Here is an 88,799-nt window from a genome sequence, read left to right as displayed (position 1 = left end):
CCCCCCCCCCCCCCCCCCCCCCCCCCCCCCCCCCCCCCCCCACCGGGTCGTTCGTTTACGCACCTCTTTGCGGGCCGGTGAGGGCCGGCCACGCAGTTCCCCGCGCCCCTTTCGGGGCTCACCTCAGCCGGTGCGGCGCAGTGCCTCGGGCTGGGGCATGGTCGGGGCCGGGGACTGGACGGGGTCGGGGGCCGTGGTGTCCGTGGGGGCGGTGGCGGCGGTGGCGGCGGCCGGGAGGGTGAGGCTGATGCGGTCCTGGAACGAGCCGGGGGCGACCCAGCCGGAGGTGGCGCCGGCGTAGGCGGTGCCGAAGGGCGCGGTGCCGATCAGCAGGTTCTGGCGGGTGCCGGTGGGCATCGTGGCGGTGGCGCGTACCCCTGCGGGGGCCTGGACGGTGACGGCGTTGCCGATGCGGTAGGCGCTCACCCGGCCGTTCTTGACCGCGGTGCTCCAGGCGGCGCGGTTGCGCAGTTCGACGCCGATGTCCTTCTGGCGCAGGTTGACCAGCGGGGTGTCGGCGGCGTGCAGCGCGTTGTAGGTGTCCAGGATCCGGTCCATCACGGGGTAGGCGATCCGGTCCTCGGCGAGGTTGGACTGGTGGATGTAGTGCGGCAGCGGGTCGTTGGCCAGGACGTGGCCAAGCGCTATCCGCGTCTCCAGCGGCACGATGTAGTCCGTGTAGCCGGTGGTGGTGTCCAGGGGCGCGTCCAGGCAGGTGGAGTTGCCCGCGGTCTCGCACAGCCCGCTGCCGCCGTCGGCCTTGCGGGTGTAGATCCAGTTGTACTCGTCGACCTCCTCGGCGGTCCGGCCCACGTTGTAGAAGATGTTCATCGGGTGCCGGGGCACGGTCAGCGCGGGGCCGACGGGGCGCTGGGCGCTCTCGCGGGAGCGGTCCGAGGCGAGCCATGAGACGCCGTTGTCGCGCAGGGCGGGCCCCAGGTTGGGGTTGTCGTCCGGCTGCTGCGGCAGCCTGCGCAGTCCGGAGTGCTCACCGGTGACCAACTCGCCGGTGTTCAGCGGCAGTCCGGCGCGCTGGGCCCAGGTGCGATTGTCGGCGATCTGCGCGGCGATCTCGGCCCGGGTGACGTAGCGGGTGCTGCCGTCGGCGTTCTTGGCGCACTGCCACGGGACCGTGCTCACGTCCTGCACGCAGCCCAGGAAGGGGTGGTTGTAGGTGTGGTTGACCCAGCGGTAGGTGCTCTTGTCGGCGGCCAGCCGGTCGGTGAGCGGGTCCTGGCCGCCGTGCTCCTGCTTGTAGAGCTCGCTGCCGCCGCCGTTGAAGACCATGTCCATGGTGAAGCCCTTGGACTTGGACCACTGGTCGGCGTACTGGGCGTCGGCGGCGGTCATCCGGATCGGGTCGCCCTCGCCCTGGCCGGGGCAGTCCACGTCGCCGGGGGTGCAGTTCAGCTCGCTGTTCCAGCGGTCGTCGGCCATGAAGACATCGTCGATGTGCACCGCGAAGTAGTTGTGGTCGGCGCCGAGCTGGACGCCCTGGGTCAGCCAGCTCACGATGCCGCGGGCCAGCAGCCGGAACTGCTGCTGGTGCTGGTTGTAGACGAAGGTGACGACCAGTTCGCGGCGCCCGTCGTGGCGGTACTCCCCCACCAGTGAGCCGCGGTTGGCGGTGCCGGGGACGGGCGCGTCCACGTAGCTGGTGAAGTCCGCACCGGCCACCGGTCTGGCCACATGGGCGTAACTCTCCGGTACGGAGGGCGAGTTGTCCTCGAAGGGCAGCTCGCCTTCGAGATAGCCGAAGGGTCCCGCCTTTCCTGCCGCGGTCACCGCGGCCTTGGTGCCGTCCAGCGATCCGCTGTACCCGCCGTTGGTGGTGGGCTCCAGGCCCACGTCGGGCCGGGCGTAGGTGTAGGCGTCCACCTGCGGGATGCCGTAGCTCTTCTCGTACGCCGCCAGCGCCGCCATCTCCGCCGAGCCCGCCCCGAAGGGGTTGTCGTTGGGCAGTACGACGGCCTGGTACTTGGCGCGCGGCCGTCCGCTGACGGTGTCGGCCAGGAACGCCGCGTTGATCACCGGTCGGTCGGTGCGCGTCAGATCGACGGTGGTGTACGGCGTTCCCGCGCCGGCCAGTTCGGCGGCGATCGCCGCGGTGGCGGGCCCGCCGTCGTTCACCACCAGCACTTTGAGATCGATGCGCGGGGCCGGTGCCTCGGCCGCTGTGGACACGGGCACGGCGAGCGACACCAGCAGGGCTGCTGCCGGAATCGCTCCCAGTCTTGCCGAGCGCCTCATCTGTTCTTCCCTCCCACGAGAGGGCGCGCCGGCCTCTCCTGGCGCACCTGTTCCCGACGCCGCTCGGCGCAGATGTTTCCTCCCCCGCACCCTGCACGTCGTAGTGACACATGGTGATGGGTGATTTGTGAACTACAGGGGAGCAGTGTGAAACCTGGCGGAAATCCATCGGTGGCGTGCCGGGGGCACCGCGCTCACCAGCGACGGATTCCGCACCGGGGTACCGAATCAGCCACCTGCCCGGACGGGCTCGAATGTCGACATTGCCGTGCACGGATACGCGGAGTTCATGCGGGTGTTCCCTTCCCGAGGGCTTCGCGGACGAGCTGGACGGGGTGCCAGGCGGTGCGCCGGGTGCCGTGCAGGATCTGCTGACGGCAGGAGACGCCGCCGGCCACCACCACGGTCGTATCGGGTTCGGCGCCGACGGCGGGGAAGAGCCGCTCGCCGCCGATGGCCATGGACAGGTCGTAGTGCTCGCTCTCGAAGCCGAAGGACCCGGCCATCCCGCAGCACCCGGCGTCCACCTCCTCGACCGTGGCGCCCGGTATGCGGCGCAGCAGCGCCAGGGTGGCCGCGGTGCCGACCTCCGCCTTCTGGTGGCAGTGGCCGTGGTAGAGCAGGCGGCGTCCGGCCGGCCAGGAGTCCTCGCGCAGCCGCAGCCGCCCCTCGTCGACGGCTTCGGTGAGCAGTTCTTCGATCTGGCGCACCCGGCCGGCGATGTCCCGTACGGCCGAGTCGTGCGGCAGCAGGGCGGGGTGCTCATCGCGCAGGGTCATCAGGCAGGAGGGTTCGCAGCCGACGACCGGGGAGCTGGGTTCGGTGGTCTCGCACAGGCGGTGGGCGAGCTTGAACGCCTTGTCCTGGGCGTCCTTGAGCAGCCCTTTGGAGATGTCGGCGCGGCCGCAGCAGCCGTCGTGGGCCAGCCGTACCCGCCATCCGGCGTGCTCCAGCAGTTCGATGGCGGCGCGGCCGACGGCCGGTTCGGTGTAGGTGGTGAAGGAGTCCGCGAGGAAGGTGACCTGGCCCTGGGAGCCGGTGGCGGGCGGTGGGGTGTGGCGCCGGAACCACCGGATGAGGTGGTCGCGTTCGAATTCCGGCAGCGGGCGGTGCTCGGTGATGCCCAGGTGCCGTTCCAGCAGGCGGCGCAGCGGGCGGCTGCGGGCCGCCAAATTGGACACGGGGGCGGTGGCGGCGCCGAGGCGGTTGAGCCGCCGGATCGCGCCGAAGGCCCTGGAGCGCCGCGGCACTCCGTCCGTCTCGTGCTGCTGGGCGAGGGTCTCGCTCTTGAGTGCGGCCATGTCCACGCCCAGCGGGCACTCGCTCTTGCAGGCCTTGCACATCAGGCACAGATCGAGGATCTCGCGCAGCCGGGCATCGCCGAGCGCCGCCCGCGGGTCGGGCTCCGAGAGTGCTTTGACCAGGGCACCGGCCCGGCCGCGGGTGGAGTGCTCCTCCTCGCGGGTGGCCATGTAGGAGGGGCACATCACGCCGCTGCCGGTCTTGCGGCACAGGCCGATGTTCATGCAGCGGTCGGCGGCGGCGCGCATCCCGCCGACGACCTCGAAGGAGAGGTGGGTGCGCGGCTCGGGGGCGGTGGCGGGCACGGCGTCCTTGAGGTGGTCGGTCATCGCCGGGCTGTCCACGATCTTCCCCGGGTTGAGCCGGTTGTCCGGGTCGAAGGTGTGCTTGACCTGGCGCATGGCCTCGTACAGCGCGTCGCCGAAGATCTGCCGGTTGAACTCGCTGCGGGCCAGGCCGTCGCCGTGCTCGCTGGAGTTGACGCCGCCGTACTCGGCGACCAGGTCCTTGATCTCTTCGGCGACCGCGCGCATGGCACGGACCTGGGCGGGGTCGGCGAGGTCCACGAAGGGGCGGATGTGCAGACAGCCCACCGAGCAGTGGCCGTAGAAGCCCGCCGTCATGCCGTACTTGTCCAGCACCTGCTGGAAGCGGCGGGTGTACGGGGCGAGTTGAGCCGGGTCGACGGCGGTGTCCTCGACGAAGGCGAGCGGGCGGCGGGTGCCGTGCCCGGATGCCATCAACAGGCCGAGGCCTGCTTTGCGTACGGCCAGCAGGGGGCCGATCCGCTCGGGGGTGTCCGCCCGCAGCGTGTGGTAGCCGTGCCCGTGGCGCTTCCACAGGGAGGTCAACTGCCAGAGTCTGGTGTCGAGTTCGTCCTCCTCCTCGCCGGTGAAGGAGACGAACAGGAGGGCCTCGGGGTCGCCGGTCAGCAGGCCGCCGAGCGAGGCGTAGGCGATCTTGCGGCGGGACAGGTCGAGGATCATCCGGTCCATCAGCTCGACGGCGGCCGGGTCGCAGGCCAGGGCGTCGGTGGTGGCCTCGATCGCGGCGGCCACCGAGGTGAAGTGGCCCACCGCGATGGCGGTGCGGCGCGGCCGGGGCACCAGGTCGACCAGGGCGCGGGTGGCCACCACGAGGGTGCCCTCGGAGCCGACCACGAACTTCGCCGGGTCGAAGGGGGTACCGGGGCGGGCGAGCCGGTCCAGGCGGTAGCCGCCGGAGCGGCGCCAGTGGAGCGGGAAGCCCTCCTGGATGGCGGTGGCGTTGTGCCGCACGATACGGGGCAGTTCGCGGTGGATGCGGCCTTCGAGGCCGGGCAGGGCGGCGCGGCGCAGGCGCTCGTCCTCCGTGACCTCCTCCAGGCGGGTGGCGCTGCCGTCGGCGAGGACCACGTCCAGGGCGCGGATGTGGTCGATGGTCATGCCGTAGCGGATCGATCCGCTGCCCGCGGAGTTGTTGCCGATCATTCCGCCGATGGTGGCGCGGTTGGCGGTGGAGGTGTCCGGGCCGAACATCAGGCCGTGCGGGGCGGCGGCCCGGTTGAGCTGTTCCTGTACGACGCCCGTCTCGACCAGGGCGGTCCGGCCCCCGGGGTGGAGTTCGAGGATGCGGTGCAGGTGGCGGGAGAGGTCCAGGACCAGGCCTGGGCCGACGGTCTGTCCGGCCAGGCTGGTGCCGGCGCCGCGCGGGAGGAGCGGGACGCCGTGCTCCGCGGCCACCGTGACCGCGGCCGCGACATCCCCGGCGTGCCGCGGGAAGGCGACGGCCAGCGGGGTGATCGCGTACATGCTCGCGTCGCGGGAGTAGAGGTGGCGGGTGTAGTCGTCGTCGCGGACCTCGCCGTCAAGTTCGCGTGCGAGGTGGCGGGCGAGGCCGCCACCCGCCTCGGTGGCGTTCGCGGTCATATCCGCTCTCCCGCGGGTGTGGTGGCGGGCTCGGGCCGCAGGACGTCCAGGGCGGCGCCCAGCCCGCCGGGGTCGATGGGGACGCCCGCGAGCTGGAGCCCCATCTGGACGCCCGCGAGGGTGCCGGCCAGCATGAGGTCGTTGAAGTGGCCCAGGTGGCCGATGCGGAAGACGCGCCCGGCGAGCCTGCCGAGCCCGGCGCCCAGCGACATGTCGAAGCGTTCCAGGACGGCGGCGCGCACCGCGTCGGCGTCCTGCCCGTCGGGCACGAGAACGGCGGTCAGCGAGCCGGAGTGCTCCCGCTCGTCGGCGCACAGCACTTCAAGTCCCCAGTGGCGTACGGCGGTTCGGGTGGCCTCGGCGTGCCGGGCGTGCCGGGCGAAGACGGCGGGCAGCCCCTCCTCGGCGAGCATCCGCAGCGCCTCCTGGAGCCCGTAGAGCAGGTGGGTGGCCGGGGTGGAGGGGAAGTGGCCGTCCTCGTTGGCGGCGATGACCGGCCCCCAGTCCCAGTACGCCTTGGGCAGTGTCGCGCAGTGGTAGGCGCCCAGGGCCTTGTCGCTGACCGCGTTGAAGCCCAGTCCCGGCGGCAGCATCAGGCCTTTCTGCGACCCGGCGACGGTGACGTCGACCTTCCACTGCTCGTGCCGGTAGTCGATCGAGCCGAGCGAGGAGACGGTGTCCACCAGCAGCAGCGCGGGGTGGCCCGCCGCGTCGATGGCGCGTCGGATCTCGGGCAGGCGGCTGGTAACGCCGGTGGAGGTCTCGTTGTGCACCACGCAGACGGCCTTGACGGCGTGTGTGGTGTCCGACTCCAGTTTGCGGAACAGGAGTTGGGGGTCCACGCCGTGCCGCCAGTCGCCGGGCACGAAGTCGACGTCCAGGCCGAGGCCGAGCGCCATGCGCTGCCACAGGGTGGCGAAGTGGCCGGTCTCGAAGCAGAGCACCCGGTCCGCGGGGCTCAGGGTGTTGACCAGCGCGGCCTCCCAGGCGCCGGTGCCGGAGGCCGGGAAGGTGACGACGGGGCCCCGGGTGCCGAACACCGGCTTGAGGCCGTCGAGCACCTGCCGTGTCAGGGCGGCGAATTCGGGCCCGCGGTGGTCGATGGTGGGTGCCGACATGGCGCGCAGCACCCGGTCGGGGACGTTGGTCGGGCCGGGGATCTGCAGGAAGTGGCGGCCGGATCGATGGGGCACCAGGGTTCAACTCCCTTGGCCTTGTGCCGTGTTACGGCACGCAGTACCGTCCTGTGGCACAGTGGAGCGTAGGCGCCCTCCAGGGAGGAGTCAACGGATGCAGAGCGTCCTGACGGCCTTGCGGGTCCTGGAGGAGGTCGCCACCCGGCAGCCCATCGGGGTCGCCGAACTGGCCCGTGCGATGGAGGCGCCCAAGAGCACCGTGCAGCGCGCGCTGCGCACCCTGCACACGGCGGGCTGGATCCTCCCGGCCGCCGGCGAGGGCACCCGCTGGATGATCAGCACCAAGGCGCTGTACGTCGGGCGGCACGCCACGGGCGAGCTGAGCCTGCGCGATGTGGCGGTGCCGGTCATGGAAGAGCTGCGGCGGCGTACGGACGAGACGGTGCACCTGGCCGTGCCCGAGGGCGACAAGGTGGTGCTCATCGAGCGCCTGGAGACCTCCCAGGCCGTACGGATCATCCTGCCGCTGGGCATCCAACTGCCCCTGCACGCCTCGGCGAACGGCAAGGCGGTACTGGCCGCGTGGCCCGAGGCGGACGTGCGGCGGCAGATCGCCGGACGGCTGCCCGGCTTCACCGGCACCACGATCACCGATCCCGGGCGCCTACTGGACGAGCTCGCCGCGATCCGCGAGCGCGGGTATGCCACCAACGACGGCGAGTGGCGCAGCGATGTCAGCGCGGTGGCCTGTGCCGTGCCCGGCGCCGCGGGGCGCGTCGTCGCCAGCATCAGCATCAATGTGCCCAGCAGCCGGATGACCGAACAGTCGCGCGCGGTGCTGGGCGCGCTGGTCGGCGAGGCGGCCAAGACGCTGGGCGCCGCGCTGGGGCACGCGCGGGGAGCGGGGCCGGGCGCGGGCGGCTGAGCGCGACGAGTGGGCCGGAGACTTCGGACCCGCTCACGCAGATGCGGGCACCAACGGACTGAGGCGGGGAAGACTCGTGTCGGATCACGTCATCGCCATCGGCGCGCTCGTCGCGGTCTTCGCCCTGGGCACGGCCTTTCCCGTACACCTGGGCGCGCTGGCCATCGTGGCGGCGTTCGCCGTGGGCACCACCGTCGCCGGGGAGTCGGCGGACGGTGTCTTCGGCGGCTTTCCCGGGGATCTGTTCGTGGTGCTGGTCGGGGTGACGCTGCTGTTCGCGATGGCCGAGAGGAACGGCACCGTGGACTGGCTGGTGCAGCAGGCCACCCGGGCCGCCCGGGGGCGGGTGGCCCCCGTCCCGTGGGTGATGTTCCTGATCACGGCCCTGCTCACGGCGATGGGCGCGGTGGTGCCCGCGGCCGTGGCCATCGTCGCCCCCATCGGCATGAGCCTGGCCCGGCGGTATGCGATCCACCCCACGCTCATGGGCCTGATGGTGGTCAACGGGGCCAGCGCGGGCGGCTTCTCACCGCTCGGCGTCTTCGGCACCATCACCAACGGTGTGCTGCGGCGCAATGAACTCCCCACGGATCCGGGCCTGTTGTTCGTGTGCTCGTTCCTCTTCAACGTGGCCTTGTGCCTGGTCGCCTTCTTCCTCTTCGGCGGCAGGCGGCTGAAGGGGCGGCGACTGCCGACGGCGTCCGCGGCGGGCGGCGAGGGGGAGCCGCTGGCGGTGCACCGGGCCGATGTGCGCGCCGGCGCGGTACGGGAGGCCACCGGCCCGGCCGCCGGCGGGGCCGGGAGTCCGGCCGCCGTGCACGATGCCGTACAGCCCGGGCACGCCGCTCCCCCGGTGGCCGTCCCGCTGGACACCGCCCGCGTCTGTACGCTCCTGGGCCTGCTGGCCCTGGTGGCCGGGGTGCTCTTCCTGCGCCTGGACGTCGGTGTGACGGCGCTGGGGGTGGCCACGGCGCTCTCGCTGGTCTCGCCGCGCTCGGCGAAGGGCGCGGTGGAGCGGTGTGCCTGGCCGACGGTGCTGCTGGTCTGCGGCATCGTCACCTACGTCGGGCTGCTGGAGCGGATGGGCACCATCGACGCTCTCGGCGAGGGGGTGGCCGCGATCCCGTCCGCGCTGCTGGGGGCGCTGCTGATCTGTCTGCTGGCGGCGGTGGTCTCCGCGTTCGCCTCGACCACGGGCATCCTCGGGGCGCTCATCCCGCTGGCCGTGCCCTTCCTGCTGGGCGGCGAGGTGGGTGCGGTGGCCCTGGTCATCGCGCTGGCGATCTGCGCTTCGGTCGCGGACGCCTCGCCGTTCTCCACGAGCGGGGCACTGGTGACGGCCAACGCGCCGGACACCGACCGGGAGCGGGTCTTCAGGCAGCTGGCGCTGTGGGGGCTGGTGATCGTGCCGGGCGCGCCCGTGGTGACGTGGGCGGTCTTCGTGCTGCCCGGCTGGTGACGGGGGCGGGCCGGATCATCTGCGGCCGATGGGCGGCCGTCTGTCCTGGGAGACGGGGGAACGGGGCCGCTGCGGGCGCAGCATACGGTCGGCCTCCACCAGGATCAGGGCGATGTCGTCGTTGAGGGCCCCTCCGGTGTGCCGGGTCAGGGTGGTCAGCACCGCGTCGGCAGCGGCGTCCAACCTGCCGCGGGCGCACAGCAGTTGGAGGAGGCCGAGGTCGAACATGCTGCCGCGGCGGTTGCGGGCCTCGGCCAGCCCGTCGGTGTAGAACACCAGCCGGTCGCCGGGGGCCAGGTCGCTCTCCTGGACGTCGGGGGCGGGGCGCAGGCCCAGCGGGGTGGTGGGCACGGGCGGCGCGAGCAGGCGCGGCGGGCCCGCGAGGGGCAGGTGGAGCGGCGGGTGGTGGCCGCAGTTGGCGAGGCGTACGCAGCCGGGGGCGAACTCGGCGAACAGCGCGGTGATGAAGTCCTCCTCCTCCAGCTCCGTGGCCAGCCGCTCGTCGGTGGCCCGCACCACCGAGGGCAGGTCGGGCTGGGTGTAGGCGCAGTCGCGGAACAGCCGGATGGCCTCCGCGGACAGCCGTACGGCGTCCAGCCCCTTGCCGCGCACATCGCCGATGAGCATGCGCAGCCCCGTCGGGGTGTTGGCGAAGGCGTACAGGTCACCGCCGATGAAGGCCTGCGGGGCGGCGGAGCGGTAGCGGGCGCACACCGAGACGCCCGCTATGCGGAAGGAGACGGGGTGCAGGATGGCGCGCTGGGCCGCCGTGGCCACCTCGGTCAACTGGTGGTCGCCCGTGGTGCGTTGGCGGGCCGTCCAGGTGGCGTACGCTCCGCCGAGGACGAGTACGGCAGGCCGCAGCAGCGCTTCGGGGTCGGCGTATCCCCGGTAGCCGTGGGTGTGCAGGCCCAAAAGGACCGCGAGCAGGACGGCGTAGCAGCACACCGCTGCGGTGCGCGCGCCGTCCAGGCGGGTGGCGGCCAGCAGCGGGCAGATGAGCAGCAGTCCGGCCACGGCGGTGCTCTCCTTCAGCGCCAGGCCGGTGACGGCGACGGCCGCTCCCGCGGCCAGCGCGAGCGCCAGCCACCCGGTGGTACGAGCCGGACGCATGGGCCCTCCTGTCGCTCTACGGTCATGACAGGTCCATCCACTCCTACCAGCCACGCAGCCCGCCTGCGCCGGCTGTCGGCAACGCATACGGAAATGACCGGCACAGATCACGGCGGCGACTGCTGCGGATCGTCAATGACACTCGCTGCACGCTGTCAGGGATATGCCCAGTGGCCTGGCACTCTGCACATGCCACCGCGCGTCTGTCGCTGCCGGTGCGACGGCGGATGCGCAGGCGGCGGGCGGTACGGCGGCGCGCCGCCGTTCGCCGGGCGGGAAATGGCGCGGAAACGCTCCTCAGCCGTGCAGGGTGGCGGTTAGGGTCCCTGGCATGGATGAGTGCAGGGGCACGCTGCCCTCCACTCCGGTCCTCATCTCCCGCATCGTCGCCTCCGCGCGCCGCGGGGACGACCGGGCCGTGGACGCGTTTTTACGGACCTTCGCCGCGCGGGCGAGCATGGCGGACGCCTACGCGCTGCGCCGGGCGCTGTGGGAGGACCGGGACGCCCACCCGAGCTGAGCGGGCGCGCGAGGGCGCCGGCCCTCGCTCCTCGGCGCGCCCCGGTGCGCCGACGCGCCGCTGCGCAGGGCCGGCAGGCGCTTGTCGTGGCCGGGCGCGGGTACCTGGTGCGGATGCCCCAGGTACCGCCCGCCCCGCGCCGCCACGACGCCCCGCCCGAGGGTGAGCGCCCGCCCGACAGCCGTCCCGCGGACCGCCGTACCCGCTCCACGGTGCTGGTGGCGCTCGCCGCCAACGCCGCGATCGCCCTGGCCAAGGCGGCGGGCGGGATCGTCACCGGCTCGCCCGCGCTGCTCTCCGAGGCCGCCCACTCCGTCGCCGACAGCCTCAACGAGGTCTTCCTGCTGGCCGCGCTCAAGCGCAGCAGGCGCGCGCCGGACGCCGCCCACCCCTTCGGCTACGGCAAGGAACGGTTCTTCTGGACGCTGCTGGCCGCCGTCGGCATCTTCGTGACCGGCGGCTGTTTCTCCTTCTACCAAGGCGTCCAGGCGCTGCGCGAGGGCGGGAGTTCGGCCCCGCAGGGGTATGTCGTCCCCCTGCTCGTGCTGGGCGCGGCGTTCGTGTTCGAGGGCGCCTCGCTCATCAAGGCCCTGGTGCAGGTACGCGGACAGGCCCGGGAGCGTGGCCTGGGCGCCGTGCGCTATCTGCGCCGGGAGGCCGACCCCTCGCTGCGTACTGTGGTGGCCGAGGACAGCACCGCCGTACTGGGTGTGCTGCTGGCGCTCGGCGGGGTCGGCCTGCACCACGCCACCGGCGCGCGCTCGTGGGAGGGCTGGGCGTCACTGGGCATCGCCGTCCTGCTGGTCTGTGTCGCCTACCGGCTGGCGGCCCGGTCCCGGGACCACCTCATCGGCGAGGCCGCCGACCCTCAACTGCGGCGCGAGGTACTGGACTTCCTGTCCGTGCAGCCGGAGATCGACGCGGTGACGGCGCTGTCCACGATGCGGCTGGGCACGGCCTCGACGCTGCTGGCCGCCCGTATCGACCTGGAGGCGGGCCTGGACAGCGCGCGGGTCGAGGAGGCGTCGGTACGCATCAAGCGGGCGGTGTCGGACACGTGGCCGGTGATCGACCAGATCTTTCTGGACATCACCCGCGCCTCGGCCGGCGACCGGCGCCGGGCCCGTGACCTGCGCAGGGATCTGGAGCAGGCGTGCCCGGGCAACGGGGAGGCCGCGGGCACGCACTGATGGACGGGCCACTCTACGGCGGGCGGCGATACGGTCAGCGCCGCGAGCGGGAGGCCCCGCCGAAGAGGCGGGCCAGGGCACGGAACGGCAGGGTGACGACGGCCGCGAGGGTGCTGCCTATGGTGCGCAGGACATCGGCCAGGGCACGGAACATGAAGGCTCCAGGGAACGGGGCGCGGGCCCGGGGCGGCCCGCCGGCGGTGGCCGCCGCGGTGTGCGGTGGCCGCTTACGGCGAGTAGCCCGGCGGCCCGCCGGAAAACCCCGGCCCGGCCTCGGGCGCCGCGCTCACACCGCCGCGGCGCCCAGCCCGATCGTCTCCTGGACCTCGGCGACCCGGGCGCTCAGCTCGCAGCGCTCGCGGTCCAGTTCGTCGGCCCGGCGCTCGTCGGCGGCCATCAGCTTGAGCAGATCGCCCTTGGCCATGTCCAGGACGCCCATGTCGTCGTAGGCCTGGCGCACGGCCGGGCTCCACAGCCCGATGTCCTTCACGCACGGCACGATGCGGGCGAACAGCAGCGAGCGGAAGGCCCGCATGCGCGGCCCGCGGTTCATGTACCGCATGCACTCGTCCATGTCGAAGCCCAGGCGCTCCCAGACCTCCTGCATACGGAAGCGGTCCCGCATCAGATGGCAGCCCTGGATGACGAACTCCTCGCGCTCGGCGATCTCGCGACTGGAGAGCTGGGCGTAGTAGTCGCGCAGCGCCATCCTGCCGAACGCCACATGACGGGCCTCGTCCTGCATGACGTAGGCGAGGATCTGCTGGGGCAGCGGCTTGTCGGTGCGGTCGCGCAGGATGCCGAACGCGGCCAGCGCCAGGCCCTCGATGAGCACCTGCATGCCCAGGTAGGGCAGATCCCAGCGGGAGTCGTTCAGGGCGTCCTCCAACAGGGACTTCAGGTGAGGGTTGATGGGGTAGTCCAGTCCGATCTTCTCGCCGACGAAGCGGGCGAAGACCTCGGCGTGCCGGGCCTCGTCCATGACCTGGGTGGCCGCGTAGAACTTGGCGTCGATGTCCGGTACGGACTGCACGATGCGCGCCGAGCAGATCATGGCGCCCTGCTCGCCGTGCAGGAACTGGCTGAACTCCCAGGCGGCCATGTGCCGGCGCATCTCCCGGCGTTCGGCCGTGCCGAGTTTGGCGTACTGCCGGGAGCCGTACAGGGCCAGGGTGTTCTCGGGCGTGCCCAGCACGTCGTACGGGTCGACCTCCAGGGACCAGTCGATGCGCTTGGTGCTGTCCCACTGCTTGTCCTTGCCCTTTTGGTACAGGCTCAGCAGCCGTTCGCGGCCCGTGTCGTACTCCCAGCTGAAGTGGGTGTCGCCGGCCGTGGGAAAGGTCCAGCTCGCGGTGGTCGAAGGGGTGTCGGGTACCGCGGCCCCGTTGGGGGCGCCGGCGTCGCTCATGTGCGGTCCTTTGCTCTCGGCGCCTGGCCCCGGGCCGCGGGTCACGTCCGTGGCGCGAGGACGGGCAGGAGGTCGGGCAGTACTTCCAGGGTGTAGCTCTCGGCCGGGCCGCCGGGCAGCTCACCGTCGTGCTCGAAGGTCAGCGGGCGGCCGTCGGTGCGTTCCAGGACGATGCGGCGGCCCCGTGCGTAGACGGTGCCGGGGAGATGGAGGTGGCGGCCCTCGGCGGTCAGGCCCGGCAGGGTGGCCAGGTCCGCCTCGCCGCCGACGACGCAGACGTCCAGCAGGCCGTCGTCGAGGACGGAGCGCGGCAGGACCTCGAACCCTCCGCCGCGGTAGCGCCCGCCGCCGACGTTGGCGAGGACGGCGGGGCCCTCGTGGACGCGTACGCCGTCCACGGTCACCCTGCCCGGGTAGGGCGCGAACGACCGGAGTGTGAGCGCCACCGCCCGCCGGTAGCGTTCCCTGCCCTCGACTCCGGTCAGCAGGGCTGCCGTTGCCAGGGCCTCGGCGACCAGTCCCGAGCAGGCGCCGAGCAGGACCAGGGTGTCCCTCTCCACGATCCGGGCCAGGTCGATCCCGCGCACCCGCGGGCGGGGCCCGGCCAGGGCCGCGGCCAGCGCGGACCGCCAGGGGCGGTCCGACCAGATCTCGCGGTAGAAGGAATTGCCGGTGCCCGCCGGGAGGCTGAGCACGGCGGTGGCCTCGGCCCCGGCGGCTCCCGGCTCGCGCAGCCGGGCGCGGGCGATGCCCTCGGCGGCCTCGCCGGTGGTGCCGTCGCCGCCGAGGACGACCACGACGTCCACGCCGTCGCCGTACGCCCTGGCCGCCGCCTCCCGCGCGTGCCCGGGGCACCGTGTGCGCACCACGTCCAGCTCCTCGACGCGGGCGCGGCAGGCGTCGGTCACCTCCCGCGCCAGCTCCGAACCGGCGCCTCCGGCAACGGGGTTGACGATGAGTACGCCGGTGCGGGCCCATCGGTGTCCGGGCATGTCGCATTCCCTCTTCCCTCGCCGAAGAGCGGGTCCCGCCCGACAGCGGTACACGCCCTCACCCTCGCAGCCGGTTCTGGGATGCCGCTGAGATCGCCGCTCAGTGCTCCGCCGGACGTGTCGTCGTACCCCCGCGGGCCGGTGGGGCTGGTCGCGCCCACGCGGCGGAGCCGCATATCCATACGGGCCCGCACCCCTCAGGCACGGCGGTGCACCGGCCGCGACGATTCCGCTCAGGGCCTGCAGGCGGCCGTGCGCAGCAGCAGGGCCTCTCCCCTGCCGCCCGCCGCGCACACTCCGGCGGCGCCCAGGCCGCCGCCCTTGCGGTGCAGGGTGTGCAGGAGGTGGAGCACGATGCGGGCCCCGGAGAGGCTGGTCATGGAGCGGGCCACCACGGCGGCCAGTGAGGCGTCGGCGGCGGGGCCGTTGAGGGTGGGCCCGCGCAGCCGGAAGGGGGCCAGGGCCCGGTGGATGGCCAGGGAGGGCAGCCAGTAGCGGGCGTCCTCCGGGCCGGTCACCACGCCATGGCCGATGATCTCGGCGAGCCACTCCAACTGCCGCTGCTGGGCCAGGGAGCGGCGCATCACCACCACGGCCGCGGCCCCGCCCACGGCGGGCGGCACGGCCTGCGAGAAGGCGGGCACCCAGGCGTGCGGGGAACCGGCCGCGGGGCGCGGGCGGGCCGGGCCCGGGCACTCCATGCCTCCCGCGACCACGATGTCGCAGCCGCCGCCCCGGATCAGCCGGTCCGCCGCGACGATGGCGTGCAGCCCGCCCGGCGGCACCCGCCGCACGGCGTGGGAGGGCACACCGGGCGGCAGGCCCGCGCGCACGGCGGCCAGGTGTACGGCTCCGTCGTCACCGCCCCTGGCCCCGGCGTGGCCCATCAGGACGCGGTCCACCTCGCCACCGCTCACCCGGGCGCGCTCCAGCGCCGCCCTGATGGCCACCGCGCCCAGCTCGGGCACCGGCGGCGGGCGCAGCGAGCCTCCCGGGCCGCCCAGGGGGGTACGGGCTCCCGCGACCACCACCGACCGCGCGCCGGGCCCCTCGGCGGTGTGCGGGCGCCACGCGGTGCCGGGCCCGCCCGGCGGGGCGCTCCCGCCCCGGCCGCCGTGGTCGAACATCACGCCTCGGCGGCCGACTTGAGCCGGCCGAGTGTGGTGCGCATACCGGCCCGGTTGACGCGGTGGCGGTCGGCCGGGCGGGTGCCGGTGAACAGGCGGCCCAGCAGTTCGGCGCGGCGCGCTCCGCGCCCGCGGCGCAGGTCCTCCCAGTACTCGGTGACGACCGTGCCGCTGCCATCGGCGGCGAAGCGGTAGCCCCACATCGCCACCGGGAGGCCGAAGGTGGTGACGCGGAAGGCGAATTCCCGGCCGGCGTCGGCGCGTACCACCCGGCACACCGTGAACCACACCCACGGCCCCTTGCGGTTGAGGCCCACGAACGTGTCGCCGACCGCCGACGGCCGCCGCCGCGCCCACACCGCGCGGCACTCGGGGCTCCACCGTCCCATCCGCCGCACATCGGCGATCTCGGCGTAGAGCCGCTCGGCGGGCGCGTCGATCACGATCCGCTCCTCGACCGCCCACCGCCGCCCGGCCGCCCGGCCACGCCCGCGCTTCATCGCCGCGCCCCGCTCTGGCGGGGCGTAGGGACCTCAGGGATCGGTGCCATCGCGACTCGGCCTCTCGGGGGTTCCGTACGGGGCGGTGCGTATACGTGCCGTACGGAAGGACAGCGTCGGGCAAGGATCGATCCTGTCACGCCCGGCGCCGTGACGCTGGCGGTTTACCGTCGTCACCGCGCTGCGCGCCGGGGGCCGTCCGCAGGGTCGCGGGCGCCGCCCAAGGAGCCGTGCGGGCGGGGAGGTTGGCGCCGGAAAGCCGCCAGACAGTGCTTCGGCGCCGCTGTCACGATGGCCGCCATCCTGCGATGCCGCACTCCCGGGACCGGGCCGGCCGTGGAGGCGCGCCGACCCGGTGCCGCACGAACGCGAGCCGGCCCACGACAGCGCGACCGGTGCCGCGACCGCGAAGCCGGGCCGGTCGTGCTTGTCCACCGAGCCTTTGAGGAGCTCTCGCGCCCCAGGCCCACGACCGACCGGCCAAGCAGCCGGGCTGTGCGGTGGTGGCGCTGCTGTCCTGCGGCGCCATGTTCCTCGCGATCCTGGACTCCACGATCGCCAACCTCGCGGTCGCCGACTTGCGCGGGACGTTCGCGTCCGCGTCGGTCGCCGACCTGTTTTGGGTGATCCCCCTGTACGCCGTGGTCTTCGCCGCTCCGCTGGCACCGGCGGGGCGCCTGGCGGACGTCATGGGGCGGCGTGCCCTGTACACCGGCGGCGTCGGCGTGTTCACCGCGGCGTCGCCACTGTGCGCGCTGGCGCCGAGTCCGCCGGTGCTGCTGGTGGCCCGCGCGGTGCAGGGCGCGGGCGCCGCGGCGATGATCCCGGCCTCACTGGTGGCGCTTGGGCAGCGGGAGTTGGGCGGCCGCCGCTTCGGGCGGGGCGACGGGATCGTGCTGATGCCCGGCGCGGCCAATCGCGACCCCGCGGCCTTCACCGGCCCCGGGCGCTTGGACCTGCGGCGCTACTGCGGGCGCGCGCCGGGCGCCCCGCGCCATCCGGTGTTCAGCAACGGCCCGCACCACTGTCCGGGCTCCCGTTTGGCCCGTATGGAGATGGATGTGGCGCTGCGGGCGCTGCTGCGGCGGGCTCCGGGGATGACACTGGTGCAAGAGGACCCGCCGCAGCGGGACCTGTTCCTCTTCCGGGGCCCGCTGAGCCTTCCGGCCCGGCTGCGTCCCCGACCTGGACGCGGCGCGCACTGACGAAGGGACGGACCCCGCGATGCACACCCCTGACGCCCGCAGGCCCCCGGACGGGCGGCGGGGCCCCGGCGGACCGATGCCGGACGAGGAACTCTGCTACCGGGCCGCACTGAGCGAGGACAGCCGATTCGACGGGCTGCTCTACATCGGTGTGGCCTCCACCGGCATCTACTGCCGCCCGACCTGCCCCGCCATGACTCCCAAGCGCGTGAACATGCGCTTCTTCCGGACCTCGGCGGCCGCGCAGGCCGCCGGGTTCCGGGCCTGCAAACGCTGCCGCCCGGACGCGACCCCGGGCTCGCCGGAGTGGAACAGCCGTGCCGACCTGGCCGGGCGCGCGATGCGGCTGATCGCGGACGGCCTGGTGGACCGGGAGGGGGTCAGCGGGCTGGCCGCCCGGCTCAACTACAGCGAGCGCCAGCTCCAGCGGCAGCTGGTGGCCGAGGTGGGCGCCGGTCCGCTCGCGCTGGCCCGCGCCCAGCGCGCCCGCACCGCCCAAATGCTGCTGGAGACCACGGACTTGCTCGTCAGCGAGGTGGCCTTCGCCGCGGGCTACTCCAGCATCCGGCAGTTCAACGAGAACATGCGGGCGGTGTTCGCGCTCACCCCGACCGAGCTGCGGACGCGCGCGGCGCCGCGCCGGCCGCGCACGGGTGCCGCCCCGCAGCCGTGGGGCAGCGGTGTGGTGCTGCGGCTGCCCTACCGTACGCCGCTGGATCTGCCGGCGCTGCTGGCCCACCTGGGCGCGCAGGCGGTGCCGGGCGTCGAGGAGTACGCCGACGGCGTCTACCGCAGGTCGCTGGTGCTCCCGCACGGCACCGCCGTCGTCGGCGTCTCACCCGACGCCGTCGACGGCCCCGCGGTCGACGCCGCCAAGGGGGCGGGGGGGGGGCGCCGGCCCCCCCGCTCCGGGGCCGATGACCAACGGGGTTTCGTACGCTGCGAGTTGCACCTGCGGGACCTGCGCGATCTCGCCGTCGCCGTGCAGCGCTGCCGGCGGCTGCTGGACCTGGACGCGGACCCGCGGGCGGTGGACGAGGTGCTGGCCCAGGACCCGCTGCTGGCGCCGCTGGTGGCGCGCGCGCCGGGCCGCCGGGTGCCGGGCTGCGCGGACCCGGCGGAGTACGCGGTACGGGCCGTGCTGGGGCAGGGCGTGCCCCGTGAGCGGGCCCGGCGGGACGCGGCGCGGCTGGTGGAGCGCTACGGCACGCCGCTGGCCCGGCAGACCGGGCGGATCACGCACACCTTCCCCACCGCAGCGTCCCTGGCCGAGCGGGCCCCGGCCGACCTGGCCGAACCGGTCGACCGGGCCGGGACCGACGCCCGCGGGCAGGTGCTGCGGGGGCTGGCCACCGCGCTGACCGCGGGCGATGTGTTCCTGGACCCGGGCGCCGACCGCGACGAGGCCACCCGTGAACTGCTCAAGGTCGAGGGCCTGTGGCCGCACACCGCGGCCCGCATCCGGATGCGGGCCCTGGGCGACCCGGACGTCTTCCTGCCCGTGGACTTGGGCAGCCGCGCCGCCCACCGCCGCCCGCCCCTGACCGAACACCGGGCGGAGGCCTGGCGCCCCTGGCGGTCCTACGCCCTGCAGTACCTGTGGGCCGGGCGGCAGGACGTATAGGCCTCTCCGGGAGATCTCAGCGACGTCTCACCGCCGGCTGCGACCGTAGCAGCGGCGCGGGGCCTCCGGGCCGGCACCGCGGAACCGCCGGCCCGGAGGACGCGCCGGATCGGGAGCACCTTCCCGCCAACTCACCTTCTGAGCGTGCCTGTCCGGTGCCCGGCGAAAGGCCTGCCGCACATGTCGTCCAAGCCATCCCGTCTGACCTATCCCGCGCCGCGGGCGACCGTCACCGACCCGCCGGCGCAGTACAGCGAGCTCCAGCGCACCGAACCGGTCTGTCCGGTCACCCTGGCCACGGGGTTTTCCGCGCTGCTGGTGACGGCGTACGAGGACGTGCGCACGGTGCTGTCGGACCCGCGGTTCAGCCGCGACGCCCTCTTCGAGCCCGGTGCGCCGCGCTCCCAGGTCGCCGAGCCCGACCAGGACAGCATCATCAGCATCGACCCGCCCCGGCACACCCGGCTGCGCGGCCTGGTCAACCGGGAGTTCAGCCGGCGCCGGGTGGAGCAGCTGCGCCCGGCGATCCAGGCGCAGGTCACGGCGCTGCTGGAGGAGATGGAGCGCGGCGGGCCGCCGGCCGACCTCAACGAGGTGCTGGGCCGCCCGCTGGCGCTGAAGGTGATCTGCGATCTGCTGGGGGTGCCGTACGCCGACCACCACAGGTTCGGCAGCTGGTGCGATCGCTTCGTGTCGTACGCGAAGTACCCGCCGGCGGAGGTGGCCGGGGCCAACAACGACATGCGGGCGTATCTGGCCGAGTTGATCCGGGCCAAGCAGCGCGAGCCGGGCGAGGACCTGCTCAGCGCCCTGGTGCAGGCCCGCGAGGCGGACGGCGCGCTCACCGAGAACGAGCTGGTCAGCCTCGGGGTGATCCTGCTGCTGGCGGGGCACGACACGACGGTGACCGCCCTGGGCGGCGCGGTGGTCACGCTGCTGCGCAACCCGGCGGCGCTCAAGGAGCTGCGCGAGGAGCCGGCGCTGCTCCCGCAGGCCGTGGAGGAGCTGGTGCGGCTCAACGAGCCGGGCGACGGCTCCTTCCTGCGGATCGCCACCGCCGATGTGGAGCTGGGCGGTGGCACCGTCGAGGCGGGCACCGCGGTCATCGCGTCCATCAGCACCGCCAACCGCGACCCCGCGGTGTTCCCCGACCCGGACCACCTGGATCTGCACCGCAGCGCCAACCCGCACATCGCCTTCGGTTTCGGCCCGCACTTCTGCGTCGGATCGGCGCTGGCCCGCGCCGAGTTGGAGATCGCGCTCGGCGGGCTGCTGGCGCGCTGTCCGGATCTGCGGCTGGCGGTGCCCTTCGAGGAGCTGCGCTGGCGTTCCCACGCGCACCTGGGCGGGATCGAGGAGCTGCCCGTGGCCTGGTAGCCGGCCGCCCCGCACCCACCCGTACCCCAGCCACAGCGAGGTCAGATGTTTCTGGATTGGCAGCCTGCCCAGCAGGAGGAGTACGACGACATGCTCGCGGCCGTACGCAAACAGTTCCCGCCGCGTGAACTCCCGCGCGGTCAGGCCGGGTTCCCCACCGGAGAGTCCGATCTGCGGGATGCCTGGCGGCGCTGCGGCGGGCTGGGGCTGCTGGGCGCCTGCGTCCCGGCGCGCTACGGCGGGGGCGGCAGGACGGCGCTGGACACCGCGCATCTGATCGAGGCGTTCGGGCGGGGCTGTACGGACACCGGGCTGGTGTTCGCGGCGAGCGCCCATCTCTTCGCGTGCGCCGTGCCGATCGCGGCCTTCGCGCGGGAGGAGGTCAGCGCGCGGCTGCTGCCGGGGATGTGCGCGGGCACGCTGGTCGCCGCCAACGCCATGACCGAGGAGCAGGCGGGTTCGGACAGCTCCGCGCTGTCGGCGCGCGCTGTGCGCGAGGGCGAGGAGTACGTGCTGAGCGGGGTCAAGTCCTGGGCGAGCAACGCGCCGGACGCCGATGTGTTCGTCACCTACGCGGTGACCGACCCGAGCGCCGGGTTCCTGGGCATCTCCGCCTTCGTCGTCGAGCGCGGCACACCGGGTCTCACCGTCGGCGAGCCGCTGGCGAAGATGGGGCTGGACACCTGCCGCGCCTCCGCCGTCCGCTTCGACCGCTGCCGCCTGCCGGCCTCGGCGCTGCTCGGCGAGGAGGGCCAGGGCGGTGCGGTCTTCCAGCACTCCATGGCCTGGGAGCGGGCCTGTCTGTTCGCGGGCTATGTGGGGCTGCTGGACCGGGTGCTGGAGCGCTGTGTGGCCCGGGCCCGCGAGCGCCGTCAGTTCGGCCACCGGATCGCGAACTTCCAGGCCGTCTCGCACCGCATCGTGGAGATGAAGCTCCAGCTGGAGGCGGCCAGGCTGCTGCTGTACCGGGCCTGTTTCCGGCTGGACACGGCGCAGCCGGACGCGGTGGACAGCGCGCTGTCCAAGCTCGCGGTGTCCCGCGCCGCGGTCCAGGCGGCGCTGGACGCCGTACAGATCTTCGGGGCGCGCGGCTATCTGGCCGACGAGGGCCTTGAGCAGGTGCTGCGCGATGTGCTGCCCACCCGGCTCTTCTCGGGCACCAACGAGATCCAGCACGAGATCGTCGCGAAGGGAATCGGGCTGTGAACCTGGCCTCACTGGTGTGCGACAGCGCCCGGCGTGCGGGCGGCGACCTGGCCGTGGCGGACGCCCGTACGGCGCTGACGTACGCGGAACTGGACCGGGCGGCAAACGTGCTGGCGCACGAGCTGCGCGGGCGCGGGGTGTGCCGCGGCGAGCGGGTGACGATCTGGATGGAGAAGTCGGCCGCCGCGGTGGCCGTGATGCAGGCGGTGCTGCGGCTGGGCGCGGTCTATGTGCCGGTGGACCCGGCGAGCCCGCCGCTGCGCACCGCCCTGATCGCCCGCGGCTGCTCCGCGGGCCTCCTGGTCACCGACTCCCGGCGCGCCGGTCAACTCCGTTCCTGCGGCGCCGACATGCCGCCGCTGCACCTGCTCGACGGGGTTCCCGCGGGCGCCCCGCCCGGCCCGCCGGAGGTGGCGCCCGCGGGCCCGGACGACCTGGCGTACATCCTCTACACCTCGGGGTCCACCGGCGAGCCCAAGGGCGTGTGCATCACCCACGGCAACGCCCTGGCGTTCATCCGGTGGGCGGCGGGCGAACTGGGGGCGCGGCGCCAGGACCGGTTCGCCAACCACGCCCCCTTCAGCTTCGACCTGTCGGTCCTGGATCTGTACGTGGCCTTCCTGGCGGGCGCCTCGGTCCATCTGATCCCCTCCGAAATGGCCTGTGCGCCACGGCAGTTGTGCGACTTCCTGGCCGGTGAGCGGATCACCGTGTGGTATTCGGTGCCCTCGGCACTGGTCCTGATGCTCCGCGACGGCGGCCTGTGCCAGGCGCCGCCTCCCGAGGATCTGCGCGCGCTGGTCTTCGCGGGCGAGCCGTTCGCCATGGAGCATCTGGCGCGGCTGTACGAGCACTTCAAGGGCGTCCGCTTCCTGAATCTGTACGGGCCCACCGAGACCAATGTGTGCACCTTCCACGAGGTCGGCGCGCGGGACATCCTGGCGGGGGCGCCGCTGCCCATCGGCCGGGCGTGCTCGGGCGACCGGGTGTGGGCGCTCACCGAGGACGAGCGGTGGGCCGGGCCCGGCGAGGAGGGCGAACTCCTGGTGTCGGGGCCGACGGTGATGGCCGGCTACTGGGGCCGGCCGGCGCAGCAGGGCCCGTACCGCACCGGTGACATCGTGCGGGTGCGGCCGGACGGCGGCTTCGACTTCGTGGGCCGGCGCGACCACCTGGTCAAGGTGCGGGGCCACCGGGTGGAGCTGGGCGAGATCGAGGCGGCGCTCTCCCGCCACCCGGGGGTGGGCGAGGTGGCCGTGCTGGTGGACGGCGCCGGCCCGGCCGCCCGGATCGTGGCGGTGGTGGTGCCCGCCGGAACCCCGCCGGGGCTGCTGTCCATCAAGCGGCACTGCGCCGAGCTCCTGCCCCGCTACATGATCCCCGACGCGCTGCGGACCGTACCCGAACTGCCGCGCACGCTCCACGGCAAGACCGACCGCAGGGTCCTGCTGCGGACCGCGGCCCGCCCGGCCGCCACCCGCCCGTCGTAAAGACCGCTTTGGACACGGGCCACCGCGTACCAGAGCCACCGCAACCGAAAGGCAGCCACCACCCGATGGATCTCACCTCGGTCATGGACGCACTCGAACGCCACATCCGCGAGGAGTTCCTGGACGGGGACGCCTCGGCCGAACTCACCTCCACCTCCCCGCTGTTGGAGTGGGGGATTCTCCACTCCATGAACACCACCCGGCTCGTCGGTTTCATCCGCGAGCGCTTCGGTGTGGCCGTGCCGCCGCAGCAGATGCGCTCGGAGAACTTCCGCACCATCCAGAACCTGGCGCACATGGTGCTCGGACTTCAGGAACGGCCGGTCGCCTGAGCGGGCTGCCCGGCAGGCCATCCATCGAGGGAGTGGAGAGCTGTGCGCTGGAACGACATCTTCATCGCCGGGCTGGGGACCCGGCTGCCGCCGCCGGAACCGGCCGAGCTGGCGGTCGCCGAAGGGCGGTACTCCCCGCAGGAGTTCACGGACAACGAGCTGATGTCCGCGCTGGCCTCCCAGGGGGAGAGCGCGGTGCAGATGGCGGTGTCGGCGGGGCGGCAGGCGCTGGCCCGCAGCGGCCGCGACGCCCGGCAGATCGCGCTGCTGCTGCACGCGCACACCTACCACCAGGGCGAGGACCTGTGGACGCCCGCCACCTATGTCCAGCAGCACGTCCTGGGCGGCCAGGCGCCGTCCATCGGCCTCAACCACGCCTGTGACGGCGGGATGGCCGCGCTGCACCTGTCGATCCCGTACCTGCTGGCCGGGCCCGCGGGCAGCGCCGCGCTGCTGACCACCGGCGACCGGTTCTGCCGGCCCGGCTTCGACCGGTGGAGCAGTGATCTGGGGCTGGCCTTCGGGGACGGCGCGACGGCGCTGGTGCTCGCGCGCGGCGGCGGCCCGGCCCGGGTGGTGGCCACGCACACCTCCTCCGACCCCACCTTCGAGTCGCTCTACCGTGATACGGAACGGGGGTTCACCGACGCCCCGCACCTGGACGGCGAGCCGCTGGACCTGCGCGGCCGCAAGATCCGCTTCGCGCAGAAGGAGGGCTTCCTGCAGGTGGTGGAGCGGCTGTCGGACGGGGTGGTGCACAACGTGGAGCAGGTCCTGGCCGACGCCGGGAGCGATCTGTCGAAGATGGCGCACATCGTGCTGCCCAACCTCGGCAAGCCGCTGCTGAGCTGGCAGCTGCTGGCGCCCTTGAAGATCGAGCTGGACCGGACGCTGTGGGACTGGGGGCGGCGGGCCGGGCACCTCGGCGCGGGCGACCAGTTCGCCGGGCTGACCCACCTCTTCGAGGCGGGCCGGCTGCGCCCCGGTGACCTGGTGCTGCTGCTCGGGGTGGGGATCGGCTACTGCTGGACGACGGCGGTGGTACGGATCGAGGACGTGCCCGACTGGTCGGGTCCCGACGCGCAGACGTTGGGCATATCCGGCACATGACGAACCGCAACCGCCCACCCAAGGACCTGCGGGCCGCGCCCGCGGCCACCGTGCCCGCGCCGTCCGCCGAGGTCACCGATCCGTACTGTCTGGACGAGGGCGAGGGCCGGCGGCTGCTGGCCCGCTCCCCCTGGCGCCGCTTCGTGGTGGTCGGGGACGGCGCGGCCGAGGGCTGCGGGGACCATGTCGCGGGCTTCGACCCCACGCCGTGGGCGGAGCGGGTCGCGGACGCGCTGCGCGGCGCCCAGCCGCAGCTGGCGTACATCAACCTGGGCCGGCGCGGCCAGTTGGCCACCGATGTGCGCTCCCGGCAGCTCGCCAAGGCCCTCTCCCTCAAGCCCGATCTGGCGGTGATCGCGTGCGGGGGCACGGACATGCGCGGCGAGTGCTTCGACGCGTACGTCGTGGAGACCGAGCTGAGCCGCATGATCGCCCCGCTGCGGGACACCGGCTGTGTGGTGGTGACCCTGGGCGCGCCGCAGACCACCGCTCCGGAGGCGGCCGCACCCGCCGCCACGGCCCGCTCCCGGGCCCGCTTCCTGGCCGAGCGCACCGAGGCGGTGTCCCTGCGGCACGGCGCGGTCTACGTGGATCTGCCGCGCTGCCGCACCGGCCACGCCCTGTGGAGCACGGCCACGCCGACCCTCAACAGCCGCGGCCACGCGCTCGCGACGGCCCTGATCCTGCGCCGGCTCGCGGCGCGCCTGGTGACGGGGGTCTGAACCGGCCCAGCGGCCTTGGCTGCTGGGGATAACCCCCGTACGGCCGCTGGGGCATTCCCCCACCGCAAGCTGCACCCAGCCGGATTCTGCGGCGCCGCCCGGCCCCGTAGCGTCCCCGGCATGACGATCTTTGCCCGGTCCCTTCCGCTCGCGCATCGGCGGCACAGCCTGTTGGTCTACCTGGGCGTGGCCTACGTCGGTATGTGGGTGGCGATGTCGCCACTCCTGTTCGACGGCTACCAGCGCGGTGACGCCCGGGAGGACGCCGCTTCGCTGGCGGAGACGTGTATCGCGGCGGCGATGTTCGCCCCGGCCCTCGCCGCGGTGCTCGCCGTCCGCTTCGTCGAGTACGGCAGCGGGATACGGGACGCGCTGGCCCTTCGGTGGCCGAAGCCCTGGGGCCGCGGGCTGCGGGCCTGCCTGCTGGCCCTGGCGGTCCCGGCCGGGCTCACCGCGGCCGCGCTGGCCCTCTCCGCCCTCGCGGGCCACTACCCCTTGGCGGGCGTGTGGTGGAGCGGGCTCGGCCCGTGGGCGGCCGCGGCCGTGCTGCAGATGCTCATCTCGCTGCCGCTGTTCTTCGGTGAGGAACTGGGCTGGCAGGGCTATCTCTTCCCGCGCCTGGTACGCGACGAGGGCCGCGCGAGCCTGCTGCGGGCGTACGTCCTCACCGGAACGGCCTTCGCGCTGTGGCATCTGCCCACGCTGCTGATGGGCGGGCAGTACCCGGGTCACCCCTGGTACGTGTCGGTGCCCGCGATGGTGGTGAGCTGCGTCCTGGCCATGCCGGTCTTCACCTGGCTGCGGCTGCGCTCGGGTTCGGTGCTGCCCGCGGTCCTCGGCCATGCGTTCACGAGCACGGTGAGCATGGCGATGGTCCGGCAGTTCGCCGACCCCCAGGCCGCGCTGGATCCCCTGCACATGGGCATCAACGGCTGGCCCGGCTGGATCGCCATGGGTGCCTTCGTCGCCTTCCTGGCGCTGACGGGGCGGCTGCGCCCCTCCCGCTACGCGGGGCGTATCAACTCGCCTGCCGGGCCCGGCACTTCATAAGGGGGCTGGCCGGAGAGTCACCGGGCGGCGGGCTGCCGGGCTGTCGTGGTGGCGCGGTGGCGGGTCAGGGCGAGGGCGGTGGCGGTATGCAGCAGGCGGGCCAGTTCGTCGCGCTGGACGGGGGTCAGCGCGGTGTAGGCGGGGGTGGTCAGCGTGTCCGTCAGGTCTTCCGCTGCGGCGCGGCGGGCGTAGGTGTGGGCGTTCAGGGGCGGGTGGGGCGGCCGCCAGCCCAGGAAGGCCGCGCGGGCCGGGCCGTTGTCGCGGGTCAGTACGGCTTCGACGGGGCTCAGGCCGGCCGCCAGGACCGCGGTCAGATGGCGGCCGCCGCGGTGTTCGCGCAGCACATGGGCGAGTTGGGCCACCCTGGCCGGGGCGTCGTCGGGCAGCGGGAGGGCGCGCCAGCCCGCGAACAGGGCGAGGCCGGGGGCTTCGGCGCGGTCCACGGCGTACTCCAGCAGCTCCGCCAGGCGCTCGGCGCCCTCGAAGCCCGCCAGGCAGCGGCGGCCCCAGCGGTGCGCGCAGCGGACGTATCCCAGCGCGGCCCCGCGCGCCGCTTCCGGAGTCGGCGCCGCCCGGTGGTGGCGGGCGACGAACTGCGCCGGGAAGAAGCCGAAGACGGCCGCCACCACCTCGGGGCCCGCCGGGCCCAGCACCCCGGAGCGGCCCCCGAAGTAGTGCGCGTACCCGTGCAGTTGGAGCTTCTGTGCCGCCTGCCGGGCCTCGGGGCTCTTCATGAACGAGCCGCCCAGGCGGCGGATGTCGTCCTTGGTGGCCCGCACCCACTCCCCTACGTCCTCCATCGCGCGCTCCCCTCAGCGCTCGCGCAGGTGCGCCGCGAGGGCACGCACGATCTCGGCGCTCAGGATCGCCTGGCCGCGCGCGTTGAGGTGCAGGCCGTCCGTGCTGAAGATCTCCTCGGTGCCCGCCGGGTGCCGCGGCAGGTCCAGGTGGACGGCGCCCAGCCGGGCGGCGAGCCGGCGGGTGCGCTCGGACCAGGCGGCGATCCGCTCACTCATGGGTGTGCGGTAGCGCTCGGCGACGTACGGGGAGACCGTGATGTCGAAGAGGCCGGAGGTCACCACCGTGCAGCCGGCATCGCGCAGTGCGCGCACGATGTGGGTCACCTCGGCCTCGGTGGCGTCGATGTCGAAGGTGCGCTGCAGCAGGTCGTTGCCGCCGCAGAAGACGACGGCGAGGTCCGGGCCGAATTCCAGCGCGGGCGCCAGCTGCGACGCGCGCACCTCGGCGGCGCACAGGTTGCGCCGACCCAGGTTGAGGGAGACCAGGCCCGGCACGACCTGCGCCAGTTCGGCGCCGAACCGCTCGCCCCAGGTCAGATGGCGGTAGCCGGAGACCTCTTCGGTGACGCCCTCCGCTCCGCTGTCGCCGATGACCACCAGGCGTTTCCAGGGCGCGCCGGACAGCAGCCGGGCGCCGTCGCCGGGCGCGAGCAGATGGGGGTCGCTCGCCTCGGCCGCGTACGGATGGGGCTCTGTCATGCCGACAGCTCCTTGCTGGGGATCGGACGGGAGGGTGTGGCGGGTACGGGGCAGCGGGAGGGGGCCTGCCGCGTCGTGGTCCGAAGCGGATCGATGATGGCAGGCGGCGGGGCGGCCGTCTGGCGGGTTTGCGTCGCCGTCCTCCACGCCGGGCAGGCGCGGCCAGCCGTGCGCCGCGGCGTGCTCGCTCAGGTGCGGGTCCCTCCCCACGACCACGGGGTGGCCGACGGCCCGCAGCAGCGGCAGGTCCGAGGCGTGGTCCCCGTAGGCGTAGCACCGGGACCACGGGATCCGGTGGTCGCGCATCACGCCGCGGGCGGCGGTGGCCTTGTCGTGGCCGATCATGGCGGTGGCCAGTTCCCCGGTGTAGTAGCCGTCCACGCTCTCGGGCCTGGCCCGCAACACCCGTGCGGCGCCCAGCCATTGGGCGATGGGGTCCAGGCAGGGCGCGAAGGAGCCGGAGACCAGTACGGTCAGGTCTCCGGCGCGGTGGTGGCCGCGGAAGGCCCGCAGGGGCGCGGGCAGGAAGAGCCGCCCGCCGCGCTGCTCGTGCCGGAACCACTCGCGGCCCTGGGCGGCCAGCTCCGCGACGGGCTGGCCCGCGTACAGCCGGTAGTAGACGCGGACCAGCTCGGCGCGGGAGGCCCCGGCCGCGGCCAGCGAGCGGAAGTGGTCGAGAAGTTCGGTGTACGCGGACGGCGGGCGGCCGGTCGCCGCCAGGTGGTGGCGCAGGAAGCGGAACATGCTCTTGACGGAGATCAGTGTCTCGTCGACGTCGAAGAAGGCCGCCCGTACGTGCTGCCGCGGCGCCATGGGGCCGATCCTTTCGCCGTGCGTTGCGCAGGTGCCGTGCGGGACAGAAGAGTTGATGGTGCGCAGGCGCGGGCGCGGTGCGTCGGCCGTCACGGCAGCAGCGCCGCGCTGATCGCGGCGTCCAGTTGGCGGGCGGACAGGTCGGGGGCGTGCTCCAGGGTGTCGATGACGTCGGGGGGCACGCCGGTGGCCACGAGCTTGCCCCGGGCGATGGCGCGGTGGCCGCGGCGGGTCTCGGGGCCCGCGGAACCGGCCGCGTGGCCGCGTGCGGCGCTCAGCCTGCGGCCGTCGCGCAGCACGACGGTGATGCCCGCGCCGATCGCCTTGGTGGCGTTCTCGAAGGAGGCGCTCGGGCCGCCCGGCGGGAACAGTCCGCCCACGGCCCGGCCGCCCGCGAAGTCGGTGAGCCACTCCTGGGCGCGCCCCTCGGCCTGGCGCAGCGCCTCGCCCAGCGGGGCGGTGGCGCCCAGCAGCCGGCGGCTCAGCTCGCGGTCGTACTCCAGCCTGACCTTCGCGGCCAGCGCCCAGCGCGCGGGGTCGGCGGTGGCCGGCTCGGCCAGGTCCTCGGCCGTGACCGAGCCGGTGACCAGGGCGGTGGCGACGTTGTAGGCGACGGACAGGTTCAGCGCGAGGATCGCCGAGCGCTCGCGGTCCAGGTAGGGCGCCGCCTCCTTGTCCATGGCCATGGTCAGCCGCGATGCGCTGACCACGACCTCCTCGATGTCCTCGGCCATCCGGGCCGCGGTGCCGTGCGAGTCGCCGGATGCGGCAGATACGGCGGATTCGGCGGCGAGCCGGTGGTGGAGTTCGCCGGCGCAGTCGATGGCCGCGTCGACGTAGGCGCCCGCCGGGTGGACCTTGAAGGACAGCGTCTCGGTGTGCCAGCGGGTGCCCAGCCCCGCCGTGACCACCTCGGGCGAGGCGACCTCGGCGACCTTGGCCAGCAGTCCGCCGGGGTGTTCCAGGATGTCCTCGGCGCCCTGGAGCCCGGCGGCCGCCCCGGCGCAGGCGTCCAGTGCGGTACGTACCGGTACGGCGGCCGAGAGCACCTTGGCGTCGCTGCCGAGGAAGGCCCGGCGCAGCGACCACGGCGGCGCGGCCAGCGCCAGGCCCCAGGCGTGGACCCACTGCCGGGCGGGCGCCCCCGCGCCGTGCAGCTTGGCGGCCACGGCGCCCACGAGCTGGGCGTGCGAGGCGGTCTGGCCGCGGAAGGGGCCCAGGGTGGCGGCGGCGGTGACCCTGGCGGCGCACTCGTTGGCGGCGACCATCGCGGCCAGCAGCCGCTGCCCGGTGAGGTGTTGGTCGCGCCGGTAGGCGAGCGGTACCCCGACCGTGGAGTGCGAGACATGGCCGACGTACATGCTGTCCTCGAGGTACAGGCACGCGGAGAGCGCGGACAGGACGTAGGCGGCCCGGTCGGGGTCGGCGGTGGCCGGTGACCCGTAGGCGCGGATCAGTGTGCGGCCCAGGGGGTGGGCCGCGCCGGCCCGGATCACGGCGAGGTGCGAGATGAGCTGGCTGGTGGCGTACGCGGATATCCGCTCGGGCAGATCCTGGTAGCGCAGCCTGGCGGCCCAGTGCGCCAGGGCGCCGGTGAGTGAGGTCCCCACGTCCGCCGGGGCGTTCGCATTCGCCATGGGTGACAACCTCGCACAGGATTATGGTCCGCCGCGGCCGACGGCGTTCTGGGCAATTGCGGGAATCCTTCACCGAATTCCATTGTCCCGGATCACCCTGAAATCCCGCTGAGATCAACCGCCTCGCCCCGGCCCCCTACCCAGCAGCGTCCCCTCGGAACGCTGGGTGTTCATAACGGAGGGTCACATACCAGTAAACGGCCGAGTATTGACCCTCTGCCATGGCCAGAACTAGAGTCCGGCGGTGCACGGACACGGCACATTCACAGCCGGTCGAGCAGCGCCCACCCGGCGGCCACACCTTTACATTCCAGCGCCCGCACCGCAAAAGCCCGTACGGCGTCCTTTGTGACGCGAGGGCACAACGGAGCGAAGGGACAGCTTCCTATGCAGGTGAAACTTCTGGGTCCGCTCGAACTGCTGGAAGAGGGCCGCCCCTTGAGAATACCCGGCGAAAAGCTGCGGGCGATCACGGCGGTACTCGCACTGCACGCGAACCGCACGGTGCCGCGCACGGAATTGATCGACGAGCTGTGGGCGGAGAAGCTCCCGCTGGACGCGGAGAACTCCCTGCACGGGCACATGGCCCGGCTGCGGCGCATCATCGCCACCGGCACCGGGGAAACCGGAGGAGAGGCCCGGCGGGCACTGATCGGCACCTCGCACTCCGGGTACAGCATGGCGCTGCCCGAATCGCAGGTGGATGCGATCAGCTTTTGCCAACTGGTGGTCAGCGCGGAGAAATTGCGTACGGAACGCCCCGAGGAAGCCGTCGCGCTGCTCACCCGGGCGCTGGATTGCTGGCACGGGCCCGCGCTGATGGACGCGGGCAGCGGCATGATCTGCGAGCTGGCCAGGACCCGGCTCACCGAGACCCGCCTCACCGCGCAGGAGTGGCTCTTCGACGCGCAGCTCGCCCTGGGGCTGCACCGCGGCATCGTGCCCCGGCTGGAACAGCTCACGGTCCGCTACCCGCTGCGCGAGCGGTTCGTGGAGCAGCTGATGACGGCGCTGTGCGAGTCCGGCAGGCAGGCGGAGGCCCTGGACGTCTACCGCCGTACCTGGCACCGCCTCTCCCACGAGCTGGGCCTGGAACCGGGCGACGCGCTGCGCGCCAAGCTCCAGCAGATCCTGCGGCCCCGCGGCGCGCCGTCCGTCAGGCACGGGTGAGGACGAGCACCGCGTTCTGCCCGCCGAAGCCGAAGGAGTTGCTGACCGCGACCTCGGGGCGGCAGGGGCGCCCGGCCTTGGCCACGACGTCGATCTCGATGCGGGGGTCCTGGCTGTCCAGGTTGGCCGTCGGCGGGATGACGCCGTCCTGGAGGGTCAGCGCCGTGACGGCCGCCTCGATCGCCCCGGCGGCGCCCAGCGCGTGCCCCAGCACACCCTTGACCGAGGTGACGGCGGGCCGCTCCCCCAGCACCCGGCGGATCAGGCGCGCCTCCGCGAGGTCGTTGAGCGGCGTCGCGGTGCCGTGCGCGTTGACGTGGTCCACGTCGGCGGGCCCGATCCCGGCGTCCGCCAGGGCGGCCCGCAGCGCCAGTTCGCCGCCGGCGCCCTCGGGGTCGGGAGCGGTGGCGTTGTACGCGTCGGCCGCGGCCCCGTAGCCGCTGACCAGGGCGCGGATGCGGGCGCCGCGGGCGCGGGCGGCACCGGCCCGTTCCAGTACGAGTACGGCGGCGCCCTCGGCGGGCACGAAGCCGTCGCGGTCGGTGTCGAACGGGCGGGAGGCGGCGGCCGGTTCGCCGCGCCGGGCGGAGAGCGCTCCCATCTGTCCGAAGCCGCAGATGATGGAGGGCACCAGGCACGCCTCGTGCCCTCCGGTGATCACCACGTCGCAGGCGCCGCTGCGCAGCAGTTCGCGGGCGGCGCCCACGGCCGTGGTTCCCGAGGCGCAGGCGGTGCAGGTGACGAAGTTGGGCCCGCGGGCGCCGCACTCCATGGCCACGTACCCGGCGGCCATGTTGATCGCCAGCATCGGGATGAGGAGCGAGGAGACGCGCCGCGGCCCGTCCGTGAGCAGGGTGCGGTGCTGTTTCTCCCAGGTGGCGGCGCCGCCGATGCCGCTGCCCAGGACGACGCCGACGCGGGCGCCGTCCCAGGTGGCGGGGTCCAGCCCGGAGTCGGCCAGCGCCTCCTCGGCGGCGGCGAGGGCGAACTGGCTGCTGCGGTCCAGCCGCCAGGCCTTGCGCCGCTCGATGGGGCTCGCCGCGGCGAAGTCGCGTACCGCGCAGCCGAAGTCGGCCGGGATTCCTGCCAGTTCGGGGACCGGACCGGCCGCCGTCGCCGCCCCCGCGCGGATTCCTTCCCAGGCCGCGCGCGTGCCGGTGCCGGCCGCGGTCACCATGCCGATGCCGGTGACCGCGGCGTCGAAGGGCCGGTGGTCCCGGTTCATGCCAGGCTCACCAGCTTGGCCTCGATGACCTTGGCGGCCTGGGCGATGCTGTCCGCGGGCCGGATGTCCTCCTCACCTATGGGCACGCCGAACTCCTGCTGGGCGGTGAGCCCCAGCTCGACCAGGGCCAGGGAGTCCATCTCCAGCTCACTGAAGGTCCGTTCGGGGGCCAGCTCGGCGGCCTCCAGGCCGAATCCGCTGACCAGCAGGCCCACCAGGCGCTCGTAGATCTCGTTCATCGGGTGTTCTCCTGTTCGTGTTGGCGAGGTGTGGGGCACGCGTCCGCGGGCGGCCGGTGCCGGATTCGGTGGGCGGCGCCGGTGCCGGCGGGCGGACCCTGGGCGGTGCCCGGGTGGCTCATACGGGCACCAGCTCGGGCCAGTCGACCGCGCACGAGCCCCAGGCCAGGCCGCCGCCGAAGGCCGTCATCAGCACGCGGTGGCCGCCGCGCAGCGAGCCGTCGGCCATCGCGTCGGCCAGGGCGAGCGGGATGGAGGCGGCGGCGGTGTTGCCGACCCGGTCGACGTTGACGGCGCAGCGCTCCCTGGGCAGGCGCATGCGGTCGGCGACGGCGTACAGGATGCGCAGGTTGGCCTGGTGCGCCACCAGCACGTCCACGCTCCGCGCGGGCCAGCCGGCCCGGTGGGCCACCTGCAGCGCGGAGTCGGCCATCCGCTCCACGGCGTGCCGGAAGACGGCCTTGCCCGCCATGCGGAAGTACGGGTCGGCCGCCGCGGCGGTGGCGGCGCGGAACGGGTCGCGGGAGCCGCCCGAGGGCACCGCGATCAGCTCGCTGCCGGTGCCGTCGCTGCCCAGGTCCCAGGGGCCCAGCGCGCCGGGTTCCTCGCTCTCCCCCGCGCTCAGGACGACCGCTCCCGCCCCGTCGCCGAAGATCGCCCGGGTGGAGCGGTCGAGCGGGTCCAGGATGCTGGAGAAGGTGTCCGCGCCCACCACCAGGACCCGTTCGGCCAGGCCTGCCGCGATCAGCCCGGCGCCGGTGGCCAGCGCGTACAGGAAGCCGGTGCACACGGCCGAGACGTCGAAGGCGGCCGGGGTGCCCAGGCCGAGGCGGGCGGCGACCAGCGGCGCGGTGGCCGGGCAGCTGCGGTCCGGCGTGGTGGTCGCCACGATCACGCAGTCCGCGCCGTCGGCCTGCGCGGATTTCAGGGCCCGCCGCCCGGCCTCGACCGCGAGGTCGGAGGTGGCCGTGCCCGCGTCGGCGACATGGCGGCTGCCGATGCCCGTACGGCTGCGGATCCAGGTGTCGGTGGTGTCCAGTTCGGCCGCCAGATCGTGGTTGGTGACCACCCGGGGCGGCAGCCAGGTGCCGAGCCCGCGCAGCACCGCCGCCCGGCTCATGGCCTCACCCCGGCGGTGTCCTGGCGCCCCGCCGTGTCCTGCCGCCCCTCTGCGTTCTGCCGCTGCGCGGCGTCCCGGCGCTGCAGGACGCGCACTTGGTGGCCGACCTCGCCCAGGTGGTCGGAGACATCGAGGTAGGAGCGCAGGACGGGGACCTCTGCGTAGGGCAGTCCGTGCCCCAGGCAGTACTCCTTGATCAGCGGCTGGGCGCGGTGCAGGTTGCGGCGCGGCATGGAGGGGAAGAGGTGGTGCTCTATCTGGTAGTTGAGCCCTCCGTAGAAGAAGTGGGTGACCAGGCCGGGCGGCAGGTTGCGGGAGGTGACCACCTGGCGGGTGATCCAGTCCAGCTCCTCCTTCTCGCCGTCGCGCACCGGCAGGCCCTTGTGGTTGGGCGCGAACAGCAGGCCCATGTAGAAGCCGAACAGGGCCTGGTGCACGGCGAGGAAGGCGACGGCCTTGCCCGGGGGCAGCACCAGGAAGACGGCGGCCAGATAGGCGGCCAGGTGCAGGGAGAGGAGGCCCAGATCCAGGGCCTGGTTGCGCTTGAGGGCGCCCTTGCGGGCGGCGACATAGCCGGACAGGTGCAGCCGCAGCCCCTCCATCATGATCAGTACGTAGAACATCCACGCCTGGTGGCGCACGATGAACCGGCCCGCGGCGCCGGTGCGCTTGCTGCGGTCCTCGGCGGTGAAGATCACCTGGCGGCGCAGGATGTCGGGGTCCAGGGAGAGGTGGTTGGGGTAGTTGTGGTGCCGGGTGTGGTGCCCCACCCACCAGCCGAAGCTGACGCCGGTGAGCACGTTGCCGTGCACATAGCCGACCACGTCGCCGGCCTTGCGGGTGCGGAAGATCTGCCGGTGTCCCGCGTCGTGGCCCACCAGGTCGGTCTGGGCGAAGCAGAAGGCGAGCAGCGCCGCGACGGCCAGCTGCCACCAGCTGTCGCCGAGCAGCACGAACGCGGTCCAGGCGGCGGCGAGCAGCACCAGGTTCGCGGCGATCTTGTAGAGGTAGTAGCCGGGCTGCCGGTCCATCAGCCCGGCGCCGCGCACCAGTCGGGTGATCTCTTCGTAGTCGGGCGGCGGGGTCTGCCGCGCCGGGGTGTCCGTGATGTCGCGGACCACCGCGCGCGGGGTGCCCGTACCGTCGTCGGGGTGGGTCATGCCGTCGCCTCCTCCAGGCCCATGTGGGCCAGGCGGGCGCGCATCATCCGCTGCGCCCAGTCGTGGCCGGTGGCGATGCGCTCCTCGGCGGTGGTGTCCGCCAGCCGGCGCCCCGGCCAGGCCTCGTAGTCGCCCAGTACGTCGCCGTGCCGCTCGATGCCCTGCTGGAACAGCTCCTCACGGCGTCGCTGCATGGCGAGTGCGGGCAGCCGGTCCCACAACTCCTGTCCCTCACGCATCAGTTCTTGGATGCGCCGGCGGTCCTCGGGGTGCTTGAGCAGGTGCTCGCGCACGATGGAGCTGCCCACGGTCAGATGCCGGATCTCGTCGATCCCGGCGCCCCGCTCGATGTCGGCGGCGGCCGGGTCGAAGACGCGCCACTTGCGCTCGCTGAGTTCGGCGGCCGGGGCGAGGACGCCCTCGACCAGGACGGTCAGCACCACCACGCCGCCGATGAAGTCGCGCTCCTCGCGCAGTACGCGCAGCCCGAACTCCTCCAGGGGCACCAGGATCGCGTCCCGGTCAGCGGCCGCCAGGCGGTCGACGGTCCGCCACAACTCGCCAGCGGGTACGCCCAGTTGGAGGAGGTGGCTGCGGAAGACCATGGCGTGCCGCGCCTCGTCCAGGAGCTGGGTGGCGTAGAACTCCAGGGTCTCGTTGTCGGGTGCGAGCGCGACCATGTGGCCGATGGCGCGGGTGGCCTTCTCCTCCGCGATCGAGCGGAAGGCCAGCTCCTGGGTGAGCGCCGTGTTCAGCGGTCCGGGCTCGGCGGTGACGCGGTGCGGGCGGACGCTGTCGGCGTGGCCCAGGACCTGGCCGCGCAGGGTGCCCTGGGGCACCGCGCCCAGCCAGTACCGCAGCGAGCAGGACTGCGCGGTCAGGTCCAGGCCGACCGCCCCGTCCACCAGCGACGGTGCGCGGGCCCAGTCGGCCTCGGCCGGGAAGTCGGTGGACGCCATGGTCACTGCCTTTCCAGAGGTGGGGTGGCGGGCAGCGGATGCAGACCGCCGGCGAAGGTGAGCAACGGGGTGCCGCTGCCGCGTACGGCCCGGTCCACCCGGGCCAGGACGAGTTCGTGGTCCCCGACGGGGACGGTGCGCTGGATGTGGCAGGCGAGCCAGGCGACGGCGCCGTCCAGGACGGGCACGCCCTCCTCGGTACGCCCCGACCACGCCTCGGGGGCGAGCTGGCCGAGCCCGGCGGGCCGCCGCCGGCTGGCGAAGTGGCGGGCCAGGGGCTCCTGGCGGGAGCCCAGGGCGTTGACGACGAAGGTGCCCGCGCCGAGCAGGGTGCGCAGTGCGCGGCTGTCGCGGCGCAGGGCGATGGAGACCACCGGCGGCTGGACCGAGGCGAGCGCCAGGGTGCTGACGGTGACGCCCTGCACATCCGCCTCGGCGCCGCAGGTGAGTACGGCCACGCCGGTGGCCAGGGCTTCGGTGGCGATGTCCGGTGCCCGTAGGGCGGGGGCGGGGGGCCAGGCCGGGCGCAGCCGCTGTGCGGTGGCCCCGGTCATGGCGTACCGGTCCGCAGCGGGCGCGGCGCGCTCGTCTTCGCCGCCGCTGTGGCGGGCCCTTCGAGCTCGCCGGTCAGGCACCGGTAGGCGGGGTGTGTCTCCGGCTCGAAGCTCAGCGCGAAGGGCTTGAGGAAGGTGCCGAACAGCGCCCGGTCGCCCAGCAGGTGGATGGGCAGCGCCAGCAGCGCCCACTCGAAGCCCCATACGGTGATCCACACCAGGGCGAGCAGGCCCTGGGTGACCATGCTGTGCATGACGTTGTAGAGGACGTAGTAGGCCTTGGGGATGCGGGTGGGACCAATACCGCCCGCCCTGCGGTCCCGGGCGCGGTCGCGGTGGTAGCGGTAGGTGCCGGGCAGGTAGCCGATGAGGTCGATGTAGACGAAGAGCGCCACGGCCGCCGGCCAGCGGACCTCGTCCAGGTGGGCGAAGAACAGCACGAGGCAGACCACCAGGCCCAGGCCGTACTCCGCGCGCACCAGGCGGGCGGTGGCGGGCGTCATGAACAGGTTCTTGGTGTCCATCAGGCGCTGCCCGCCAGTGCGGCGGCGACCGCCGCGTCGCCGAGGACGCTCGCGCCCGGGAAGAGCCCGCTGACGATGCGGGCGACGGTCTCCTTGAAGACGCGTACCGCGACCGGGTCGAGGATGCCGGCCAGGCTCGGGATGCCGAAGTCGAACTCGGCGCCGAAGTCGACCCGGCAGCCCGTCTCCAGCCGGGTCACCCGCCAGGTGCCGCTGAAGGACTCGAAGTCGCCGTCCAGCTGGGCGAAGTGGATGCGCAGCCCGTCCCGGTCGAAGTGGTCCTCCTCGCTCCAGCGCAGGATGCCGTTGCGGAAGTACACCTCCCAGTCGCTGGTCTCCGCGTCGGTGCCGCTCTCGTGCACGGTCACCGCCCGTACCACGGGGACCAGTTCGGGATAGCCGCCGAAGTTGCGTATCCGGTCGAAGACGCCTGCCGGATCGCCGTCCGGCACGGCCAGGGCCACGTGAACGCTACGCATGAGCCGAACCCCCCTTGTCAGTTGTGTCGGTCAGGACGTACCGGGCCGCCTGGGCCCGGCAGGCGCCGTCGAACGCCTCGTAGAGGAAGGCCACGTCCGCGCGGGTGAGGATCGCGGGCGGGGTGAGCCGCAGCACCAGGTGCGAGTTGAGCGAGTGGTTGGCGACCACGCCGCGCGAGACCAGTTCGATCAGCAGGTCCCCCGCGATGCCCGGCTCGGTGAACTCCACGCCCAGCAGCAGGCCGCGCCCGCGTACTTCGCGTACCAGGTCGCCGAAGTGGGCGCGCAGGATGCCGCGCAGGATGGGCAGGAGTTCCTCGCCCAGCGCGCGGGCGCGCTCCACCAGGCCCTCCTCCTTGATGGCCCGGAGCGCGCCGCGGGCCGCGGCCATGGCCAGCGGGACGCCGGAGAAGGTGGAGGTGTGCAGATAGGGGTCGCGGTCGAAGACGGCGAAGGCCCGGGGCGTGGCGAGCACCGCCGATACGGGCACCACTCCCCCGCTCAGTCCCTTGCCCACCAGCAGGGCGTCGGGGGTGAGGCCTTCGCGGTCGGCGCCGAACCAGGTGCCGAGGCGGCCGAGCCCGGTCTGTACCTCGTCCAGCACGAAGAACGCGTCGTAGATGCGGCAGGCCTCCTGTACGGAGCGCAGATAGCCCTTGGGCGGCAGCACCACCCCGGCCTCGCCCTGGACGGGTTCGACCACCACGCAGGCCCGGCCCGGCACCTTGGCCAGCGCCCGCTCCAGCGCCCCGGCGTCCCCGAAGGGCACATGGGTGACCTGGGGCAGCAGGGGGCGGAAGGGGGCCTGGAAGACGTCGGTGCCGGTGAGGCTGAGTGCTCCCATGGTCTTGCCGTGGTAGCCCGCCTCCATCGCCACGAGGTGGTCCTTGCCGTGGGTGCGCGCCATCTTGACGGCGGTCTCCACCGCTTCGGCGCCCGAGCAGGCGAAGTGCACCCGCTCCAGGCCCGGCGGGGCCACCTCCACCAGCGCGTCCGCCGCGAGCGCCACCTGGGGTTCGAGCAGTACCCGGGTGGCGACGGGGCTGCGGTGCAGTTGTTCCTCGACGTGGCGTACGACGGTGGGGTGGCGGGCGCCGACCAGCAGGACGCCGTAGCCGCCGCAGTTCAGCAGGCGCCTGCCGTCCGCCGTGGTCACCCAGGCGCCCTGGGAGGCGACTTCCACCAGCCCGCCGAACATCTCGCCGAGCACGGCGCGGCCCTTGTTCAGCCGGGTGCGGTACAGCCGGTTCAAGGTCGCCCTGTCGTACGCCCAGGTGTCGGGTCCGGTGGCCGGTGCGGTGCTCATCGCTGTGGTCCTCTCCTGTGGTCCTCTGGCTGTCGTCCGCCGTTGTCAGGTCAGTCGCAGCGGACGGCCCGCGACGTGGTCCAGGAAGGGGCCGGTGAAGCTCGCGCGGGAGGGCGGGTGGAAGCCCAGGCCGTGCGAGGCGGCGGCGAGGTAGGCGACGTCGGGGGAGCCGATGAACGCCATGCCGCCGAGGGCCTCCACGGCCCGCCGTACGGCGTCGCCCAGCGCGTCCTGGGCGCCGTAGCGCGCCAGCAGGGCCTTGCCCAGCGCGGTGTTGCCGCTCTCCCCGTCCATGATCATGCGGGCGGCGCCCTCCAGCAGCAGCATCGCCGACTCCAGCCCGGCGACCAGCTGGGCGCGGTCGGAGTCGCTGCCGCGCCCGCGTTCCACCACGCGTTCCACCAGGGCGCTGGCGATGCCGACGTACGAGGCGGAGATGAGCAGTTCGAACCAGATGAAGCCGACCGTCTGGAGCTCGTCCAGCTCGCCGTCCTCGCCGAGTTCGGTGCGCATGACCTGCCGTTCGTCGACGAAGACGTCGGTGAGCCGGATCTCGTCGCTCTCCGCGCCGGCCAGCGCCCAGCTGGACCAGAACGGGTGCACGGTGATGCCCTCGCTCTGGCGCGGGACCAGCAGCACCGCCATGTCGCTCGCGCCGTCGGCGCGCGGCAGCGCCACGCTGGCGGTGAGCAGGTCCATCGAACGGGACAGGCTGCAGGGCTTCTTGGCGCCGTCGACCGCGTAGCCGCCGTCCACGGCGCGGGCGCGCATGGTGGGGGTCAGGATGCCCTGGCCCGGGCGGCCTTCGGCGAACCCGGAGGCGACCAGGAGGTTCTGCTCGCTGATGCCCTCCAGCAGGGCCCATTCCATGCCGCTGCTCTTGAGGCTCTCGGCCAGGGAGAAGAGGGTGGCCACCGAGAAGTGGTGCATGGTGGTGCCGACCGCGAGGGAGGGCGCGGTGGCCGCCAGCGCGCGGGTGATCTCCAGGGCCTGGAGCGGGTCGGCGCCCGCTCCCGCGTAGGCCTTGGGGATGACCAGGCCGGGTCCGCCGTGGGAGCGGAAGAGGCCGATGGCAGGGCTGTCGGGGCTCTCCAGTTCGGGCAGCGGGACGGCGCGCAGCTCGTCCAGCAGGCCCGGCAGGAACGCCTCACAGGTGGCGCGTGCTGCATCCAGTGAACGCATGAGAGTTCGCGGCTCCTCGGGGTGGAAAGCGAGTGGGGTCGCGGGGGGGCGCGCTGTTTCACGGCCGGTGTCCGCGCAGCGCCCGCCAGGCGCCGAACACCGCGTCCCTGGGCCGCGATCCGGGGCTGACACAGACGCCCTGCAGGTGGGTGGTGCGCAGGATCGGGTAGTTGGCCTCGCCGAAGACCCCACCGGTCAGGCCGGTGCCGCCGTGCGTGGGCAGATAGGGCAGGAAGCCGATGTGAGAGTCGTTGATCTTCAGCAGTCCGCCGGTGTGGACCCGCTCCACGAAGGCGTCGCCCACCTGGGCGCAGCGGGACCACACGGAGTTGCGCAGGCCGTACTCGTTGCTGTTGACGTAGTCGATGAACCGCTCCAACTGGACGTCGTCCGGGGCGGGTTCGGCGATCACCAGGGGCAGCAGCGGGAAGAAGGTCTCGTGCCGTACGGCCTCGATCTCCCGGGCGCCCTCGATGCCGCGTACGGCCACGACGGTGGGCTCCAGGAAGATGCCCGCCGCGTCCCGGCTCTCGTCGGCCTGCATCGCGTGGCCGCCGCAGATGAGTTCGGCGCCCTTGTCCAGGGCGTCCTTCAGGCAGGCGAAGAACTGCTCGTTGCGCAGCACCGGGGTGAGCAGTACGTCCTCCTCCCTGGGGCTGCCGGGGCGGATATGGCCGATGTTACGGACCAGGCGGCTGATCAGGCCCTCGGCGGCGTCCGGGTGCACCAGCACCTGGTTGGGGATCATGCACAGCTGCCCGGAGCCGTAGAAGCTCTCGGTCAGGGCCTCGGCGGCCAGGTCCAGGTCGGCGTCCTTCCAGACCACGACCACGTCGTTGCCGGAGAGTTCGAGGACCGGCTTCTTGCCGGCGGCCACGCAGCGCTGCTGGAAGCGCATCCCGTGCTCGCTGTTGCCGAAGTACATGATGTCGTCGACCTGGGGGCTGTCCACCCACACCGAGAGCATCGGGCCGGGGTCGCCGCACACCATGTTCAGGGTGCCGGGCGGGGCGCCGATCTCCTCCAGTACGGGCACCACCACCTCGTGCAGGACGTACATCACGCCGAGCGGCGCGCTGCGCGGGGCCCGTACGACCAGGGTGTTGCCGCCCATGACGGCGGTGATGCCGAGCAGGGCGCTGGAGAGCGGGGCGTTGTGCGGCGGGGTCAGGCACACCACGCCGTCGGGGCGGCGGCGCACCTGGATGCGGCGCTCGCCGTGGCGGAATTCCTGGAGCAGCTGGGAGCGGTAGAAGCCGACCGACTCCGGGCCGAAGCACTCCAGCATGCCGGAGACCTGCCAGCGGGCCAGTGCGAGGGGGTGCCCCTCGGCGACCAGGATGCGGGTGATCTCCTCGGCGCGTTCGGCGAGCCGGCGGCAGAGCAGTTCGCCGAGTTTGTCCAGCCGGATCTGGAGCGGGACGGCGCCCCAGAGCGGCGCGGCGCACGCGGCGGCCGTCACCGCGCGCTGCACGGTGGCCCGGTCTGCCTTGGCGACCCGGCCCACGATGCCCGGCGGCGGGGAGTCGGGCGCGGGCGGCGGGATGCGCCCCTGCTCCAGCTTCCGCTTGAGCGTCAGGCTCGCGAAGGCGTCGTCCAACAGGGCCTGGGCGTCCACGACATAGATCCAGGCGTCGTGGTCCAGCGTCTCTCCGCCCACGTAGGAGCGGTAGGAGCGCCATGGTGCCGGCGGCCGGGTGCCCGGCGCCTGCCGTTTCGGCTCCGGGCGGGATTCCTGCGTACTCCCCACGCTCACGCCATGTCCTCGTTTCTCCGTCTGCTCCCGGTCTTTCCCCGAGGATTTCCGCGGAAAAAATCCGGAACGTCACGGTGAACACTGGCAGTTCGGCCTGAGAAGCCACTGAGAGGCCACTGAAACGGGGCTTTCAGCCGCCGCAGTGCGGGCCTTGCTAGTTTTGCCGCTACCTGCACAGGGCGAGACTAAGGACGGTTCCCGTATGAAGCGGACCGCGGTGCGTCCGGAGCTGGTCCACTCCTCCGGTGCCCCCATCGGCGAAACGTATGCACGGGCGCGGTCGGCCCTGGAGAAATACGCGGACCATTCCAGCGCCTTCCTGGCCCTCAACTCGGGTAATGAATTCTTCTCGGCGCGTGGTGAGGAAGGTTTCATCGCCTATCGCCGGGCCGGCCGGTATCTGCTGCAGTTCGGCGGCGTCTTCGCCCCCGAGGACCGCAGGCGGGCACTGCTGGCGGATTTCCGGCAGTTCGCCCGTGTGGCGCGGTGCCGTATCGTCGGCGTGCAGCTCCAGTCGGCGGATGCCCGGCTTTTCCACGCCGAGGGGTTCACGGTGAACCAGGTGGGCGCCTCCTACTCCCTGGACATCTCCGACTTCTCGTTGCGCGGCACGAAGTTCGTCAAGCTGCGCAACAAGATCTCCCGTGCCGAGCGCAGCGGACTGCGGGTGCGGGAAGCACCGTTGGCGACGTACGCGCGGCAGTTGGCGCAGATCGACCGGGCCTGGCTGCGGGCCAAGGGCCGGCACGTCAAGGAAATCGAATTCCTGGTGGGCCAGCTGGGCGGCAGCGGCCAGCGCCACCGGCGGCTCTTCGTCGGCCTGCTGGACGGCGCCCCCGTCGCGTACATCTCCTACTCCCCCGCCTACGGTTCGCGCCCCGGCTGGCTGCACGACCTCAGCCGGCGGCTGCCCGAGGTGCCGCCGGGGGTGATGGAGGCCCTCAACTCCACCGCCCTGCAGACCTTCCGCCAGGAGGGCGCGGGCTGGCTGCACTTCGGCTTCACCCCGTTCACGGGCCTGGACGCGCGTCATGAGCTGCCCGGTCACAGCCCGTGGACGGCGCGGTTCATGCGCCTGATGGCCGAGCGGGGCGGCGCGGTCTACCCCGCGCGCAGCCAGCTCGCCTACAAGCAGAAGTGGGGAGCACACGAGGTGCTCCCCGACTATCTGGCCTTCGAGGGCAAACCCAGCGCCGGTGCCGTCTGGAAGATCCTCCGGGTCACCAGGTCGTTATGAGGCCGACCGGCGGCCCGGCGGCGGTCGCCTCGAAAGCGCCCGGTTCAAGCGGTGCGGACTCAGCTCCGTACGGGCGTGCCGCGCAGCAACTCGTGGAACACGGCCCGCAGCCGCCGACTCGGTTCGAGCCCGAGTTCGTGTGCCAGCCGGTACCGCATGCGCTGGTACGCGTCCAGCGCCTCCGCCTGCCGCCCGGACCGGTACAGCGCCGTCATCAGCTGCTCGCAGAACCGCTCGCGCAGCGGGTACTGCATACACAGCCGCTCTATCTCGGGAGCGGCCATGCGGTGCAGCCCGAGGGAGAGTTTGGCGTCGATCAGCCGTTCCCTGGCGATCAGCCGGGTTTCCTCCAGCCCCGCGTAGGCGGTCCGGCAGATCATCCCGTGCCCGGCGTCCAGGAGTGCCGGGCCCCGCCACAGCGACAGCGCGTCGGTGAGCAGTTCCATCACCTGCTGCGCGGAGACGTTCTCCAGGCGTTCCACGGATACGACACAGCGGTCGAATCGCAGCGCGTCCACGTCCCCGGCGTTGATGCGCATCACGTAGCCGGAATTGGTGGTCGCTATCAGATCGCGCATATGCGGCTTGCCGGATTCCTCCGCGAGAATGCGGCGCAGCCGTGCGACATGCCCTTGCAGGGAATTTGCGGCATTTCGCGGAGGCCGCTCTCCCCACAATTCGTCGATGAGGTCGCTGGACGGTACGGAAACTCCGGGAGAAAGCGCCAAGGTGGCGACGATGGCCCGAAGTTTTTCGCCCGGCAGATCGACCGAAACCCCGTCTTCTATTAACTCCAGAGCACCCAGGAGATTGACATGCATGTACTTGCCCCCGTTTCAGACGTGTTCGGCGCTGGCGGCACCGCACACGTGCGACATGAACACTACATGTCCATGTCAGAACCCTCCACCCTACAGGAGAACTCCCCGCGAAGAGTAGCGCCCTGAAGAAACACGGTCAACGAAAATCCCGCAGGCCAAGATCTGCGGAGTGAGCCAGGAAGTCCGCCCTACGCGCGTCACAAAGTCCGTACCCGGAGGCCGCAATTGATCAATATCGAGCACGACACATCCGAGAATTTGTCAGAGCCGGTACCGGACCATGAATTCCGACCGTTGAATCAGAAAGAAGTTCGACACTCGGGAAACACCCGGCACGACGGCCCGAAAAGCCCCGGCACCTCGATGGCACCTGCACGCGCCGAGGAGCCCGCGGCGGATCTCACCGTGGGCTCCCTCGACACCCTCTCCAGCCTCGTCAACGGCATCTTCCGCACCGTGGCCCAGGGCCGGCACCCCTGACGGGGCCCGCCTCCGGGCCACTCCCCGCCCTCCCCGCACGCGCGTCACGAGCCACCACAAGATGCACGAATATGGAGTAATCGACATCCTTGGGTAAAGGTCCGGGCGGACGGCGAGGAGAGGCGGAGCGCCATGACATGGGCTTCATGGACGACCCCCGGTGTCATCAGCGGCCCCGGCGGGGTGATCACCGAGGAGGCCGGTGTCATCAGCGGCGATCTGACCGTGCACACGACATGGTCCGCCTCCGACGGCCTGGCACTGGTGACGGTGCAGTACACCGGGGCGCTGGACTGGTTCACCCTGTCCGGCAGCCCCGTCCCCGCGCGCTCCGAGGACCACAGCCGGGCCGTCCACCAGGCCACCGTCGACGCCGTCCGCGAGGGCGGGGGCGCCACCGTCCCCGTCCTCGCGTCCGACTGACCTCCTGCGCCCTCACCGCAGGTCCCCCTCGACGAGGCGGCCGGTGTTCTGGGCGGGGAGGGTGGGCCCGTCGTCCAGGTGGAACTGGCGGCGCTGGAGCTCGTACATGTGGCGGAAGCGGCCGGGGGCACCGGGGCGCGGGTGCATCAGTTCCTGGAAGGTGCCGTACTCGATGACGCGGCCGCCCTCCAGGTGGTAGATGAGGTCGGCGTGGCGTACGGAGTGCAGCCGGTGGGTGATCAGGACGGTGGTCTGGCCGGAAGCCGCCAGATTGCGGATCTTGGTGAAGACCTCCTGTTCGGCCTCCGCGTCCAGCGCGGCGGTGGGTTCGTCCACCACGAAGATCTCCCCGGCCCGGTAGCGGGCGCGGGCAATGGCCAGCTTCTGCCACTGCCCGCCGGAGAGACTGTGCCCGTCCTGGTAGCCGCGGGCCAGCAGGGTGTCCAGGCCGCGCGGCAGATCCTCGATCACGTCGTGTGCGTCGGCGTACGCCACGGCGGCGCGCAGCCGTTCGTCGGTGATGGGGGTGCCGGGGCGGCCGATGGCGATGTTGGCGCGGGCGGTGAACGGCCAGCGGTAGAAGTCCTGGCTGACGGAGGAGACGCGCGAGAACAGCTGCTGCCGGTCGGCCTCGTCGGTGGCGACCCCGCCCACCAGGACGCGCCCCTCGTCGGGGACGTAGAGCCCGGCCAGGAGTTTGACGGCGGTGGTCTTGCCCGAGCCGTTGCTGCCCACCAGCGCGACGATCTTCCCGGCCGGGATGACCAGGTCCACCTTGTCCAGCGCGGGTGAGGTGCTGCCGGAGTAGGCGAAGGAGACGCCCTCGAAACGGATCTCCTCGATGCGCTCCGGCAGTTCGCGCCCGCCCGCGGGAATCGCGCGCTGGTCGGCCTCCGTACGGATGTGGTCCAGATCGCCGACGAACAGGGCCTCCTCGTGCAGGTAGTTGATCTGCCGTACGAGGGAGTCGAGGGCCGCGCCGCCGGTCCGGATCGCGATGACCGCCGTCCCGCCCACCGACAGGGCCATGGCGCCGCTCCACAGGAACCAGCCCAGCGCCCCGAACGTCATCAGGTGGGCGACGCCGCCCCACGCGGCGGCGATCAGGCCGGTGCGCGCGGCGAGGCGGGCGAGGCGGGACTGCTCGTGCTCGGAGTCCTCGGCCATCAGGCGGAAGTGCCGCAGCAGGAAGTCCCCGATGCCGTGCACCCGGATCTCGGCGGCGGCCTGCGCCGAGGTCAGCAGATCACTGATCAGCCGTCCGGCGCGGGCGTGCTGCATCCACGCCAGATAGGACTGGTAGCGGCGCCGGGCGACGGTCAGCGCCGCCCATGCGCTGGGCAGCGTCATGGCCACGATCAGCGGCAGCAGGACGGGGTGCAGCACGGTCAGCACCCCGGCCGAGGCGATGAACGACAGCAGTGCGTTGATCACCGAAGTGCTGTAGCGGATCATCCGGCGGGCCGAGGCCGCACCGAACCGCGCGCTCTCCAGCCGCTTGTGGAACTCCGCGTCCTCGACCGCGGACATCTCCACCTTCTGCGCCGCCGCCAGGTACAGCTCGGTGGCGACCCGTTCGACCTTCGGCTCCAGCCGCCCGGTGCCCATCGTCGACATCGCCTTGAACAGCGCGCCCAGCACCCCGACCGCACCGACCACCAGCAGCCCGGGAAAGGCGCTCACCAGCCGCTCCGCGGTCGCGCCCGAGGCGAGCAGCGCGGCCAGTACGGCGTTGACCGCGACCATCCCCACCGCCTGCACCGCCCCCAGCCCCAACTCCGCTGCCACCACGGCCCGCAGCGCGCGGGCGTCGGCACGGTGGGCGAGCCGGGCGGTGAGCGCGAGCAGATGCGGCAGCCGCGCCACCATGGCCAGCAGCCCCAGTTCCAGGAAGGCGTTCTCGTGGCGCATCCAGGCGAAGTCGTGCCGCAACCGGCCGCCGAACAGCAGGTGTTCGGACTCCGAGGGCGGCGCGCAGTCGTCGGCACCGGGGGGCCGGCCGGTGCCGGGGGGCTGATCGTCGGCGCCATTAGCCTTCTTGCCACCGTCGGCCCTCTTGCCACCGTCGGCCCTCTTGCCACCGTCGGCCCTCTTGCCCGCACCCCCGGCCTTGTCGCCCCCGCCACTGGCCCTGTCGCTCACCGGTGTCCTCCGTTCATCAGCGCATCGATGGTGGCGCGGGCCCTGACCAGGCCCTGTGTGTCCGCGGTACGGCTCCCCCGCGCCAGAGCGCTCACCGCGTCCGCCGCCGCCAGCGCGGGCAGCGCGCGCCGCTCATCGGCGGTCAACTCCCGTCCGTAGCCGGACAGAAACGCGACCCTGAGCCGGGGCCGGGCCGCCCAGGGCCCACGGCTGAGCCGCACCAGATCGCCGACCGCACAGGCGACCCGCGCGCGCCCGTAGTCGACGATCGCCAGACGGCAACCCTCTTTGTCCCAGAGGAAGTTGCTCTCCCGTACGTCACCGTGGACGAACGCCACGGGCAGCGCGGGGCAGTGCGCCAGCAGCGCGGCCTGCCGCCCGGCCATCAGCCGCTCCTCGCCACTGAGAAGCCCACGGACCCGCACCAACTGCTCCTCCATGGCAAAGGCTCTTGCCCGCAGATCCGCCTCGGCCGCCGCCTCTTGCGCCGCACCAGCGGCCCCGAACGACCCTGCCGTGTCGTGCAGTTGCCGCAGCAGACGGCCTGCCTGCAGATGCATCCCCACCCGGTCCGCCGCACTCGGCGGCAGCGCGTCGGCACACCTGCCGGGCACAGCGGTCACCAACAGCGCCAGGTGCTCGGGGTTACTGGCCCTGAGCTGCGGCGCACGCGCGTACCCGAGCGCGGGCACGGCGTACCGGTAGGCATGCGTCTCACGGGTATAAAAGGCGGCCGTCGCCGCAACCTTGAGGAAGAAGCGAACCCGATCCCCACGCATCACCTCCCACAAACGGGAGCCCGCACTCTCCCGCGAGATCTCCCGCACCCTGCCGACCTCACCGATCTCCCGCCGCACCCACCCCCGCAGCCCGTCCGGCAACACGTCGGGCCCACGCTCTGCGACGCGTACGCTCACCACGCCCACCCCCCACCGGCGCACGTACGCCCGACGATGGCGCACACGCCACCGGGCGGGTGCTTCACGAGCAGCACCGAGTGATCCCTCTCGAACAAAAAGCGCGCACGGATGATCTTCAACATGGCTCGCACTGCCCCTCCTCGGTTGACGCCGGTTCGGACGGATGCTCGGAAAAACGACGCCCGCGGGTGACCGTCACGGCCCCGACGGGGCGCTTTCTCCGGCAAAAGTTCGACAACTTCGACAACAAGGCCAAGGGGCCTACCAGCTCTCGGCAGACCCCGTCCCGGACGGTGTGCGATTCACCCGAGCGTGGACGGCCACCCGATCCGGGGATTGCCGGGTACCCCCCGCCTGCTACTAAAGAGACATCCGAAGGTGTCGATCGGCCGACGCGGGCGAAACGGCGGGCCCGGCACGCTGTGGTCATGACGCAGAAACACACCCTCACCGATCGAACCGGGACGGCCACCGCATCCACCGCATCCCGTGACACCAGCTGGTTCCCGGGGCGGCTGATCGGCGGGATCGCGCTGCTGGCCGCCCCCCTCGCATGGTTCGCGGGACTGCTCCTGCGTCATCTCGTGCTCCACTCGGGCACCTTCTCCTCAGCACAGTTGGAGGAATTCGACACCCAACCCTTCGCCGCGATGGGACAGTTGGCGGCCTACCGAGAGAATCAGGCTCTGGTCACGGCCGGATACGCCGTCTTCGCCGCCGGGGCCATACTCCTGTGGCCCGCCGTGGCCTCCCTCGCGCGGATCGTCGCGGTCCGCTCGCCGCGCCTGGCCCGCTGCGGAGGCACGCTGTTGGTCATCGGGCTGATGGCGCGCCTCTACTACGCGGGGGTGGACCAGACGGCCTTCCAGCTCACCCGGGCCATGGGCCTGCAGGAGGCCACCAGCACCGTGCTGACCTCCTATACCGACATCGCGTACGGGCCATGGCGGATACCGGTGATCGCCGCCACGGTGCAGTACCTCGGAGCGCTGCTGCTGGCGGTCGGCGCCTTCCGGGCGGGGGTGTTCGGAGCCGGGCGCGGGCTGCTCTTCCTGTGGGCGGGCGTGATGTGGATGGGTGCCCTCAAGGAGAGCCTGCTCGTTGACGTCATCGCCGCAGGCGCCCTGTGCCTGGTGCTCGTCCCGCTCGGGGTCCGGGTGCTGCGCCACCGCGTACCGGAGCTCGGCGCACAGCCCGCTCCGCGCACTTCCCACCTCAGGACTCGCCTGATGAGTTGGTGAGCAGGTGCGCATGCGACGGGGGAGAACACGATGGGATCATGGCTCGGCGGTACGGTGAAGCGCAGGGGGGATACGTACATGGCCTGGTGGTGGCGGAGAGACAGACGGTTCGCGCGGTACGTACTGCCCGCCGTCGCCCTGTGCGCGGCTCTGCTCCCGCTCGCCGACGGGGCCGCGGCCCAGCTCCAGGAACCGCTGGGTCTGGCGTCGGTACCGCGTCCGGTGATCGCGTCGGTGATGGCCGTGGCGGCCCTGATCGCGGCCTGGGTGGCGCCCGTACGTCGGTGGCCGCTGTTCGTGGTCGCTGTCGTGGACGCCGCGCTGCGCGGATCGGGGCTGCTGGTCGCGGTGGCCTCCTACCTCGCGGCCACCGCCTTCCGCCGCCCGGCACACCTGGTGAGCTACGCCGTGGCAGCCAGTGTGCTGATGCTGCTGCCGCTGTCGGACGCCGAGTTGCTCTCCTCGCTGGCCGGGGCGCCGGTGTATGTGTGGCTCCCGCTGGCCCTCGGGCTGTGGGCCGATGCACGGCGGCAGATGATGGCGGCGCTGCGCGAGCGCGCCGAGCGGCTGGAGAGGGAGCAGACCGCCCGCGCCGAGCGGGCCCGTACGCAGGAACGCGCCCGCATCGCCCGCGATATGCACGATGTGGTCGCCCACCGGGTCTCCTTGATGGTGCTGCACGCCGGAGCGCTGGAGATCAACGCACCGGACGAGCGCACCGCCTCGCAGGCCGAGTTGATCCGCACCACGGGCAGGGAGGCACTGGGGCAGTTGCGCAGCGTCCTCGGCGTGCTGTCCGAGCCCGAGCGCGAGCGCATCCCGTCGCCGCACGGCGCGGACACCCCCGTCGAGCCGCAGCCGACGCTGACCGATCTGGAGTGGCTGCTGGAGCAGTCCAGATCCGCGGGTGTGCCGGTGGTACGCCGCGACGAGGGCGCCCCCTACCCCCTGCCGGTGATGGCGGAGCACACCGCCTACCGCGTCGTCCAGGAAGCCCTCACCAACATCCACAAGCACGCCGGAAAGGTCGCGACACAGGTGGTGGTGCACTACCTCCCCCGGTCCCTGCACATCACGGTCGAGAACGACGCCGCGCACGGCAACCGCCCGGCCCTGCCCGGCAGCGGGTCCGGCCTCATCGGCCTCAGGGAACGCGTGGAGCTGCAGGGCGGCGAGTTCGTCGCCCGGCCCGCGACCGATGGAGGCTTTCTGGTGTCGGCAAGGCTTCCGACATGATCCGGGTGCTCATCGCCGACGACGAGCCGCTGGTCCGGGCGGGTCTGCGGATGATCCTGGAGGCGGCGGAGGACATCGCGGTGGTCGCCGAGGCCGCCGACGGTGCCGAGGCGGTGGCGGCGGTGGCCCGGCACCGGCCCGACGTGGTGTTCATGGACGTACGGATGCCCGGCAAGGACGGGCTGGCCGCCCTGGCGACGATCACCACCTTCTCCGACCCGCCGAAGGTGGTGATGCTGACCACCTTCGACCTCGACGACTACGTCTACAGCGCGCTGCGAGGCAAAGCCGCGGGATTCCTGCTCAAGGACACCCCGCCGCGGGACCTGCTGACCGCGGTGCGTACGGTCGCCGGCGGCAGCGCCATGCTGGCGCCCACGGTCACCAAACGGCTCATGGACCAGTTCGCCGACCGCCGGTCCACCGACACCCTGCTGGCGCGCAAGCGGCTCGGTGTCCTCACCGGGCGGGAGACCGGCGTGGTGCGCGCCGTGGCCCGGGGGCTGACCAACGCCGAGATCGCCCGTGAGCTGGCCACCAGTGAGACCACCGTCAAGGCGCATGTGAGCCGGTCCCTGGCCAAGTTGGGGCTGAGCAACCGTGTTCAGGTGGCCCTGCTGGTGCGCGATGCGGAGCTCGGCTGACCGCGGGCCGGTTTCTTCCGTTTCGGGGTGGGGGTGGGGGGAACTCCGGCTGCTCGGGCGTCAGGGTGTGAGGGGGTCGGCATGTCCAGCGGTGCACCGCGGCTGCGGCCGGGGCGGTCCTTGGCCGGTGGGGTGCTGGCCGGGGTGGGGACCGCGGCGTTCGTCGACGAGACCGTGTTTCATCAGGTGCTGCACTGGCATCACTTCTACGACCGGTCGACCACGGACCTCGGATTGGTGTCCGACGGGATCTTCCATGCCGGCGGGTGGTTCGCGGTGGTGGCCGGGCTGTTCCTGTTCGCCGATCTGCGGAGGCGGGCGGGGCTGGTGATGCGGGTGTGGTGGGCCGGGGTGTGTCTGGGGGCGGGGGGATTTCAGCTCTATGACGGCACGTTCCAGCACAAGGTCCTGCGGATTCACCAGATCCGCTACGGGGTGGATCTGGCGCCGTACGACTGGACGTGGGACGTGATCGCCGTGGTGCTCCTGGCGGTCGGCGCGCTGCTGTTGGTCCGTACGCGGCCGTCCGCCGACCCGGCGGCCGCGCGCCGCAGCGACGGGCGGCGGAGCGGGGCGTGACGCCGGTGGGGGCCACTTCGGTGGCGGTGGGGGGGCGGTGGCGACCGCGGGCCCCCTCGCCGCCTGCTGTGGCTGTCTCGTCGCGGCCGCCCGGCTCGCGCGGCGCGGCGATCGCTGGCCGTGGTGGCGAACCGGGCTGTTCTGTGCGGGGGCGGTGACGGCGGCGCTCGCCATGGCCGCGCCCTGGCGCCAACTGCCTCCGTTCACCGGCCATATGGCCACTCACCTGGGGCTGGGCATGCTGGCGCCGCTGCTGATCGCTCTCGCCCGCCCCCTCACCCTGGCGCTGCGCGCCCTGCCCGTCGCGCCGCGCAGAGCACTGCTGGCCACGCTGCGTTCCCGGTGGGTGGCGGTGCTCGCGTTCCCGCCCGTGGCAGCCCTGCTGGACATCGGCGGCATGTGGCTGCTGTACCGCACGCCCCTGCTGGCCGCCGCGCACCATCACCCCTGGCTGTACGCCGCCGTCCACGTGCATGTCTTCGCCGCGGGCTGCCTGTTCACCTTCGCCGTGCTCGGCCTGGAACCGGTACGGCACCGCGCCGGAACCGGCCTGCGGGCAGCCACCCTGCTGGCCGCGGCCGGTGCGCACGCCGTACTGGCCAAGTCGCTGTACGCCGTAGGGCCGCCAGGCCTCCCGATCGCCCCCGATGATCTTCATCTGGCCTCTCAACTGACATACTACGGGGCCGATATCGTCGAGTTATCCCTGGTCACAGCCCTTTCCTACCGGTGGTACCAGTTCTCGGGCCGGGAAGAAGCTCGCCGTCTGAGGCAAAGTTCCTCTAAAGTTCGGACCAGCGGTGACCGGCGTCCGGGCAACAGCAGTCAGGCGCCGACTCATTGACACCGGATCGCTCCAACCGCACACTCATGCCACCCACCGGTGGATGGACGTTCACCAGACGAACGTGCCACTCGCGATTCCAGGGACTGACACATGATTTCCTCCGGTGCACCGCCCTACAAGCCCAGCCGTCCACCCACTGTCCGTACGGTGCTTCCCGTCCTCCTGCTGTGCTGGATGGCCGTCTTCTTCGACGGCATGGACGCCAACATCTACGGCGCGGTCATGCCGTACATGCTCGACGACACGGAATTCGGGCTGACCACCGAAAGCGCGGGGACGATCGGCAGCTGGACCACGTTCGGCATGCTGATCGGCGCGCTCATCACCGGCACCCTCACCGACCGGCTCGGCCGCCGCCCCATCCTCGTCGCGAGCGTGACGCTGTTCTCGCTGGGGTCGGCGGTGTGCGCGCTGGGCACCACCCCGGGGTTGTTCGGGGTCGGCCGGTTCGTCGCCGGTCTCGGCCTCGGCGGGCTGATGCCGGTCTGTCTGACGATGGTGATGGAGTTCGCCCCGCCCCGCAGGGCGGCGCTGGTCACCGGCATGCTGATGACCTCCTACCACGCGGGCGGCATGGTGGCCACGGCGCTCGGCCTGGGCCTGGCGCCGAGCGCGGGCTGGCGCATGGTGTTCTGGACCGGTGTGCTGCCCGCCGTGATCGCCGTACCCCTGCTGCTCAAACTGCTGCCGGAGTCCCCGCGCGTCCTGCTGGTGCGCGGCGACCGGGCGGCGGCACAAGCGGTGGCCGAGCGCTATGCCCTGTCCCTGCCGGGCGAGGAGGACGGGCAGCAGACCGCGCCCAAGAGCGTGGCGACCGCGCTGCGCGGACTGTTCCGGCCCCAACTGCGGTGGGCGACGCCGCTGCTGTGGCTGGCGTCCTTCTGCGGCCTGCTGCTGGTGTACGGCGTGAGCACCTGGCTCCCGCAGCTCATGCGGGCCTCCGGCTACGGCCTGACGTCCTCGGTGAGCTTCCTCCTGGTGGTCAACGCCGGTGCCATCGTGGGCATGTTCATCGCGGGCCGCACCGCCGACCGCTTCGGCGCGGTACGGGTCGCGGCGATCTGGTTCGTGCTGACCGCGGTGGGCGCGCTGCTGCTCAAGTCGCATCTGCCGCTGGGCGTCACCTACGTCGTGGTGTTCCTGACCGGTGTCGTCCTCTTCAGTGCCCAGGTGATGGTGTACGCCGCCACCAAGACCGTCTACCGTGACAACGAACGGGCCGTGGGCCTGGGCTGGGTGACGGGCCTGGGCCGTACGGGAGCGGTTGTCGGCCCCTGGCTGGCCGGCGTCCTGGCGGCGGGCGGCCACCAGGGCTGGGGGTTCACGGCGTTCGCCTTGGCAGGTCTTCTCGGAGCCACCGCCATCACCCTCGTCCCCCTGGCCGTACGCCTGTGCAGCCGCCGCCCGACCGCGTCCACCACCGTGACGGACCCGTCGACGCCCGCCCCCTCGGACGCGTGAGCACCCCCACAAGGGGCGCGGGGATCTGCGCGACCAGCCCTCACCGGGCTGCGGTTCCTTGACGACAACGCTCAGTACCAAGAAGAGAAGAGACCTTTGAGCCCCGCCGCCCGCAAGGACGACGGGGCTCAGTGGTCTGCGGCCGGAAAACTCAGATCGGCAGCCCCACGTAGTTCTCCGACAGCTCGGCCGCCGCGGGCCCCGACTCCGCGATCCGGTCCAGCTGGGCGAGTTGCAGCCGGGTGTGGAACGGCTGCTGCTGCGGCGCGGTGTGCAGGGTGGTCGTCATGAAGTGCGAGAAGTGCTCGGCCCGCCACACGCGCCGCAGACAGGTCTCCGAGTAGGAGTCCAGCAGTTCACTGGACCCGGTGTCGCGCAGGTGGGACAGCGCGCGGGCCAGGACCACCACGTCGGACGCCGCCAGGTTGAGCCCCTTGGCTCCGGTGGGCGGGACGATGTGCGCCGCGTCCCCGGCCAGGAACACCCGGCCGTGCCGCATCGGCTCGGTGACGTAACTGCGCATCGGCACCACCGACTTGGCGATGACCGGGCCGCGGTCCAGCCGCCAGCCGGGGTCCTTCTGGGTGGCGAAGCGGGCGTCCAGCTCGTCCCAGATCCGCTCGTCCGGCCAGTCGGCGATGTCGGTGCCGTTGGGCACCTGGAGGTAGAGGCGGCTGACCGACGGCGGGCGCATGCTGGCCAGGGCGAAGCCGCGCTCGGAGTGCGCGTAGATCAACTCGTCGTACACGGGCGGGACCTCGGCGAGGATGCCCAGCCAGGAGTAGGGATAGGTCCGCTCGTACGTCGTACGGACCCACTCGGGCACCGAGGCGCGGGTCACCCCGTGGAAGCCGTCGCAGCCGATCACGTAGTCGCAGGTCAGGGTCGCCTTGCGGCCCTCGTGGACGTAGTGGACGACGGGCGCTCCGGTGTCGGCGCCCTCGATCGCCAGGACGTCGGCGCCGAACAGCAGCGGTCCGCCCTCGGCGAGCTGGAGGGCGATGAGGTCCTTGACGACCTCGGTCTGGGCGTAGACCATCACCGACCTTCCGCCGGTGAGGGAGGGGAGGTCCACGCGGTGGGCGCGGCCGTCGAAGCGCAGCTCGATGCCGTGGTGGACCACACCCTCGCGGTCCATCCGGGCACCGGCGCCGGCCTCGCGCAGGGCGTCCACGGTGCTCTGTTCCAGGACCCCGGCGCGCTGGCGCCGCTCGACGTAGGTGCGGTCGTGGCGCTCCAGGACCACGCTGTCGATACCGGCGTTGTGCAGCAGCCGGGCCAGCAGCAGGCCCGCGGGGCCGCCGCCGATGATGCTGACGGTGGTATGCATCAGTTTTTCCCCTCGTTCGGGCTGTGCTGTGTGAAGCGGTGTGCGCATCGCGGTGTCATGCGGTGTTCCCTCCGCCCCGGTCCTCTTCGCTCAGTACCCGCTCTGCGACGGCGAAGGCCGCGTTGACGGCGGGCAGCCCGCAGTACAGGGCGCAGTGCAGCAGTACCGCGCCGATCTCCTCGGCGCTCAGTCCGTTGCGCAGGGCGGCGCGTACGTGCAGGGCGAGTTCGTCGTGGTGCTGTCCTGCCACGAGCGTGGCCAGGGTGACGCTGCTGCGGGTGCGCCGGTCCAGGGTGCCGTCGGCCCAGATCTCGCCCCAGGCGTAGCGGGTGATGAAGTCCTGGAAAGGGGCGGTGAATTCGGAGGTGCGCGCCGCCGCGCGGTCGACGTGTGCGTCGCCCAGTACGGCGCGGCGCACCGCCGTCCCCAGGGCGTGGCGCGCACCCGTCTGCCCCTCGTGCGGAAGCGGTTCGTCCGTCAGGTGGGTCCACAGGGCGGCGAGTACGGCCCGGGGCTGTTCGACGCTCGCCAGGTGGGCAGCGCGGGCGATCTCGGTCAGGCTCGCGCCCGGGATGCCGTCGGCGAGTTCGCGGGCGCGTTCGGGCGGAGTGGCCGGGTCCTCGCGGCCGCCGACGACGAGGGTGGGCGCGGTGATCGCGGGCAGGTCGGCGCGCAGGTCGCAGGAGGCGAGTACGGCGCAGCAGGCGGCGTACCCCTCGGGGTCGGCGGCCCGGTGGTCGGCGAGAAGGGCGGCCACGGCCGGTTCGCCTCCGGCGGCGAAGTCCGGGGTGAACCAGCGGGTGGGCGCGGTGCGGGCGACCGGTTCCGGGCCCTGTGCGCGGACGAGTTCGGCGCGCTCCCGCCAGGGCTCGGGCGGGCCGAAGCGGGCGGCGGAGCAGACAAGGGCCAGCGAGGTGACCCGCTGGGGGTGGTGGGCGGCGAGCCAGGTGCCGACCGCGCCGCCCAACGAGATGCCCGCGTACGCGAACCGGTCGATGCCGAGCGCGTCGGCGAGGTCGAGCACCAGGCGGCCGAGGTCGGCCACGGTGGCGTCCGCGGGCAGCAGTGCGGCGGGCGAGCCGCCGTGTCCCGGCAGGTCCCAGCGCACCACGCGGAACGTGCGGGCCAGTGCGGGCACCTGGGGATCCCATACGGACAGGGAGGTGCCGAGCGAGGGTCCGAGCAGCAGTGCCGGGGCCTTGGCAGCGGTGTCGCCGGGCGGGGCGGATGCGCCGGCGGGGCCGTCGACGCGGTGGTGCAGCAGGGTCTGGCGGGGGTTCATCGGGGTTCCTGGGGAGGGTGGGAGCGGCGGGCCAGTGCGCGGTCGGTCAGAGCGGGGGCGGAGCCGAGGTGGCCTGCCGGGTCGAGGAGTTCGCGCAGCCGTCCCGCCGGAAGCGCTCCGGCCAGTTCGGGGGCCTCGCCCAGCGCCTCGTCCAGCGCGATGCCCTCCGCGGTGGCCCGGTGGGAGGCCCTGGTCAGCAGGTCCTTGGCCGCGGCGCGGCCGAGCAGCCCGGTGAGCTCGGCGGCCAGCCGCTCGGAGGCGAGCAGGCCGCCGGTGAGAGTGAGCTGGGCGCGCATCCGCTGCGGCCGTACGAGTAGGCCCTCGGCGAGTTCGGCGGCGTCGCGGGCCGCTCCGCCCGTCAGACGCAGCGCCGCGCGCAGCGGCTGCCACTCCGCGTGCCAGGCGCCCGCGGGACGCTCGTCCTCGGCGGCCAGCGACCCGTACAGGACCGCGGCCAGCGCGGGGACCTGCCGCGCGGCGGACGCGATCAGGGTGGCGCGTACGGGGTTGCTCTTGTGCGGCATCGCGGAGGAGGAGCCGCCGCTTGCCTCGGCGACCTCGCCGATCTCGGTGCGCGACAGGACCAGGACGTCGGCGGCCAGCTTGCCCAGGGCTCCCGCGCAGGTCGCCAGCGCGCCGCCGAGGTCGGCGACGGGGGTGCGCAGCGTGTGCCAGGGCAGTTCCGGTTCGGTCAGGCCCAGTTGGGCGGCGTACGCGGCGAGCAGGCGCAGCCCGATGTCGCGTGTGCCGTCCGGTTCCGGGGCCGTGGCCCGGTCGGCTCCCACGTGGAAGGCCGCGAGGGTGCCCGCGGCGCCGCCGAGCTGGGCGGGCAGCGCGTCGCGGACGCGGGTGATGCGGTCCCGGGCGTCCAGGACCAGGGCGCGCCAGCCGGCCGCCTTGAGGCCGAAGGTGGTGGGCACCGCGTGCTGGGTGAGGGTGCGGCCCGCCATCGGGGTGTCGCGGTGTGCGGCGGCGAGCGAGCCGAGCGCGTCGGCGGTGCGCGCCAGGTCCGCGGCGAGCGGGCCCAGGGTGCGGGTGGCGAGGAGCATGAGCGCGGTGTCCAGGATGTCCTGGCTGGTGGCGCCCTGGTGCACGAACTCCGCTGCCCGGGCGTCGCGTTCGGCGACACACCGGGTCAGGTCGGCGACCAGCGGGATCACCGGGTTGCCGCCCGCCCGGGCCCGCAGCGCCAGGGCGCGCGGGTCGAAGTGCTCGGCGCGCGCGGCAGCGGTGATCGCCCGGGCGGCGGCGCCGGGGATCAGGCCCAGCTGCGCCTGGGCGCGGGCCAGCGCGGCCTCCGCGTCGAGCAGGGCCTGGAGGAACGCCCCCTCGCCGGTGGCGCTTTCGGCCGCACAGGCGACGCGTACGGGGGCGAACAGCCCGGCGTCGGATACGCCGTCGAGCGGAGCAAAACCGTCTGCGGGTTCCGTCCCGTGGCCGGGTCCGCGGGCTGGCTCAGCGGAAGTCAAGGAAGACCGTCTCTTTCTCCCCCTGGAGTCGAATGTCGAAGCGGAAGGTGCGGGCGGCCGGTTCGCGGCGGGCCATCAGGGTGCAGCGGCGCTCCGGCGGCACGGCCGAGAGCACCGGGTCGGCGGCCTCGTCGCCGAAGTAGGCGCGGGTGAACAGGTGGTGGGAGAGGCCGCGGGCGAAGAGGCAGACCGAGACGTACGGCGCCGCGGCGGGCGGCGGCAGCGTGCGCAGCGCGTAGTGCCCGTCGGGGTCGGTGGCGATCCGGGCGAACCCGGTGAAGTCGACGCCGTTGCGGCCCAGATGGCCGCCGGTGACCGGGTCCCGGCGCAGCGATCCGGGCCGTCCGGTGAGCGAGCCGTCGGGGGCCGCCTGCCAGAACTCCAGCAGCGCGTCGGGAACGGGCTCGCCCGCTCCGTCCAGCAGGTGTCCGTGCAGGGTGATGGTGTCCCGGTGGCCGGCCGGGGCCAGTTCGCCGCCGTCGGGGAAGGGCAGCGCGTATCCGTAGAAGGGGCCGACGGTCTGCGAGGGGGTGGGGTCGAGCATCAGCGGGCCTCCGCGCTCTCGGTCCAGGTGGCGCTCGCGCCGTCCAGGACGATGTCCCAGTGGTAGCCCAGCGACCACTCGGGGACGGAGAGTTCGTGGTCGTAGGCGCAGACCAGGCGGTCGCGGGCGGCCGCGTCGGTGACGGACTGCAGGATGGGGTCGTAGGGGAAGAGCGGGTCGCCGGGGAAGTACATCTGGGTGATGAGGCGCTGGGTGAAGGCGGTGCCGAAGAGCGAGAAGTGGATGTGCGCGGGGCGCCAGGCGTTGTCGTGGTTGCGCCATGGATAGGCGCCGGGCTTGACGGTGGTGAAGCGGTAGCGCCCCTGATCGTCCGTCAGACAGCGGCCGACACCGGTGAAGTTGGGGTCCAGGGGCGCCGGGTGCTGGTCGCGCTGGTGCGCGTACCGCCCCGAGGCGTTGGCCTGCCAGATCTCCACGAGCTGGCCGCGCACCGGCCGTCCCGCGCGGTCCAGCAGCCGTCCGCCGACGGTGATGCGCTCGCCCAGCGGCGCTGCGGTGTGCTGCCGGGTCAGGTCGGCGTCCAGTTCGGTGACGTCGGTGACGCCGAAGACGGGGCCGCGCAGTTCGGCGGCGTCCGGGTCGGCGACGGCGATCGGGCCCTGGCGCGGGTGGCGCAGGACGCTGCTGCGGTACGGGGCGAAGCCGCGGTCGGGGTGGTGGGCGGGCGGCGCGCCGTCGGCGACCGCTTTGGCGGCGGCCTCGTGCGCGGCGGCGATCTCCGCGTCGATCTGCCGCTGGGTGGGACGGGCGGCCCGCTGCCGCGGCACGGCGACGTCAGGGGTCGCGCCGGGCTGGGGTGAGGGCTGCGGGTTCGGCGGTTTCATGGGGATTTCACCTCTTTGGTACGAGCGGGTCAGCGGGCGGCGGCAGCGGCGTCGGCACCCCGTCCGGGCCCTTCCGCGGCACCCGCGGCCAGGTGCACCGGCGCGGCCGTCCTGTCCCGTACGTCCTGGGCGCTGACGCCGGGCGCGGTCTCCACGAGCACCAGCCCGTCCGCCGTCACGTCGAGCACGCCGAGGTCGGTGATCACCCGGTGGACGCAGGCCGCGCCCGTCAGCGGCAGGGTGCACTCCTGGACGAGCTTGGGTGTGCCGTCCTTGGCCACGTGCTCCATCAGCACGATGACCCGGCGGGCGCCGTGCACGAGGTCCATGGCTCCGCCCATGCCCTTGACCATCGTGCCGGGCACCGACCAGTTGGCGAGATCTCCTGCGGCGGAGACCTGGAGCGCGCCCAGGACGGCGGTGTCGATGTGGCCGCCGCGGATCATCCCGAAGGAGAGCGCGGAGTCGAAGAAGGAGGCGCCGGGCAGGACCGTGACGGTCTCCTTGCCCGCGTTGATCAGGTCGGGGTCCACCTGGTCGGCGGTGGGATAGGGGCCGACGCCGAGGATGCCGTTCTCCGACTGGAGGATGACGTCCACCCCGTCGGGGATGAAGTTGGGCACGAGCGTGGGCAGTCCGATGCCGAGGTTGACATAGCTGCCGTCGGGCAGTTCGGCGGCGGCCCTGGCCGCCATGTTCTCCCGCGTCCAGGCCATCAGGCTCCCGCCGCCTCTCGCATGGCGGGCGCGCGCAGCGTGCGCCGCTCGATGTCCTTGGCGGCGGCCTGCTCCGGGGTGAGCGCCACCACCCGCTGCACGAAGACGCCGGGTACGTGCACCGCGTCCGGGTCCAGTACGCCGGGCTCCACCAGTTCCTCCACCTCGGCGATCGTCACACGTCCGGCCATCGCGGCCAGGGGGTTGAAGTTGCGGGCGGCGCGGTGCAGTACGAGGTTGCCGTGCCGGTCGCCTCTGGCGGCCCGTACGAGCGCGAAGTCGGTGGTGATGGCGTGTTCGAGCACATAGCCGCGGCCGTCGAACTCGCGGACCTCCTTGGCGGGTGAGGCCAGCGCGACGCTGCCGTCGGGGGCGTAGCGCCGGGGGATGCCGCCCGCCGCGACCTGGGTGCCGACGCCCGCCGGGGTGAAGAAGGCGGGGATGCCGCAGCCGCCGGCCCGTAACCGCTCGGCGAGGGTGCCCTGCGGTACCAGCTCGACTTCCAGCTCGCCGTTGAGATACTGGCGGGCGAACTCCTTGTTCGCGCCGACGTAGGAGCCGGTGACGTGTGCGATCCGGCCCGCTGCCAGCAGTGTTCCCAAGCCCCCGCCGTCCACACCGCAGTTGTTGGAGACTATCCTCAAAGAACCCACGCCCCGCTCGTACAGCGCCTGGATGAGAGCGTTCGGCACTCCGCTGAGGCCGAAGCCCCCGACGGCGAGTGACGCTCCGTCACTTATGTCGCCGACCGCCTCGGCGGCCGTCCGCCTGACCTTGTCCATGGAGGAGTTCCTTGTCGCTGCGGGCGAGGAGGGCCGCGAACCCTTAACCCACCGTCCGTTCGCCTGATGAACTACAGTTCATAATCGACTCATCCCGAGTCTGCGCTGGCCCAACAGGCCTGTCAACGTGCCCGCCGCATCTCTGTCACCTCGCCAGAACGCCTCACCTCGCCAAGGCCTGGGCGCCGCCCGGTGCTCTTCACTACGGTGGCCCCCAAGATCCGCCACGGAGAGAACCGATGCCACCCATACCCCTCACCATCCCGCCCGCGCCGACCGAGGCCGTCGGCCCACTGCTGCGCGGCATCGCCGTACTGCGCGAACTGACCGACGCGGGCGGATACTTGAGCCTCGGCGAACTCGTCCGCGCCACCGGACTGGCCCGCTCCACCGTCGACCGGGTGACCGCGACCCTGGCGAGCATGGGATACCTGCGGCTGGACGGCCGCGCCGCGGCGCTGGCCCCCCGCCTGATGGAGCTGGGCAACGCCTACCTCGCCGCGGTACGCCTGCCCGGCCTGCTCGGCCCCCACGCCGACCGGCTCGCCGACGAGCTGGACGAGTCCGTCTCCCTGGCCGTCCCCGACAGCGACGGCATCCGCTTCGTCCACCAGGCCACCCGGCGCCGCGCGATGTCCCTCACCTTCCGCATCGGCGATCTACTACCCGCCGAACGCACCGCGCCGGGGCCGCTGTTCGCCGCGCAGTGGAGCCGGCAAGCGTGGGACCTGTGGCGCGAACGCCGCCCGCTGGACCCGGCCGGGCGCGGCTTTCCCGCCTTACCGCCCCCCGGCGAATCCGGCCGGAACACCCCGTTGGAGGCGTCCTTCAGGAGCCGCGCGCAGACGGCCCGCGAGCAAGGCTGGGCCCTGGACGACCAGTTGATCGAGCCGGGCCTGGTCGCGGTGGCCGTTCCCGTACGCGACGGGGCCGGGCGCACGGTCTGCGCGGCCAGCGTGGTCAGCCACACCAGCCGGCACAGCGCCGCTTCCCTGCGCGCGGCGATGCTGCCGCGGCTGAAGGAGACCGTCGCGGCCATGGAGCGGGATCTGCGGTGCGCACCGGTCAAGGAGGCGGCCGGGGCGTACGGGCTCGCCGACTGGACCACGGTCTCCAAGCAGGAACTGGGCGCGGAGTTCGTGGAGTCCCTGGCCCGCGGCCTGACCGTACTGACCGCGTTCGGCACCTGCCGGGCCGAACTGTCCCTGTCCGCCGTCTCCGAGGCCACCGGGCTGGCCAGGGCCACCGCCCGGCGCGCCCTGATCACTCTGGAACACCTCGGTTACGTCACCGCCAGCGGCAAGAACTTCCGCCTCACCCCCAAGGTCCTGGACCTCGGCTTCGCCCCGCTCTCGCGCACCACCCTCCCCCGCATCGCCGAGCCGCACCTGTCCGCCCTGGTGGCGCGGGTGCACGACTCCGCCTCGCTGGCGGTGCTGGCCGGGGACGAGATCCAGTACACCGCGCGGGTCAGCACCAGCCGCATCATGAGCGTCAACATCACCGTCGGCACCCGCTTCCCCGCCTACGCCACCTCCATGGGGCGGGTGCTGCTGGCGGGGCTGCCGCCCGCCGAGCGCGCCGCGCGGCTGGCCACCCTCGTACCGCGCACGCAGCCGCGCGCGCTCACCCCGCCCGCCGACCTCCCCGCGATCCTGGACCGGGTCCGGCACGAGGGCCACGCCCTGGTCGACGAGGAGCTGGAGGCGGGGCTGCGGTCGATCGGCGTACCGGTGCGCGACCGCGCGGGGCGGGTCGTGGCCGCCGTCAATGTCGCGATGCACAGCAGCCGCCGGAGCCTGGAGCAGTGCCTGACCGAGGTGCTGCCCGCGCTGCGCGGCGCGGCCACCCGCATCGAGGGCGATCTGCACATCGCCGGGCGCTACGCCCGCATTCCGGTGCTGTGATCCCGGGCCTCGCCCGGAGCCGAGCGGGCGTACTCCATCGGCCCGGCGGACTCCGCGCGCTGTGCCGACTCGGCTGTCCCTGCTGCCTCGGCTGCCTCGGCGAACTCCGTGAATTCGTCCACCAGCGCCTCGCAGAAGGCCTTCAGGTCGTCGGGCCGACGGCTGGTGATGACGGTGTTGGGACCGCCGTCGCAGACCATCACCTGGACGTCGGCCCACTCCCCGCCCGCGTTGCGGATGTCGGTGCGCAGGCTGGGCCAGGAGGTGACGGTCCGGCCGCGCAGCACATCGGCCTCCACCAGCGTCCAGGGCGCGTGGCAGATCGCCGCGACCGGGCGGCCGGTCGCGAAGAACTCCCGGACGAAGGCGACGGCCCGCTCGTTCAGGCGCAGTTGGTCCGGATTGGCCACCCCGCCCGGCAGCACCAGCCCGTCGTAGTCCTGGGCGGGCACCTCGTCGATCACCTTGTCCACGTCGAAGGTGTCCGCCTTGTCCAAGTGGTGGAAGGCCTGGATCCGGCCGTGCGCGGTGGAGACGAGATGCGGGGTGCCACCGGCGTCCAGGACCGCCTGCCACGGGTCGGTCAGCTCGATCTGCTCGACACCTTCGGGAGCCACGAGGAAAGCGATCTTCATGGGACGGCGCTCCTTTCCGAACTCAACTACGGCAGGGCTCCCCAGCGTGTAACCCGAGCCGTCGGCCCCAAACTCCACCGCCCGCTCTTGGGCCTCTTCGGTATCAGCTCCCGGCCCGCCGCTCCCCCACCTCGGCCACCAGCCTGGTGGCCAGCGGCGCCGGTACGCCGTGCCGCCCGGCGGCCCGCAGCAGGGCGCCGCCGATCGCGTCCAGTTCCAGCGCGCGCCCCGCCTCCGCGTCGCGCTGCATCGAGGACTTCGCGTCCGCGGGGAAGGCGTCGAGAAGGCCCAGCACCGCGGCGGTGTCGGCCGGCGCCCCGCAGGCCCGGCTCACCGCGGCGGTCTCCTCCACCAGCGCCAGCAGTTCCGCGCGGTGCCGGGTCCGTACGTCGCCGACGGCGAGCCCGTAGCGCGTGGTCAGCAGCGCGAAGGGCAGGAGGAAGGCCATCTTCGCCCACAGGGCCGCGCCCTCGCCCTCGCGCACCCGGGTACGCACACCGGCGGAGGTCAGCGACTGCGCCACCGCGTCGAGGTGTTCCGGCGGCACCGGGTCGCCGGCCAGATCGACCTCGGTGAACGGGTTGCCGTGCTCGATCGCTCCCGGGGCGGTGCGGGTCGACTCGACGCGGATGACGCCGGGGGCCACCCGCTCGGGGCAATAGCGCCCGCGCAGGACGGCCGGGTGCTCGATTCCGTTGAGGAACGGCACGACCAGTCCGTCGCCCAGCGCCGCGGGCGGCACCCGCTCCAGGGCCGCCTGGAGCGCGGTCGCTTTGACGGTGACCAGGCACAGGTCCACCGGTTCGCGCAGTGCGGTGTCCGCCTCCACGCGCACGGCGAACGCGCCGAACTGCCCGCTGCGCACCCGGATTCCGTCCCGGCGCAGTACGCCCGCCGTAGCGTCCCCGCAAAGACAGATCACCCGGTGCCCGGCCCGCGCCAGCAGACCGGCCAGCAGCCCCCCGACCCCGCCGGGGCCGAGCACTGCAATCGTGCGTACAGCTTCGCCACTCACAGAGATTCCTCTCGCCAGGACCGCGACCATCGCCTCGACCGCGGCGCGCGGCCCGGCAGTGCGAACGGCGCGCCCGGTACGCGCCGCCGATGATCACAAGCCGAGAAGACCCAAGTCAATCCTCGGGTCATGTTGCACACTTCAAAGCAATTGCTTGGGTACGGAACTTCTCATCGCCCGGCACCGCGATCAGTGGAACCGAATGGGCGGCTCCGGTGTATGGAAAACCGAAAAGGTTTTGCGGGCGAGTGGAGGGGGCCATTCAGATGCACGGGGGAAGCGAAGGGTGCGGACGCGCTATAGAGCGTGGTGGGGCAATAGCGCACGGTGGGGCAAAAGATGCCGCGGGGTGTATGGACTCCACGCGACCGCGGCGCTCGGGGAATCAAGCGGGAGCGCGCGGGATGAGATGACAGACCCAGTCGGCGATCGTGGAGAGGGCGGGTGGGGTGATGGGACGGTTTTACCGTGCTTTTACCGTGGCCGAATTCGTTTCGCCCGCCTCCCGATCTTCGCCAACTCCCCATCCACGGCGCCCGCGTACGGCGACTCGGCGGTCACGGTGAACAGCTGAGCACATTCCGACAGACAGACCCTTACCGAGCGCGAGGGAGCCCATCGTGATCAATGTGTTTCAGCCCAGTCTGGGGGAAGAGGAACTCAAGGCTCTGGGCGATGTGTTCGCGAGCAACTGGCTGGGCCACGGCCCTCGCACCCAGGCCTTCGAAGCGGAATTCGCCGAGCATCTGGGAGCCCGCCCCGAGCAGGTGCTGTTCATCAACTCCTGCACGGCAGGCCTCTTTCTGGCCACCGAACTGCTGGGCCTGGGCCAGGGCGACGAGGTGGTGCTGCCCTCGGTGAGCTTTGTCGCCGCCGCCAACGCCATCGCCGGCACGGGCGCCCGCCCGGTCTTCTGCGACGTGGATCCGCGCACCCTCAACCCGACGGCGGACCACATCGCCCAGGCCCTGACGCCTCGTACGAAAGCCGTCGTGGTGCTGCACTACGGCGGCTACCCGGGCGATATCGCCGCCATCGCCCAGCTGTGCCGGCAGCGCGGCATCCCGCTGATCGAGGATGCCGCCTGTGCGGTGGCCTCCCGCGCGCAGGACACCGCCTGCGGCACCTTCGGCGACATCGCCACCTGGAGCTTCGACTCGATGAAGGTCCTGGTCACCGGCGACGGCGGGGCCTTTTACGCGCGCGATCCGGAACTGGCCCGGCGGGCCAGGACGCTGGCCTACCACGGCCTCGCCCAGTCCAGCGGGTTCACCGCGGCCAAGGTCTCCCACCGCTGGTGGGAGCTGAACGTCGAGGGCTTCGGGCGGCGCATCATCGGCAATGACATCACCGCGGCACTGGGCAGCGTCCAACTGCGCCGGCTGCCCGACTTCGTGGCCCGGCGCGCCGAGGCGGCCCGCGCCTACGACCGGCTGCTGGCCGACACCGAGGGGATACGGCTGCCGCCGCCGCTGCCCGCCGGGCACACCAGCTCGTACTACTTCTACTGGGTGCAGCTGCCCGCCGACATCCGCGACCAGGTGGCCGCCGACCTGCTGGAGCAGGGCATCTACACCACTCTGCGCTATCCGCCGCTGCACAAGGTCCCGGCGTACGAGGCCGAGGGCCCCGACCTGCCCGGCACGGACGAGGCGGCGGCCACCACCCTGCTGCTGCCGCTGCACCAGGCGCTGACCGACGCCGAGGTGCGGACGGTGGCCGAGGCCCTGCGCACGGCCGTCGCCGACCGCACCAGGAGCCGGGAGAACGGCAGCCGGTGATGCGGATCGAGCAGACCGCCGTCCCCGGGGCGTATCTCGTCACCCCGCACCAGCTCCATGACGAGCGGGGCAATTTCTTCGAGGGCCTGCGCACCGACGAACTGGCGCGGGAGCTGGGCCACCCCTTCGTCCCGCGCCAGATCAACTACTCCACCTCCCGGCGCAACACGCTGCGCGGCCTGCACAGCGTGACCGTCCCGCCGGGCCAGGCCAAGTACGTCACCTGCGTCCGGGGAGCGCTGCGGGACATCGTCGTCGACCTGCGGCTGGGCTCCCCCGCCTTCGGGCGGTTCGCGAGCCAGGAGCTGGACGCGGCATCGGGCCGCGCGGTCTATGTCCCCGAGGGCGTGGCGCACGGCTTTCTGACGCTGACCGACGACACCTGCATCTGCTACGTGCTCAGCACCACCTACGTCCCGGGCACACAGATCGACATCGACCCGCTGGACCCGGACCTGGCGCTGCCCTGGGGCTTCACCGAGGCACCGCTGCTCTCCGAGAAGGACGCGCGGGCCCCCACGGTGGCGCAGGCCGCGGCGGCCGGGGTGCTGGCCCACTGGCAGGACGGCGACGCGGGCACAGCGGCGCCGTAGGGCACCACGCCGCAGGGCACCACCCGATGGGCCCCGCCTCGGCTTGCGAGGCGGGGCCCATCGGCTTTCGGTCGCCCCTGGGCGCCCGGGGTCAGCGCGCCCGCCGCGGCCCCCGGACTCCGGCCGGCCCCGTACGGCGGTGGCCGTTCAGGCCGCCGAGGCCCGCCGCGCGGCGTATCCCGTGCAGCAGTTCCGCCTGCTGCCGGGAGTCCTCCGTGGGCGCCCACCCGCTGCGTACGGCGCGGGCGAACGCGGCGACCGCCGCGGCCACCTGATCCTCGGCCGCCAGCCGGATCTCCTCGCCGCCCTCGCCGTGCTCCACCCGCACGACAGGCGGGCGGTCCGCGGGCGGGGTGAAGGCGTGCTCCAGGGTGATCCGGCCCTGGCTGCCGCACAGCTCATAGGCCGAGCGGTAGCCGTGGTCCAGGCCGAAGGCCAGCTGGGCGGTGACCCCGGCGGGGGTGCGCAGCAGCGCGCTGCCGCCGGTGTCGACGGAGAACCCGGGGCCGCGGGTGAGCGAGGCCCCCACGACGTCCAGGGCGTGCCCCAGGAAGTGCAGGGCGGCCCGCACGGGGTAGACGCCGGTGTCCCACAGGGCGCCGCCGCCCAGTTCGGGCCGGTAGCGGATGTCGGTCCCCGGGCGGCGCGGGACGGTGAACTCGGCGCGAAAGGCGCGCAGTTCGCCGATGGCCCCCTTGCCGACCAGCTCCCGTACGGCCTCGTGCTGGCCGTGGTGGACGAACATCACGTTCTCCACCAGCACCCGCCCGCGCTCTTGGGCGAGCGCGAACAGCCGCGCGGTCGCGTCCCGTTGGAGGGTGAGCGGCTTCTCCGCCAGCACGTGCCGCCCCGCTTCCAGGGCGGCGCGGGTCCAGCGCTCGTGCAGGGCGGCGGGCAGCGGCACATACACCGCGTCGAGCGTGTCGTCGGCCAGCAGCGCCTCGTACCCGTGGACGGCCCGGCACCCGTACTGCCGGGCCGTGCTCTCGGCCGTGTCCCGGCTGCGGCTGGCGACCGCGGCCACCTCCACGGCCGGGCAGGCCGCCATGGCGGGCAGCATCCGGCGGCGGGCGATGCCGGCGCATCCCAGGACGCCCAGGCGTACGGGCGGCCCGGGCACGGCGTCCGGCCCCGCGCCGTCGGCGCTCAGCACGGCGCCGCCCCGCTGTTGAGGACCGACAGCAGGGTACGGGCCTGCACATTGACGTAATGGCCGTGCTGGGCCAGGGCGTTGAGCTGCCCCGGTGTGACCCACTGGAAGCCGGGCGGGGGCGCGGTGACGTCCTCGGCGCCGGGGATGCCCGCGGCGTCGACGAGCAGATAGCGGCTGACGGCGTTCAGGAAGCGGCCGCCCTCCTCCGAGTGCACCGCTTCGTAGCGGATCCGCTGCGGGCCGGCGGTGAGCACGTCCTGGAGGAAGCGCGGCTGCTCCTCGGGCGGCAGGAAGTCCCAGTTGCCCGGCTGGCACTGTACGGTCGGCCCCAGTTCGACGGTGTCCAGGAAGCCGCCCTCCACGCGGGCGTGTGCCAGCAGGTGCACCGCCCCGCCGATGCGGCGGGTCAGGAACGCGGCCACGCCCGGCGCGACCGGTTCGAACAGCGGCTGGGTCCAGCCGGTGACCTCGCGGTTGCCGGCCGCCACCTGGACGGCCACCACCTTGAAGTGCCGCCCCTGGTCCTCCTCGATGAACTCCTCGCTTCGCCGCCAGCCCTTGACCTGCTCCAGCGGGATGCGCTCGATGTGCACCTCGTGCCGGGAGCGCTCGGAGGTGAACCAGGACCGCAGGTCCGCGTCGGACAGCAGCGCCGTGCCCTGCGCGCGGTCGGTCGGCGCGCTGGCCAGGACCGTACGGGAGTCCATGTTGACCACGTTGTCCCGGGTCAGCAGCTCCCCGATCTGGCCCAGGGTCAGCCAGCAGAAGTCCGGGTCCGGCGGCGGCTCGTCGTCCGTCTCCACGATCATGTTGCGGTTGACCTTGCGGAAGAACCAGGCGCCGTGCTCGGACTGCAGGACGTCGGTGAGCACCCGCCGCCTGCCGGGCCGGACGAAGTAGTCGATGTACTTCACGTCCGCGCCCCGGTGGACCTTGGTGTAGTTGCTGCGGGTGGCCTGCACCGTCGGGGAGAGCTGGAGGAGGTTGGGGTTGCCCGGCTCCATCTTGGCCTGCATCAGGAAGTGCAGTACGCCGTCGAACTCCTTGGCCAGGATGCCCAGGATGCCGATCTCCGGCTGCTTGATGATCGGCTGCTGCCACTCGCGAAAGGGCCCCTCGCTCACCTTGGCGTGCAGGCCCTCCACGGTGAAGAACCGCCCGCTGTGGTGGCGCAGATTGCCGGTGTCCGGCGCGAAGGACCAGCCCTCCAGCTCGGCGAAGGGGATCCGCCGGACCGCGAAGTGGTGCGCCCGGCCGCGCCCGGCCAGCCAGGCGGCGAAGTCGGCGGTGCGCAGCTGGACGCCCTCGGTGCGCTCGGCTGCCGAGCGGGCGAACCGTGCGGCCAGGGCGGTGTCCGTCCGCGGGCGCAGGGAAACGTCGCCGCTCATGAGCGGGCCCCCACGAACTCCCGTATGGAGGCGACGACATAGTCGATCATCTCGTCGGTGAGGGCGGGGTAGACGCCGGTCCAGAAGGTGTGCTCGGTGATGATGTCGCTGTTGTCGAGCGTGCCGACCACGCGGTGCGGCTGGCCGATGTAGGCGGGGTGGCGGGTGAGGTTCCCGGCGAACAGCCGCCGGGTGCCGATCTTGCGGTCCTCCAGGAAGTCCACCAGCTCCGCGCGGCCGAACGGCGCCTCGGGGTCCACCGTCAGCGCGAACCCGAACCAGCTGGGGTCGCTGCGCTCGGTGGCCCGCGGCAGCACCAGGTGGGGCGTGCCCTCCAGGCCCTCCCGCATCCGCCGCCAGTTGCGCCGGCGGGCTTCGATGAAGTCGTCCAGCTTGGCCAGTTGGGTCAGTCCGAGCGCCGCCTGGAGATCGGTGGCCTTCAGGTTGTAACCGACGTGGGAGAAGATGTACTTGTGGTCGTACCCGGCCGGCAGGGTGCCCATCTGGTAGTCGAAGCGCTTGAGGCACTTGTTGTTCTCGCCGGGCTCGCACCAGCAGTCCCGCCCCCAGTCGCGCAGCGACTCCACGATCCGGGCCAGCGCCATGTTGGCGGTCAGTACGCACCCGCCCTCGCCCATCGTCAGATGGTGGGCCGGGTAGAAGCTGACCGTGGTGATGTCCCCGAAGGTGCCGGTGAGCTGCCCGTCGTAGGTGGAGCCGACCGCGTCGCAGTTGTCCTCGATGAGGAACAGGTCGTGGGCCTCGGCGAGTTGGGCGATCTCGGCGACCTCGAAGGGGTTGCCGAGCGCGTGCGCGATCATGATGGCGCGGGTCCTGGGGCCGATCGCCTGGGCGACCCGGTCGGCCGTGGTGTTGTACGTGCCCAGCTCGACGTCGACGAAGACGGGGACCAGGCCGTTTTGCAGGATGGGGTTGACGGTGGTGGGGAAGCCCGCCGCGACGGTGATCACCTCGTCGCCGGGGCGCAGCCGCCGCTCCTCCAGCTGGTGCGAGGTGAAGGCGGCCATCGCCAGGAGGTTGGCGGAGGAGCCGGAGTTGGTCAGGTGGGCCTTGCGCAGCCGCATCCGCTTGGCGAAGCGCGACTCGAACAGCCGGGAGCTGCGCCCGGCGGCGATCCGCAGTTCGAGGGCCGCCTCGACCAGGGCCGCGCGGTCCTCGTCGTCCAGTACGGCGCCGGAGGGCCAGATCTCGGTGGTGCCGGGTACGAACCGGTCGTCCCCCTGGGTGTCCTGGTGGAACTTGCGCACCTCGTCCAGGATCAGGTTCTTGTGCTCGCTCACGGCCGGGTCACCTCTGCTCGTTGTCGAAGTCGCTGGGAGCGGCGTCGTATTTGGCGGCCTTCCACCAGTCGGGGTGGTCGCCGTACCAGGCGACGGTGTCCGCCAGGCCTTCGGCGAAGGGGATGCGCGGCGCGTAGCCCAGCTCGTCGCGGATCTTGGACTCGTCCAGGGCGTAGCGCAGGTCGTGGCCCTTGCGGTCGGCCACCGGGCGGACCATCGACCAGTCCTCGCCGCACAGCCGCAGCAGGTGTTCGGTGATGGCGCGGTTGGTCTGCTCGTTGCCGCCGCCGACGTTGTAGATCTCACCGGCTCGTCCGCGGGAGAGGACGAGCTGGATGGCGCGGCAGTGGTCGTCCACGTGCAGCCATTCGCGGATGTTGCGCCCGTCGCCGTACAGGGGGACCTGGCGGCCCTCCAGCAGGTTGGTGACGAACAGCGGGATCAGCTTCTCGGGGTGCTGGTAGGGGCCGTAGTTGTTGGAGCAGCGGGTGATGGACACATCCAGGCCGTGGGTGCGCCAGTAGGCGCGGGCCACCAGGTCCGAGGCCGCCTTGGAGGCCGCGTAGGGCGAGTTGGGCAGCAGCGGGAAGTCCTCGGTCCACGAGCCGGTCTCGATGGAGCCGTACACCTCGTCGGTGGAGACGTGCACCACCCGCTCGACGCCGGCGCGCACACACGCCTCCAGCAGGGTCTGGGTGCCGCCGACGTTGGTCGTCACGAACTCGGCACCGGACTCCAGGGAGCGGTCCACGTGCGACTCGGCGGCGAAGTGCACCACCGCGTCGTGGCCGGGCAGCAGGTCGCGCAGCAGATGCGCGTCGCACACATCGCCGCGGACGAAGTCCAGGCGCGGGTGGGAGGCGGGGAGGTTGTCGCGGTTGCCCGCGTAGCTGAGCTTGTCCAGGACGGTGACCTGGGCGGTCTCGTAGCGCTCGTAGTGCCCTTGGAGCAGGCTGCGGGCGTAGTGCGAGCCGATGAACCCCGCGCCGCCGGTGACCAGGATCCTCATGCCGCCACCTCGATGCGGGTGTGGTCGCCGACCACCAGCCGGTGGTGGGAGTCGCCGGTGCCGGGGCGGCTGGCGCGGACGCTGGCGCCGCGGCCGATCAGGGAGCCGCGCAGCCCGTGGACCTCGGCGATGGTCGCGCCGTCCAGCACGATGGAGTCGCTCAGCCGGCTGGCCCGCACCTCGCAGCCGCGGCCGATGGAGGTGTCGGGTCCGATGCGGCTGTCCTGGACGAGGGCGCCAGCGCCGATGATCGCCGGGCCCTCGATGCGGGAGCCGACGATGCGCGCGCCGGCTTCGATCACGACCCGGCCGCGCAGTTCGCTGGCGCCGTCGATCTCGCCGCGGACGGCCGGCTCCAGGTCCGCCAGGATGCGCCGGTTGCACTCCAGTACGTCCTCGACCCGTCCGGTGTCCTTCCAGTAGCCGTCGTAGGCCGTGGCCTTGACCTCGCTGCCGCGGGTCACCAGCCACTGGATGGCGTCGGTGATCTCCAGCTCGCCGCGGGCGCTGGGGCGGATGGCGGCCACCGCCCGGTGGATGGCGGCGGTGAAGAAGTAGACGCCGATCAGCGCGAGGTCGCTGCGGGGCCGCTCGGGCTTTTCCACCAGGCCCGTCACCCTGCCGTCGGCGTCCAGCTCGGCGACCCCGAACGCGCGGGGGTCGGGCACCTTGTGGACCACGACCTGGGCGGCGGGGCGGTGGGTCAGGAAGTCCTCGGCGGGCGTGGCGATCCCGTCGACCAGCATGTTGTCGCCGAGGTACATCACGAAGTCCGCATCGCCCAGGAAGGGGCGGGCGATGGCCACGCAGTGCGCCAGGCCCTTGGGCTCCTCCTGCGGGATGTAGGTGACGCGTACGCCCAGGCGGGAGCCGTCGCCGATGACCTCGGCGATCTCGGAGCCGCGGTCACCGACGATCACGCCGATCTCGGTGACGCCGATATTCCGTATATTCTCCAGGACATGCTCGAGAACGGGCTTGTTGGCTATCGGGATGAGTTGCTTGGGCATGGAATAACTGAAAGGGCGAAGCCGCGTTCCGGCCCCTCCTGACAGCACCAGAGCTTTCATGGAAGTTCTCTCCTCGTCGCCCGGTGAGTTATGGCTTTGATCCCCCGCGTGAGCACGATGGCCCAAGGGCAGCGGGAAGTCGGGACGGCCTCTTTTTGATGTTCCGTCAGGCCCGTAACCGCCTTGCACTAATGACATACACAGTGCGGGCAATGCTTTCGGATACCTTCTTCAGTGCCGTCCGATGGGTCAATGCATAGCTGCCTTTTACGTTAACTTGACCCCGCATGCATCAGGTCGGCGCATGGAATATTCCGGCGACCGATTCATAGGGCAATTTCTTTGCGGCACACCCGTGTTGAGCCGCCTGTCATCTGCATGGCGCAGGTAATTCGCCCCAGGTGACATACATCGGGCGGTACGGGTTACGAAGAGGCCGGGCGAGTGCAAGTTACCCGCGAACAAGCCGGTCGCAACACGGACAACCATCAAAGAACGGGAGACCGTTGAATGACGGAGAATCTTGAGGCCAAGAAAGCCGTAGCCGCCCGCCACCAGGACACCACCACCGATCCGACCACGTTCGAACTACTGGATCAGGAATGGGATCTGCTGCCGGGCGTTTTCGCACCGTTCCTCTCGTCATCCACCGAGATCTACACCCAGTGGTTGCCGTATCCGGAATCCGGCGCGCTGCTGGAAATGGGCTGCGGTACCGGCGTGACCGCGATTTCGGCGGCGCAGAACGGATGCGCACAGGTCACCGCGGTGGACATCAGTCAGGCCGCGGTGGAGAACTGCCGCCGCAACGCCGTACGACACGGCGTGGCCGACCGGGTGCGGGTGCTGCACAGCGACATGTTCGGCGCGCTGGACCCGCAGGACAGGTTCGATGTCGTCTTCTGGAACTCCAACGCCGAGGAGGCGCCCGCCGATTACTCCTACTCCAGCGACATCGAGCGGTCCATCCTCGACAGCGGCTACGCCTGCCACCGCGCCTATCTCCAGGAGGGGCCGAAGTACCTGACGGAGAACGGCAGGCTGCTGCTGGGCTTCAACAGCAGGGGAAACCGCGCCCTGCTGGACCGGCTCGCCCAGGAGGCCGGTCTGCGCATCGTGGAACTGCAGTACACCAGCCGTGAATTCCTGGACCGCAAGACCCTGGAGTTCCGGCTGCTGGAACTCCTCCCGGCACACTAGAGGCGAGGGCCGTACCCCCTGTCCGTACGGCCGCCTCCCCCGCCTGCCGCTCCCGCACATACGGCGGCCTGCCCCGGGCCACAGCTCCGGGGCAGGCCGCCGTACGCGTGCGCGCCCGGGTCAGGCGCCGCCCGCCCGCGCCTTCGAGGCGGACACCAACTTCTCGACCACGCCCATGACTTCGGCCGGCGACGGCAGCCCGGCGATCTCCCGCGCGATGACCTCGGAGCGCTCGCGGTAGGCCTGGTCCGCCAGCATCCGCTCACAGGCCCGGGCGATGTCCTGCGGCGCCTTGGCGTCCTGCGGCAGCTCCAGGGCCGCGCCGCACGTGAAGAGCGCGTCCATCTCGCCCAGCGACGGCAGTTCCCGCACGAACAGCTGGGGCACCCCGCAGGTCAGCGCGGTCATGATGGTGCCGGTGCCGCCGTGGTGCACGATCAGGTCGCAGGTGGGCACGATGACGTCCATCGGCACCCAGCCCACGCGCACGCCGGGCACGTCCAGCTCCCCGCGCAGCCACTGCGCGGCCTCGTCGGGCACGGCGAGCACCACCTCCACCCCCAGCGCGTCCAGCCGCCCGGCCACCTCGCGCAGCACCTGCACGCCCATGGTGTGCGGGGTGCCCTCGCTGGTGACCCGGCTGCCGCTGGTCAGCAGCACCCGGCGACGGCCGGAGCGGGCGAGCATCCACGGCTCCAGCTCCCGGTAGGTGTTGCCCGCCACCCAGCGCAGCGGCTGCGAGGGCGGCGCGCCGGGCGGCGCGAGGCTGGGCGGGCACACCTCCAACAGCAGGTCGGGCGGCGGCAGTTCGGCCAGCCCCCACTGCTTCAGCAGCGGCTGCAGCGCCGCGATGCCGCCCGCCTTGTACTCCCGGCAGTCGATCCAGCCCCACGGCTGCTCGACCCAGGGCACGCCCAGGCGGTGGGCCAGGAGCGGGGCGGCGAAGCACACCGGCCCGCCGGCGATCACGTCCGGCCGCCAGTGCCCGGCCAGCTCCAGCAGCGGCGGCAGGCTCTCCTCGGTCAGCTTCGCGTACCACTGGCCGACCAGGTGCATCTGCTCGTGGATGTCCTCGGGCAGCGCCTCGGGCTTGCCGGAGGCGTCCTCCTCGGTGAACTGCTGCTTGTCGTCGGCGGATACGGACAGCGGCGGCAGCCCGACCTGTGCGATGGCGGGCGTGACCTTGTCGGGTCCCGCCATCATGACCTCGTGCCCGGCGGCCCGTGCGGCGTGCGCCAGCGACGCCTGGTCGAACACCGCGCCGGGACTTCCTCCCGTGATGAATAGCGCCCTCATGACACCCTCTCCCCGTTGACCGGCTCCGGCAGTGCTAGGTCCTGTCGTCAAAGTCCCGTCTGCCTGGCGACGCCTGGCACGCACGCTCGCCGCGTTGTCGGGCTCACCCCGGTACACCCAGTACCGGGGCGACCCTCCGCCTTGCGATCGCACGCGCCAGACGCCGCCAGGCCCGCCCTCCGGGCGAACGACGGGACTGTGACGACAGGCCCTAGGGCGTGTCCGCGAAGCCCCGCCGTCCGCGAGGTCCCGGCTGCGGCGCGAGGCCCGCAACGCCCTGAGTGCGGTGAGGGCAGCCTCCCGGCCGCGGCTCGCGGCCCTCAACGGCCCGTACGGCAGTCCGTCAGATGCTGCGCCCATCCATCTCCGCGTCCTGCGGGGGACCCTGGGCGCCCGCCGCTGCGGGGTCCGCCCCGGTCAGGATCTTCGCCAGCAGCGCCGCGGTATCGTCCGCGCCGCCGCTGTGCAGGAGTTCGGTGCGGTGGACCAGGCGCGGCTCCGTAACCGGGACCGCCACGACTGCTGGGACGGCGTCGAGGGTGTGCTGCGGCAGCAGGGCCAGGCCGTGGTCCGCCGCGGCGAGCTGGATCAGGGCCGGTACGTCGGTGCCCTCGTAGCGCAGCGCGGAGCGGAACCCGCCGGGGCCGACGGCCTGGCGCAGCCGCTCCAGGGGGACGGCGGTGTCGGGCGCGTCGATCCAGCGGGCGTCGGCGAGGTCGGTCAGCCGCAGGTGGTCCCGGCGGGCCAGCGGGTGCCGGGGCGAGAGGGCGACGGCAAGGGGCGCTTCGGCGACGGCGACGGTGCTCAGCGGACCGACGTCGGGCAGGAGCAGCGGGTCGTTGGGCGCGGCCATCCCGTCGACCAGGCCGAGGCCCGCCTCGCCCGTCGCCACGGCCGTGGAGATGGCCTCGCGGCCAAGGACGCGCAGGGTGATGTGCAGCAGCGGGTGTGCCCTGCGTACCTGGGCCAGGGCCTTGGCCGTACGGGAGTTGACGGCCAGCGGGGTGGCGGCGACGGTGATCCTGGCGGCGGGTGCGGCGGTGAGGCGGGCGATGTCCGCGCGGGCCGCGTCCAGCCGCAGCAGGAGCGGCCCGGCGTGCTCCAGCAGCCGGGCGCCCGCGGCGTTGGGGGCGACCGGGCGCCGCTGGAGCAGTACCGCTCCCAGGTCGCTCTCCAGCGCGGCGATGTGCTGGGAGACCGCCGACTGCGTATAGCCCAGTTCGCGGGCGGCGGCGGAGAACGAGCCGCGGCGGGCAACAGCGACAAACGTGCGGAGCAGGTGCGGATCCATGCGCATCAGTATTTCTTATGGGCTGGTCATGAATCATCGTTGGCCCTGAACTCGGTTGCCGGTTCAGGATGTCCGCATGACGAACACCGAGCACACCCCCGCCTCCACCGCCCGGATCGCGCTGGTCGGCGAGCGCTCCGGCAGCGTGCGCGCCCATGTCCGCATCCCGGCGCTCCTGGACTCCCTCGCCGACCGCGACCAGTTGGTCCTGGACGCGTACTGGGTGCCGACCCAGGACGCGGCCGTCCCGGGCGCGCTGGACGGCTTCGACGCGATATGGCTGGTGCCGGCCAGCCCGTACCGCAGCGAGGCGGGCGCGCTGGCCGCCGTACGCACCGCGCGCGAGCGCCACATCCCGTTCCTGGGCACCTGCGGCGGCTTCCAGCACACGCTGCTGGAGTACGCCCGTACCGTCTGCGGCCTGGGCGCCATCGCGCACGCGGAGAACGACCCGGAGGCGGCCGACGCGCTGATCGTGCCGCTGGCCTGCTCGCTGGTCGGCCACGAGGGCGCCATCCGCATCGAGCCCGGATCGCTGGCCGAGCGCGTCCTGGGCCTGGAGCGGACCGTCGAGCGCTACCACTGCTCCTACGGGCCCGCCCCGGAGCACCTCGACATCCTCACCGCGCACGGGCTGCGCTTCAGCGGCCGTGACGAGCAGGGCGCGGTGCGCATCGCCGAACTCCCGGGCCACCCCTTCTTCTTCGCCACGCTCTTCCAGCCGGAGCTCTCCGGCGACGGCAGCCGGCCGCACCCGGTCATCAAGGCGCTGGCCGCGGCGGCGGTGCGGCACGCCGGGGCCGAGCCGGTGCCCGCCAGCTGACAACTGCCGCCCGCAGCACGGGAGATGCCCCTCTCAGCCCGCCGACCGCGCCGCAGGCCCTGGGCGTACCCGCACTTCGTTGGGGGCGAGCGCGTCGTGGTCCCGGGAGCACTCGACGACGGTACGCACCGGGGCGCCGCACTCGGCGTGCTGGACGTGCAGCATCGGGCCCTCGGTGGTGGCGGCGTGCTTGTCGCCCCACTGCATCAGGGCGATCACGACCGGCCACAGGTCCCATCCCTTGGCCGTCAGCCGGTATTCGAGGCGGGTGCGGCTGCCCGGCTCGCGGTAGGGGCGGGTCTCCATCACTCCGCCGGCCACCAGCTTGCGCAGCCGGGCGGCCAGCACGGCCTCCGAGAGCCCCACGTGGGAGCGGAAGTCGTCGAAGCGGCGGACTCCGTGGAAGGCGTCCCGCAGGATCAGCAGCGTCCACTTCTCGCCGACCACATCCAGAGTGCGCTGGACCGAGCAGTTCTCGGTGCTCATCTCAAGCCACTTCATCGCCCCATCCTAAGTAGCTGGCCGGGCCATTGACCGCCATGGTCGGCGACAGCTAACTTTTTCGAACGAAGTCAGCCGAGGCGAGGGAGTGGGTATGGGCCGGTCACGCACGTACGAGTGGGAGGATCCGGCGGTCTCGGCGGCCGCGGTGGGGACGGTGTCCGGACTGGAGTTCCTGCACGCGATGATCGCGGGCCGGGTGCCGACGGCGCCCATCGCGGCCACCCTGGGCTTCACCTTCGACGAGGTCGAGGAGGGGCGGGCGGTGGTCTCGCTGGTGCCGGGCGAGGAGCACTACAACCCCATCGGGAGCATGCACGGCGGCGTCTTCGCGACGCTGCTGGACACCGTGGCCGGCTGCGCGGTCCAGTCCACGCTGCCGCCCGGCATGGCGTACACCTCGCTCGATCTGACGACGAAGTTCCTGCGCCCGGTCACGCTCGACACCGGCACGGTCCGCGCCGTCGGCACCGTCCTCAGCCGCGGCCGCCGCACCGCGCTGGCCCAGGCCGAGCTGTACGACCCCACCGACCGCCTGCTCGCCCACGCGACCAGCAGCTGTCTGCTCTTTCCCGCCTCCGGGGCCTGAACCCGCGCGGCGGCGCCGGGACTTCGGGCGCACCTGCGCGCGAGGTGCCCGGCGGTCCCTCCCCGCCGGGCACCTGACGCAGTCGTCCCGGGCCCCTCAGCCCGGTCCGTAGCGGTGGAATCCCCGCCCGGTCTTTCGGCCCAGCAGCCCGGCCTCCACCATGCGCAGCAGCAGTGGGGGCGGGGCGTACAGGGGCTCCTTGAACTCCTCGTACAGGGACGTGGCGATGGCCGCGACGGTGTCCAGGCCGATGAGGTCGGCGAGCTTGAGCGGGCCCATGGGGTGGGCGCAGCCCAGCTCCATGCCGGTGTCCACGTCCTCGGCACTGGCATAGCCGGACTCGGCCATCCGCACCGCCGCGAGGAGGTAGGGGATCAGCAGCGCGTTGACGATGAACCCGGCCCGGTCGCGGGAGCGGATCACCGTCTTGCCGAGCACGTCGGTGGCGAACTGCGCGATGTCCGCCGCGACTTGGGGCGAGGTATGCAGGGAGGTGACGACCTCGACGAGGGGCAGGACCGGCACCGGGTTGAAGAAGTGCAGACCCAGAACGCGGTCGGCGCGCGCGGTGGCCATGCCCAGGCGCATCACGGGGATGGCGGAGGTGTTGGTCGCCAGGATCGCCTGCGGGTCGGCGAGGACCTTGTCCAGGGCGGCGAAGAGCGCGGTCTTGGCCTCGGCGTTCTCCACGATGGCCTCGATGACCAGCTGCCGGTCGGCGAGGGCGTCCAGGTCGCCGGTGAAGGCCAGCCGGGCGAGCGCGCCCTCGGCGGCCCCGGCCTCCACCTTGCCGCGCTGTACGGCACGTTGGAGGGAGGCGGTCACCCGGTCGCGGGCGGCCTCGGCCGCCGTGGCGTCCGCCTCGCACACGATGGTGTCCAGCCCCGCGCGGGCACACACCTCGGCGATACCGGCGCCCATCTGGCCGCCGCCCACCACCCCCACCCGCTGGATCCGGCGCGTGCCGCTGTGCCTCGTCCGTCCTGTGCTCACTGTCCGTGCTCCCGTCGTACGAGGTGGCGCGCGTAGCCGTCGGTGGTGAAGAACGCCGGGAGTTCGGGGCCCAGCGCGGTGCGCGCGAACAGGGCTCGGGCCTCGGCGCACAGCGCGCCCGGGTCCTGCCCGGCCAGCGCGGCGCTCTCCTGGTCCAGGAGCCGCTCCACCCGCTCGCGGCCGACGGCGCCGTGCCGCAGCCACTGCCAGATCTGGCAGCGCGCGGTCTCCGCTCCCGCCGCGTCCTCGATGCGCCCGTACAGGGCGGGGGCGCCGCGCCCGCGCAGCCAGGCGTCGAAGTAGCGCAGCGCCAGGGCGATGTTGGCGCGCACGCCCTCCTCGGTGGGGGGTGTGGCCGTACGGTGCAGGGACAGCAGGTCGGCGGGGGCGACGGACACATCGCCGCGGGTGCGCTCGATCTGGTGCGGGCGCTCGCCCAGCACGGCGTCGAAGGCGGTGCGGCAGACCGGCACCAGGCCCGGGTGGGCGACCCAGGAGCCGTCGAAGCCGTCCTCGGCCTCGCGCTCCTTGTCCAGCCGCACCGTGGCCAGGGCGGCCTCGGCGGCGGCCCGCTCGCGGCCGGGGATCTGGGCCGCCATGGCGCCGATGGCGTGCGCGCCGCGCTTGTGGCAGGTGTGGACCAGCAGTTCGGTGCAGGCGCGCAGGAACGGCGCGGTCATGGTGATGGTGGAGCGGTCGGGCAGGACGAGGTCGGGGCGGTGCGCGAAGGTCTTGACGACGCTGAAGAGGTAGTCCCAGCGCCCCGCGGTCAGCCCGGCCGCGTGCTCACGCAGCTCGTAGAGGATCTCCTCCATCTCGAAGGCGGCGGTGACCGTCTCGATGAGCACGCTCGCCCGTACGGTGCCGCGCGGGATGCCGAGCAGGTCCTGGGCGAGGACGAAGATGTCGTTCCACAGCCGGGCCTCCAGGTGGTTCTCCAGCTTGGAGAGGCAGAAGTACGGGCCGCTGCCCGCGTCGATCTGCCGCTGGGCGCAGTGGAAGAAGTAGAGGCCGAAGTCGACCAGGGACGCGGCGATCGGGCGGCCGTCGACCAGCAGGTGCTTCTCGGTCAGGTGCCAGCCGCGCGGCCGTACGGCGATGGTGACCCGGCCCGCTCCGGGCCCGTGCGGCGCGCCCCGGCCGGCCGTCCGCTCGACGGCGTCCCGCAGGGTCAGCTGCCCTTCGATGATGTTGTGCCAGGTCGGTGCGGTGGCGTCCTCGAAGTCGGCCACCCACACCCGCGCCCCGGAGCCGAGTGCGCCCGCCGCCGTCCGGCGCTCGGGCGGGGCCGCGATCTCCACCCGGCGGTCGGTGAGCCCTGGTGCGGGCGGCGCCACCCGCCAGGAGGGGTCCTCGCGTACGGAGGCGGTGCACGGCACGAAGTCCAGCGCACCGCCCGCGGCCAGGAGTTCGGCGCGGTGCCGGCGCTCGGCCAGCAGCTCGGCGCGCCGCCGGGCGAAGGCCGCGTCCAGCTGCCCCAGGAACTCCAGGGCCGCGGGTGTCAGGATCGTCTCGAAGCGGTCACCGGGTGCGCCGAGCACCTGGAGACGGCCGGTCAGTGCGGGGGTCGCCATCTCGGTCTCCTGAGCGGGCAAAACGGGCGGCGTACGGGGGGGCGGTGCCGGTGCGGTGCGGCCGCGCCCCCAAGGGGCGCGGGGAGCTGGGCGACCAGCCGCGGCGTCCCCGCAGATGGCCGCACCGCACTTCCCGGCGGAGCGTTTAGTGGAACTGCTCCTCTTCCGTGGAGCCGCGCAGCGCGACGGTCTCGGAGGCCGGGTTGACCGCGGTGGAGACCTGGTCGAAGTAGCCGGTGCCCACCTCGCGCTGGTGCTTGACGGCGGTGAAGCCGTCCTTCTGGGAGGCGAACTCCCGCTCCTGAAGGTCGACATAGGCGGTCATGCCGTGCTCGGCGTAGCCGCGTGCGAGGTCGAACATCCCGTGGTTGAGGGAGTGGAAGCCGGCCAGGGTGATGAACTGGAAGCGGTAGCCCATCGCGGCCAGCTCGCGCTGGAACTTGGCGATCTGGTCGTCGTCCAGCGCCGCGCGCCAGTTGAAGGACGGCGAGCAGTTGTAGGCCAGCAACTGGTCGGGGTACTGCGCGTGCACGGCCTCGGCGAACTCGCGGGCCTGGCCGAGGTCGGGGGTGCCGGTCTCCATCCACAGCAGGTCGGCGTACGGGGCGTAGGCCAGGCCGCGGGCGATGGCGGAGGCCAGTCCGTTCTCGACCCGGTAGAAGCCCTCGGCGGTGCGCTCGCCGGTGCAGAAGCGGGCGTCGCGCTCGTCCACGTCGCTGGTCAGCAGGTTGGCGGCGAGGGCGTCGGTGCGGGCCACGATCACGGTGGGCACATCGGCGATGTCGGCGGCCAGGCGGGCGGCGTTCAGGGTGCGGATGTGCTGCCCGGTGGGGACCAGGACCTTGCCGCCCAGGTGGCCGCACTTCTTCTCGGAGGCCAGCTGGTCCTCGTAGTGGATGCCGGCCGCGCCCGCCGCGATCATCGCCTTGGTCAGCTCGAAGGCGTTGAGCGGGCCGCCGAAGCCGGCCTCGGCGTCGGCGACGATGGGGGCGAGCCAGTCGGTGGTGTCGGTGCCGCCCTCGGCGGTGGCGATCTGGTCGGCGCGCAGCAGCGCGTTGTTGATGCGGCGCACGACCTGCGGCACCGAGTTGGCCGGGTACAGCGACTGGTCGGGGTAGGTGTGCCCGGCCTGGTTGGCGTCGGCGGCCACCTGCCAGCCCGACAGGTAGATGGCCTGCAGTCCGGCCTTGACCATCTGCACGGCCTGGCCGCCGGTGAGCGCGCCCAGCGCGTGGATGTAGTCGCGCTCGTGCAGCTGGCGCCACAGGCGTTCGGCGCCGCGCCGGGCCAGGGTGTGCTCCTCGCGGACGCTGCCGGACAGCCGCAGCACCTCCTGCGCGCCGTAGGTCCGCTCGATGCCCTGCCAGCGCGGGTCCGTCGCCCACTGCCGGGTCAGCTCGTCCGCCGTGGTGCCGTGCTGCGCCATGTCCGTCTCCCGGGTTCGCGAGAAAGCTCGTCGTTGTGCTGAACTGCGTCGTTGTTGCGAACGGTGCAAATGGCACGTCACTCAGTGCCATCGATTGCCCTGTGCGGCCCGCCGACCCTCCCCCGGAATGTGGAGAGGTGAGCAATGCGCCCGGGGAGTCGGGGTCCGGCGGGCCGTACTACGACTCTGACAGTGGCACTGAGTGCCAACAAGGGTGGAGCTGAGCCAATTCATGCCAATCTTTTCCCCGCGTTGTGCCAAGGCTGCGAAGGGGCAGGGAGGGTGCGGTGGTTACGATGTGCCCGCCGCCCGGGCCGCCGCGTACCGCGCCCCGGAAGCGGGCCTGATCAGGGGGTACAGGGGATGGGAAAGATCTACGCGGGGGCGCGCCTGCGCCGGCTGCGCGAGGAACGGCGCCTGAGCCAGGCCGAGTTGGCCCGTACGCTGGCCATCTCGCCGAGCTACCTCAACCAGATGGAGCACGACTCCCGGCCGCTGACGGTGCCCGTACTGCTACGCCTGACCGAGGAGTTCGGGGTGGACCCGGGCTTCTTCTCCGAGCGCGACACCAGCCGGCTGCTGGCGGATCTGCGCGAGACGCTGGCCGACCAGCCGTCCGGGCTCGCCCTGTCCGCCGCCGACCTGGGCGAGCTGGCCTCCCGGCTGCCCGCGGTCGCCGAGGCGCTGCTGACGCTCGGCCGCCGCAACCAGGCGCTGGCCGAGCGGCTGGCCGAGGTCTCCCAGGGCCGCGACGGCATCGGGGACACCGCGGCCCACCGCGGCCCGCACGAGGAGATACGGGAGTTCTTCTACCGCCGCCAGAACTATCTGCACGACATCGATGTGGGCGCCGAGGAGCTGGCGGCGCGGATCGGCATCCGGCCCGGCGAGGTCCGGCAGGCCCTGGCCGCCCGGCTCGCCGAGCGGCACCGCGTCCACATCGCCACAGACGCGGACCGCCTGCACCGCTACGACCCCACCCGCCGGGTGCTGCATCTGTCCCCGCGGCTGCGGCCCGGCCAGCAGGCGTTTCGGATGGCCACCCAACTCGCACTGCTGGAGCGCTCCGAGGAGCTGGACGGGCACGCGGGCGAGGACTACGAGAAGGGCAGCGCGACCTGGTCGCTGGCCCGGATCGGCATCGCCAACTACTTCGCCGCCGCGCTGATCCTCCCCTACCGGGCCTTCCACACCGCGGCCGAGGAGATGCGCTACGACATCGAGCGGCTGGCGGACCGCTTCGGGCTCGGCTACGAGACGGTCTGCCACCGGCTGAGCACGCTGCAGCGGCCGCGGCTGCGCGGGGTGCCGTTCTCCTTCGTACGGGTGGACCGGGCGGGCAACATGTCCAAGCGGCAGTCGGCGACCGGCTTCCACTTCTCGCGCGCGGGCGGCACCTGCCCGCTGTGGAACGTCTACGAGGCGTTCGCCTCCCCCGGCCGTATCCATGTGCAGGTCGCGGCGATGCCCGATGGGCAGCGCTATCTGTGGACCGCGCGCACCATCACCCGGCACCGCGGCGGCTGGGGCGAGCCGGGCAAGACTTTTGCCGTCGGCCTGGGCTGCGAGGTGCGGCACGCCGGACGCCTGGTGTACTCCGACGGCCTGGACCTGGACAACGAGGCGGCGGCCACCCCCATCGGCATGGGCTGCCGGATCTGCGAACGCCTGGACTGCCCCCAGCGGGCCGCTCCCCCGCTGGGCAGGCAGCTGGCCGTGGACGAGAACAGCACGACGTTCGTGCCGTATCCGGTGCGGAACTGACCGCAGTCAGCCCCTGGCCTTCTCGGGGGAGCGGGGGGCCGCTCCCCCGAGAAGGCGGCTCAGTGCGTCACTCGGCGCCTCGGTACGTCACTTCACAAGCAGGCCCGGCAGCGCCGCCAAGGTGGCGTCGAGGTCCGCTTCGGGCAGTCCGCCGCCCTGTGCCACCTCGTCGTTGCCGCCGCCCCTGCCGTCCAGCAGCTGCTTGACCAGGGAGGCGGCCGACCAACCCGCGGCCCGTGCGGCCTGGTTGAGGGTGATCACGACGACGGCCCGGCCGCCGCCCGCGGGGCTGCCGACGGCGACGGCGCCGGGCCGGCGGGCGGGGAGCCGGTCCCGTACCGCCGTCGCCAGCCGCCGGGCCTCCTCCGCGCCGCCGTCCTCGCGCGCGGTGACCACCAGTGCGCCGTGCACATCGGCGGCCGCCGCGGCCAGGCCGGCGGCGCGGCCCTGCGCGGCCTGCTGCCGCAGCCGGGCGGCCTCGCGGTCGGCGGCCTTCAGCCGCTCCAGCAACGCGGCGATACGGTCGGGGAGTTCGGCGCGCGGGGCCTGGAGCTGCTCGGCGATACGGGAGACCAGGTCGCGTTCGCGGGCGAGGTAGCCAAGACCCTCGATGCCGACGGCGGCCTCCAGGCGGCGCATGCCCGCGCCGACGGAGGACTCGCCCGTCAGCGCGATCGCGCCGACCTGGGAGGCGTGCTCGACGTGGGTGCCGCCGCACAGTTCGCGCGACCAGGCGCCGCCGATCTCCACCACCCGCACCTGCTCACCGTAGGTCTCGTCGAAGAGGGCGAGCGCGCCCAGCTCCTTGGCCTGAGGGAGCGTCATCCACCGTACGCCGACGGGCAGATCGCGGCGCAGCGCCTGGTTGGCGGCCTGCTCGATGTCACCGCGGACGGCCTGGCTCAGGCCGCCGCGCCAGGGGAAGTCCAGGCGCAGCTGGCCGGGCCGGTTGTAGGAGCCGGACTGCAGGGCGGTGGGGCCGAGCACCTGGCGCAGCGCGGCGTGCAGGATGTGGGTGCCGGAGTGGGCCTGGCGGGCGCCCAGGCGCCATTCGGGGTCGACGGCGGCGCGTACGGCGTCGCCGAGGGCCAGCTCGCCCGCCGTGATCCGGACCTGATGGACCACCAGACCGGCCAACGGGCGCTGTACGTCCAGGACTTCGGCCTCCACCGAGGCGCCGGTCAGGTGTCCGGCGTCGCTCTCCTGACCGCCGGACTCGGCGTAGAAGGGGGTGCGGTCCAGGACGACGCTGACGATCTCGCCCTGCGCGGCCGTGGCGACCGGGCCTGCGGCGCCGAGCAGTCCCAGCACCCGCGACTCGGTCTCCAGTGCTTCCCAGGCGCGCCAGTCGGTGGGGCCGTGGGTGGTGAGCAGGTCGCGCAGGGCCGATGTGTCCGCCGTGCCGCCGGACTTGCGGGCGCGGGCATCGGCGCGGGCCCGCTCGCGCTGCTGCTCCATCAGGGCGGTGAAGCCCGCGCGGTCCACCTCCACGCCCTGTTCGGCGGCCATCTCCAGGGTGAGGTCGATGGGGAAGCCGTAGGTGTCGTGCAGCAGGAAGGCCTCGGCACCGGGCAGCGCGCGGCCGCCGTCCTTCTTGACCTTGGCGACGGCGGTGTCGAGCACGGTGGTGCCCTGGCGCAGGGTGGCCCGGAAGGCCTCCTCCTCGCCGCCCGCCTGATCGGCGATCCGCTGGTAGCCCTCGGCGACCTCGGGGTAGCTGGGTGCCATGCAGTCCCGGGCGACGGGCAGCAGTTCGGGCAACGCGGCGTCCTGGTAGCCGAGTTGGCGCATAGAGCGCACCGCGCGGCGCAGGATGCGGCGCAGGACGTAGCCGCGGCCCTCGTTGCCGGGGGCGGTGCCGTCGGCGAGCAGCATCAAGGCGGTGCGCACGTGGTCGGCGACCACGCGCAGGCGGATGTCGGCCTGCGCGTCGGCTCCGTAGCGGACGCCGGCCAGCCGGGCGGCGTGGTCCAGGACGGGGCGGGTCTCGTCGATCTCGTAGAGGTTGTCGACGCCCTGCAGGAGGGTGGCCATCCGCTCCAGGCCCATGCCGGTGTCGATGTTGCGGCGGGGCAGTTCGCCCAGGATGGGGTAGCCGGACTTGCCGCTGCCCTCGCCGCGCTCGTACTGCATGAAGACCAGGTTCCAGAACTCCATGTAGCGGTCCTCGTCGACGGCGGGTCCGCCGGGCCTGCCGAGCGCCGGTCCGCGGTCGTAGTACAGCTCCGAGCAGGGGCCGCAGGGGCCCGGTACGCCCATGGACCAGAAGTTGTCCTCGTCGCCGCGGGCCACGATGCGCTCGTCGGGCAGACCGGCGATGCGCCGCCACAGGGCGCGGCTCTCCTCGTCGGAGTGGTGGACGGTGACCCAGATGCGGTCGGGGTCCAGGCCGTAGCCGCCGCTCTCCTGTCCGGTGGTGGACAGCTCCCAGGCGTAGGCGATGGCCTCTTGCTTGAAGTAGTCGCCGAGGGAGAAGTTCCCGTTCATCTGGAAGAAGGAGCCGTGCCGGGTGGTGCGGCCGACCTCCTCGATGTCCAGGGTCCGCACACACTTCTGCACGCTGGTGGCGCGCGGCCAGGGCGCCTCGCGCTCGCCGGTCAGATAGGGCTTGAAGGGCACCATTCCGGCGTTGACGAACAGCAGCGTGGGGTCGGGGGTGGGCAGCGGGGCGCTGGGGACGACGGTGTGCCCGCGCCCGGCGAAGAAGTCCAGGAATCGGGTGCGGATATCGGCGGTACGCAAGGGGAGCTCCAGTTCCTGCACGCTTTAGGTACTTGCAAAGAGTATGCAATAAGGGGCGCTCTTTACCGATGGATGGTTGCTGCCGAAAACCCTGATCATGAGGGTTGAGGCGTCCGGTCCAGCGCCCGAGGAGAGATCCCCACCACCATGGTCACCACCCCCGCCTCCCCCACAACTGCCGCCGCCTTTGGGGCTTCACGATGGCAACGGCTGCGCAGGTCGCTGAGCCGTGAGGAGTGGGTGCGGCTGGGCGGTATGGCGGTCTTCATCGTGGCCCTGCACGTCATCGGCTGGTTCACGCTCGTGGCGCTGGTCGCCCCGCAGCACTACTCGGTGGGCACCAAGGCGTTCGGCATCGGCGTCGGGGTGACCGCGTACACCCTCGGCATGCGGCACGCCTTCGACGCCGACCACATCGCCGCCATCGACAACACCACCCGCAAGCTGATGACCGAGCGGCGGCGCCCGCTGTCGGTGGGCTTCTGGTTCTCGCTCGGCCACTCCAGCATCGTCTTCGCGCTGGCCGTGCTGCTCTCGCTGGGGGTGAAGGCCGTCGCGGGGCCGGTGCGCGACGACGGGTCCGCGCTGCACGATGTCACCGGCCTGATCGGCACCACCGTCTCCGGCCTCTTCCTGTACGTCATCGCCGGCATCAACCTGGTGATCCTGGCCGGGATCTGGAAGGTGTTCCGCGCGATGCGCTCGGGCCGCTTCGACGAAGCGGCGCTGGAGGAGCAGCTGGAGAGCCGGGGCCTGATGAACCGGCTGCTGGGCCGGGTGATGAAGGCCGTCACCAAGCCCTGGCAGATGTATCCCCTGGGGCTGCTGTTCGGCCTCGGCTTCGACACCGCCACCGAGATCGCGCTGCTGGTGCTGGCGGGCTCCGGCGCCGCCTCCGGGCTGCCGTGGTACGCGATCCTGTGCCTGCCGGTGCTCTTCGCGGCCGGGATGTCGCTGCTGGACACCCTCGACGGCGTCTTCATGAACTTCGCGTACGGCTGGGCCTTCGCCCGGCCCGTGCGCAAGGTCTACTACAACCTCACCATCACCGGTCTGTCGGTGGCCGTCGCGCTGCTCATCGGCACGGTCGAACTGCTGGGGCTGCTGGCCGAGAAGCTGGATCTGCACGGCGGGTTCTGGGACTGGGTCGGCGGCCTGGACCTGAACGTCGTCGGGTTCGTGATCGTCGGGCTGTTCTTCGTCACCTGGGTCGTGGCGGTGGTGGTGTGGAAGGCGGCCCGGATCGAGGACAAGTGGACCGCGGGCCTCGCCACGGGCGAGCGAGAGGCGGAGTGACCCGCTCCACGGGGAGCGGGTCGACGCCGCTGCGGGGCGCTCAGCGCAGCTCGTACACCGCGTTCGTGCTGACCTCGTTGCGGATCTCGCCCGGAGCGACGGGCGTGGACACCTGCTTGTCGAAGACCGCCACCGGGAACGGGCGCGGTCCGGCGCCGTCGGTCTCGCTGACCGAGACCAGGCGGCCCAGCTGGTTCCCGCTGAGCCGGGCGTACTGCCCGGCCTTGTCCTTGGCGTCCTTGTAGGCCGCGGCCCTGGCCTTGGTCTGCAGCGGCGAGTGGTCGGCGACATCGAAGGAGACCCCGTTGAGCCGGCCCGCGTCGCCCGCCGCGTCCATCGCCGCCTGGATGACCGCGCCGGTCTTCTTCACGTCACGGACCTTGATCGAGAAGGACTGGCCCGCCTGATAGCCGGTCAGCTTGGAGGTCCCGTTGTTCGTCTCGTGGACGGGGCTGAGGCTCAGGCCCTCGGTACGGATGTCCCGCTCGGCCACGCCCTGGCGGCGTACGGCGTCCAGCAGGGCCTTGGCTGCGGTGCCCTGTGCGGCGAGGGCTTCCTTGGCGGTGGCCTTCTTCGCCTCCACCCCGGCCGACACAATGGCGAGGTCGGGGGCGGCGGAGGCGGATCCGGTGCCGACCACGGTCACCGTGCCGGGCCGGGGGCCGGGGTCCGCGGGCGCCGCGGCGGCCGGTGCGGCACCGGTCAGGGTCAGCCCCAGGGCCAGCGCCGACAGGGCCACCAGCCGTGCGGCGGCCGGGCGGGGCGGGGTGGAGACGGACTGCACCTTCATGAGCGACTTCCTCTCGCTTGGATGCGCCGACGGCACATGCGCGGCCATCCCAGCACCCACCGCCCCCGCCCGCCCCGAACCACACCGCGCCCATCACCTCACCGCAGCAGCCACATCACCCGGGGCCGCCCGGCCGAGGGGGCGGGCACGCGGCC

Annotated in this window: 77 protein-coding genes and 1 pseudogene; 30 read left to right on the top strand and 48 right to left on the bottom strand. The window is 72.7% G+C overall.

The window, feature by feature from the left end; genetic code table 11:
* Window positions 1-123: 123 nt before the first annotated feature.
* The 3 genes from AC4IJH_RS18470 to AC4IJH_RS18460 form a co-directional block, all read right to left on the bottom strand.
* Complete coding sequence (locus AC4IJH_RS18470) at window positions 124-2,250, bottom strand: hypothetical protein (protein WP_490852842.1); 2,127 nt, start codon at window positions 2,248-2,250, stop codon at window positions 124-126.
* Window positions 2,251-2,537: 287 nt separating this feature from the next.
* Window positions 2,538-5,459, bottom strand: a complete 2,922-nt coding sequence (locus AC4IJH_RS18465; RefSeq protein ID WP_490852841.1) for an FAD-binding and (Fe-S)-binding domain-containing protein — start codon at window positions 5,457-5,459, stop codon at window positions 2,538-2,540.
* On the bottom strand, window positions 5,456-6,652 hold the full coding sequence (locus tag AC4IJH_RS18460) for a pyridoxal-phosphate-dependent aminotransferase family protein (protein WP_490852840.1): 1,197 nt from the start codon (window positions 6,650-6,652) through the stop codon (window positions 5,456-5,458). The genes AC4IJH_RS18465 and AC4IJH_RS18460 overlap by 4 nt, the downstream gene beginning before the upstream one ends.
* A gap of 97 nt (window positions 6,653-6,749) precedes the next feature.
* Between AC4IJH_RS18460 and AC4IJH_RS18455 the strand changes: the two genes are divergently transcribed.
* Window positions 6,750-7,520 carry an IclR family transcriptional regulator gene (locus AC4IJH_RS18455; protein ID WP_490852839.1) on the top strand — a complete coding sequence of 257 codons (771 nt, stop codon included), beginning with the start codon at window positions 6,750-6,752 and terminating at the stop codon, window positions 7,518-7,520.
* A 76-nt stretch (window positions 7,521-7,596) separates the two neighbouring features.
* Window positions 7,597-8,979: an SLC13 family permease gene (locus AC4IJH_RS18450; RefSeq protein ID WP_490852838.1), complete on the top strand. Its 1,383-nt coding sequence runs from the start codon at window positions 7,597-7,599 to the stop codon at window positions 8,977-8,979.
* A 15-nt stretch (window positions 8,980-8,994) separates the two neighbouring features.
* On the opposite strand, the gene AC4IJH_RS18445 is transcribed toward AC4IJH_RS18450, so the two are convergent.
* Window positions 8,995-10,092, bottom strand: coding sequence for a PP2C family protein-serine/threonine phosphatase (locus tag AC4IJH_RS18445; protein ID WP_490852837.1), 1,098 nt, complete (start codon window positions 10,090-10,092; stop codon window positions 8,995-8,997).
* 633 nt (window positions 10,093-10,725) lie between these two features.
* Between AC4IJH_RS18445 and AC4IJH_RS18440 the strand changes: the two genes are divergently transcribed.
* Window positions 10,726-11,802 (top strand): cation diffusion facilitator family transporter, encoded by a 1,077-nt coding sequence (locus AC4IJH_RS18440; protein ID WP_490852836.1) that lies wholly within the window; start codon window positions 10,726-10,728, stop codon window positions 11,800-11,802.
* A 34-nt stretch (window positions 11,803-11,836) separates the two neighbouring features.
* Here AC4IJH_RS18440 and AC4IJH_RS18435 read toward each other — a convergent pair whose 3' ends face one another.
* The 5 genes from AC4IJH_RS18435 to AC4IJH_RS18415 all read right to left on the bottom strand — a co-directional run bounded on the left by AC4IJH_RS18435 (window position 11,837) and on the right by AC4IJH_RS18415 (window position 15,829).
* Window positions 11,837-11,956 (bottom strand): LPFR motif small protein, encoded by a 120-nt coding sequence (locus AC4IJH_RS18435; RefSeq protein WP_490852835.1) that lies wholly within the window; start codon window positions 11,954-11,956, stop codon window positions 11,837-11,839.
* Between the two features lie 132 nt (window positions 11,957-12,088).
* Window positions 12,089-13,210 carry a ferritin-like domain-containing protein gene (locus AC4IJH_RS18430; protein WP_490852834.1) on the bottom strand — a complete coding sequence of 374 codons (1,122 nt, stop codon included), beginning with the start codon at window positions 13,208-13,210 and terminating at the stop codon, window positions 12,089-12,091.
* Window positions 13,211-13,251: 41 nt separating this feature from the next.
* Complete coding sequence (locus AC4IJH_RS18425; protein WP_490852833.1) at window positions 13,252-14,202, bottom strand: diacylglycerol/lipid kinase family protein; 951 nt, start codon at window positions 14,200-14,202, stop codon at window positions 13,252-13,254.
* A 233-nt stretch (window positions 14,203-14,435) separates the two neighbouring features.
* A complete protein-coding gene (locus AC4IJH_RS18420) occupies window positions 14,436-15,329 on the bottom strand; it encodes a thiolase family protein (RefSeq protein WP_490852832.1) in 894 nt (297 codons plus the stop codon).
* Window positions 15,329-15,829, bottom strand: coding sequence for an SRPBCC family protein (locus AC4IJH_RS18415; RefSeq protein ID WP_490852831.1), 501 nt, complete (start codon window positions 15,827-15,829; stop codon window positions 15,329-15,331). The genes AC4IJH_RS18420 and AC4IJH_RS18415 overlap by 1 nt, the downstream gene beginning before the upstream one ends.
* A gap of 527 nt (window positions 15,830-16,356) precedes the next feature.
* Between AC4IJH_RS18415 and AC4IJH_RS18410 the strand changes: the two genes are divergently transcribed.
* The 9 genes from AC4IJH_RS18410 (at window position 16,357) to AC4IJH_RS18370 (ending at window position 25,945) form a co-directional block, all read left to right on the top strand.
* On the top strand, window positions 16,357-17,034 hold the full coding sequence (locus AC4IJH_RS18410) for an MFS transporter (RefSeq protein WP_490852830.1): 678 nt from the start codon (window positions 16,357-16,359) through the stop codon (window positions 17,032-17,034).
* A gap of 76 nt (window positions 17,035-17,110) precedes the next feature.
* Complete coding sequence (locus AC4IJH_RS18405; RefSeq protein WP_490852845.1) at window positions 17,111-18,658, top strand: AlkA N-terminal domain-containing protein; 1,548 nt, start codon at window positions 17,111-17,113, stop codon at window positions 18,656-18,658.
* A 180-nt stretch (window positions 18,659-18,838) separates the two neighbouring features.
* Window positions 18,839-20,035: a cytochrome P450 gene (locus AC4IJH_RS18400; protein WP_490852829.1), complete on the top strand. Its 1,197-nt coding sequence runs from the start codon at window positions 18,839-18,841 to the stop codon at window positions 20,033-20,035.
* 45 nt (window positions 20,036-20,080) lie between these two features.
* Window positions 20,081-21,241, top strand: coding sequence for an acyl-CoA dehydrogenase family protein (locus AC4IJH_RS18395; protein ID WP_490852828.1), 1,161 nt, complete (start codon window positions 20,081-20,083; stop codon window positions 21,239-21,241).
* Window positions 21,238-22,731 (top strand): amino acid adenylation domain-containing protein, encoded by a 1,494-nt coding sequence (locus AC4IJH_RS18390; protein WP_490852827.1) that lies wholly within the window; start codon window positions 21,238-21,240, stop codon window positions 22,729-22,731. Before AC4IJH_RS18395 ends, AC4IJH_RS18390 begins: the two co-directional genes overlap by 4 nt.
* Window positions 22,732-22,796: 65 nt before the next feature.
* The gene (locus AC4IJH_RS18385) at window positions 22,797-23,063 is read left to right on the top strand and encodes an acyl carrier protein (RefSeq protein ID WP_490852826.1); all 267 of its coding nucleotides are present in this window, start codon (window positions 22,797-22,799) and stop codon (window positions 23,061-23,063) included.
* A gap of 42 nt (window positions 23,064-23,105) precedes the next feature.
* Window positions 23,106-24,173 carry a ketoacyl-ACP synthase III family protein gene (locus AC4IJH_RS18380; protein ID WP_490852825.1) on the top strand — a complete coding sequence of 356 codons (1,068 nt, stop codon included), beginning with the start codon at window positions 23,106-23,108 and terminating at the stop codon, window positions 24,171-24,173.
* Window positions 24,170-24,895, top strand: coding sequence for a GDSL-type esterase/lipase family protein (locus AC4IJH_RS18375; protein ID WP_490852824.1), 726 nt, complete (start codon window positions 24,170-24,172; stop codon window positions 24,893-24,895). Before AC4IJH_RS18380 ends, AC4IJH_RS18375 begins: the two co-directional genes overlap by 4 nt.
* A 120-nt stretch (window positions 24,896-25,015) precedes the next feature.
* Window positions 25,016-25,945 (top strand): CPBP family glutamic-type intramembrane protease, encoded by a 930-nt coding sequence (locus tag AC4IJH_RS18370; RefSeq protein ID WP_490852823.1) that lies wholly within the window; start codon window positions 25,016-25,018, stop codon window positions 25,943-25,945.
* A gap of 17 nt (window positions 25,946-25,962) precedes the next feature.
* Here AC4IJH_RS18370 and AC4IJH_RS18365 read toward each other — a convergent pair whose 3' ends face one another.
* From AC4IJH_RS18365 to AC4IJH_RS18355, 3 genes are all read right to left on the bottom strand, one after another.
* A complete protein-coding gene (locus AC4IJH_RS18365) occupies window positions 25,963-26,745 on the bottom strand; it encodes an SCO6745 family protein (protein WP_490852822.1) in 783 nt (260 codons plus the stop codon).
* Window positions 26,746-26,757: 12 nt separating this feature from the next.
* The gene (locus AC4IJH_RS18360) at window positions 26,758-28,257 is read right to left on the bottom strand and encodes an HAD-IB family hydrolase (protein WP_490852821.1); all 1,500 of its coding nucleotides are present in this window, start codon (window positions 28,255-28,257) and stop codon (window positions 26,758-26,760) included.
* 89 nt (window positions 28,258-28,346) lie between these two features.
* Window positions 28,347-29,894, bottom strand: a complete 1,548-nt coding sequence (locus tag AC4IJH_RS18355) for an MmgE/PrpD family protein (RefSeq protein WP_490852820.1) — start codon at window positions 29,892-29,894, stop codon at window positions 28,347-28,349.
* 387 nt (window positions 29,895-30,281) lie between these two features.
* Here AC4IJH_RS18355 and AC4IJH_RS18350 point away from each other — a divergent pair, with 387 nt between their 5' ends.
* Window positions 30,282-31,064 (top strand): AfsR/SARP family transcriptional regulator, encoded by a 783-nt coding sequence (locus AC4IJH_RS18350; RefSeq protein ID WP_490852819.1) that lies wholly within the window; start codon window positions 30,282-30,284, stop codon window positions 31,062-31,064.
* Here the strand turns inward: AC4IJH_RS18350 and AC4IJH_RS18345 are convergent.
* The 11 genes from AC4IJH_RS18345 to AC4IJH_RS18295 all read right to left on the bottom strand — a co-directional run bounded on the left by AC4IJH_RS18345 (window position 31,051) and on the right by AC4IJH_RS18295 (window position 41,568).
* Complete coding sequence (locus AC4IJH_RS18345) at window positions 31,051-32,289, bottom strand: beta-ketoacyl-[acyl-carrier-protein] synthase family protein (RefSeq protein WP_490852818.1); 1,239 nt, start codon at window positions 32,287-32,289, stop codon at window positions 31,051-31,053. The two genes, AC4IJH_RS18350 and AC4IJH_RS18345, sit on opposite strands and share 14 nt — an antisense overlap.
* Window positions 32,286-32,528 (bottom strand): acyl carrier protein, encoded by a 243-nt coding sequence (locus tag AC4IJH_RS18340; RefSeq protein ID WP_490852817.1) that lies wholly within the window; start codon window positions 32,526-32,528, stop codon window positions 32,286-32,288. The genes AC4IJH_RS18345 and AC4IJH_RS18340 overlap by 4 nt, the downstream gene beginning before the upstream one ends.
* Window positions 32,529-32,646: 118 nt before the next feature.
* The gene (locus AC4IJH_RS18335) at window positions 32,647-33,648 is read right to left on the bottom strand and encodes a beta-ketoacyl-ACP synthase III (RefSeq protein WP_490852816.1); all 1,002 of its coding nucleotides are present in this window, start codon (window positions 33,646-33,648) and stop codon (window positions 32,647-32,649) included.
* Window positions 33,645-34,808, bottom strand: a complete 1,164-nt coding sequence (locus tag AC4IJH_RS18330; RefSeq protein WP_490852815.1) for a fatty acid desaturase family protein — start codon at window positions 34,806-34,808, stop codon at window positions 33,645-33,647. The genes AC4IJH_RS18335 and AC4IJH_RS18330 overlap by 4 nt, the downstream gene beginning before the upstream one ends.
* Window positions 34,805-35,767, bottom strand: a complete 963-nt coding sequence (locus AC4IJH_RS18325) for a VlmB-like protein (RefSeq protein ID WP_490852814.1) — start codon at window positions 35,765-35,767, stop codon at window positions 34,805-34,807. Before AC4IJH_RS18325 ends, AC4IJH_RS18330 begins: the two co-directional genes overlap by 4 nt.
* 2 nt (window positions 35,768-35,769) lie before the next feature.
* Window positions 35,770-36,321 (bottom strand): flavin reductase family protein, encoded by a 552-nt coding sequence (locus tag AC4IJH_RS18320; protein ID WP_490852813.1) that lies wholly within the window; start codon window positions 36,319-36,321, stop codon window positions 35,770-35,772.
* A complete protein-coding gene (locus tag AC4IJH_RS18315; RefSeq protein WP_490852812.1) occupies window positions 36,318-36,845 on the bottom strand; it encodes a hypothetical protein in 528 nt (175 codons plus the stop codon). The genes AC4IJH_RS18320 and AC4IJH_RS18315 overlap by 4 nt, the downstream gene beginning before the upstream one ends.
* Window positions 36,845-37,324, bottom strand: coding sequence for a type II toxin-antitoxin system RatA family toxin (locus tag AC4IJH_RS18310; RefSeq protein WP_490852811.1), 480 nt, complete (start codon window positions 37,322-37,324; stop codon window positions 36,845-36,847). Before AC4IJH_RS18310 ends, AC4IJH_RS18315 begins: the two co-directional genes overlap by 1 nt.
* Window positions 37,317-38,630: an aspartate aminotransferase family protein gene (locus AC4IJH_RS18305; protein WP_490852810.1), complete on the bottom strand. Its 1,314-nt coding sequence runs from the start codon at window positions 38,628-38,630 to the stop codon at window positions 37,317-37,319. The genes AC4IJH_RS18310 and AC4IJH_RS18305 overlap by 8 nt, the downstream gene beginning before the upstream one ends.
* A 45-nt stretch (window positions 38,631-38,675) precedes the next feature.
* Entirely contained in the window at window positions 38,676-39,812 is a 1,137-nt protein-coding gene (locus AC4IJH_RS18300) for an acyl-CoA dehydrogenase (protein ID WP_490852809.1), read from the bottom strand.
* Window positions 39,813-39,870: 58 nt separating this feature from the next.
* Complete coding sequence (locus AC4IJH_RS18295) at window positions 39,871-41,568, bottom strand: aldehyde dehydrogenase family protein (protein WP_490852808.1); 1,698 nt, start codon at window positions 41,566-41,568, stop codon at window positions 39,871-39,873.
* Between the two features lie 202 nt (window positions 41,569-41,770).
* Between AC4IJH_RS18295 and AC4IJH_RS18290 the strand changes: the two genes are divergently transcribed.
* Window positions 41,771-42,805: a bifunctional lysylphosphatidylglycerol flippase/synthetase MprF gene (locus AC4IJH_RS18290; RefSeq protein ID WP_490852807.1), complete on the top strand. Its 1,035-nt coding sequence runs from the start codon at window positions 41,771-41,773 to the stop codon at window positions 42,803-42,805.
* A 59-nt stretch (window positions 42,806-42,864) separates the two neighbouring features.
* Here the strand turns inward: AC4IJH_RS18290 and AC4IJH_RS18285 are convergent, their stop codons facing one another.
* Window positions 42,865-43,626: an AfsR/SARP family transcriptional regulator gene (locus tag AC4IJH_RS18285; RefSeq protein WP_490852806.1), complete on the bottom strand. Its 762-nt coding sequence runs from the start codon at window positions 43,624-43,626 to the stop codon at window positions 42,865-42,867.
* A 225-nt stretch (window positions 43,627-43,851) separates the two neighbouring features.
* Between AC4IJH_RS18285 and AC4IJH_RS18280 the strand changes: the two genes are divergently transcribed.
* Both AC4IJH_RS18280 and AC4IJH_RS18275 read left to right on the top strand, forming a co-directional pair.
* A complete protein-coding gene (locus tag AC4IJH_RS18280) occupies window positions 43,852-44,106 on the top strand; it encodes a hypothetical protein (RefSeq protein ID WP_490852805.1) in 255 nt (84 codons plus the stop codon).
* A gap of 132 nt (window positions 44,107-44,238) precedes the next feature.
* Window positions 44,239-44,529, top strand: a complete 291-nt coding sequence (locus tag AC4IJH_RS18275; RefSeq protein WP_490852804.1) for a hypothetical protein — start codon at window positions 44,239-44,241, stop codon at window positions 44,527-44,529.
* A 12-nt stretch (window positions 44,530-44,541) separates the two neighbouring features.
* On the opposite strand, the gene AC4IJH_RS18270 is transcribed toward AC4IJH_RS18275, so the two are convergent.
* Window positions 44,542-46,671 (bottom strand): ABC transporter ATP-binding protein, encoded by a 2,130-nt coding sequence (locus AC4IJH_RS18270; protein ID WP_490852803.1) that lies wholly within the window; start codon window positions 46,669-46,671, stop codon window positions 44,542-44,544.
* Window positions 46,668-47,498: a phosphotransferase family protein gene (locus AC4IJH_RS18265; RefSeq protein WP_490852844.1), complete on the bottom strand. Its 831-nt coding sequence runs from the start codon at window positions 47,496-47,498 to the stop codon at window positions 46,668-46,670. Before AC4IJH_RS18265 ends, AC4IJH_RS18270 begins: the two co-directional genes overlap by 4 nt.
* 521 nt (window positions 47,499-48,019) lie before the next feature.
* Between AC4IJH_RS18265 and AC4IJH_RS18260 the strand changes: the two genes are divergently transcribed.
* The 6 genes from AC4IJH_RS18260 (at window position 48,020) to AC4IJH_RS18235 (ending at window position 53,599) form a co-directional block, all read left to right on the top strand.
* Window positions 48,020-48,832 (top strand): hypothetical protein, encoded by an 813-nt coding sequence (locus tag AC4IJH_RS18260; RefSeq protein WP_490852802.1) that lies wholly within the window; start codon window positions 48,020-48,022, stop codon window positions 48,830-48,832.
* A 30-nt stretch (window positions 48,833-48,862) separates the two neighbouring features.
* On the top strand, window positions 48,863-50,068 hold the full coding sequence (locus AC4IJH_RS18255) for a sensor histidine kinase (RefSeq protein ID WP_490852801.1): 1,206 nt from the start codon (window positions 48,863-48,865) through the stop codon (window positions 50,066-50,068).
* Complete coding sequence (locus AC4IJH_RS18250) at window positions 50,065-50,712, top strand: response regulator (RefSeq protein WP_490852800.1); 648 nt, start codon at window positions 50,065-50,067, stop codon at window positions 50,710-50,712. Before AC4IJH_RS18255 ends, AC4IJH_RS18250 begins: the two co-directional genes overlap by 4 nt.
* A gap of 81 nt (window positions 50,713-50,793) precedes the next feature.
* On the top strand, window positions 50,794-51,291 hold the full coding sequence (locus AC4IJH_RS18245) for a DUF2243 domain-containing protein (protein ID WP_490852799.1): 498 nt from the start codon (window positions 50,794-50,796) through the stop codon (window positions 51,289-51,291).
* Window positions 51,292-51,328: 37 nt separating this feature from the next.
* Entirely contained in the window at window positions 51,329-52,135 is an 807-nt protein-coding gene (locus AC4IJH_RS18240) for a cytochrome c oxidase assembly protein (RefSeq protein ID WP_490852798.1), read from the top strand.
* Window positions 52,136-52,228: 93 nt separating this feature from the next.
* Complete coding sequence (locus tag AC4IJH_RS18235; RefSeq protein ID WP_490852797.1) at window positions 52,229-53,599, top strand: MFS transporter; 1,371 nt, start codon at window positions 52,229-52,231, stop codon at window positions 53,597-53,599.
* A gap of 151 nt (window positions 53,600-53,750) precedes the next feature.
* Here the strand turns inward: AC4IJH_RS18235 and AC4IJH_RS18230 are convergent, their stop codons facing one another.
* From AC4IJH_RS18230 to AC4IJH_RS18200, 7 genes are all read right to left on the bottom strand, one after another.
* Window positions 53,751-54,929 (bottom strand): 4-hydroxybenzoate 3-monooxygenase, encoded by a 1,179-nt coding sequence (locus tag AC4IJH_RS18230; RefSeq protein WP_490852796.1) that lies wholly within the window; start codon window positions 54,927-54,929, stop codon window positions 53,751-53,753.
* Between the two features lie 55 nt (window positions 54,930-54,984).
* The gene (pcaDC, locus tag AC4IJH_RS18225) at window positions 54,985-56,211 is read right to left on the bottom strand and encodes a bifunctional 3-oxoadipate enol-lactonase/4-carboxymuconolactone decarboxylase PcaDC (protein ID WP_490852795.1); all 1,227 of its coding nucleotides are present in this window, start codon (window positions 56,209-56,211) and stop codon (window positions 54,985-54,987) included.
* The gene (gene pcaB / locus AC4IJH_RS18220; RefSeq protein WP_490852843.1) at window positions 56,208-57,590 is read right to left on the bottom strand and encodes a 3-carboxy-cis,cis-muconate cycloisomerase; all 1,383 of its coding nucleotides are present in this window, start codon (window positions 57,588-57,590) and stop codon (window positions 56,208-56,210) included. The genes pcaDC and pcaB overlap by 4 nt, the downstream gene beginning before the upstream one ends.
* Before the next feature lie 76 nt (window positions 57,591-57,666).
* Window positions 57,667-58,224, bottom strand: coding sequence for a protocatechuate 3,4-dioxygenase subunit alpha (pcaG, locus tag AC4IJH_RS18215; protein ID WP_490852794.1), 558 nt, complete (start codon window positions 58,222-58,224; stop codon window positions 57,667-57,669).
* Complete coding sequence (gene pcaH, locus AC4IJH_RS18210; RefSeq protein WP_490852793.1) at window positions 58,224-59,069, bottom strand: protocatechuate 3,4-dioxygenase subunit beta; 846 nt, start codon at window positions 59,067-59,069, stop codon at window positions 58,224-58,226. The genes pcaG and pcaH overlap by 1 nt, the downstream gene beginning before the upstream one ends.
* Window positions 59,070-59,098: 29 nt before the next feature.
* Window positions 59,099-59,785 (bottom strand): CoA transferase subunit B, encoded by a 687-nt coding sequence (locus tag AC4IJH_RS18205; protein ID WP_490852792.1) that lies wholly within the window; start codon window positions 59,783-59,785, stop codon window positions 59,099-59,101.
* On the bottom strand, window positions 59,785-60,567 hold the full coding sequence (locus AC4IJH_RS18200) for a CoA transferase subunit A (RefSeq protein WP_490852791.1): 783 nt from the start codon (window positions 60,565-60,567) through the stop codon (window positions 59,785-59,787). The genes AC4IJH_RS18205 and AC4IJH_RS18200 overlap by 1 nt, the downstream gene beginning before the upstream one ends.
* Window positions 60,568-60,806: 239 nt before the next feature.
* Here AC4IJH_RS18200 and AC4IJH_RS18195 point away from each other — a divergent pair, with 239 nt between their 5' ends.
* The gene (locus tag AC4IJH_RS18195) at window positions 60,807-62,474 is read left to right on the top strand and encodes an IclR family transcriptional regulator domain-containing protein (RefSeq protein ID WP_490852790.1); all 1,668 of its coding nucleotides are present in this window, start codon (window positions 60,807-60,809) and stop codon (window positions 62,472-62,474) included.
* 98 nt (window positions 62,475-62,572) lie between these two features.
* On the opposite strand, the pseudogene AC4IJH_RS18190 reads toward AC4IJH_RS18195, so the two are convergent.
* Window positions 62,573-63,109 (bottom strand): annotated as a pseudogene (locus AC4IJH_RS18190) (type 1 glutamine amidotransferase domain-containing protein); the annotation flags it as partial.
* A 103-nt stretch (window positions 63,110-63,212) separates the two neighbouring features.
* Window positions 63,213-64,154: a ketopantoate reductase family protein gene (locus AC4IJH_RS18185; RefSeq protein WP_490852789.1), complete on the bottom strand. Its 942-nt coding sequence runs from the start codon at window positions 64,152-64,154 to the stop codon at window positions 63,213-63,215.
* 590 nt (window positions 64,155-64,744) lie between these two features.
* Here AC4IJH_RS18185 and AC4IJH_RS18180 point away from each other — a divergent pair.
* Together AC4IJH_RS18180 and AC4IJH_RS18175 are read left to right on the top strand one after the other, a co-directional pair.
* Window positions 64,745-65,905 (top strand): DegT/DnrJ/EryC1/StrS family aminotransferase, encoded by a 1,161-nt coding sequence (locus tag AC4IJH_RS18180; RefSeq protein ID WP_490852788.1) that lies wholly within the window; start codon window positions 64,745-64,747, stop codon window positions 65,903-65,905.
* On the top strand, window positions 65,905-66,498 hold the full coding sequence (locus AC4IJH_RS18175) for a dTDP-4-dehydrorhamnose 3,5-epimerase family protein (RefSeq protein WP_490852787.1): 594 nt from the start codon (window positions 65,905-65,907) through the stop codon (window positions 66,496-66,498). The genes AC4IJH_RS18180 and AC4IJH_RS18175 overlap by 1 nt, the downstream gene beginning before the upstream one ends.
* 91 nt (window positions 66,499-66,589) lie before the next feature.
* Here the strand turns inward: AC4IJH_RS18175 and AC4IJH_RS18170 are convergent, their stop codons facing one another.
* From AC4IJH_RS18170 to AC4IJH_RS18150, 5 genes are read right to left on the bottom strand one after another with little or no spacing between them, the layout of a single operon-like run.
* On the bottom strand, window positions 66,590-67,651 hold the full coding sequence (locus tag AC4IJH_RS18170) for a Gfo/Idh/MocA family protein (RefSeq protein WP_490852786.1): 1,062 nt from the start codon (window positions 67,649-67,651) through the stop codon (window positions 66,590-66,592).
* Entirely contained in the window at window positions 67,645-69,039 is a 1,395-nt protein-coding gene (locus tag AC4IJH_RS18165; protein ID WP_490852785.1) for an NDP-hexose 2,3-dehydratase family protein, read from the bottom strand. Before AC4IJH_RS18165 ends, AC4IJH_RS18170 begins: the two co-directional genes overlap by 7 nt.
* Window positions 69,036-70,340: a lipopolysaccharide biosynthesis protein RfbH gene (gene rfbH / locus AC4IJH_RS18160; protein ID WP_490852784.1), complete on the bottom strand. Its 1,305-nt coding sequence runs from the start codon at window positions 70,338-70,340 to the stop codon at window positions 69,036-69,038. The genes AC4IJH_RS18165 and rfbH overlap by 4 nt, the downstream gene beginning before the upstream one ends.
* 7 nt (window positions 70,341-70,347) lie before the next feature.
* A complete protein-coding gene (gene rfbB, locus AC4IJH_RS18155) occupies window positions 70,348-71,349 on the bottom strand; it encodes a dTDP-glucose 4,6-dehydratase (RefSeq protein WP_490852783.1) in 1,002 nt (333 codons plus the stop codon).
* Window positions 71,346-72,419 carry a glucose-1-phosphate thymidylyltransferase gene (locus AC4IJH_RS18150; protein WP_490852782.1) on the bottom strand — a complete coding sequence of 358 codons (1,074 nt, stop codon included), beginning with the start codon at window positions 72,417-72,419 and terminating at the stop codon, window positions 71,346-71,348. The genes rfbB and AC4IJH_RS18150 overlap by 4 nt, the downstream gene beginning before the upstream one ends.
* Before the next feature lie 450 nt (window positions 72,420-72,869).
* Between AC4IJH_RS18150 and AC4IJH_RS18145 the strand changes: the two genes are divergently transcribed.
* Window positions 72,870-73,559, top strand: a complete 690-nt coding sequence (locus tag AC4IJH_RS18145) for a methyltransferase domain-containing protein (protein ID WP_490852781.1) — start codon at window positions 72,870-72,872, stop codon at window positions 73,557-73,559.
* A gap of 120 nt (window positions 73,560-73,679) precedes the next feature.
* Here AC4IJH_RS18145 and AC4IJH_RS18140 read toward each other — a convergent pair whose 3' ends face one another.
* Together AC4IJH_RS18140 and AC4IJH_RS18135 are read right to left on the bottom strand one after the other, a co-directional pair.
* Window positions 73,680-74,855 carry a nucleotide disphospho-sugar-binding domain-containing protein gene (locus AC4IJH_RS18140; RefSeq protein ID WP_490852780.1) on the bottom strand — a complete coding sequence of 392 codons (1,176 nt, stop codon included), beginning with the start codon at window positions 74,853-74,855 and terminating at the stop codon, window positions 73,680-73,682.
* A gap of 343 nt (window positions 74,856-75,198) precedes the next feature.
* Window positions 75,199-76,146, bottom strand: a complete 948-nt coding sequence (locus AC4IJH_RS18135) for a LysR family transcriptional regulator (protein WP_490852779.1) — start codon at window positions 76,144-76,146, stop codon at window positions 75,199-75,201.
* 76 nt (window positions 76,147-76,222) lie between these two features.
* Between AC4IJH_RS18135 and AC4IJH_RS18130 the strand changes: the two genes are divergently transcribed.
* Window positions 76,223-76,969 carry a CTP synthase C-terminal region-related (seleno)protein gene (locus AC4IJH_RS18130; RefSeq protein WP_490852778.1) on the top strand — a complete coding sequence of 249 codons (747 nt, stop codon included), beginning with the start codon at window positions 76,223-76,225 and terminating at the stop codon, window positions 76,967-76,969.
* Between the two features lie 33 nt (window positions 76,970-77,002).
* On the opposite strand, the gene AC4IJH_RS18125 is transcribed toward AC4IJH_RS18130, so the two are convergent.
* Window positions 77,003-77,470, bottom strand: coding sequence for a winged helix-turn-helix transcriptional regulator (locus tag AC4IJH_RS18125; RefSeq protein ID WP_490852777.1), 468 nt, complete (start codon window positions 77,468-77,470; stop codon window positions 77,003-77,005).
* Between the two features lie 94 nt (window positions 77,471-77,564).
* Between AC4IJH_RS18125 and AC4IJH_RS18120 the strand changes: the two genes are divergently transcribed.
* A complete protein-coding gene (locus AC4IJH_RS18120; RefSeq protein ID WP_490852776.1) occupies window positions 77,565-78,059 on the top strand; it encodes a PaaI family thioesterase in 495 nt (164 codons plus the stop codon).
* Window positions 78,060-78,155: 96 nt separating this feature from the next.
* On the opposite strand, the gene AC4IJH_RS18115 is transcribed toward AC4IJH_RS18120, so the two are convergent.
* The 3 genes from AC4IJH_RS18115 to aceA all read right to left on the bottom strand — a co-directional run bounded on the left by AC4IJH_RS18115 (window position 78,156) and on the right by aceA (window position 82,052).
* Window positions 78,156-79,052: a 3-hydroxybutyryl-CoA dehydrogenase gene (locus AC4IJH_RS18115; RefSeq protein WP_490852775.1), complete on the bottom strand. Its 897-nt coding sequence runs from the start codon at window positions 79,050-79,052 to the stop codon at window positions 78,156-78,158.
* The gene (gene aceB / locus AC4IJH_RS18110) at window positions 79,049-80,626 is read right to left on the bottom strand and encodes a malate synthase A (RefSeq protein ID WP_490852774.1); all 1,578 of its coding nucleotides are present in this window, start codon (window positions 80,624-80,626) and stop codon (window positions 79,049-79,051) included. The genes AC4IJH_RS18115 and aceB overlap by 4 nt, the downstream gene beginning before the upstream one ends.
* 145 nt (window positions 80,627-80,771) lie before the next feature.
* On the bottom strand, window positions 80,772-82,052 hold the full coding sequence (gene aceA / locus AC4IJH_RS18105) for an isocitrate lyase (protein ID WP_490852773.1): 1,281 nt from the start codon (window positions 82,050-82,052) through the stop codon (window positions 80,772-80,774).
* Between the two features lie 363 nt (window positions 82,053-82,415).
* Between aceA and AC4IJH_RS18100 the strand changes: the two genes are divergently transcribed.
* Entirely contained in the window at window positions 82,416-83,816 is a 1,401-nt protein-coding gene (locus AC4IJH_RS18100; RefSeq protein ID WP_490852772.1) for a short-chain fatty acyl-CoA regulator family protein, read from the top strand.
* Window positions 83,817-83,903: 87 nt separating this feature from the next.
* On the opposite strand, the gene alaS is transcribed toward AC4IJH_RS18100, so the two are convergent.
* Entirely contained in the window at window positions 83,904-86,558 is a 2,655-nt protein-coding gene (gene alaS / locus AC4IJH_RS18095) for an alanine--tRNA ligase (protein ID WP_490852771.1), read from the bottom strand.
* A 147-nt stretch (window positions 86,559-86,705) separates the two neighbouring features.
* Here alaS and nicT point away from each other — a divergent pair, with 147 nt between their 5' ends.
* The gene (gene nicT, locus AC4IJH_RS18090) at window positions 86,706-87,854 is read left to right on the top strand and encodes a Nickel transporter NicT (RefSeq protein ID WP_490852770.1); all 1,149 of its coding nucleotides are present in this window, start codon (window positions 86,706-86,708) and stop codon (window positions 87,852-87,854) included.
* Between the two features lie 40 nt (window positions 87,855-87,894).
* On the opposite strand, the gene AC4IJH_RS18085 is transcribed toward nicT, so the two are convergent.
* On the bottom strand, window positions 87,895-88,644 hold the full coding sequence (locus tag AC4IJH_RS18085) for an SIMPL domain-containing protein (protein WP_490852769.1): 750 nt from the start codon (window positions 88,642-88,644) through the stop codon (window positions 87,895-87,897).
* Window positions 88,645-88,799 lie beyond the last annotated feature (155 nt).

Source organism: Streptomyces sp. UF-297 (assembly GCF_058245575.1).
The sequence above is the reverse complement of the archived record's forward strand: the minus strand, read 5'-3'. Positions and strand labels throughout refer to the sequence as shown.

Excerpts from the sequence above, each read along its gene's own strand:
- AC4IJH_RS18470 (WP_490852842.1), bottom strand. The coding sequence starts at position 2,250 with ATGAGGCGCTCGGCAAGACTGGGAGCGATTCCGGCAGCAGCCCTGCTG.
- AC4IJH_RS18465 (WP_490852841.1), bottom strand. The coding sequence starts at position 5,459 with ATGACCGCGAACGCCACCGAGGCGGGTGGCGGCCTCGCCCGCCACCTC.
- AC4IJH_RS18455 (WP_490852839.1), top strand. The coding sequence starts at position 6,750 with ATGCAGAGCGTCCTGACGGCCTTGCGGGTCCTGGAGGAGGTCGCCACC.
- AC4IJH_RS18445 (WP_490852837.1), bottom strand. The coding sequence starts at position 10,092 with ATGCGTCCGGCTCGTACCACCGGGTGGCTGGCGCTCGCGCTGGCCGCG.
- AC4IJH_RS18440 (WP_490852836.1), top strand. The coding sequence starts at position 10,726 with ATGCCCCAGGTACCGCCCGCCCCGCGCCGCCACGACGCCCCGCCCGAG.
- AC4IJH_RS18435 (WP_490852835.1), bottom strand. The coding sequence starts at position 11,956 with ATGTTCCGTGCCCTGGCCGATGTCCTGCGCACCATAGGCAGCACCCTC.
- AC4IJH_RS18430 (WP_490852834.1), bottom strand. The coding sequence starts at position 13,210 with ATGAGCGACGCCGGCGCCCCCAACGGGGCCGCGGTACCCGACACCCCT.
- AC4IJH_RS18425 (WP_490852833.1), bottom strand. The coding sequence starts at position 14,202 with ATGCCCGGACACCGATGGGCCCGCACCGGCGTACTCATCGTCAACCCC.
- AC4IJH_RS18420 (WP_490852832.1), bottom strand. The coding sequence starts at position 15,329 with ATGTTCGACCACGGCGGCCGGGGCGGGAGCGCCCCGCCGGGCGGGCCC.
- AC4IJH_RS18415 (WP_490852831.1), bottom strand. The coding sequence starts at position 15,829 with ATGAAGCGCGGGCGTGGCCGGGCGGCCGGGCGGCGGTGGGCGGTCGAG.
- AC4IJH_RS18410 (WP_490852830.1), top strand. The coding sequence starts at position 16,357 with ATGTTCCTCGCGATCCTGGACTCCACGATCGCCAACCTCGCGGTCGCC.
- AC4IJH_RS18405 (WP_490852845.1), top strand. The coding sequence starts at position 17,111 with ATGCCGGACGAGGAACTCTGCTACCGGGCCGCACTGAGCGAGGACAGC.
- AC4IJH_RS18400 (WP_490852829.1), top strand. The coding sequence starts at position 18,839 with ATGTCGTCCAAGCCATCCCGTCTGACCTATCCCGCGCCGCGGGCGACC.
- AC4IJH_RS18395 (WP_490852828.1), top strand. The coding sequence starts at position 20,081 with ATGTTTCTGGATTGGCAGCCTGCCCAGCAGGAGGAGTACGACGACATG.
- AC4IJH_RS18385 (WP_490852826.1), top strand. The coding sequence starts at position 22,797 with ATGGATCTCACCTCGGTCATGGACGCACTCGAACGCCACATCCGCGAG.
- AC4IJH_RS18375 (WP_490852824.1), top strand. The coding sequence starts at position 24,170 with ATGACGAACCGCAACCGCCCACCCAAGGACCTGCGGGCCGCGCCCGCG.
- AC4IJH_RS18370 (WP_490852823.1), top strand. The coding sequence starts at position 25,016 with ATGACGATCTTTGCCCGGTCCCTTCCGCTCGCGCATCGGCGGCACAGC.
- AC4IJH_RS18365 (WP_490852822.1), bottom strand. The coding sequence starts at position 26,745 with ATGGAGGACGTAGGGGAGTGGGTGCGGGCCACCAAGGACGACATCCGC.
- AC4IJH_RS18360 (WP_490852821.1), bottom strand. The coding sequence starts at position 28,257 with ATGGCGCCGCGGCAGCACGTACGGGCGGCCTTCTTCGACGTCGACGAG.
- AC4IJH_RS18355 (WP_490852820.1), bottom strand. The coding sequence starts at position 29,894 with ATGGCGAATGCGAACGCCCCGGCGGACGTGGGGACCTCACTCACCGGC.
- AC4IJH_RS18350 (WP_490852819.1), top strand. The coding sequence starts at position 30,282 with ATGCAGGTGAAACTTCTGGGTCCGCTCGAACTGCTGGAAGAGGGCCGC.
- AC4IJH_RS18345 (WP_490852818.1), bottom strand. The coding sequence starts at position 32,289 with ATGAACCGGGACCACCGGCCCTTCGACGCCGCGGTCACCGGCATCGGC.
- AC4IJH_RS18340 (WP_490852817.1), bottom strand. The coding sequence starts at position 32,528 with ATGAACGAGATCTACGAGCGCCTGGTGGGCCTGCTGGTCAGCGGATTC.
- AC4IJH_RS18335 (WP_490852816.1), bottom strand. The coding sequence starts at position 33,648 with ATGAGCCGGGCGGCGGTGCTGCGCGGGCTCGGCACCTGGCTGCCGCCC.
- AC4IJH_RS18330 (WP_490852815.1), bottom strand. The coding sequence starts at position 34,808 with ATGACCCACCCCGACGACGGTACGGGCACCCCGCGCGCGGTGGTCCGC.
- AC4IJH_RS18325 (WP_490852814.1), bottom strand. The coding sequence starts at position 35,767 with ATGGCGTCCACCGACTTCCCGGCCGAGGCCGACTGGGCCCGCGCACCG.
- AC4IJH_RS18320 (WP_490852813.1), bottom strand. The coding sequence starts at position 36,321 with ATGACCGGGGCCACCGCACAGCGGCTGCGCCCGGCCTGGCCCCCCGCC.
- AC4IJH_RS18315 (WP_490852812.1), bottom strand. The coding sequence starts at position 36,845 with ATGGACACCAAGAACCTGTTCATGACGCCCGCCACCGCCCGCCTGGTG.
- AC4IJH_RS18310 (WP_490852811.1), bottom strand. The coding sequence starts at position 37,324 with ATGCGTAGCGTTCACGTGGCCCTGGCCGTGCCGGACGGCGATCCGGCA.
- AC4IJH_RS18305 (WP_490852810.1), bottom strand. The coding sequence starts at position 38,630 with ATGAGCACCGCACCGGCCACCGGACCCGACACCTGGGCGTACGACAGG.
- AC4IJH_RS18300 (WP_490852809.1), bottom strand. The coding sequence starts at position 39,812 with ATGCGTTCACTGGATGCAGCACGCGCCACCTGTGAGGCGTTCCTGCCG.
- AC4IJH_RS18290 (WP_490852807.1), top strand. The coding sequence starts at position 41,771 with ATGAAGCGGACCGCGGTGCGTCCGGAGCTGGTCCACTCCTCCGGTGCC.
- AC4IJH_RS18285 (WP_490852806.1), bottom strand. The coding sequence starts at position 43,626 with ATGCATGTCAATCTCCTGGGTGCTCTGGAGTTAATAGAAGACGGGGTT.
- AC4IJH_RS18275 (WP_490852804.1), top strand. The coding sequence starts at position 44,239 with ATGACATGGGCTTCATGGACGACCCCCGGTGTCATCAGCGGCCCCGGC.
- AC4IJH_RS18260 (WP_490852802.1), top strand. The coding sequence starts at position 48,020 with ATGACGCAGAAACACACCCTCACCGATCGAACCGGGACGGCCACCGCA.
- AC4IJH_RS18255 (WP_490852801.1), top strand. The coding sequence starts at position 48,863 with ATGGGATCATGGCTCGGCGGTACGGTGAAGCGCAGGGGGGATACGTAC.
- AC4IJH_RS18250 (WP_490852800.1), top strand. The coding sequence starts at position 50,065 with ATGATCCGGGTGCTCATCGCCGACGACGAGCCGCTGGTCCGGGCGGGT.
- AC4IJH_RS18245 (WP_490852799.1), top strand. The coding sequence starts at position 50,794 with ATGTCCAGCGGTGCACCGCGGCTGCGGCCGGGGCGGTCCTTGGCCGGT.
- AC4IJH_RS18235 (WP_490852797.1), top strand. The coding sequence starts at position 52,229 with ATGATTTCCTCCGGTGCACCGCCCTACAAGCCCAGCCGTCCACCCACT.
- AC4IJH_RS18230 (WP_490852796.1), bottom strand. The coding sequence starts at position 54,929 with ATGCATACCACCGTCAGCATCATCGGCGGCGGCCCCGCGGGCCTGCTG.
- pcaDC (WP_490852795.1), bottom strand. The coding sequence starts at position 56,211 with ATGAACCCCCGCCAGACCCTGCTGCACCACCGCGTCGACGGCCCCGCC.
- pcaG (WP_490852794.1), bottom strand. The coding sequence starts at position 58,224 with ATGCTCGACCCCACCCCCTCGCAGACCGTCGGCCCCTTCTACGGATAC.
- pcaH (WP_490852793.1), bottom strand. The coding sequence starts at position 59,069 with ATGAAACCGCCGAACCCGCAGCCCTCACCCCAGCCCGGCGCGACCCCT.
- AC4IJH_RS18205 (WP_490852792.1), bottom strand. The coding sequence starts at position 59,785 with ATGGCCTGGACGCGGGAGAACATGGCGGCCAGGGCCGCCGCCGAACTG.
- AC4IJH_RS18200 (WP_490852791.1), bottom strand. The coding sequence starts at position 60,567 with ATGGACAAGGTCAGGCGGACGGCCGCCGAGGCGGTCGGCGACATAAGT.
- AC4IJH_RS18195 (WP_490852790.1), top strand. The coding sequence starts at position 60,807 with ATGCCACCCATACCCCTCACCATCCCGCCCGCGCCGACCGAGGCCGTC.
- AC4IJH_RS18185 (WP_490852789.1), bottom strand. The coding sequence starts at position 64,154 with ATGGTCGCGGTCCTGGCGAGAGGAATCTCTGTGAGTGGCGAAGCTGTA.
- AC4IJH_RS18175 (WP_490852787.1), top strand. The coding sequence starts at position 65,905 with ATGCGGATCGAGCAGACCGCCGTCCCCGGGGCGTATCTCGTCACCCCG.
- AC4IJH_RS18165 (WP_490852785.1), bottom strand. The coding sequence starts at position 69,039 with ATGAGCGGCGACGTTTCCCTGCGCCCGCGGACGGACACCGCCCTGGCC.
- rfbB (WP_490852783.1), bottom strand. The coding sequence starts at position 71,349 with ATGAGGATCCTGGTCACCGGCGGCGCGGGGTTCATCGGCTCGCACTAC.
- AC4IJH_RS18150 (WP_490852782.1), bottom strand. The coding sequence starts at position 72,419 with ATGAAAGCTCTGGTGCTGTCAGGAGGGGCCGGAACGCGGCTTCGCCCT.
- AC4IJH_RS18145 (WP_490852781.1), top strand. The coding sequence starts at position 72,870 with ATGACGGAGAATCTTGAGGCCAAGAAAGCCGTAGCCGCCCGCCACCAG.
- AC4IJH_RS18140 (WP_490852780.1), bottom strand. The coding sequence starts at position 74,855 with ATGAGGGCGCTATTCATCACGGGAGGAAGTCCCGGCGCGGTGTTCGAC.
- AC4IJH_RS18135 (WP_490852779.1), bottom strand. The coding sequence starts at position 76,146 with ATGGATCCGCACCTGCTCCGCACGTTTGTCGCTGTTGCCCGCCGCGGC.
- AC4IJH_RS18130 (WP_490852778.1), top strand. The coding sequence starts at position 76,223 with ATGACGAACACCGAGCACACCCCCGCCTCCACCGCCCGGATCGCGCTG.
- AC4IJH_RS18125 (WP_490852777.1), bottom strand. The coding sequence starts at position 77,470 with ATGAAGTGGCTTGAGATGAGCACCGAGAACTGCTCGGTCCAGCGCACT.
- AC4IJH_RS18120 (WP_490852776.1), top strand. The coding sequence starts at position 77,565 with ATGGGCCGGTCACGCACGTACGAGTGGGAGGATCCGGCGGTCTCGGCG.
- aceB (WP_490852774.1), bottom strand. The coding sequence starts at position 80,626 with ATGGCGACCCCCGCACTGACCGGCCGTCTCCAGGTGCTCGGCGCACCC.
- aceA (WP_490852773.1), bottom strand. The coding sequence starts at position 82,052 with ATGGCGCAGCACGGCACCACGGCGGACGAGCTGACCCGGCAGTGGGCG.
- AC4IJH_RS18100 (WP_490852772.1), top strand. The coding sequence starts at position 82,416 with ATGGGAAAGATCTACGCGGGGGCGCGCCTGCGCCGGCTGCGCGAGGAA.
- nicT (WP_490852770.1), top strand. The coding sequence starts at position 86,706 with ATGGTCACCACCCCCGCCTCCCCCACAACTGCCGCCGCCTTTGGGGCT.
- AC4IJH_RS18085 (WP_490852769.1), bottom strand. The coding sequence starts at position 88,644 with ATGAAGGTGCAGTCCGTCTCCACCCCGCCCCGCCCGGCCGCCGCACGG.